This is a genomic window from Polynucleobacter sp. AP-Kaivos-20-H2, assembly GCF_018882215.1.
Classification (GTDB): domain Bacteria; phylum Pseudomonadota; class Gammaproteobacteria; order Burkholderiales; family Burkholderiaceae; genus Polynucleobacter.
Window position 1 is genome coordinate 459,639 of record NZ_JACVOX010000001.1, and the last position, 84,166, is coordinate 543,804.

The window sequence follows — 84,166 nt, forward strand, 5'->3', positions numbered from 1 at the left end:
ACCACCCAAAATACTGAGATGGGAATAAATATTTTCCAACCCAAACGCATGATTTGGTCATAGCGATAGCGCGGTAATGTAGCGCGTAACCAAATAACGCAGGATAAGAGGAAGAATGTTTTACCAAATAACCAGAAGAACCCTGGAATATCACGCAAGATTGGCAAGTCAACAATCGGCAACCAACCGCCTAAGAACATGATGGATGCAACAGCTGCAATCAAAATCATGTTGGCATATTCAGCCAAGAAGAACATGGCAAAAGACATGCCTGAATACTCAACCATGTGTCCAGCTACGATCTCAGATTCACCCTCAACCACGTCAAATGGATGGCGGTTTGTTTCAGCAACGCCAGAGATAAAGTAAATCAAGAACATTGGTAATAAAGGTAACCAATTCCACGAGAGGAAATTAAGGCCCATGCTGGCAAAGTAACCCTGCTCTTGTGAAGTAACAATGGCACTTAAATTTAATGAACCCGAGGTAAGCAAGACGGTAACCAATGCAAAACCCATTGCAATCTCATAGGAGATCATTTGGGCTGAAGCGCGCATTGCACCGAGGAATGGATATTTAGAGTTAGAAGACCAACCAGCCAAGATGACCCCATAAACACCAATAGAGGAAATAGCCATGATATAAAGCAAGCCTGCGTTTACATCAGCCAAAACCATCTTCGCCTGAAATGGAATCACCGCCCAAGCAGCAAATGCAGGCATGATCACCATGATTGGTGCAATAAAGTACAAAACCTTACTAGCTTGAGCAGGTGCAATGATCTCTTTCATCAAGAGCTTTAATGCGTCAGCAATTGGCTGCAATAAACCCAGTGGACCTACGCGATTTGGGCCAAGACGAATATGCATCCAGCCAATCAATTTTCTTTCCCAAAGGGTTAGATAGGCAACGCAACCAAACATCGGCAATACGATGATCACAATACGAATCAATGCCCAAACCAAGGGCCACAATGAGCCAAAAATAGCCTCACCTTGAGTGGTAATGAGGTTCAAGAAATTATCCATCTCGTCCCTTATGCCTTACTAATAGTTACTGGACCAAACATCGATCCCAATTTGGCACTAGCCATGGTGCCAGCAGAAATTCTGACAGCTCCAGGCGCTAAATTAACTTCTAATGTTGCCGGCATATCGACTGAATGAGAGTCTTGGGTAACGCGCACTGCATCACCCTCTTTGAGACCCAATTCAGCGAAAGTAATTTTATTTAGGCCTACCTGATTGCCGCGCTTAGCATCACGCGTTAAATGCAAGGCTGAAGAACGCCGTACGATTTGGTCGCCAGCATAAATGTTGACATCAGCCAAACGCTCGAGACCATTGAAAGGAGCTAGATTTCCATTGGCAATCGAAGAGCTAGTAGCTTTGTTATTTAAGCGATTGCAATAACCATCGTCCAATGCTTCTCCCAGGACTTCCTCAGGAGCATTAAACAAGAAACCGTCTAAACCTAAGAGCCCACCCAATACACGCAATACTTTCCATGCTGGACGTGAATCACCTAAAGGTTTTACTGAAGGCTGTACCGTTTGAACTCTTCCCTCTAAATTCACAAAGGTTGAGACTGTCTCTGAGAACACTGAAGTAGGCAGAATGACATCAGCTACCTCCATCAAGTCAGCACTCTTATAGGCGCTCAAAGCAATAACGGTATTAGCCTTTGCCAAAGCTGCACGAGCAGCTGCTGGGTTTGGCAAATCTGAATCTGGCTCGATATTCATCAAGATCACTGCGCGACGTTCGCCAGATAAGATTGACTCAACACCCACGCCGTTAGCATTCACTAAAGATGCGCCAACTGCATTGCCGCCAACTGGCAAGAAGCCTAAAGTAGAACCAGTCTGATCAGCAATAAATTGCGCCATAACGTGCAAGTCAGAAGCATGGTGATGCGCAATAGCAGCAGAACCAAGCAGTACAGCTTTTGACTCGCCGGAAAGCAAGCTATCGGCAATCTTCTGCGCCGCAGGAGAAATAGTTAAATTAAATGTGCCAACTGGCGCTGTTAATGATTTTGCTTTTGCAACAGCAAGTGCAACTTCACTCAATGCATTCAACCATGCGCTTGGAGCTACTGAAATACCGCTACTTGGAATCAACCAGTCATCACCACCTGCATCAATACGCAATACTTGCAAAGCGCGTTTGCTGGCAGTACGAATACGAGCAGCCAATACAGGCTGGTCTTTGAGCAAGAAACTACCAATAACTAATACACGATCCAATTCATTGATCTTGGCGATTGGCATTCCCAACCATGGCGCTGCTGCTGCATTTTTTACATCCGTTTGGCGCAATCGAGTTTCCATTTGATTGGAGCCAAGGCCACGCACTAACTTTTGCAAGAGGTGCAATTCCTCAGTGGAAGATATTGGGTGGGCTAAAGCACCAATGGACTCAGGACCACTTTCTGCTGAAATTGTTTTCAGAGAATGAGCAACATAATCTAAAGCTGACTGCCAATCTGTTTCTAACCACTGGCCGCCCTGCTTCACCATTGGCGTGGTTACACGGTCAGCACTATTTAAACCTTCATAAGAGAAGCGATCACGATCGCTAATCCAGCATTCATTAATGGCTTCGTTTTCTAGAGCAACTACACGCATGACTTTATTAGCTTTAGTCTGAACTGTAGTATTCGCACCTAAGCTATCGTGAGGACTAACTGAACGCTTGCGGCCTAATTCCCAAGTACGCGCTGCATAACGGAATGGCTTGCTGGTTAAAGCACCAACTGGACACAAATCAATCATGTTTCCAGACAACTCTGAATCTACCGTCTGACCAACGAAGGTGGTGATCTCGGAATGCTCACCACGGTTGACCATACCCAGCTCCATAACACCGGCAACTTCTTGGCCGAAGCGTACGCAACGAGTGCAATGGATGCAACGCGTCATCTCTTGCATGGAGATCAATGGGCCAACATTCTTATGGAAGACAACACGCTTCTCTTCATCGTAACGTGAGTTTGATTTTCCGTAACCAACTGCTAAGTCCTGTAACTGACACTCGCCACCCTGATCGCAAATTGGGCAATCTAATGGATGGTTAATGAGCAAGAATTCCATGACTGAACGCTGGGCTTCTACGGCTTTGGCAGAATGCGTAAACACCTTCATACCTTGAGTTACTGGTGTAGCACAAGCGGGAAGAGGTTTGGGAGCCTTCTCTACTTCAACCAAACACATGCGGCAGTTAGCGGCAATCGATAACTTCTTGTGATAGCAGAAGTGAGGAACGTAGGTGCCGAGCTTGTTCGCGGCGTGCATCACCATCGAACCTTGCGGAACTTCTACAGTCTTACCATCTAATTCGATTTCTACCATGCTCACTTTTAGATATCCCGTGCTCTAAATCTTTATAAAGGTTGTGCAGAATCTAAGCAGCGCTTATGTTCTACGTGATACGCAAATTCATCCATGTAATGTTTCAACATGCCACGTACCGGCATTGCTGCTGCATCACCTAAAGCGCAAATCGTACGACCTTGAATATTGGCAGCTACGTCATTGAGCAAATCCAAATCCTCTGGACGCCCCTCACCATGTTCAATGCGATGAACAATGCGCCATAACCAACCAGTACCTTCGCGACATGGTGTGCATTGACCACATGATTCTTCGTGATAGAAATAGGACAAACGCTCCAAGGCACGAACCATACAACGTGTTTCATTCATCACAATCACGGCACCAGATCCCAACATAGATCCAGCTTTTGCAATACTGTCGTAATCCATAGTCAGATCCATCATCTGCGCACCAGGAATTACTGGTGCAGAAGATCCGCCGGGAATCACAGCCTTCAAAGCCTTGCCATCACGCATACCGCCAGCAAGCTTTAAGAGCTCTGAAAATGGGGTTCCCAAAGGAATTTCATAGTTGCCTGGATGAACTACGTCACCCGATACCGAGAATATTTTGGTTCCACCATTATTGGGTTTTCCAAGCTCCAAATAGGCTGGACCGCCAATGGCCAAAATAAATGGCACAGCAGCAAATGTCTCAGTGTTATTGATTGTGGTTGGCTTGCCATATAGGCCAAAACTTGCCGGGAATGGTGGCTTAAAGCGTGGCTGCCCTTTCTTACCTTCTAAAGATTCAAGCAGGGCCGTTTCTTCACCACAAATATAAGCACCCCAACCTGGGGATGCGTGTAACTGGAAGGAAAAATCGCTTCCTAAAATTTTGTCACCCAGATATCCTGCTGCTCGCGCTTCTTCAAGCGCCTCTTCGATGCGAGAATACACATCCCAGATTTCACCGTGGATGTAGTTGTAACCAACAGTAATCCCCATTGTGTAGGCACCTATGATCATGCCTTCGATCAAAGCGTGTGGGTTATAGCGCATGATGTCACGGTCTTTAAAAGTACCGGGTTCACCTTCATCGCTATTACAAACTAAATATTTTTGCCCCGGAAATTGACGGGGCATAAAGCTCCACTTCAAACCTGTTGGAAAGCCTGCGCCTCCACGACCACGTAATGAAGAAGCTTTTAATTCAGCAATGATGGCATCAGGAGCTACTTTGTCATTAATTAAACGACGTAGTTGTTGATAGCCCCCACGACTTTCGTAATCCTTTAAACGCCAGTTATCTCCATTTAATCCAGCGAGGATTAAAGGCTTGATATGGCGATCGTGCAAGCTGGTCATGCTGCTTTCCCTTCTGCACGTAATTCAGTTAACAAAGCATCAATCTTCTCTTTGCTCATAAAGCTGCACATGCGCTTGTCATTCACCAACATGACAGGTGAATCACCACAGGCACCCATGCACTCACCCTCTTTCAAGGTAAAAGTACCGCATGGAGTAGTTTCGTTGTAGCCAATACCTAAAGTCTCTTTGAGGTATGTTGCTGCAGTTTCACCATGGGTTAATTGGCATGGCAAATTAGTGCAAATTACCAATTTGTATTTACCAATTTTCTTTGTGTTGTACATGTTGTAGAAAGTTGCGACTTCATCAACAGCAATGCTTGGCATTTCTAAAATCTGGGCAACCGTTTCAATCACTTCAGGAGAAACCCAGCCCACCTCAGTTTGAGCGGCAATCAAACAAGCCATCACAGCGGATTGCTTATACTCAGCAGGATACTTAGCGATATTGCGATGAATATCAGCTAGTGTTTTATCGGATAGTTGCAGAGTCGTAGTCATTAAATATTCCTTGGCACGCCTTATTAGCGGTCAATCTCCCCGAACACAATATCTTGGGTACCAATAATCGTTACCGCATCAGCTAACATGTGGCCACGTGACATCTCGTCCATTGCCGACAAGTGCACAAATCCTGGCGCACGAATCTTCATACGATAGGGTTTATTCGCACCATCAGAAATTAAGTAAATACCAAATTCACCTTTAGGATGCTCAACGGCTGAGTAAGCCTCGCCATCTGGAACGTGAATGCCTTCAGTAAATAATTTGAAATGGTGAATCAACTCTTCCATATTGGTTTTCATATCCACGCGCTTTGGTGGGGAAACCTTATGGTTGTCGCTCATCACAGGACCTGGATTAGCCTTTAACCAAGCTACGCACTGTTTGATGATGCGATTAGATTGACGCATTTCTTCCATGCGCACTAAATAACGATCATAAGAATCGCCATTCACACCCACAGGAATATCAAAATCTAAACGGTCATAGACTTCATATGGTTGCTTCTTACGTAAATCCCATTCGATACCTGAACCACGTAGCATCGGACCGGTGAATCCGAGCTGCAATGCACGCTCTGGAGTCACAATACCGATATTCACCAATCGTTGCTTCCAAATACGGTTATCAGTTAAGAGGTTGCAGTACTCATCCACATTAGCATCAAAGCCATTGGTAAATTGCTCAATGAAGTCCAATAATGTGCCGCTACGGTTTTCATTCAAACGCTTAATGGCAGATGTACTGCGAATCTTGTTCTTGGTGTACTGAGCCATTTGATCAGGCAGGTCACGATAAACGCCACCTGGACGATAGTAAGCGGCATGCATACGTGCACCAGATACCGCCTCATACATATCAAAGATATCTTCGCGATCACGGAAAGCGTACAAGAAGACAGCCATTGCACCAACGTCCAGACCATGACAACCAATCCAAAGCAAGTGATTGAGCAAACGAGTGAGCTCGTCATACATCACGCGGATATATTGAGCACGCAACGGAACATCAACTTGCAGTAATTTTTCAATGGCCATGACATAGGCATGCTCATTGGACATCATGGAAACGTAATCTAAACGATCCATGTAAGGAACGTTTTGAATCCAAGTACGTGTTTCAGCTAATTTTTCTGTCGCGCGATGCAATAAACCGATATGCGGGTCAGCGCGTTGAATCACTTCACCATCGAGTTCAAGCACTAGACGTAATACGCCATGCGCTGCAGGATGCTGAGGACCAAAATTGAGGGTGTAGTTCTTAATTTGTGCCATGACTTAAACCGGACCTCCGTACTGCTCTTCACGAACAATGCGTGGAGTAATTTCGCGAGCCTCAATCGTGACCGGTTGATAGACAACGCGCTTCAACTCTGGGTCATAGCGCATTTCCACATTACCGCTGATTGGGAAATCTTTTCTAAATGGATGACCAATAAAGCCATAGTCAGTCAGAATGCGACGCAAGTCTTCGTGACCGTCAAATAGAATGCCGTAGAGATCGAAAGCTTCACGCTCAAACCAATTGGCTGCAGCCCAAACTGGTGTAATTGAGGCTACTAATGGGTAACTATCATCGGGCGCAAAAACACGAACACGTAAACGCCAGTTGTGTTGCAAAGAAAGTAGATGACTTACAACGCCAAAGCGCAGACCGCTCCATGCTCCATCACGAAAATCTTGATAGTCAACACCACACAGATCAATCAATTGCTCAAAAGCAAGTGAAGGATCATCACGTAACAACATGGCAGATTCAAAATAAGTGTCCGCATTAACAACTACAGTCACCTCACCTAATGCAATCTCAATGGATTTAGCGCGCTTACCTAAAACTTTTTCTAAGTTGGCTGCTAATTGAATTAAACGATCTGACATAACTTAAGCCTTCCGCGCAATCGTGCTCGTGCGAGCAATCTTGGACTGTAGCTGAATAATTCCGTAGATCAGCGCCTCTGCAGTTGGAGGGCATCCTGGAACATAAATATCGACTGGCACAATGCGGTCGCAACCGCGTACTACTGAATAAGAGTTATGGTAATAACCACCGCCATTGGCGCAGGAACCCATAGAGATTACCCAACGCGGTTCTGGCATTTGGTCATAAACCTTGCGGAGTGCTGGAGCCATCTTGTTGCACAAAGTGCCGGCAACAATCATCAAATCGGATTGACGTGGAGATGGGCGGAATACAACTCCAAATCGATCCAAGTCATAACGGGAGGCACCCGCATGCATCATCTCTACAGCACAACAAGCCAGACCGAAGGTCATAGGCCATAGGGAGCCATTACGCGTCCAGTTAATTAACTGATCCGCAGTGGTGGTGACAAAACCTTCTTTAAGTACGCCTTCTAATGCCATATCTATCACTCCCAGTCGAGAGCGCCCTTTTTCCAGATATATACAAATCCCACAATGAATTCCAATAAGAAAATCACCATAGAGGCGTAGCCAAGCCATCCAATGTCACGTAGAGCTACACCCCATGGGAATAGGAATGCAGTTTCTAAGTCAAAAAGGATGAAGAGAATGGCGATTAAGTAGTAACGCACGTCAAACTTCATACGCGCATCTTCGAAAGCTTCAAAACCGCACTCATAGGGAGAGAGCTTTTCAGCGTCAGGCTTCGAAGGAGCCAAGATTTTTCCGAGGAACATGGGGACCAATCCCACCCCAATACCTACGAGGATAAAAAGCAGAACAGGAAAGTAATTAGCGAGATTCAAAATAGCCCTGATTCGTTTGTCTGGTAATACTTAAAAACAACAAATTATTACTTATTCCACTACATAAGATATTGATTTAGAGCAAAAAATGCTCATCAATACCCTTTTTTGGTGCCGACGGCGAGACTCGAACTCGCACAGCCTAAGCCACTACCCCCTCAAGATAGCGTGTCTACCAATTTCACCACGTCGGCATCTTGCAAAACTCATCAATTCTACTGCATTGCACAAGTGCACTAACCCAAATTCTGGGCTAGAAAATCTGTAAAAGCCTACTGTTTTACTTAGGAACTGCTGGTTTACTTGGGTCCTGTGTTGGGGCTACTGGAGCGGCTGGCGTTGCTGCCGGTGCTACAGTTCCCGAGAGGACCCCAGGACTTACTTCCTTCTTATTGCCAATCCAAGTAATTCCTAAAGTACAAAGGAAGAAAACTGCTGCAAAAACAGCCGTTGTGTGAGACAAGAAATTAGCGGATCCGCTAGCACCAAAGAGGCTGCCAGAAGAGCCTGAGCCAAAGGCTGCACCCATATCGGCACCCTTACCTTGCTGTAATAGCACCAATAGAATGACAGCCAAAGCTGAAATTACCTGCAATACGATCAATAAAGTCTTAAACCATTCCACAGCTTATCTCCAAATAAAAAATCTATGCCTGACAAATGGCTAGAAAGTCTTGGGGGTTCAAGGATGCTCCCCCAACCAATCCACCATCTATATCTGGCATGGCAAATAATTCAACAGCATTGTCAGGCTTGACACTGCCGCCGTACAAAATTCCAACGTGAGATGCAACATCTTCATTAAATTCAGCCAATTGCAGACGAATAGCACGATGCATATCTTGTGCAACTTGGGCGCTGGCAACTTTACCCGTACCGATCGCCCATACTGGCTCATAAGCAATTAGGCAGTCAGCAAGACGATCTTGTAAAACACCCGCCTGCTTTGCAACTTGAGCACAAACAATCTCTTCCGCCCTGCCCGAATTTCTTTCATCAGCAGTCTCACCCACACAAATTACTGGAGTCATGCCATTGTCCAACACCTCGAGGGCTTTAGCAGCAATAGCCTCATCAACCTCTTGGTGCATTTGACGGCGCTCAGAGTGCCCAACGATGACATAAGTACAACCAAGTTCTTTGAGCATTGAGGCCGCAACCTCACCGGTATAAGCGCCTGAACTATGGGCTGATGCGTCTTGTGCACCTAGATTCAAAAAAGCCAATGAATACTCTTTAATCAACTGTGCACATTGGGATAAATACGGAAATGGCGGGCAAACCGCATATTTACGTCCTGATGGCATTCCACTCTCCATGCCACGAGCAACGGTCTTGATCCAATCTTGATTACTTGCAAGACTGCCATTCATTTTCCAATTGCCGATAACGATGAGTGGTCGCATAGGGGTAATGAATATTTCTAAACAGTTAAAACAATTTTGCCAACGTGCTCGGATGACTCCATCAATGCATGAGCATCTGCCGCTTGATCTAGCATAAACGTTTTATAAATGACTGGCTTTAGTTTGCCAGCATTGAGCAAAGGCCAAACATTCTCAAAAAGCTGTTTGGTAATTTGCTTCTTAAATGAAACTGGGCGTGGACGTAAGGTTGAGCCAGTAATCGTTAAGCGACGGCGCAGAATCTGATTGGTACTCACTTCTGCTTTTGATCCACCTTGAATGGCAATAATCACAATGCGACCATCATCAGCGAGACAGTCAATTTCTTTTTGTACATAAGCGCCAGTCACCATATCAAGAATGACGTTAACGCCTTTGCCATCAGTTGCCTTCTTCACTTCTTCTACAAAATCTTGTGTCTTGTAATTGATGGCGAGATCAGCACCTAATGCTACACATGCGGCACATTTTTCATCCGTACCAGCAGTTACAAATACTTTATGGCCTAAGGCTTTGGCGATCAGGATTGCAGTCACGCCGATACCACTGGAGCCACCTTGAACCAATAAAGTTTCGCCTTCGGCCAATTGACCCCGCATGAAGACGTTGCTCCATACGGTATAAAACGTTTCAGGCAAGGCTGCAGCTTCTTGGTCAGAAAACCCCTTAGGGTAAGGTAAGCACTGGGCTACAGGCGCAGTACACAAATCAGCGTAACCACCACCTTGAACGAGTGCACAAACCTTATCACCCAGCTTTAAGCCAAATACATTGTCAGGATGAGATAAATCACCGCCGACGATTTCACCGGCAACTTCAAGACCGGGAATATCAGATGCGCCAGCTGGAACCGGGTAATGCCCCTTACGTTGCAAAACGTCAGGTCGATTAATTCCAGCAGCAAGAACTTTGATCAAAATTTCGCCGGTCCCAGCAGCAGGAGCTGCTGGATCGGGTCGAGTAGTTGGCACCAGCATTTCTGGGGTGCCAAATTCTTTAATTTCAATAACGCGCATAAATACTCCCGCTGATTATTACTTAAGCAGTTTCGTCGGATGCAGGAGCTGCCTCAACAGCAACTTCAGCAGCGCCAGCTAAAGGAGCGATCGTGCCACCTTCATCAGCCATCGCAGCTTTCAATGACAAACGTAAACGACCACGCTCATCAGCGGCAAGCAGTTTCACGCGAACCACTTGGCCTTCTGCCAAATAATCTTTAACTTCTTTTACACGCTCATTAGAAATCTCAGAGATGTGCAAGAGACCATCTTTACCAGGAAGAATATTGACCAAAGCGCCGAATTCGAGCAACTTCACAACTGGGCCTTCGTAGATCTTGCCTACTTCAGCTTCAGCGGTGATACCTTCGATACGCGCTTTAGCTTCAGCCATACCTTCAGCGGAAGTAGAAGCAATGGTTACAGTACCGTCATCTTTGATGTCGATGCTGCAGCCAGTTTCTTTAGTCAAGGCTTGAATTGTTGCGCCGCCTTTGCCGATTACTTCACGAATCTTGTCTGGATGAATCTTGAAAGAAACCATACGTGGAGCATGGGCTGACAATTCTGTACGAACTGAACCCATTGCTTCTTGCATTTTGCTCAAGATGTGCAAGCGACCTTCTTTAGCTTGCGCCAAAGCAACTTGCATAATTTCTTTAGTAATACCTTGAACCTTAATATCCATCTGGAGTGCGGTAATACCGTTAGCAGTGCCGGCTACTTTGAAGTCCATATCACCCAAGTGATCTTCGTCACCCAAGATATCGGTCAACACAGCAAAGCGGTTGCCATCGAGGATCAAGCCCATTGCTACACCAGCAACGTGTGCTTTAACTGGAACACCAGCATCCATCATTGCTAAACAGCCACCGCAAACAGAAGCCATTGAAGACGAACCATTGGACTCAGTGATTTCTGAAACAACCCGAATGCTGTATGCAAAATCTTCTGGGCTTGGTAATACTGGAATCAAAGCGCGCTTAGCCAAACGACCGTGACCAATTTCGCGGCGCTTAGGGCTACCTACGCGGCCAGTTTCACCTGTAGCAAACGGAGGCATGTTGTAGTGGAACATGAAACGATCGCGGTATTCACCTTCGAGCGCATCAATAATTTGCTCGTCACGTGCAGTACCTAAAGTAGCAACAACAAGAGCCTGTGTTTCACCACGGGTAAACAATGCAGAACCGTGTGTACGTGGCAATACGCCATTACGAATTTCAATCGGACGAACAGTGCGTGTATCACGACCATCAATACGTGGCTCACCGTTCAAAATCTGGCTACGAACAATCTTCGCTTCGATTTCAAACAAGATGTCGTTAACAGCTACCGCATCAACATCGCCTTCTTCTTGCAACTTCGCCACTACTTCTTTAGTAATTTCTTTGAGCTTGTCTGAACGAGCGCCTTTTTGACGAATCTGATAAGCCTCGCGCAATGGCGCCTCGGCTAAAGCAGTAACCTTGGCGATAAATGGCTCATCTTTAGGAGCAGCTGTCCAATCCCACTCTGGCTTGCCAGCCTCAGAAACCAATTCATTAATTGCATTGATTGCTGTTTGCATTTGGTCGTGACCATATACAACTGCACCCAACATGACTTCTTCAGAAAGCTGGTTAGCTTCAGACTCAACCATCAATACAGCGGCTTGTGTACCAGCAACGATCAAGTCGAGCTCGCTAGTAGCTTGCTCAGTACGAGTTGGGTTCAAGAGGTATTGACCATTAGCGTAACCAACACGTGCAGCGCCAACTGGACCAGCAAATGGGATGCCTGAAATAGCCAATGCTGCAGAAGCAGCGATCAAAGCAGGAATATCAGAAGGAACATCAGGGTTGATAGACAACACGTGAACCACTACTTGAACTTCGTTCAAGAAGCCTTCTGGGAAAAGTGGGCGCAATGGACGATCGATCAAGCGGGAGATCAATGTCTCACCCTCTGATGGACGACCTTCACGACGGAAGAAGCCGCCGGGAATCTTACCTGCTGCGTATGTTTTTTCTAGATAGTCAACAGTCAACGGGAAAAATGACTGGCCAGGCTTTGCAGACTTAGAGGCAACTACTGTGCCCATAACTACTGTGTCATCGACGTTAACAATAACGGCACCACCGGACTGACGAGCAATCTCGCCTGTTTCCATAGTTACTTGATGATTGCCCCATTGAAAACTTTTTACTGCTTTTTTAAACATTGTCATTCTGATCTTCTCCAAATTGTTCACGCAAAACTCACATGAGAGTTGCGCTTGTCGTGGGATAAAGCAGTGTCACGACAACACTGGAGCGATTTAAGATCACAAGGGATGCCATTCCAGGGAGGCTCTGAATCAACTATCAGAAGCTCATTGGAATGACACAATCCCATACACAAATAATCTTGAAGCGCCCAAAAAACATGCCATCTGCTTAAGACTGGATCCGCAAAGAAACAATCCTAAGATAGATGGCATTGCATACCGATAAGAATTACTTACGGAGACCTAATTTCTCAATCAATGCGCGATAGCGATCCAAATCTTTGCCTTTGAGGTAATCCAAGAGGCGACGGCGACGTGAAACCATCTTCAACAAACCACGACGGCTGTGATGATCTTTAGCGTTAGCCTTGAAATGGGGGGTTAATTCATTGATGCGGGCTGTGAGCAATGAAACTTGAACTTCAGGGCTACCCGTATCGTTTGCGCTGCGCGCGTTTTCTTTGACGATTTCCGCCGTTTTGATATCAGCAACTGCCATTTTTAATACTCCTTACTTGCGAACACTTGAGCTTTCACCCAATCCGTGTCGTGCGATTAACAAAATAAAACAAAAAAGCTTTATAAATCAAAGCCATCGAATTGTAGCAGACTGCGCCCCAAAAGAGCGAGTAAGACACTAGATATTGGTATGCTATTGATATAAATAACACAGCAATTTATTAAATTATCTATATTAATCAATAACTTACAAATAATGAATCCAATTTTCCGCTCATTAGCAACCCTCTTTACCCTCTGTTTCTGCCTAAACAGTGCTGTTTTGGCGCAATTTTCAAACCCATTTGGAACAGATAAAACAGTGGCCCAGCAACGCCAAGAAATCCTCAAAAAGAATGATGACATTTTGAGACACCTATATAAAGTACAACCCAAATCCAAAGAGCTCGTAGATAAATCCGTAGGTTATGCGACCTTTAGCAACTTTGGCATGAAAATTCTGATTGCGGGAGGTGGAACTGGTAGCGGCGTTGTGATTAACAAAGCAAACAAGAAGCCCGTCTACATGAATATGGCTGAAGTTCAGGCTGGCTTGGGTTTTGGCATCAAATCCTTTCAGAATATTTTTGTATTTGAAACCGAAGCGGCGATGAACGACTTTATTAACTCAGGCTGGACTTTTGGTGGCCAGGTAACCGCTGCTGCGAAATACGAAAAAGATGGTGGTGCATACCAGGATGCCACTGTGGTTGCTCCAGGAGTTTTAATGTACCAATTGACAGACTCTGGCCTTGCCGCTGAAATCACCGGCAAAGGCACCAAGTACTATAAGAACACTGACTTAAATCAGTAAATCTCTTTACAGATGACTCAACGATTAAGGAGTCATCTGTGCATTGAGCTTAGCCTGGCTCGGATCATGCAATTTATTCAAAGCAGATAAATAAGCCTTTGCAGAAGCGGCAATGATGTCTGGATCGGTACCTACACCATTCACAATGCGACCCCCTTTTGCCAAGCGCACAGTAACCTCACCCTGGGACTGCGTACCCGAAGTAATGGCATTGACTGAATAGAGCAACTGCTCTGCCCCACTCTTTGCAATTTCTTCAATTGCATTCAAACTCGCATCTACTGGACCATTACCTTCTGCTTCAGAGCTAATCTCTTTATCCCCCATGCGAAATGTCACACGAGATTTAGGTCGCTCACCAGTCTCAGAATGCTGACTTAAGGAAATAAATCTATAGTGCTCACCCTCTTCTGCAGCAGCAGAATCAGACATAATGGCAATGATATCTTCATCAAATATCTCAGACTTTTGGTCAGCCAATGCTTTAAATCTGGCGAAGGCTTCATTCAAATCAGCCTCAGCTTCAACAGCTATTCCCAATTCTTGCAAGCGCTGCTTAAAGGCATTTCGGCCAGATAACTTACCCAAAACAATCTTATTAGCAGACCAACCCACATCTTCTGCGCGCATGATTTCATAGGTGTCGCGGTTCTTCAAAATACCGTCTTGATGAATGCCTGAAGTATGTGCAAAGGCATTGGCACCAACAACCGCCTTGTTAGGCTGGACCACAAAGCCGGTGATTTGAGATACCAATTTAGATGCTGGAACAATTTGCGTTGCATCAATTCCGCACACCATATCAAAGTAGTCCTTACGAGTGCGCAAAGCCATCACAATTTCCTCTAAAGCAGTATTACCTGCACGCTCGCCTAAGCCGTTAATCGTGCACTCAATTTGACGTGCTCCACCAATCTTTACACCCGCCAAGGAATTGGCAACCGCCATTCCCAAGTCGTTATGACAATGCACTGACCAAACGGCCTTATCAGAGTTAGGTACGCGGGTTCGCAAGGTTTTAATGAATTCACCATACAACTCAGGGGTTGCATAACCGACAGTGTCTGGAATGTTGATAGTAGATGCACCTTCGTTAATAACCGCCTCAACCACTCTGCACAAGAAATCCATTTCTGAGCGGTAACCATCTTCAGCAGAAAACTCAATGTCTGACGCTAAGTTACGCGCAAAACGAATGGAGCGTTTAGCTTGCTCCAAAACTTCTTCTGGAGACATGCGTAATTTCACGGCCATATGCAATGGACTTGTTGCCAAAAACGCATGAATTCGTTTTGCGTTTGCTGCTTGTAATGCATCAGCAGCTCGTGTGATGTCTTTGTCGTTAGCCCTAGCCAACGAACAAACAATAGAGTCCTTTACGGCAACTGCAACCGCAGATATTGCCTGGAAGTCACCCTCCGAGCTAGCAGCGAAGCCTGCCTCGATCACATCTACTTTAAGACGCTCTAACTGACGCGCAATGCGTACTTTTTCGTCTTTAGTCATGGATGCACCCGGTGATTGCTCACCATCACGCAAGGTGGTATCAAATATGATTACTTTGTCGCTCATCACTACTCTCCGGTTTTAAATACCTCTGAACTTCTTCAGATAACTCAATCTCATAAAACAAAAACCCCAGCAATTAGCTGGGGCTGGTATGTGGTGGTTAATGAATCTGCTTTATCTCATTAACTCAGGCCTTACCCGCCCCAAGCTTTAGGCTTAGCGCTAGCAGAAGGAGGCCGGTTAAAGGTGAGAAATTCATCAACATGGAAATAATATACCCCAAAAATAGGGAATTAGCTAAAACGTTTACCGCTGAGACGCTCCCAAGCCCAAATTACATAGCCAGAGATGGAGTACACCACGAATAAACCAAACAGCGTTAAAGGCGGATTTGAGGAAATCAAAACAAAGGTCAAGATCATTAAAACCATCACGCCAAATGGCACGCGGTAACGAATATCCAAGGCCTTACCACTATAAAAACGGGCATTTGAAACCATGGTAAGTCCTGCATAAACAGCTATAAAGAAGGTAATCCAAGGAATTGCAGTATCTCGAACTGGAATCTTATTGTCATCAGCCAACCAAATAAAGCCAGCCATTAGTGCACCTGCAGCGGGACTTGGCAGGCCTTGAAAAAACTTCTTATCCACTACGCCAGTATTCACATTAAATCGCGCTAAACGCAAGGCAGCGCCAGCACAATATGTGAATGCCGCTAACCACCCCCACTTACCTAAATCTTTTAAAGCCCACTCATAAGCGACCAATGCAGGCGCAACCCCAAAGGAGACCATGTCAGCGAGAGAATCATACTGCTCACCAAAAGCGCTTTGAGTGTTGGTCATACGGGCCACACGGCCATCCATGCCATCCAATACCATTGAAGCAAAGATAGCGATTGCCGCAATCTCAAACTGGTGGTTCATTGCGTTCACAATGGCATAGAAGCCGCAAAACAAAGCTGCGGTTGTAAAGGCATTTGGAAGAAGGTAGATACCCTTGCTGCGTAAGCGGGGCTTTTGAGGATGTAACTCCTCTACTTCGTAATCAATACCATCACCTAAGTCTTCAGCCCATTGATCTTCTGAAGAAGTAACACGTCTTTGAGAGAGACGGCTTCGGTCAATACGACCACGACGGCGAAATGTAGTCAATGAATATCCCAGTGAATAATATTTCGAATCAATCCAAACCAGGCAAACGAGCCAAGGCTGTATTTGTAGCAAATACTTTATCACCAACGCTGACTAATGGTTCAGCAGTTAGGGGTAAATACACATCAACACGTGATCCAAAACGAATAAATCCATAGCGCTCACCTGCCTTGAGGCGATCGCCAACATGAATGTAGCAAAGAATACGGCGCGCAATTAAACCAGCAACCTGGACCAAAGTGACTACTTGGCCATTAGCATCGATAACAACGGCATTTCGCTCGTTCTCGGTAGATGCCTTATCCAAATCTGCATTCACAAATTTACCTGGGAAGTATTGAATCTCCTTAACCAAGCCATTTACCGCGCTACGATTAGAGTGCACGTTGAATACGTTCATGAATACGCTGATTTTGAGCGCTTCACGGCCAGCATACGGATCATTGGTTTTTTCAACGACAACAATCCGGCCATCCGCTGGAGATAAAACAAGGTCGCGACCTAAAGCAGGAATACGCTGCGGGTCCCGAAAGAACTGCAGAACAAAGAAAAAAATGATCCAAAGAGGCCATGACCAAGCTATGCCACCTAAATAGTGAACCAGCAAAGTCACTGCCCCCACTAACGCTAAGTACGGCCAACCTTCTTTCGCAATAATGGGGTGTGGATACATCATCTTTGTTCTGAGCCTTTTATTGAACTGCTATTAGTAGATGCTTAGCTTTTAGCTTAGTTCTTAGTCTGGTCAACTAACTTGTTCTTAGCAATCCAAGGCATCATAGCGCGCAATTTAGCACCAACAACTTCGATGTCATGTTCAGCATTCAAACGACGACGAGAAATCAAAGTAGGCGCACCCGCTTTGTTTTCCAAGATAAAGCTCTTAGCGTACTCACCAGTCTGAATATCTTTCAAGCACTGACGCATTGCATTCTTAGTGTCTTCAGTCACAACACGTGGGCCAGTAACATACTCACCGTACTCAGCGTTGTTAGAGATGGAATAGTTCATATTGGCAATACCACCTTCATAGATCAAGTCAACAATCAACTTGAGCTCATGCAAGCACTCGAAGTAAGCCATTTCAGGAGCATAACCAGCTTCAACCAAAGTCTCAAAACCAGCTTTGATCAATTCAACCGCACCGCCACAAAGAACAGCCTGCTCACCGAACAAGTCAGTTTCAGTTTCTTCACGGAAATTCGTTTCGATAATGCCGGCACGGCCGCCGCCGTTAGCTGTTGCATATGACAAAGCAACATCACGAGCTGAACCAGATTTATCTTGATAAACAGCGATTAAATGAGGGACGCCACCACCTTGAGCGTATGTGCCACGAACAGTGTGTCCAGGTGCCTTAGGAGCAATCATGATCACGTCTAAGTCAGCGCGTGGCTGAACTTGACCGTAGTGAACGTTAAAGCCATGAGCAAAAGCTAATGCAGCGCCCTGTTTGATGTTACCGTGAACTTCCTTGCTATAAACATCAGCAATTTGTTCATCAGGCAAGAGCATCATTACTACGTCTGCATCTTTAACCGCTTCACCAACTTCTTTTACTGTCAAACCAGCATTTGCTGCTTTGCTCCAGGAAGCGCCATCTTTACGCAAACCAACAGTAACGTTACAGCCTGAATCCTTCAGATTCAATGCGTGTGCGTGACCTTGTGAACCATAACCAATGATGGTGACTTTCTTGCCCTTGATGAGGGACAAATCAGCGTCTTTATCGTAAAAAACTTTCATGCTCTTTCCTTGTATTGAAAATGTAATTAATGCAGTAATCAGTTAAAAAAATTAAACCTTGAGGATGCGTTCGCCGCGACCAATTCCCGAACCACCTGAACGGACGGTTTCGAGAATCGAAGCACGATCAATCGAATCAATAAAGGCATCCAACTTGGCACCATCACCAGTTAACTCAATGGTGTAACTCTTGTCAGTCACATCAATGATGCGACCGCGGAAGATATCGGTAGTACGTTTGAGCTCTTCGCGCTCTTTACCAACAGCACGCACTTTAATCATCATGAGCTCACGCTCAATATGTGGACCTTCGCTTAAGTCAAATACCTTCACCACTTCAACCAAACGGTTTAAGTGCTTAGTAATTTGCTCAATGACGTCATCAGAACCAAATGTGACGATAGTCATGCGAGATAAAGATGGATCCTCAGTAGGTGCAACGCTTAAAGTGTCAATGTTGTAACCACGTGCAGAAAATAAACCTACTACACGCGATAAGGCGCCCGGCTCGTTCTCAATGAGTACAGAAATAATATGTCGCATTAAAGATCCTCACTACCCAAAAGCATTTCAGTAATACCCTTACCTGCTTGAACCATAGGCCAAACGTTTTCTTCTGGGTCTGTTTGGAAATCCATAAATACCGTACGATCTTTTAGGCGAATTGCTTCTTTGAGCGCACCCTCAACATCAGACTTCTTCTCAATACGCATACCAACGTGACCATAGGCTTCTGCCAACTTCACAAAGTCAGGCAAAGAATCCATGTATGAGCTGGAATAACGTTTGTTATAGGTAAGCTCTTGCCACTGGCGAACCATACCTAGATAACGGTTATTCAAAGACACAATCTTCACAGGAGTGTTGTATTGCTTGCAAGTGGATAGCTCTTGAATACACATCTGGATTGAGCCTTCGCCTGTAATGGCAAATACATCCTTATCAGGAAAAGCTTTCTTAATGCCCATGGCATAAGGCAAACCTACGCCCATGGTACCCAAGCCACCTGAGTTAATCCAACGACGCGGTTGATCAAACTTGTAGAACTGAGCAGCCCACATTTGATGTTGGCCTACGTCAGATGTGATGAATGCATCACCACCAGTGAGCTCCCACAACTTTTGAACCACATACTGTGGCTTGACAATTTGAGAGGCTTCGTCGTACTTCAAGCAATCTTTTTTACGCCACTCATTAATTTGATCCCACCAAGCGGCAACTTTGTCGCCATTCTTACGTGGACCAGCAGCTTTTAATTGGGCAGTCATCTCCACCAATACTTCTTTGAGATTGCCAACGATTGGAACATCCACCTTTACACGCTTCGAGATAACAGAAGGATCAATATCAATGTGAATGATCTTACGTGGATGACTTGCAAAGTGCTGCGTATTACCAATCACGCGGTCATCAAAGCGTGCGCCAATGGCAATCAACACATCACTGTGTTGCATCGCCATATTGGCTTCATAAGTACCGTGCATGCCGAGCATACCCAGGAACTGAGGACTCGTGCCAGGGAATCCGCCCAAGCCCATCAAGGTATTGGTAACTGGATAACCGAGTAAGTCAGCAAATTCTTTTAGCTCTGGAGCAGCATCAGAAAGGATTACGCCACCACCGGTATAGATGTATGGACGCTCCGCCTCTTGCAGTAAGGCTACAGCTTTACGAATCTGACCGCTATGCCCCTTAACAACAGGGTTGTAAGAGCGCATTTCCAAGGTCTCTGGATAAACAAATGGCCCTTTGGCTGCAGATACGTCCTTAGGAATATCAATTAATACAGGACCAGGGCGACCTGTCTGTGCAATATGGAAAGCCTTCTTCAAAACCAAAGGAAGATCTTTAACATCTTTCACGAGGAAGTTGTGCTTCACTACTGGGCGAGTAATACCAACGGTATCAGCCTCTTGGAAAGCGTCTTCACCAATAGCGTATGTTGGTACGTTACCGCTGATGATCACCATTGGGATGGAGTCGGTATAGGCAGTTGCGATACCGGTCACCGCATTGGTAACACCAGGGCCAGAGGTAACTAATGCTACACCAACCTTACCGGTTGCGCGCGCATAACCATCGGCAGCATGAACTGCTGCTTGTTCATGGCGCACCAAAATGTGTTCAAACTTATCTTGTTTAAAAATTTCATCGTAGATGAAGAGAACGGATCCGCCTGGGTAACCCCAGACAAATTCAACACCTTCTTTGTGCAATGCATGCACGAGCATTTCAGCACCAATCATTTCTGGAGGCGCTTCTACGAGATTTGTATTTGTTGTGTCTTTGTTAGCTTTAGTAGCTAAAAATTCGGCGCTGCTTGTATTCATTTTCTTTCGTCCTTTGCAATTTTCGGCAAAAAATTGTTTGGTCTGTTCTATCCCTTGCTTTTGGCCTGAGTTCGAACGGCGCTGCTACCGGAAAAAACCACTTCTTGAATGAGATTCTAGGTAGTAAGCCCTATATTCTATAGCAATCCCCTAAAATGACTCAATTCTTACAGATTCAGGTCTAATCCATTGCATGGCATCAGCCCAAGAACTATCCGACTTTCTCAGTAGTGTTGAGCAGCGCTCTTTTAAGCAAGCGGTTTATGCCGTGCGTGACGACGATGCTGCGATGGATATCGTGCAAGATGCCATGATCAAATTAGCCGAGAAATACGGCGATCGACCATCTGGAGAACTTCCCCTGGTATTCACCAGAATTCTGCAAAATCGCATTCATGATTGGTTTAGAAGGCAAAAGGTTAGAAATACCTGGGTCACCTTGTTTTCCAATATGGGCAAAAAGACCGATGAAAGCGATGATTTTGACCCTTTGGAGTCCCTTTCAGCCCCTGATGACAGTGAAATTCACCAAGATGGGGCTCAAAAGCTTGAAAGAAGTCAGCTTTTACAGGCCCTTGAGTCAGAAATATCTAAATTGCCTGTACGTCAACGAGAAGCCTTCCTGATGCGTTATTGGGATGAGCTAAGCATTACTGAGACGGCCAAAGCAATGAGTTGTAGTGAAGGAAGCGTCAAAACGCACTGTTCTAGAGCCACCCAGACATTAGCTAAAGCATTGAAATTAAAAGGAATTACGCTGTGAAACACTTTGATGACCAATTTACCCAGACCCAAGTCGACCAATTTGGCCAGGCAAGCGCTGCCCTGCTTCGTCAAGGTACTCAGAGCATTCCCAAGCATCTGAAAGATCGCCTATATGCAGCACGTATGAAGGCCCTTTCAGTTAGAAAACCTGAAAAAGTACGCATTCAGAAGCAAGTATTTGCTGGTTCATCGCGTAATTGGACCTCTGGATTTAATAGCCTCTGGGATAGTGTTGGTTGGATTGCTCCGCTAGTAGTCCTCGTCTTTGGCCTGATTGGCATTGCCCAATGGCAAGATGATTCTCGTATTAATGACATCGCCGAAGTGGATGCCGCTCTTTTGTCTGATGATGTGCCTCCTGATGCATATGCAGACATTGGATTTATGGCCTTCCTCAAAAACGGCCCTCTCTCCGAATCTGATAGCCAATCCGACTTAGTACGCAGCAAATAATCTTGACTCGTTTGATGTCTATGAGAACTAGAACAGGTCAAGTTTGTGGCACTGCCCTATTGGCATTTTTCTGCGCTGCCCAGGCAAGTCCAGCACTAGCACAAGGTGCGCCTAGCGCTCAACATGGAAAGGCTACGGCCATTCCCGAGAAGAAACCAGATGGTACTTGGGATGGTTTAAAGCCAGCACAACAGAAAATTCTTGCACCGCTAGAAAGCGACTGGGATTACATGCTGCCTGATAGTCGCAAAAAATGGATTCAGGTAGCTAACATCTACCCTAAGATGAGCGCACAAGATCAAGAGCGACTTCAGTCTCGCATGACAAGCTGGTCAAATCTTTCGCAGAAGGATCGTCGCATTGCCCGCGAAAACTACCTCACCAGCCTAAAATTTCCTGCAGAGAAAAAAGCGGAGGCATGGTATGCCTACCAAAAGCTGAGTGATGAGCAAAAGAAGAAGTTGGCTGAATCTGAACTCAAGAAAAAGCCCACTGCTGCTAATGCCCCAACACTACAGCAACATCCTATTTCACCTAAGGCCGCTCTCCCCGCCGCCGTCATTGCTCCGAGCGCACCCGCGCCAGCAGAAGGTGCTGGATCCAATGCAGAAGCCGGCTCTCCTTATTAAGCGGTCGCATGACACCTGCTGAATTAGATGCATTACCCTCACCTCAATTTTGGCGACGAGCGTCTTGCTGTCTCTATGAACAGCTCGTATTGCTTGGTGTCATTGCCTTTACTTTTCTAGTCCCTAATCTTAGCTTAGGGATGTTATTTGGTATCTCATTACCCAGCTGGCTGACATTTTTATATCTCTACGCTGTGCTGGGGATTTATTTTGTTTGGTACTGGACTAAATCTGGTCAAACCCTCGCCATGCAAACATGGCGGGTTCGCCTTGTTGGACGCGGCGGTTTCAATCTCACTAAACGACAAGCCTTTTGGCGTTATGTCTATGGTTCGCTCTGGCTTATTCCTTGCGTGATACTGCAATGGGTATTTCATTTGGAGAAATGGCAAATTATTGAAATGTTATTCACTGTAGCTTTGTTAATTTGGCCACTCAGCATCTATTTAGATCGCCAAAGTTTTCTTTATAGACAAAGCGTTCCAGACCGTTTGGCTGGCACACGATTGGTTGAGCTCCCAAAAAACCTCGTTACCTTGAATTAAGAACTGCGTCTTGATTTTCTAACTCAGGCTTCTCGTAGACATTCCACTGCAGTCGCCTTCTGAATTCTTCTCTGAAAGCGGTATCCGGAAGCAAGGCAAGCGCTAGTTCCAAATGCGACACCCATGAATAAGGCCTCTCCAAAGGCATTAAATGGAATCTCCATCACGAAATAGCCTAAAGCCCAAGCTGCGGCACCAGAGGCTAGGCCCGCCAGGAGCCCTGCTATCAAGCCAATCATGACTAATTCAATATTCGCAATCTTAGATAAGGTATTTCGAGAAGCCCCTAAAGCTTTTAATAAGGCCGCATTTTTATAACGCTCATCTTGAGTAGCAGCGATCGCTGACATTAAAACCAAGAACGCCGCTGCAATCGTAAATGCCAATAGCAAACCCAATACTGAGGAAAGCTTATTCAATACTTCCTGTATTTGCTGCAGCGAAGCTGAAACATCCACAATAGTTAAATTAGGATAGGCCTGGCTTAGATCAAAATCCAAAGATTCTTGTTTAGGTGATTGGTAATAAGAGGTAATCCAAGATTGTGGTAATGATTGCAACTGAGCAGGCGGCATGATCACGAAAAAGTTCACGCGCATCGATCCCCAGTCAAGCTTTCGCAAGGAAGTAATTGGGGCAGCAATTTTTTCTCCGGCAACCTCAAAGGTTATCTGATCGCCCAATTTCAGTTTCAAGGTTTTGGCGATGCCAGTTTCCATAGAGATTTGCGGCGCATCGCCCACAATCCACTTACCCGCTAGGATTTGATTACCTGATGGCAATTGATCTGTATACGATAAATTGAACTCTCGATCGATTAAACGCTTTGCATTTTCTTCTGCGTAGTCGTTAGGCGTGATGTCTTTGCCATTCACTTCAATCAAGCGGCCGCGCACCATTGGATAAAACTGCGGAGTTGAAACGCCTGCATTCTGAAGAGACTCTGCAAGCCCCCGCTTTTGATCGCCTTGAACATTAATCATGAAGCGGTTGGGCGCATCACTCGGTATATTGCCTTGCCAGGCGCTTAAGAAATCAGCTCGCAAGAGCAGCACCAATAAGAGCGCCATCAATGCGATACCGAGCGCTGTAATTTGCACCACTGCAAGACCTGTTCTTCGACCTTGAGCAAGAATGACAAACCCCAGAGAAAAACCTTGAGTGCGTATCCTGCAAAGCAGCTTCAATATGCCCCAAGATACAGAGGCAAAAATCAGGATAGCAAGCCCAAAACTAAGACTTGTCCATAACGCTAGTTTCCAATCGCGTGCCGCAAGCATGATCAATATCACTGCCGCAGATAATCCACATACAGCAGTCCAGATAGTGGAGATACCGAGGCCATCAAATTCTTTTCTAATCAATCTGATTGGAGATACCTTTACCAAACTAAACATTGCCGGGCCAGCGAAACCAGCTAATAAGAACCAGGCCACCAGCACACTCCAAAGGACTGGCCAAAAAGAGACGGGGGGCAATTCTGTTAAGACTAAATTACCCAAGAGAAGAGTTAATACATATTGACCAAGGTAACCCAAAATAGAGCCCATCAATGCGGCAATGAAGCCAAGCGCTAAAAGAGTCTGCCCTTGTCGCCTGAGGATCATGGACGAACTGGCTCCAAGACATTTCAGAACGGCGCAGGTATTTGCCTGTTTGCGCGTGTAACGATGAGCCGATAAAGCAATAGCAACCGCAGCTACCATTGCAGTTAATAAAGCAATCAAGGAGAGAAAGCGATCTGCGCGCTCAAGTGTTTTGCGCATCAAGGGTTGTGCGTTCTCTAATGTTTCAATGCGAATACCCTTAATACCCTCGGATTCAATATATTGACTTGCCCATTCGCCGTAAAAATGAATTTGCTCATCAGAACCAGCCAATAACAAACGGTAGGTTACTCTGCTACCAAGACCAATCAGTCCAGTATCAGCAAGATCAGACATGGGCATCATTACTCGGGGTGCAAAGTTCATAAACCCTGCCCCACGATCGAGTTCGCGCTCCAGAACTCCACCAATCACAAAGACTTTTTGACCAATCTGAATGGAGTCACCTTCGTTTGCATGTAAGCTCGCCAACATAGCGGGGTCAACCCACACTGATCCTTCCTGAGGTCCAGTAGTCAATGTCTTGTCTTGAGACCTGGAGTGGACGCGCAAAGCACCACGCAGGGGATATTGAGGGCTTACCGCCTTAAGTGAAGCGAGTTTGCTGTGTGAGCCCACAGTTGCCATGCTCGGAAACACGATCGTCTGAGCTAGCTGTAAGCCTTTGTTCTTTGCCTCATCTAAAAAGACATTGGGTAAAGGTTGATCAGAAACGATCAGCAAGTCTGAAGCTAAAAGTTGGCGAGCATCGAATGCAAAAGCCCTTTGCATTCGATCCGCTAAAAAACTGACGCTAGATAGTGCTGTTACTGAAAGTGTTAAAGCAACGAATAGCCATGCTAACTCGCTTGAGCGCAAATCACGTCTCAAACTACCCAAGAAACGAAGTAATGATTTAATCAAATTGCCTGAATTTGTCCGCCATCAATACGCATGACGGTACCAGTAATAAATGAGGCATTTTGGCTAGCTAAAAATGCAGCGGCATCGCCATACTCCTTGGGATCGCCATATCTACCCATTGGAATTTGTCTTAAGCTAGCTTTTACAACATCTTCATAGCTGGTGCCTTCCCGCTTTGCGCGCGCTTCATCTAACTGACGCAGACGAGCGGTTGCAATTCTTCCAGGCATGATGACGTTAACAGTAATACCTTCGGCAGCCACTTCTGCAGCCAATGTTTTAGACCATGCCAGCAATGCAGCACGCAAGGTATTGGAAATGGCTAAATTTTTAATGGGGGCAATTGCGCCTGAAGTGGTGCTGGTAATAATGCGGCCCCATTTACGCTGGCGCATGCCGGGCAATATCCGATCAGTAATAGCAATGAGCGACAACACCATATCGTTAAAACTCTTTTGCCAGAGGGCTGGATCTTGACCAGCAGCCGGGGTTGGAGGCGGTCCACCAGTGTTATTAATCAGAATATCAATGGGGCCAAGCTCTTTCTCAACTTTAGATACCAAGCTATCAATCACGGAAGAATCTGCTAGATCCCAATTGAGTGCCAAAGCCTGTCCACCTGCAGCCTCTATCAACCTTACAGACTCACTTAAGCCTTCAGCATTTCTACCGGTAACAGCAACCTTTACGCCCTCTTTAGCCAATGACACAGCCATTGCCTGACCCAAGCCACGGCTAGATGCCATCACCAATGCAACCTTACCTTTTAATCCTAAGTCCATCTCATCTCCAAAAACTAATTTTTATATTTAATCTAACTGCAATTTCTGCTTGGCGACCACCTCTTTGTAGACGGAGTATTCGGCTTTAATTTCTTTTGCAAATGCTTCAGAACCATTCACATTAATAATCGAGCCAGTATCTTCAATGCGCTTCTTGACAGCAGGATCGGTCACTACTTTTTGTAAAGCAGCCGTATATTTATCCACGATATCTTTTGGCATTCCTGCAGGCCCCAATAGACCGTAATAAGCCATCCGATTAACTGGCGCTAGACCCACTTCAGCAAAAGTCGGTACATTGGGTAATTGAGCCAAGCGCTTAGGTGCAGCCACCACAATCGGTACTAGCTTACCGTCTTTAATGAATGGCAAAGACGATGGCAAGTTATCAAAGATCATTGAAACCTGACCGCCCACTGTGTCAGCCAATGCGGGACCAGCTCCACGATAAGGAATATGCACAATAAATACCCCAGTCAAACTTTTGAAAAGTTCGGTTTGAAGGTGACCAATACCACCAGTACCAGAGCTTGAATAAGAATATTTTCCAGGATTAGCTTTCAAAACCTGCATAAAAGTTTTGAAATCCTTTGCCGGAAATGATGGATTTACTGCAATGATGTTCGGTGTCGCAGCAATATTGCTGATGGCCATGAAGTCCGTAACAGGATCGTAGCCAATCTTTGGATTAATCGCTGGATTAGCTGCTGTGGTGGAAACGGTAGCCATACCAATGGTGTAACCATCTTTCGGCGAGCGCATGACTTCCAACGCGCCAATAGAACCAGCACCGCCCGCTTTATTCTCGACAATTACAGGTTGACCCAGCTGACGACCCAAGGCATCACCAACGGCTCGCGCAATGATGTCCGTACTGCCGCCTGGTGCAAATGGAACAACCAAGCGAATCGGTTTATTCGGGAATGTATCTGCGTGGACCGCAGTTAGGGAACTTGCGACAACAAGTAATGTTGCTCCAACGAATTTGACGATGCTTACTGAGTCGTATTTCATAAAATTACTGACCTAAAGGTTTTGGTAAATTGCCAGCGTATTTATAAAGCTGCACTTCATACTCTTGCAAAATCTGAGCCAGCGCTTCTTGCAGACCCAATACCAGCGCTTCAGGAGTACTGTCTTTAAGAGCGACACGCTTGGTATAGCGATTTGCACCAATCAAGGGATTAACCTTACCAGCACCAGTAGCACTCAAGAAAAACTCCACGCTCACCACCGCCTCGGGTTGTTTACGATAATCACCATAAAACTCTTCTACTGTTGCCTGTAAATAATAGTAAGGAAAAAGGTTATTACTTTGACCTACTGTTGAGGAGAAAATATTTGCCTTATTCATCCACTGGCGTTCTGTATTACCAATCATCTCAGCAGGAATGGTTGCGTAAACGTTATAAAAATCCTTTTCATAACGTTGATCGCCAGTGCGGTACACCAAAGACCTGCCGTCAAAAGGGGGCGTAACCGATACAGAACCCATCTTTAGCCAAATATCTGTGCGGGCTTGACGCGGTGGCGCAGTTCTATCTGGAGACACCATCCAAGTAGTGGGTCCTACTGGCGGTCTAGTAGGCAGGGAGCAAGAGACTAATCCCAAGATGGCAAAGCCAAATAAAATTCGCTTCATCATTTCTGCGCTCCAGGCTGACCTGCGCCGCTACTAGGAGTAATTTTCTTAGGTGAGTCGCTCCAAATTAAGCTTGATGGCGCTTGGCTTGCAATACGGCTAAATTCATTTAGATTCTCGCTCGCCTGCTTAATATTTTCTATTGTCAACACGGTGTCGCCCTGCACACTCGTAATAGTCTGACGCAAGGAAGTAGTAGCAGCTACCAATTCACGCATCAGAACACCGAGCTCCTCTTTGTCGGTTGCTTTATTAATGCGAGCCATGATGACGTTTAACTGCTTAACGGATTCAATCATGCCTTCATTACCCCTGCCATCTCCTGCCATCATCACATTGAGATTGCCTAACAAGGCATCCAATTTTTTCTGTGTGCCATCAATATTCATATCATTGAGAGCGCCGATCAGCTTTTGAATGCCAGAAATAATTTCATCCGCTTGGTTTGGCATAGATGGGATTACTGGATACTCGGGCTTCCAAGAAAAAGGGAGTTCGGGAGTATCGGATGCAAGAGCAATAAAATCAAACTCAACGTAATTTACACCCGTAATGCCCATAGATTTGATGCGAGCTCGCAAATTATTTTTTACAAACTCGCTAATTTGATCTTCATTTACTTTGTCACCAAAAATTTGCATTCTGACAACAACATATTGACGGCGATCATGAAAAGGCAAATCTTTTTCATAGATATCACCAGATAGTCCAATCGATGTGACCTGACCAATCTTAACTCCACGAAACCGTACAGCCGCCCCTGCATCTAAGCCGGTTACAGACTGCTTGATATAGGTTTCGACCATAAATGATTTTTGGAAGAATTTGCCTCCGCCAAAAATGAGAATCACAGCAATCAGTACACTAATTGCAGCGAGCACAAAAGCGCCTAAGCGAAAATAATTGGGATTTGAGTTGTTACTCATGCTGCGTCCTTGCTCATAATACGATTGAAGAATTGATGTACCCGCGGATCTTTACTGGTATCGCGCAACACTTTTGGATCGCCCTCAGCAATTATTCCCTTAGCCCCTTTATCGAGCATGATCACTTTGTCAGCTATGGCATAGATGCTAGCAAGTTCATGGGATACGATGATAAAGGTGATGCCTAGGTTTTTTGATAAATCCTGGATCGTGCTATCGAGATCTGCAGAGGTGATTGGATCTAAGCCAGCAGATGGCTCATCTAAGAATAATATTTTGGGATCAAGTGCCATGGCACGAGCAATCGCCGCCCTCTTTTGCATGCCTCCACTAATTTCACTGGGCATATAGGACTCATAAGGTAATAGACCGACTAAATCTAGCTTGCAGCGCGCCAGTAAATCCATTTGCCCTTGGGTTAGCTGGGTATATTCCTGCATAAACAAAGTCACGTTATCGAGCAAGTTCATGGAACCAAATAAGGCGCCTTGTTGATACATCACGCCAAAGCTTGTCATGATCTTTTGGCGCTCCGCTCCAGCTGCGGTAGTAATGTTTTGCCCTTCAATCAGAACATCGCCAGACAGAGGCTGATAGAGGCCAAACAAGTTTTTCAACAAACTGGATTTGCCACAACCCGAGCCACCCAGAATCACAAAAATTTCACCGTAATTCACTGTGAAATTCAGATTTTGCATCAGGATGTTAGAGCCATAACCTACGGTGAGGTTTTGAACATCAATCGCGCATTGTGATTTATTTGGCGTATCCATCAGAAACCCGTCTTGTAGGAAATGAAGGCAAAAATACCATCAACCAGCACAATCAAAACAATACTACTGACAACTGCTCTTGTAGCTGAAATACCAACTGCAGCGGCACCATTCCCCGTTTGCATGCCACGCAGGCAACCAACCGCTGAAATAACCACGCCAAAAAGCGTCGCTTTAATTAGACCCGAACTAATATCTTCGATATCTACAGCCGAGAGCATGCCGTTGTAGAAGTTAATAAAAGGAATGCCGTAAATCAACATCGTCAACATTGAGGAAAAAATACTGACGATGTCAGCAAATAAAGTCAAAATAGGCGCAACCAAAATACCTGCTAATACGCGTGGCACAACTAAAAACCGAATTGGGCTTAAGCCACCAGAAACCAACGCATCTACTTCGCTATTAACAGTCATCGTGCCAATCTCGGCAGCAAATGCTGCTGAGGAACGTCCTGCTAGCAAAATGGCGGTAATTAATGGGCCCATTTCTCGCACAATACCCAAAGCCGCCAACGGGCCGACAAAGGATACGGCGCCAAATTGCTGCATACCGATAGCCGCCTGAAAAGACAGGATGACGCCAATCAAAAACGCGACTAGCCCAACGATGGGTAATGCTGCAATACCCGCTTGCACAGCAGCATTAACAAAATCGCCCCAGCGCACTTGATTAGGATAGCGAATAGACCAAGCTAAATCTGATGCAAGATGACCCGTAAACGTAATTAAGCCAATGGCATCATCAATTAAATTTTGGGCGGCCATTCCAGTGCTGACCACAAAACTTCTTTTGGGCTTTACAACGGGAACTGGAAATAAATTACCGATTGGATTGAATTCACTTAGCAACGGTTCATAGCGAGGATCTAAGCCCACAACATCAAACTTTGCACCCGCAGTTGTTTGAGCCTCTTCAATCCCAATCAGAAATGCAATACCAGCCCCATCTAAAAAAGTGACTTTACCTGCATCAAAAGTCAGGGACTTGCTTTTGCCATCACCCTGTTTGAGCCACACATCTTGAGAATCACGGATTTGAGTCCAAATGCCGCCCAAGGAATAGACATTCACATTGCCACTCATTAGTACTTTGGCATTATTGGCATCAACCTGTGACCAAACAGCCACTGGGGCGTCAGAAACGGCAGAGATGGTGGCAGAATTGCTCATAAGCAGACTATAAGGTATCTCTGTGAAAGATCTGAGAAAAGCCTAAAAAGAGAAAGGGCCCAGTCTTTCAACTAGGCCATTCAATAAGGTGGTGCGGCTGGCAGGAATTAAACCCACGACACCTTGGTTCATAGCCAATATCCCTGATTGACACTTTACCGATATAAATCAATAACTTACATGGAATAATTTGTATATTAATAGGACTGATGCTTCAGGGCTCCTAAGCCCTTGTTTCTATAGGCTTGCAATGTACACAATTGTACAAATTAAGAACCGAATTTATGGAAGCCTCACCATTAGGCTGCGTAATAAAGAAATAAGCTATTGGTAAAAGACTAAAGTTGACTTTACCTATAGTACAGATCATTCTCAATTTCCTCTCTTGAATCAGCTCTCTAGAATGATTGCAAAATCAGACCTTTAGTTGCGGCAAAAAATGATTGGGGGTAAAAAATAAAATACAGCCGTTCCTATAAGGAGCATTGCAGTTATTAAATATAACTGCTAGATCAGCATAGTCCTAGCATTAGAAGAAATCATGTTAGAAATGGATTTAAATCATCCTCATGAGTAATTCTTGATTAATTACAAATAATTACATGAGCACTGATTAAGATGCTTTGGTATTAAGCCAGCCCAAAAGCACCTGAACTGCATCACTACTGGTACCTTGCCACCGCTCTGGATATGCCCTAGGATCGCCAATAACACTGATCAATTTTGCACTCATCGCTGCTTTCAAATCGTCTGGCGGCTTTACTCCTTTCCAGGCTAATAGCAAAGCATCATTAAATAGCGCCTGAACCTGGAGATAGCGAAATTGATTTTGGTTGTCTATACCCCAATCAAAGACCAAGTGGATATAGTCTTCTTGCCGTCTTTTTTCTTTTGGAAATTTAAGCAATTCAATAAAAGCGGCGTGAGCAAAAGCAGTGCTTGCAAATCCAGGCCATAGATCAAATTGATTGATCCACCCCATCAACCCTCTTTTTGTTTTGAGGATAGACTCAGCAATGAAATAAGGCCCCTCAGATGCATTCAATAGATTTAAATCATGGGTCAAGGATTTCAGTGGAGAGCCTGATTTAATAGCGCTACTGGCAAAAAAACGCTGCGCTGTCTGAGCCAGCGTCTCAAATACAGGGTCATTAGGCTTAAAGTGATAGAGGTAAACATAGAATAAGGGCTCAGCCCACTTCATCGCTCTTTTAGCAATCTTGAGAGAGCGCGGAAGATGGATCTCAAAGTATTCACTTAAATAATCCGTTCGCGCAGATAAACTACGTTCTTGCTCAAGCCAAATAGCATAAGGAAAATAACGCCAATAGCGTTGATCCACTTGATGCCCTGACAGCTGCGCCAATGAGAAGCGAATAAAAGTACGCTCACCAACTGCAAAAATATCAGGCGGTAAACCCATTTTTTCAATCGATATCGATTCTGAGTCGATTTTTTGCGCAGCACTTCCTAGCAGAGGAAAATCTTCTGGTAGTGTCGCTAAGTTCATTTTGGCGCTGTAATAGGCTTGCTGTTAGGGCCTTGCATTGCATTCGCTCCAGGCAAAACAACAGCTGCAGGAATGTTTGGGGCCGCAGCAGCAGTTGGAGTACCAGCAGAATCTAAAGCATCTCTAGCTGCTTTGCCTTTTTTAGAATCGGGCTTAAATGCCAAAATGAAGCGTAACTCAACTCGCCGGCTTTTTTCTGCATCCTCTAAACCAAAACTTTTCACTACACGCTTATCAGCATAAGAGCTAATACCAAAGACGTCTAACTTACGTTCATTTTGATAGGATTGGGGCTTACCTTCAGTCAGAACCTCATAAACAGCACGAGCACGATCTAGACCAAGGTGCCAGTTGGTATAATTGCCTTGTTGAAGAGGCTTAGAGTCAGTATGCCCTTCAATGAAAATTGTTTCGATTTCTGCTTGCTCATCATTTGGCGGACAGTCTAGTGGTCTAGATGCTCTTTCAGAATGAACATAACAAGGCAGAATCTTAATCAAGGACTCTCTAGCCTTTTTTAATGTTTGAGTTGAATTCTCATTCAAAACCACACTATTAAATCCAAATAAGGCATCAGCGGGAAGGCCTATAACCCCTGATTGCGGATCAATCACCACATTTAAGCCAGCTTCCTTAAACTTTTGTCCAATGATCAGTACCGCGCTTGCGAGTGGATCGTTAACGCTTTCTCCTCTTTGAATCGAATCGACCCTTTGAGAAAGCATTACTACCATGATAATAAAAACGAACAATAAGCCTATCATCAAATCACTTGCGGAAGCGAGATAGCCCGCTTCCTCAACCTTTTCAGGTTGTTTATTGTGGTTAGATGGTAAAAAAATCATAGTGCTATTTTAGTTTCGGCGAAGATACACAATTAACTCTTAGGAAGAGATTCAACAAAGTCATCCATCGTTTGCTCTAAGGTTGTGATGGTTGTATGAATCGAAGAAATAGCCTGAGCCAGTTTTTCATCTAATTTAAAATGTAACTGCACCACCTTATTAGAATAATCTGACACACCACTAGTCAAATGATTGACGGTTTGATCAATCGAGGTCTTGGTAGATTCAAAATCGGCCCTTAAGGAGCTGAGCGCCGCACGAGAAGCATCCGTGCCTAGTTTAATTTCATGAACAGCGTCCTTGAGTGCACTAGACATCGCAGGAATGCCAACACCAAATTCTTTACTAATGACTTCTTGAGAAGCTACTGTTGTATCTAAACTGCGGGCTATTAGACCTAGCGACTCTGTACTCGATTGAATTTTTTGCACAAAGGAATCAACATTGACAATCACCTTATCGATGCCGTTGACTGAACCAATCAATCCACCCAAGACAAACTCTAATTTAGTAGCGCCTTCGCTAGTAAAGTCTTTTGCTCTCTGCAGGCCAGACTCTAAACCAAGCATGGTTTCATTGGTCTTGGTAACGGTCTTTTCTAAAGCGCTTATGGCGCTACCAAAAGAATCTCCAGCATGAGCAAGAGAGACCCCAGCTCCTACACCAGCAGTATTGAGTTTTTCAGTCACCTCTACCAAGGTTTTTCTGAACTGCTCCATTTCTTTTGCGGAGTCACCCTTAATCGCCTCTAAGAATTTCTCCATAATGTTTTTAAGGGCTTCTTCATTAATACGACTGATACGCTCGGTTAATGTATCGAAAGCATCAATGAGTTTTACGCTAAGGTCATTAAACAAAGGCTCGAGTGCGTTGCCGATCGCTTTAGATATGGATAGCGCAAAGTCTGTTTCAAATCGTTTTAATTGATTTACTTGCTCACGATTTTGCAACAGCATTTCCTGAAACATCCCAAGTTGTGCTTGGATGACTGCTTGTGGGGCATTATCGGGAACAATTACCCTGAGCTGAGTCTGCAATTCATCTATAGCAGATTCCAACTTTTCAAGCGTAAGCTTGGCAGCCCAGTTCCAAACTAAAGAAGTTAGCAAACCAGCAATCGAGGTAATGAACTTACCACCCGCTGTAGCAATCAAACCCTTAAGAGCGGCATCACGAGACTCTTGGTTACCACTCATTGACTGACCAGCATCATTTAATGCCAATGCCAGAAATATAAAGGTAAACATCAAACCAACACCGATCAAAATATTCGGCATCGTTTCATACAATGAGAGATTAATTTTCCCAGCTAATAAGTTTCTAGCAGTCCAAATATCAGAATACGGTTTGAGACAGTACTGTTTAGACCCGGATTCCCCTCGGATGTCGATGAGATTTCTTTTACTCTCTTGGAGTAAATCCATGATTCTAGTATTGGTAGTCGACCCGATAGCAGCCGCAAATATATCCCCACCTGCTGCTTCTTTGCCAGTGAGCTCAACGCAAAGGTCTTTAATTTGAGCGCTAGTTTGGTAAATGACTTTTGACCAAGACCAGTACAAAAAAGCGGCTACAAGAAGAATTCCAATTGCAATGCCAATGGGTAGGTATAGATTGACTGGAGTTTGCATGTTTTAGCAGAAATAAAATAAATAAGAAGATGGTAAGGGAATGATTTTCTGGGGGAATTGAAGTTGGTATTGCCTAATTCTATACATCAGGCGCCCTTACAGACACGTTTCATCACAACCAAGCCTAGAGTGCCTTCTACTACAGGAGCAAAGGGGTACGGGTGCTTATCTTGATAGACTATATTGCCTTCGCCCATTGGCTCAGAGAACCATTTAGTAGACAGCGCTCTTTGAAGCTCTTTCTTGCAGTTGTACTCTATGTAAGTTCTAAAGGATTGATAGGGATACTGATCTTTATCAACGACTAAGTCTTTGGCTTCATTGACTAAAACTTTAACCTTCACCAAACTTTTATTTCTTTGAATTGCCTGGGCATCTATGTAAACAGAAATATCTTGATTGGCTGTCACTTTAGTCCAATCAGCATACGCCTGACTAGCAAATAAGATTGTCCAAAGCAAAACAATTGGTTTAATCATTTTGCAATCTTTCTGCTAGGCGAGTGCGGATTGCGGTGATATTGGTGATCGAGGGCATTGTTATCAGCTCAGGAAAAATGAATGTATGGGCTGAGCAGCCAATACCCGATGCCAAGGACCGCAAGCAAAATCAGTAAAAAGACAATACGCTTGAAGACTAATTTAGGACCAGTGGCATAGGTCACCTCAATGCCCTGGATTGGCAATTGCATAGAGGTTTTCTTGCCAATAATCTTTTGAATCAAGCTGGGCTTTTCAAATTTGATCTCGTTGATCATTTTTTGCGCCAGCATGGCTTCGATCTCATTGAATTCTTTTTGCTCTCTTGAGACTTCAATATCTCCATCGAGCACTGTTTCGCTTGAAACAAAAGCTTGCTCTTCAGGTAGCCCCAGAATTTTGGCTACCTTTTTAGCGCTCGAATATTTGATGTCTGGGGAATAGAATGCGCCCTGCTCTTTGCCTTCGATTTGCCGAATTTGACTGTTAGAAAGAATCGCTTTATTTGCTAATTCCTCGATAGATAAGCCCTGCTTTTCCCTGGCATCCCTAAAGCGCTCACCCACTATTTTGGGTAATAGATTTTTTTGCTTGTCAGACACCAAATCTCCTTTAAGGGTAAGCAAAAAAATCAACTGCTTGCCCAGCACACAATTGCAACACCAATCAGTATTGAATCATTATTTAGATTCTATAAATCATGAGAAGGAGACCTTAAAAACATTGGCCAGCTAAACATTGCCTATAATAATCATGAACTTAGGATAGTGTATACACTAATTGTCATAATGCAAGTATTTCAATTCCATGACAATTTTTTTAACCAATCTAACCGAGATCTACAAGAGCTGGGCGGAACCCGTTAGCGCTCTTGACCCACATCGCCTGATTGGCCCTTAGGCCAATTCTTCATTCGGTGAATCTGCAGCCTCCCAAACATCCTCTTCTGGTGCAAACTGGGTTTGAGCCACAAAGTTTTTAATCGCCAATAACGAGTCTTGGGCAACATCGTCTAGGCTTACCGTCTTCAACTCATCAGAGCACAGATGACGGCACCTCTCTAAATCACCTATTTCTGCAGCCTCAGCCAGTGAAAGCAATTGCCCCAAAATGCCGGAGCGGTCGACGATCGCATCTACGACAACGCTGGGAAGGTTAAAGTGAGATAGTAATTCGCGAGCCGGCTCATCAAATAGGTTATCAATTAAGGATAATCCGCCAACCAAGAAAGCTAAATCACTAGAACCTAAACCACCACCTGCCCCCAATTTGGTTGAAAGAGATTCCATAAAGAAAGCCCGGACACAAACAAGCTGTAATAAAGGGGTGGCATCCAGGGCTACTTTTGCCTTGGTATCGGCATAGAGCAAGAGCTGGGTCCAACGGGTGATGCGCTTAATGCCTGAAATTACAGCAGCATCACGAATATTTTCCGGCTTTTCACGTTTTCTTCGTGAGTCAATCTCAGCGATCACCATGAGATGCTTAGATACCACCGGATTAGCCTCCACTGCAGTTACCAATTCCTTTAACTCGGGAGAAGACAGCAGCAAAGTCAATAACTCTAATAATTTACGATATTCATCACCGCGATGCAATGACAGCTCAGGATCAGGTTTAACAAAGTAAAAACCTTCAAACGCATCGCATCCAATATCGCGCGCATGATGGTACTCTTCTGGGGTATGTAATTTGGACGCAATAATTTGCAATGTCTTGCTACCATCTTTGGATTTTTCATGGCGTGGCAAAGGAATGCCTTTACAGTAATCAATCAGGCTGGATGGTTTAGTGACCTTTTGAAGATCTAACTTCACATAACGAAACTTTGTCAAAATATCATCCAGGCCATCAAAGACTTCAGTCAAACCCGTTAATACGAATTTGTAACCTACGCTTCGCAGTCTTTCAAGCTTTTCTATAATTTCAGGAACCTTAGGTTCTCCAGAGTCCTCAAAATCCTTTTTAGCACCAGCATTAGCCTCAGGATCTTGTTCGGCCTCTTTAGTAAGTTCAGCCTCAGCCTCAATCGCATCTAGAATTTCCGCAAGATCAATTTGCAAGGGAAATTTTATTGCCGGAAATCCGCGCAACTCATCACCCAATTGATCGGCACGAATATTAATAAAACCTAAATGTTGACCCAGGGATTGAGTAACCCCTTTTGTCTTTAGGGAGTAGAGGATTTCAGATAGAGTTACTTGAGTCACCTCCTTACCATCATCATCCCTGAGATTGGCATCGGTCACCTCCTCTGGGTAATTCACTTCGGCTTTGGGATCCTCGGCTAAGCGCTTAGCAATTTGCACCATAACATCATTACGGTCGTTCAGTCGTTTAGCTTTAAGCGTGGTACCTGGTCGAAAGAAAAGCTCATACCCAATGATCGCCTGCTCTCTATTTATGATGGGCTCACGTCCAAGATAAGGATTTTCTGGCGCAATTTTTTCAGGGCCTTTAGGTGCCTGAATTGGTGCAGCTACGGATTTTTTCTTAAAGAGTGCCATGGCAAAGGGGATAAAAAACAGGTCTTAATTTGCCTCGATTTTACTGTATTTGATCAAATACAGACTCGCACTCGCTTTTATGGGGCCCCAAGATAAACCCCGACCATCTTTTTAAAGCTCTAGAACACCCCAAATACAGCCTATCTTGATTCTAGCCAAAGAATTTGAAGTTCAGATGACATAGTCATTCAGAAATGTACATTAGCCATAAAATACAGAATAGAATATTTTGAGTATTAAACACTGACTGTAAATGAAAGAACTTCAATGAAAAAATTCACTGCAATCATCCTGTGTTGCATTAGCTCTGTAGCAATGGCCAATTGGCTTGAGCTTGGAAGCAATGATACTGCCGTTGTGAAGGTAGATACCAGCACCATTAAACGAAACCCATACTCAATCGAAGCATGGGTTTTATTTGACCTTAAAAAACCAATGCAAATTTTTGAGGGCGATAGAGACGTACATTCTGGGGTGGCCTACTATGAATATGATTGCACCGAAAACAAAGCGCGTTTTTTAGAGAAATATGCCTATACGGAAAAAAATGGGCAAGGCGATCGCATCTTTTCATCTAATAAGCCAGAAAATTGGCTCAGTATTCCGCCGAATGTACTCAATTTTAAAGTCTTCACTTATTTATGTAGGCCCAAATAAGCCGCAAGGCTTATTTCCACCGTTTTTACTTACGGCGCTCTTTCACTATTACTAAATCAAAACTGAATGTTGATCCCCGCCCTTCTGCACTATCAATATTTAAAGTACTGCCCATCAACTCCAAAATTCGATTGCTAATAGTTAGACCCAATCCAGTACCTCCAAAACGCCGTGATATAGAGCTATCAGCCTGAGAAAAGGGGTCTAATATTTGTTTTTGAGATTCTGGCGAGATACCTATTCCAGTATCTTTAACAACAAAACGTAGAGTAAAGATGGAGTTTTCTAGCTTGAGTTTCTGAATTGAAAGGTCTATTGAGCCTTGTTCTGTAAACTTAATTGCATTACCGATGAGATTGTTAATCACCAGACTGAGATAGAAAAAATCACCGATTAGTTGTGTATTGGGTTCTAAGTCGCAAAAAAGATTGAATTGCAAACCCTTCGCTTTGGCATTTTCTAAAAATAGACTACGCACCCTGACAAAGAGATCTTCAATTGAAAATGGCGCAGTATTGATGCGTACCTTATTCGCCTCTAATTTAGAGAAGTCGAGGATATCATTGACAATCTCAAGTAATAATTTGGCTGATGATTCGATTCCCATTAGATATTCACGCACCACTGGGCTTAAAGGCTCATACAAGGCCAAGGTAGACAGGCCAATAATGCCTGTCATTGGCGTGCGAATCTCATGAGACATGTTCATTAAAAACTGCGTTTTCACATTGAGCGCAGATTCAGCACCTACCTTAGCGCTGATGAGTTCAGTAATATCCCAATTAGTACCCACCATTCGGAGCGGCTTATTGTCCTCATCCCTCTCAACGGTCGCCAGACCTCTGATAACACGGACAGTTCCATCTGGCAATAGGATTCTGAATTGAGTATTAAATTCACTAGCACCTTCAAGCGCTTTGGTTATAGCCGATTCAGCTGCAGTTCGATCTTGAGGATGAAGAGCACTAGCCCAACCTTCATACGAACCATTAAATTGGTCTTGCGTGATGCCGTACAACTTACACATTTGGTCATCCCATACCAAGCGATTATTGAAGAAGTCAAAATCCCAAATGCCCACAGAGCCTGCTCGAGCTGCTAACTGCAGGCGATTATTGGTTTCAAATATCACTTTTTCAGCTAATTTACGCTCTGTAATATCCCGCTGAATAGAAACCCAATGTGTAAACCAACCCGCTTCATTGGCAATAGGAATAATGTTCAGTTCCTGCCAAAATTCTTCACCATTTTTTTTATAATTTAATATTTCTTCGCGCACATGCTTCCACTCGCCAAGTGCTTTGAAAATTCTACTTTTGGTTGCTGGGTCAGATCTTGGTCCCTGAAGCATTCGAGGATTTTTTCCCAACACGTCGTTAAGTGAATAACCAGTCTCTCGAATGAAGGCCTCGTTTACATAAACAATGCGTGGCTCTCGATGGTCATTTGGAACGTCGGTTATGACAACAATATCGTTGGTATTGGCAATGACTACTCCAGCTAGCTTGAAGAATTCATCCTGTCCAATCACGGAGAAAGATTCATCATTCCCCGACTGAGCAAGCTGCCCCTGAATGCCTAGGGAGTGATTGGTATTCGTCATAGGCTCAAATTATAGAATTAACTGAGTAATTAGCAACGTTTGATTCTTGGGCAAAAAATCATAACTAGGTCGAAATAATGGCTTATGCAACAGAATTTTCTAGGGTGGATGCAATAGTGCTTAGAAAATCTCTAAAGCCAATCGGTTTTTCTATGAGGGCATTAAAGCCGGCATCCATAATGGCCTGCTTGTCTTCTTGCATAACAGAAGCTGTAAAAGCAATGACGGGAATAGCAGCGTAACGATCATCGGCACGCATAAAGCTCAAACAATCAAAGCCGCTCATACCGGGCATTTGAATATCCATTAATACGAGGTCTGGGACTTGCCTTTCAAGTTGCCCCTGCAAATCCTCACCACACTCTATTTCACTAGTCTCATAACCAGAGGATTGCAAAATATCCTTTGCGAGAGCTGAGTTAAGAATGCTGTCATCGACAATCAATATATGGGTCATTCTGCACCCCCCTTATCAACCTTGGGGATAAAGAATGTGAAGCTTGTACCCTCACCTAATGCTGAATCTAGTTTAAGCCAGCCACCTTGTAGATCTATTAGACGTTTAACGATTGCTAAGCCCAGGCCAGTTCCCTCTAATTTTCTGGTGTAGTTATTTTCTACTTGCTTAAATTCTTCGAAAATTTTCTCTTGATCTTTTGGATCAATGCCGATTCCAGAATCCTTCACAAGGATCTTGACGCCTGCCTCAGTACTTTCAGCCTGAACTACGATTTCACCACCCTCAGGTGTAAATTTGACAGCATTCGTTAGTAGATTCAGAAGTATTTGCTTCATTTTTCGCTCATCAGCAAAGATGAGATTTTCACCCTCACTGATAAATACATTAAGCTTTAATTTATTTTTCTTGACTCGCTCTGACACGATAGCAACGCAAGATTGAATAGCCTTATTCAGAGAAAAAATTTCTCTGAATATCACAACTTCCCCGGATTCAATTTTGGAGAGGTCTAAGATATCGTTAATTAAATCGAGTAAATGCTTGCCCGAGTTAAAAATATTTTTGACATATTCAGCCTGCTTGACATTGATTTCACCAAAAATCTTTTCTTTGAGAAGTTCTGAGAATCCAATAATGGAATTGAGTGGTGTTCTGAGCTCATGTGACATATTGGCTAAAAATTCAGATTTATGTCGATTAGCACTTTCCAGCAAGAGATTGCTTTCTTGCAAACGGACTTGATTTGTCTCGAGCTCTAAAGTGCGCTCACGCACCTTGTTATCAAGCTCCATATTCTGCTTCTCAATAATTAACTGAGACTCCCTTAATGCACTTTCAGCATTACTAATTCGCACCAACTCCTCGTGAATTTGCTCATTACGATTCAAAATCATTTTGATAAAAATAAATAGCAAGACCAAATTCAAAATTGCAATAAGCCATATCGCATAAAGCGACCTTAGCCAACTATTGAGATAAATATTGTCCGCCACTACTGGTGTGACAATGAATGGGAAATTATTTACTCTTCTGGGGGCAACAATACGGGTTTCAGACAGGCCATCCTGAATAGCTCTTGGCGTACTAACCTCTGCAACAGCATGATTAATATTTTGATCTGACATTAATTTCTTGGTGCTACTAGACAAAATCTTCTGGCCAATTAAATCTTCCCTAAAGGGATAGGCAGTCATTAAAGAAAAATCATTTCGATATAAAGAAACGGAGGCACCCTCACCTAGACTACTAATCACTTTTTTATAAAATTCAGAAAAGTTTGCTGCTGAAACACCAACCTGTAATGTTCCCAAGAACTCACCAGCTGGGGTTTGCAGTCTTTTGGCAATATAAAATACCCACTGGCCAGTACCCTTATTTTTAACTGGCAGACTAAAAAAATTAGTGTTTAGCGCGTGATCTCTGAGCTCTTTAAAATAATCTCGCTCGGATAAGTTGATCGGTGGTGGCGGATAAGATCTAGAAAAATTAACTAAACGCCCATCATCTAGAGCGATAGATGCCACATCAATCAAGGGATTTGATGCAATCTTTTCAGCAAGCAGTTGATGAACTATCTTTTGAGCGGCATACTGCTTAAAAGCAGATTCATTGGAAAAGCTGCTTTGCGGTAAAGCGTTGTAGATACTATTAAGTGCAACTTCCGCAGAAATAAATGTTTGCGCAGCGTGCTCAGATAATGTGAAAGAAACATTATCTGTCTGCCTCTTCCATTCCGATTCAGCATTGAACTTCAAGAAAAAACTAGCGGCAATGGCTATCGCAACAACCAATAGGCCCAAAGCAACACCCGAAGCGATAATGACTAAACGATTATTTTTCAATGGAGTGTTCGCAATTTTAGAAGGATTTCCAGCCCTAAAGCCTTAGCTTTCAAAGTGGGCTTGTAGCTCTTGCTCTACTACCAGTGCAAGATCTCGGAGGTGACCCAACTCTTTTTCTGAGAAATTTCTTGGCGCAGTATCAATAATGCAAAGGGTACCAACCGCCAAACCACCTGGTAAATGCAATGGAATACCCGCATAAAAACGGATGAATGGTTTTCCGATGACCAGTGGGTTATCTTTAAAGCGACTATCTTCTAGCGCATTGGGGATCAGAAAAATATCCTTACCTAAGATAGCATGTCCACAAAAAGAAATATCTCGTGGAGTTTCTGAGGCATCCAAACCACAACTCGATTTAAACCACTGCCGATCTTTATCTACTAAAGAGACCAATGCAATTGGTACATTAAATACGGAGCGCGCTAGTTTAGTAACGCGATCAAAACGCTCTTCAGGTTCCGTATCTAGAATCTCAAGTTGGCGTAATCCCGCCAGTCTTTCTGATTCATTTATTGGATTTTCAGGTTTCTGCATCTATTAACTCCTAATCAAGCGGATTGAAGTGAATTTTTACTGTGCAATTTTGAATGCCTCAATGGACTTATCAATATCTTTAAACATAATTGAGCCACGAGGTTTGGCGCCAGAATCCGCATATAAGCGTGACTGAGTTCGTACATCCATCAAAATTTCTCCAGCCTTAGCTTCACGGCATAGCCTCGAAACAATTTCAGTAACTGCACCAATTGCGGTATAGTCTTCACGACCCTCAAAACCCATCATACCCAAAGTAGCAAATCCAGTGGCAACACCAACCCCTATTGACAAAGATGGGTTGTAGCCTTTTTGACTCCAGCGAACTTTGAGATTGGTAAAAGCAGTCTGAAACCGTTTTGCCAGATTAATAGCCTGCATTGGAGCGTTATCAACCGGTATCGGGTCATTAAAAAAGATCACGATTTCGTCGCAAGAAAAACGCTGGACAGTGCCATTAAATTGACTAATGAGTTTGCCAAGAATCTGATGAAATTCGCTCAGAATGATCATGACTTCTTCTGGCTCTCTATCCATCACCAAATTACCAAAGCCACGCAACTCAAAAAACGCAATGGTGATTTCTTTACGATGAGGTTGTAAGAGACCCTCCTGTTTATCAGAAACAATCTTGGTGGCAACATCCGCAGGCAAAGATCGTTTGAGCTTATTAAGGCTCTCGATTTCCTCAACTTGTTTTGCAACCTTTTTTTCTAGGTCTTGGTTGAGTTGCAGCAACTCTCTATTTTTGTCAGCAATTTCTTTTTGAAGACCAGCAATGCGCAGCAAAGAATCTACTCGCGCTAACAGTTCTGCCTGATTAATTGGCTTACTTAAAAAGTCATCTGCGCCAGCCTCTATTCCTTTGACTTTTTCACTGGAAGGATCCAGCGCTGTGAGCATAACTACTGGTAGTAATGCAGTTTGTGGTTTTTGACGAATGGGCTGAAACACCTCATATCCGGACATCTCAGGCATCATGACATCTAGCACCACGAGATCAGGCATGGACTCTTCGATAGATTTGAGGGCTTCGGCGCCACTAACAGCTGTTTTAACAGCATAGTCACGACTCTCTAATACAGCCTTTAATAGATCAATATTTTCAGCGGTATCGTCAACAATTAAGATGTTTGTGGGTTTCATGGCTTAGTTACTGATTTATATAGGTATTTTTGATAAATTAGGCTATTTCCGCCTTATTATATTATATTATCCTTACAGCAATCTTGAATGTTTAGAGGTCGCACCAATCCGGTTACTGGAGATCACATGGAAAAAGTATTTTTGATCCGCGCAGAGTGGGATAACGATGCGAGCATTTGGTCCGCCACCTCTGATGATGTATTGGGACTAGCAACTGAGGCCGACTCTATTGACATCCTCTTTAATAAACTCTCTTCCATGGTTCCAGAGTTAATGCTTTTAAATAAACTGACGGACCAGCCTGAAATTGTGTATGAAGTGCTAGCCCGTAAGTCGTCAATAGCTCACATACCAACTGAGGCTTAATCATGGCTAAAGTCATCGGGTCTTATCGCGGCAACTCTTTTTCTACAGATTTATTAGCCATACTCAAAGAGGCTGGTTGCAACTATCATGCGCCAGCGCACCGGGGTAATCACGACATTTGGTTCTCACCAATTACGGGGATTTACTTTCCGTTTGATAGCAAAATCCTTTCGCATCACACTGCAAATGCGATCCTAAAGATCGCGGGCCTACCAGAACAATTTGAGGCGCATCAAGAAGACGGCTCAGAGGATATTGCTGAGTAAGTGATTATCTAAAGATCGACAGCAGAGAAGATGCAGCTGAATTCAGCTGCGAAACTACCTGAAAATCAAGACTTTGCTGAACGCTTAATTTTTGCAGATCTGCTTGTAGAGCGGTCAGATCAATATTTTGAATACCATCCACCAATTTCTGTGAGCTAGCTGCTAATGCTGTGCTATTTTCTTGTGCGGTATTGAGATTTGTAGTAGCGGCCGTCATAGAGGCTTGAGTGGCAGATATTTTTGCCATTATTGAATCTATCAATGTCATCACGGTAGAGGCAGCAGTCCCCCCTGAAATAGTCTGAGTGACACTGGCCGGAGTCATCTCTCCATAAGAGGTCCCAATTAAGGTCAATACATTACCCGAGCTAGTGCCCGTGTAATCGCCGCTAAAAACATCGCCACCGAATGAACCCAAACTAGAGGATGGATTGGTATTCGAAGCCATTTTACTAGCGAAGATGGCGGCAACTTGAGTGCCTGTCAAACTCGCAGCAGCAGTAAACTTCAGATCACCTATTTGATAAGAATCACCGGGACTCATTGCATTGAGGCTTATTGTTTGCTGAGCATATACTGAATCGGTACCAGTTACGGTGGAGGTTGAAGTCGTATCAACAGTACTATCCGCAAAAGAGACGGTATTGAGATTTAGAGTTGCTTGCAAAGCTGCAAGATCGAAACCCCTCACCGCAGTTGTTTGATTATTAACGCCATCGGAACCACTTAATATAGAAAGGGTATTGCTACTCGATAGCAAGAAGCTCCCGTTAATGCCCGTACTAGCAGCTATTTTTGTTAATGCCGTATTTAATTTCGTAAAACTGTTAGTAAGGCTTGTCTTATCAGTGCTGTTATAGAGGCTATTAGCAACTTGAGTTGCTATATCTTTCATTTGAGTCAAAATCGACGTAGCAGAACTTAAACCTGTTTGAGTGACGCTAATAATATTATTAGCATTAGTGATGCTAGTTTGCACAGCTGATTGACTAGTAGCCTGCGCAGATAATCTAGCGACAACACTACTCTCTTGCGTGGTCAGGGGACGTTTGCCATCAGCAATCTGGGTATGCGTTGTTTGAAGGCGCGCCTGAACATCACTGACTGCACCTTGAAGGTTTGATGCCAAGGAAGCGATCGAATTATCCATAGAATCAAAAAATGAATGGTTGAGGTAATACAGCCATAGTAATTAATGAATCTTGTTTTAAAGGGTCGAAAAAAGGCATTTAATAGCCTTATTTCCAAAATCACCTAGAAATAGTGTTTAGGGGAGTATTTATATCAGGGTCCAGCTAGAAGTCTTTAAGCTGCAAGCAGAAATTTCTTATTCTTCTGGTACTTACCTGCCCTTGATGGGACATTACAAAGATTGCACTCGTAGTCCTCGTGTAAGTCATACACGTCAACAACAAATTTGCCTTTACAGCATGAACAGGTTTCAGTTTTGAGAAGTTTTTGCTCTACGAAACGAATCAAGGTCCATGCGCGAATTAGGCTAATAACTGGCTCGTCACTGATCGGATGATCATCAGCCTGCTCAATAATGTGATATTGCTCAAGATAAAGCTGATAAGACTTAATCAGGGCTTGAATCCCTGTCACGCCAGTATTTTCTTTTAAGAAGTTGTAGATATTCAGAAATAAAGAGGAATGTATGTTCGGTTGCCAGGTCAAAAACCAGTCGGTTGAAAATGGCAGCATGCCCTTAGGGGGTGAAATACCTTTTAATTCTTTATAGAGTTTTGTTAAACGCTCGCGTGATAAGGAGGTATGCGACTCTAGTAACTGTAGGCGGGCACCTAAGTTAATCAACTGGATTGCTAGCTGCAGCTGCTCGGTCTCACCAACAATGCTTTTAACCTTCATGATCTAAATTCCGCTCTCGTTATAGGTATTGCAGAACTCAGGCAATGGCTTCGGCTTTTTGGCCGGCCATCAAAATAGAGCTGTGAACGATGGATTGGGATAAACCCTTAGTATTCTTAGTCAACATACCCAACATAGCAGCATCGTCAAAGCGAAAGCGCATCAACATCATGTTGGAACTAGCCAACTTAATCAGCTGAGAATTGCTTAAATCCCCAATTAAATCAGCGATATCCTTGCTCACGCCAAGGCGGAAAACAGCCTGATCCTTATCTGCTTGAATCATCTGTTGAGCCAGCATTAAATAATTCAGATTCGCTTCACGAATTTCTGTCATAATGCTTTCTTGTGATTTATCAATCAGTTGCATGTTTTGTCTCACTTAATTTATGCGATTACTAGTTTCGCGATGAATGTAGTTTGCCCGACCCAATTTATTTCTAAATGAGATAAATACTACAAATTCAGTAAGACAAATACTTACAAATATGTATAAAATTTGTTTTTAGCAAAGACTGATTGGTTGTAACACTGCGCTTTTAATCATAGAAATTCGCAATACTTTCGCCGCTCAAATAACCAGCAATACTATATGCTATCTAGCATTAGCACGAATGGAGACTAGATTTTGTATACGCCGCAAAGTAACCAAAACTTAGCCATCTCTATTGACTTAGCTTTATCTTCTGAACGCCCTACTCGGAAATTTCTGGTAGGAGAAAGCAGGCCTTTTGTAATGAATTCACAGAAAAATTAGCGCAAGACTGTGACTTTAAACAACACAATATCTAATGAGAACCAAGCAAATAGCCAGCACCCTGTGTTGGCAACGGCTCAAGTGCTCATCGTTGAAGACAATCTTATTAATCAGGTTGTCATTAAACAATTTCTAGCTCGTGCTGGGGCGCGTATTGATGTCGCGAACAATGGCCAAGATGCTCTAGAGCTATTAAAGACAAATCAGTACGACGCAGTCTTGATGGATATTCAGATGCCAGTATTAGATGGCTTGCAAGCCTGCAAACAAATTAGGGCACAAGAGCATTTGAAGTCATTACCCATCATTGGGCTTAGCGCAGGCGTATTTTCCAATGAAATTCAACAGTGCTTTGATTGTGGAATGAATGACTTTATTAGCAAACCGATCGATCCAAACAGGCTATATCAAACATTGATCAACTGTATTTTACAGTTACGGCCCCCTCGCGAGCATTTGAAATCAACCAATATAGATAGAACCGATCCCCGAAAATTATCCAATAAGCTACTGCAAGACTTGCCCGGCTTTAACATCAATAAAATTGCATTCCTAATGAATGATGTTGCCTTGACTTTTAAATTACTAAATCTTTTTGTAGAAGATTGTCGGGATTGCAGCGTAGGCCTCCAAAATGAAGTAGCAATGAATGATTTACAGTCTGCACAAAAACGGATTCACGCATTCAAAGGATCTGCATGCACCATTGGGGCCGATGCAATATTTACTGCTAGTGAATTTCTGGAGGCAGACTTAAGACTTGGCCAGCTCCATACCGAAAATTACAATGATTTTCTAGAAGTGCTTACAGAGACTCGGATTCGCCTAAAGCAATACCTGGCCATTGCTGAATCGTGCTTAGATAAGAGAGCTATAAATCAAAATCTTCAACCTAAGCCTTTGCAAGATCGCATGATTCTTTTAACTGAAGATAACGTGATCGCTCAACAAGCTCTCAAAGAATTCCTAGAAATTTTTGGTGCTCGTATCGATGTTGCTAGTAACGGTCAAGATGCTCTAGAGCTATTAAAGACAAATCAGTACGACGCAGTCTTGATGGATATTCAGATGCCGGTATTAGATGGCTTGCAAGCCTGCAAACAAATTCGGGCACAAGAGCATTTAAAGTCTTTACCGATTATTGGGCTTAGCGCCAAAGTTTGCGCAGATACATCTCAGCAGTGCCTTGATCATGGCATGAATGGATGTATATCTAAAACAGTTGACCCCAAGGAGCTAGTCAGTGAGCTTGCTCAATGGATCAAACAATAAACTATTTTTCTAGTTTTAATTTACCGCCGCTACATAGGTAGTTCAACTCACGCACAAGGGCTGCGCTAATAATTTGATTGCTTGGATCAATGGCTTTGACATTGATGACCAGCTTATTAGGTAAATTCAGGTAAGTTCCAACAATCACCTGACTTGCACCAACCTTAGTATTGCCTGTCTGACCAATCTTGCGTGTCAAAGACACAATACCTGTATCGCTAATCCGAATGTCTTTACCAAACTCTACTTGCACCACTTTTTTGCCAGGAATGCGCGCTAAATAAGTACGCATCATCTCACTCATCACCAAAACATTGGGTTCTGTTTTGAGGGTATTGACGTTCACAAAATCAGCAACAAGTAAGACACCGTATTCATCCGGACCATTAGGATCAAATTTAGGTAATGAGGTATTAAGTTCGGTTGCCATACCCGATACCAGCAAAGTCAAATCAGTTGCTTGGAGTTTGTCTTCAAATGTGAGGCACTGAGACTCCGTGCGAGTCGTACTGCAAGCCGACAGGCCTAAGATTGCACAGATGGCAACAATACCCATAGGCAAATAAGAAAGGTTAAGGCGGTCACGAATAGACATATCGATTCAGAATAGCAATAAAAGTCATATTCTACTAGTGGGAGCCAGAACAATTAATTAGTAAGATTTAAAACGGGCATAGTTGGTGGTCTTGGGGGGCCATCCAATAAATGTGAGATCAACCGATCAGCAGGTAATTTCACTTGTGCCGTAGAAACTACTGCACCACTATTTACCTGAATCATTCTGACATTCAATATTAAGCCCTCAGCAGTGTTTACGTATGTGCCAGTGATTATGCTGCCGACTTGTGCTGCAGGCTTGAGTTGCTTTGGATCTCTACTCAGAGAAAACTCACCACTTGCTTCAATCAGAATATTTTTTCTAAAGGTAACATCAGTGACGGTCCAATTTCTTAATTGCATCTCATGCATGAGGTTTTGCGCTAGTAATCGCCCCAATTGAGATGTCTCATTCAAAGTATTTAGTGCGACAAAATCGGTTACCATTAATGCGCGACTTCTCATTTCTGGAGAAAGATTGCGCTCTAACTGCTCAGCTATAAACATCGAAGCCGAATTAAGAGTACCTGTAGAGGAGGTACTGGGAACAAGCGAAATCGACTCGTAGCGAAATGGATAAGGTGAGAGCGTTTTTTCTTGCCCTGATTGTGCCTGTGCTTGAGCGGATACTAGAAGGCTTATCGCGCTCAAAGCATACAAAATAGATGCAGCCCCAATACCCCACTTTGTAGAGTTTTTGCTGAATTTTAATTTCATTGCGGCACCACTCTGGAGTTGACGGCATCAGTTGGCATGATCTTACTCAGCTTGGTATCACTTTCCGGAAGTCGAACTCGATAACTCACTGGAAAATCACTGGATATCGCTGGCTGAATAATCATTACTGAATAATAGGGCTGTGAGCTGCAATTTTCACAGTTGACTGCGTACGGCGAGCTCGCAGAGGTGCATCCTGAACAAATCAGAAGACTCATAATCAATAATGCAAGATAATTTAAGCGCAACATAACCCTAGTCCAAAATTCCTACACGGCTTCACTTGAATAATTTAATGTCCACAAATGTTTTGATGCGGCTCATATTAATAAAGCCCGTTTGTATTCATCCCTATGTATCCTTTACGGCTCAAAATTGCGATTGATGAGTGTTTAGTCAAATGATTTTTATTAAGCTAAAAACTTGATGGCAAAACTTTTTTCATTTAATAAGGCTCCTCCTGCTCTAATTGCCCTGTTCATACAAGTTTGTGCTTTCGTGCTAGCCGCTCTCCTGTGCTGGCTTGCGATACAGCTTGGGCTTTATTTAGAAGTATTTTTGCCTGGCTCTTTTGTGGAGCTGGCAGTTCTCCTGACAGCACAAGGAGTATTTGCCTATTTTTTAAGCATTCGGCTGAGAATGGCGTACTGGTGGCGCTATATTCACCTACTTTTTCCCTTTGCTATTTTGATGGCACTTGTATTGCAAATTCCTACTGGCTACTTTCTACTCGGTTTTATCGTCACTGGAGCCCTTTTTTGGTCAGTTTTTATCACTCAGGTACCCTTTTACCCCTCTAAACCCGAGGTTTGGGATGCAGTTTCTGAGCTTTTGCCAGGCAAGCAACTCAGAATTTTAGAAATCGGCAGCGGTCTGGGTAATTTTGCAATCCGCATAGCCCAATTGCGACCAGAATCTCAGGTTGAGGGCATTGAGATAGCGCCTTTGCCCTGGCTTATAAGTACTGTACAAGCCAAGCTCTTTACTTCTAGGGTGCGTTTTCGTCTAGGCAACTATGAAAAAGTGAATTTTTCCGACTATGACCTGATTTTTGCCTACCTTTCTCCTGCAGCAATGCCCGAACTCTGGGACAAGGCCCTTTTGGAGATGAATAGCGAAAGCCTCTTAATTAGCCATGAATTTCCCGTCCCTGGCATTGATGAATCACAGAAAATGGGCTTTAGCTCAGACCAGCGCGAATGCTTTGTCTACGTCATTGGCCAATATCGCCCTACTTAACGGGAAGACAGGCGCCATAATCATGCTTTATTCAGGCAATTAAATGTCGTAATTACAGGTATTCTTCTGATATTCAGGCAAAAAGGGGCTCATTGTGTTTGTCATCATTGGTTATGTAGTCGTTATTTTCTCAGTCTTCGGTGGATTTGCGATGGCCGGCGGACATCTCGCAGCCCTCCTCCAGCCAATCGAATTATTGATGATTGGGGGCGCTGCATTTGGTGCTTTTTTAGTTGGTAATGACATGAAGACCATTAAAGCAACGGTTGCAGCCCTACCGACTGTGCTGGCTCCATCTAGTTATAGCAAAGCCCTCTATTTAGATTTGCTAGCCATGATGTTTGAGTTTTTGACCAAGATTCGTAAAGATGGCATGATGGCCATCGAAAAAGATGTTGAAAATCCTGAGAACAGTGCGATCTTCACCAAATACCCAAAGATTATGAAAGACCATCATTTGATGGACTTTTTATGCGATTACTTACGCATGATGCTCTCAGGCAATATGGAGCCGTTTCAAATTGAAAACCTCATGGATGTGGATATTGAGACACATCACAATGAAGGACATGCGGTGTGTCATGCAGTTGCAAAAATGGCTGACGGTATGCCAGCCTTTGGTATTGTGGCCGCCGTGATGGGTGTGGTCCACACAATGTCCTCAGTTGGCCAAGTTTCGAACAATGAGTTGGGCGTCATGATTGCACATGCGCTAGTGGGAACCTTCTTGGGTATTTTGCTTTGCTATGGATTCGTTGGCCCATTAGCTACCATCCTAGAACAAAAACTGAATGAATCCTCTAAGATGCTACAGACTGCTAAGATCATTTTGCTTGCCAGCTTAAATGGTTATGCGCCAACGATTGCAGTTGAGTTTGGACGTAAGGTATTAAATTCTACTGAGCGCCCTGAGTTTCTGGAACTCGAAGAATATATTAAAGGCGCCAAGACGCGTTAATCCATGGCTACTAAAGAAGAAAAGCCTCTCATTGTTGTAAAACGCATTAAAAAAGTGGCTGGTGGGGCACACGGAGGTGCATGGAAGATTGCTTATGCAGACTTCGTAACCGCCATGATGGCCTTCTTCCTTTTGATGTGGCTTCTAGCGTCCGTCTCCAAGGAGGACTTAAAGGGTATTTCTGAATACTTCAAGATGCCGATTGAAAAAATCGTATCTACCGGACCTAGCACTACTGGTTCAAGCGGTATTTTCGTTGGCGGCGGCAAAGATCTGACGCGTAAAGACGGTGAAGTTTCTAAAGCAGATGACAACAGCGATAAATCTCCGCAAAAGATGCTGGATGAGGAAGGCCTCAAGCAGCTGAAAACCAAAGTGGAATCTGTTATTCAAGATAACCCACAACTGCAAAGCTTGAAAAAACAAATTCTCATTGATATTACTGATGACGGTTTACGCATTCAGATTGTGGATAACCTGAAAAGACCCATGTTTGCCTTATCCGATGATGAACTCCAGCCTTATGCGCGGGAGATTATGAAAACGATTGGTAAGTCACTCAATGGTGTTGAGAATAAACTCACTTTGTCTGGTCACACAGATGCATTGCCCTTCCCCAATAAAGAAAAGTCTTACAGCAACTGGGAACTATCTGCTGACAGAGCGAATGCTGCTAGGCGAGAATTAGTGAACGGCGGTATGGATGAAACCAAATTACTCCAAGTGATAGGTTTATCCTCTGCAGTTTTATATGACAAAGCAGATCCACTAAACCCGATCAATCGCCGCATCTCCATTATTGTGATGAATAAAAAAGCGCAAGAGCGTATAGAGAGAAATATGTCTATTGAGGCTGGTAATGCCGAAGGTGTACAAAAAGGCATACAAGCCTCAGGTTCAAAAAGTGCCCCAACTTCAGCTCCTGAGGCAAAGCCAGCCGCTAAGGTAGACACCAAGCCTGATGTGAAGCCAGCCGCTAAGCCAGAAGTTAAACCTTGAGGCTTTGCCTCTTCAATTGAGTTATTTACCCTTCCGCTTATTTGTAATAATGTAAATCATGATGAAACTCAATACTGGACTTTCAAAACTTCCTTACTTGCCAGTCAAGGTTAGCCTGCTCGGCATGTTATTAACCGCCCTTGTTATGGCGGGCTTGCTCTTAATTAATACTCAAAGCTGGACCCCAGAATTCAAAATGGCTTTGAAGCCATCAAGCACTGCAACATCAAAAAATACTGCATCCGAATCACCAAAAGCTGAAACGCCTGCACCTGTTGACTTAAATAAACTCAAAGAGTTAATTACACAAAATCGCCTCTTTTTAAATACCGCTTACGCAGAAAAAAAATCCCCTGATCCCGTCTCAGAAGAAGTGCGTAATCTAGCGGAGCGTGTTACTCAAGATCTTGCCGAGATGAATGCTTTATGGCAGTCCTATCTAGCGCAGCCTCTGAGCCCTGAAGAAAAAACTATAGCAACCCAATTTACAAACGATTTTGATAAGTTGGTAAACCAGTCCATCAAACCTGCTGTTGATCTTTTGCAAGTAAATTATTTGTCGCAAGCCAGCGCGCTACTTGCTCGTACTCAAGGTTTGCAAACGCAAGTAATGTCAGATCTAGACGCCCTCATCAAGGCGCAAGCGAGTGCAAGACTGATCGCCTTACAAAAGAAAAGTGTTACAGAGGCCAATCCAGCAGCCCCATCAATCCCAGTGCCCCCTCTTACTGAGCCAACCAATCGGCCAAATGAAGCATCTTTAGTTACGCCTCCAGCAAAATCAACCGCCCCTTCCTTTGAGCATAATTTGCCATATGACAAGCTGATTATTATTGCTATCGGTATGTTGATCATGCTGAGCCTGGCAGCTCAAATCTCTCGAACCCTTAAACATAGTTTAGGCGCTAGCCCTGAAGAGCTAACAAAGGCTGCAGGCTATATTGCCAGCGGTCAATTGGATCACCGCATTGCATTAAGTGCAGGTGATCATAGTAGTGCAATGGCTGCTATTAAAGCAATTCAGGGGGAGTGGAAGCAATTCATACTGGATACCAGCATTTTGAACGCCGCCCTGCAAGACGGCAAACTCTTAGGCCGCCGAGATGCAGATCAGCATCGCGGTGCTTTTTATGAATTCGCTCAAGAACTCAACACTACTATTGACTTAGCCATGCAAAAGGGTCAAGTCTCTGAATCTGCGCAACGTAGTGTGCAACAAGCACTCCAAAAAGCCTTAACGCAAGCTCAAGCTATTCCTGCGGCACTACAAAATCATGATCTGAGTAAACGGCTTTCAGTCGATAGCGATCTTGAAGAGGTCAATTTACTCAATAAAACGATGAATCAACTCTTAGACAAAATGGAAGAGCTAAGTAGCTTTGCAAAAGGTCAAGGGGTAGAAATTCAGAAGCTAGCTAAAGAGTTAACCCTTTACCATGCGAGCTTGATCAAAGGCGCTGAAGAGCAGGCTCAAGTCTTGCAAAACTCCAACTTAAAGATGCAAGGCTTGGGCGAAAGTACCAAACAAAATGCTGAAAATGCGAAACAGGTTCGCCTGATGGCAGTTTCAAGCTCTGAAATGGCTAATACTCTGACCACTGAGGTTGGTCAGGCTGGAATTCCTGCTGAAAAAATCGATGCTATTCATAAGGTGGTTGAGCGTATTGCTAGCTCAACACAATATGTCGCTGATATGAGCGCCAACATTACCACTGCCGCCTTAGATCAGAGCTTAAACCTCTATGAAGTTAATGGCGCTGTATCTCAGATGGAAAAAATTGCCCAGAAAAATGTAGAGACTATGAAAGATACTGCCCTTAGCGGGGAGATGCTTTTACAGCATGCTAACGCCCTTGCGCAGACTTTTGGTCAACTAACGGTATCGGCACCCAAAACTACTGCTATGCAGCCTGGCACGACTTCCCCAGACAGCCCTGAGAGTTCAGAGCCCGATATTCCTGCGGCGGACCCTAGCGAAAAAGATCCTGACTGGAAGCTGTTTTAAGTCCAATTGAGGTAAGGTTCTCGATTCAAAATTCTCTCTAAATCTGGTGTTTTTGCCCTATCTTTATAAAAAAACTAGGTTTTAGAAGCTTGAATTAAGGGGGGTTCACCCCCCTTTTCCAGCAATTCATTTGAGCCCCGCTCGCTGAAAATTACACATCAGCAAGTTAATCCTTTTGAAGGTATAGCGGTGGCAGAAGAAAGCGATGTAGAAAAGTCAGAACAGGCCTCGGGGCAGCGCTTAGAGAAAGCGCGCGCAGAAGGCGATATTCCTCGTTCGAGGGAACTGGCAACTTGCGTCTTACTTTTCACTGCTGGTTTGTCTATTTGGGGCTTAGGCAGTCACCTTGGTGCCGCCCTTAAAGAGATGTTGAGTACTGGCCTGACTTTCGATAGCAAATTAGCTTTCAATACTGATACTTCCCTAGTTCGCATGTCAGATCAAAGTATTGATCTAATGATGGCGTTTGCTCCCCTTGGCTTTGCATTGTTGATTGCTGCGCTTGCTGCCCCTATTTTGGTGGGCGGGTGGAACTTTAATACCAATGCCTTGATACCCAATCTTGAGCGAATGGATCCAATTAAAGGTCTTGGCAACCTCTTTTCCAAAAACTCCTTAGTAGAACTCGTTAAATCGATCGCCAAAACGATCTTAATTGGGGCAGTAGCTTATTTTGTCATTTCAGCTGACTTTGCTGAGCTCATTACCCTTTCATTAGTGCCTGTAGAGGTAGCACTTGCAAAGACGGGCTTATTTTTAATCAAATCATTTATTTTTATCGCAGGCGCTTTAATTGCGATTGCTTTAGTAGACGTTCCCTATCAACTCTATCGTTATGCCGAAAATCACAAGATGAGTCGCCAAGAACTCAAGCAAGAATCAAAAGAAGGTAACGGTAGCCCTGAAATTAAAGCAAAACTGCGCCAGCAACAGCGTGAAATGTCACGTCGTCGCATGATGTCCAATGTTCAAAAAGCAGACGTAGTAATCACCAACCCAACCCACTACTCAGTTGCTATCCAATACAAAGAAGGCGATATGCGCGCACCAGTACTACTCGCTAAAGGAACAGATACCTTAGCTCTACGTATTCGTGAGCTGGCCAAAGAAAAAGAGATTTTAGTACTCGAGTCACCAAAACTGGCTCGTGCTATTTACGCCAATACCGAGCTTGATTCAGAAATTCCAGAATCTCTCTACCTTGCAGTTGCTGAAATCCTGGCATTTGTATTCCAGGTGAAGAACTTTAATGGTCGAAGCGGCACTTATCCAGCACAACCACATAATATTTTTGTGCCAGATGAATTAGATCCTTTATCTAACACTAAGCAACTTGAGCTCGCATCATGAACCTCACGCAATTTTTAGACTCTATTAAAAATCTCAATAGCAAGACAGTTGCTGGACCAGCCATAATTGTTCTGTTGTTAGCAATGATGATCTTGCCAATTCCAGCAATTGGCTTAGATCTTTTATTTACTTTTAATATCGCCTTGTCCATCTTGGTGCTCATGATTGGACTCCAGACTTCCAAGCCATTAGATTTTCTAGCCTTTCCAACGGTGCTCTTAGTGACCACTATGCTGCGTCTGAGCTTGAACGTAGCCTCTACGCGCCTAGTGCTCACTGAAGGTCATACAGGCCCTGCTGCAGCCGGCAAGGTCATTGAAGCTTTTGGACACTTCCTCATTGGCGGCAATTACGCGGTCGGTATTGTGGTCTTCATTATTTTGACCATTATTAACTTTACGGTTGTTACCAAAGGTGCTGGACGTATTGCTGAAGTCGGTGCACGCTTTACATTGGATGCGATGCCTGGCAAACAAATGGCGATTGACGCTGATTTAAATGCTGGCTTGATTGGCCAAGATGAGGCTCGTAGCCGCCGTTCTGAGATTAGTCAAGAAGCTGAATTCTATGGTGCAATGGATGGTGCCTCTAAATACGTTCGTGGTGATGCGATTGCAGGTATTTTGGTCATTGTAATTAATATCCTGGGTGGCCTGATTGTCGGTATGCTCCAGCATGATCTGAGTTTTAGTGATGCAGTAAAAAATTACACCCTCCTCGCTATTGGTGATGGCTTGGTAGCACAAATTCCATCGCTCATTATTTCTGTTGCAGCGGGTATCGTAGTATCACGCGTTGCCAATAACCAAGATATTGGAACCCAGTTAACCAAGCAACTCTTTACTAATCCAAAAGTACTCAATATCACAGCCATGATTATTGGCGGTATGGGCTTGATTCCGGGCATGCCAAACTTAGCATTCCTTTTGCTCGCCATGACCCTTGCTGGAATAGCGTATTCGTTAAAAAGTCAAAGTAAAAAATTACTTGAGTCAGAATCACAAGCAAAGAAAGAAGAGGCACAAGAGTCTGTCGATGCGACCTGGGATGATGTCAGACCAGTGGATGCCCTTAGTCTAGAAATTGGATTTCGACTGGTACCTTTGGTAGACCTGCGTCATGGTGGCGATCTGATTAAGCGGATAAAGGCACTGCGTAAGAAATTTGCCCAAGATATCGGCTTCTTGACGCCATCAATTCATATTTCTGATAATTTAGAGCTCAAACCTTCTGAATACAGTATTAAATTAAAAGGGGTTGAAATTGCCAAGGGAGAATCCCATTACGGTCAATACTTAGCCATTAACCCGGGCAACGCCATCGGTCAATTACCTGGACCAGATACCACCGATCCAGCCTTTGGTTTAGAAGCCACCTGGATTGAGAATGATTGGCGCGAGCAAGCTCAAAGCATGGGGTACACCGTAGTAGATGCGAGTACCGTGATTGCAACGCATCTTAATCATATTATTGGCATGCATGCCTCAGAGCTATTAGGTCATCAAGAGGTTCAACAATTAGTCACCTTGCTTGGCAAAGAATCACCAAAATTAGTTGAAGACCTAATTCCAAAATTACTCACGGTCTCTGTCGTGCAAAAAGTTCTCCAAAATCTCTTGGCGGAAGGTGTCACTATTCGCGACATGCGAACCATTATGGAAACGCTCATTGAATATGCGCCCCACACTCAAGATCCTGCCGAGCTGACTGCTAAAGTGAGAATTAAGTTAGGTCGCGCGATTACACATCAACTCTTCCCTGATAGCGACGAGATGTCAGTGATTTCTTTGGAAAATAATCTCGAGCGCTTGCTGATGCAAGCAGTCAGCGGCTCTGGCGACAATAGCTCGATTGAGCCTGGAATTGCTAAAACGCTTGCCAATGAAGCCAATGAAGCTGCTAAAGAGCAAGAAAGAAATGGTCACTCGCCGGTATTACTTGTGGCATCACCCTTGCGCGCCACCTTAGCCAAATTTTTGAAAAGAGTGACGCCCAACCTACGCGTTCTTTCTCATGAAGAATTGCCCGATTCCAAAACTATCCGTGTTGCCAACTTAATTGGAGGTTCAGTATGACCATGAAAAAATTTCTAGCTAAAACGACTCGTCAGGCTTTGTTGCAAGTCAAAGAAGAGCTTGGTGAGGACGCCACCATTATTTCCAATCGCTCGATAAACGGCTGGACAGAAATTTTGGCACGCAGTGAGTCCATCACTCTTCCAGGCTCCAAGCTTCTCGATGGCGCAATGACAGCTAAGCAACAGGCAGAAAAAGCCTTACAAGCCAAAAAAGTTCAAGAGACAGTCGATTTACTCAATGGTAAATCTACTTCTAAGGCGATTGCTCCTGAAGCAACTGCTCCTTCTGTTGAAGCAATGAAGATTCAAGAGCAACCTGCAGAGATCATTAACCACCCTCAAATTCAGGGAATGCTTAAAGAAATGCGCGAGATGCGTAACCAGTTTCAAGCACAATTGGAAACCCTCTCCAATAGCACTCTCGAGTTCAGCCCCAATAAACGGGATTTGATGAGCCAATTTTTATCTGCTGGCTTTAATTTAGACCTAGCCAAACGGGTGATTAGCAAGTTGCCTTCGGATTTTTCTGCAAAAGAGGCAAAGCCTTGGGCAATGAACTTACTCGCTAAAAATATGCAAGTTCTAGAAAATGAAGCAGAGATCATGAATCAACACGGTATCTATGCCCTGCTGGGGCCTACTGGTGTTGGCAAAACCACAACCATCGCCAAAATTGCTTCTCGCTTTGTTCTTAAGCATGGTAATCAAGATATTGCCTTAGTCACTACCGATACCTATCGTATTGGCGGTCACGAACAATTACGCATTTATGGCAAGATTTTAGGTGTAGAAGTTTTTGCCGCAAAAGATGCTCAAGAATTACAGCAAACTTTAGAGAATCTTAAAGAGAAGAAACTCATCCTCATTGATATGGCTGGTTTAAGCCAAAAAGATAAGATGGTGAGCAATCAGCTTGACATGCTGTGCGAAGCTTCGCGTGACATTAAAAAAATTATTTGCTTAAATGCCAGTGGTACGCTCGACACCCTCAACAATGTCAGCAAAACCTTCGCCGGCAGAGGATTAGATGGCTGCATTATTACAAAAGCAGATGAGGCAATTGGCCTAGGTGGTGTTATCAATGCCGTTTTGCAAAACAAACTGAAGGTGCTTTACCTCACTAATGGTCAGCGTGTTCCAGAGGACATTGCCCTGGTTGATAAAATCGCTTTGATTGAAGAAGCATTCAAACCGGAAAATTCGGACGAACACCTCTCGATTGTTAGGCCAGAAGACCTGCCTGCTTTTTTCAGCAAATCTGTAGCTATGGGACAAGGGCATTTACAACATGCTTAATCCACGCGATCAGGCAGAGGGCCTTAGGCGAATTTTAATGCCCGCCAAGGTTTCTCCCATCAAAACCTTGAGTACTGGACTTGCTCAAGGAAAGGGTCATCTATTGCAGGATTTGGTTAAAGACATTCATCGACACAATATCCACTTTATTGATACAAGCCTGGATCAGTCCCAGGATCTGCCCTTAGCCCTCTTAAACCAGCATGAAATCGTGCTGAAGTTAGCCCAAAGCTCAGAGTCCATCAAGAGAGCCTTTGGAATCATCAAATTATTGGCTAAAAGTCCAGAAAACCGGGTTTTTGGCATCATTGTGAGCGCTCAGAACGCAGAGACTGCCAATACGGTCTTTCGCAATCTTAAGAACGCCAGCCGCCATTTTTCACAGATTCAACTTGAGCTCATTGGCTTTAGTACACTTAGCAATAATTGGGTAAGTCCAGTAACGATGAATAACCCAATTTCTTCACCAATCACTACAAGAAACCCTATTTTTACGCCCCAATTTGGTATAACGCCCACTCTATAAAGATCATGTACAAGGCCGACGGAAAAATAGACCAAAAAGAGAATCTCGTTGAGCAATACGCTGACTTGGTGAAGAAGATGGCCTATCAAATTAAGGCTAAATTACCAGCCAACGTTGAGGCAGATGACTTGATTCAAGCTGGCATGATGGGCTTATTAGATGCTGCCGGTAAGTACCAAGACAATCAAGGTGCCCAGTTTAAAACTTATGCCACCTCGCGCATTCATGGTGCGATCATGGATGAACTACGAAATGCAGACTGGTTGCCACGCAATATTCGTAAACAAATGCGTGATGTGGAAAAGGCTATTGCTAGCTTGCAACAAAGCCTGGGCAGAGCTCCCAGTGAAAGTGAAGTGGCCAAGAAGCTAAAGGTCAATATTGATGATTACTTTAAAATACTAACCGAGTGTGGCGGACATCAGCTCATCTATTTTGAAGATGTACATAAAAATGAAGAAGAAGATCACTTCTTAGATCGCTTTATTCAGAACAATAATAGTGACGTCATCAATGGCCTACTTTCGAAAGACTTTAAAGAAGCCCTGAAAAAGTCAATTGAAGATTTACCTGAGAGAGAAAAAATACTCATGGGCTTGTATTACGAGCAAGAGCTCAACTTAAAAGAAATTGGCGCTGTGATGAGCGTTACTGAATCCCGCGTTTCCCAAATGCATAGCCAAGCAGTTGCTCGGATACGCGCAACCTTAAAAGAGAAATTATGGACTGGGCCAGCCTAGGCGGTATTGCACTTGCACTAATCGGCATTTTGATTGGTCAATCGATTGATGGCGGCAAAATTGGGTCTCTCCTTCAGCCCTCCGCCTTCTTTATTGTGACCTTTGGTACTTTTGGGGCAGTCTTATTGCAAAGTCGCCCGGTCAATTTTCGTAGCGGTATTGCCAAACTCAAATATGTTTTTGTTGAACCAGTAGATCAGCGCACTGCCTTAGCCATGGAAATCTCTCACTGGAGTATGGTGGTCAGAAAAGAAGGTGTCTTAAAGTTAGAGAACTTTATGGTTGAGACGCCCGATCCTTTTGTGAAAAAGATCCTGCGCTTAGCTATCGATGGCGCACCTCCGCAAACCATTAAAGAAATCGGCGCTAACGATATCTACCAATATGAACTCAATGAGCGTAATGCCATCAAGATTTGGGACTCTGCGGGAGGTTATGCTCCAACGATTGGAATTTTGGCTGCAGTCATGGGTCTCATCCATGTAATGGAAAACCTATCTGACCCCACCTTATTGGGTAGCGGTATTGCAATTGCTTTTGTTTCAACGATTTATGGTGTTGGCTTAGCCAATCTCGTTTTTATTCCGATTGCTAATAAACTCAAAACCCTATTGCAACTCGAGGTTTCTAAATACGAGATGTTGGTGGAGTCTTTAGCATCAATTGCTTACGGGGAGCACACCAAGGTAATAGAGGATCGTTTGTCTGGATACCTCCTTTAAAAATCCTCCGCTGCGGCGACGTAAACGCCAGGAAGATCATGAACATCATGATCGTTGGCTGGTGTCCTATGCCGATTTCATCACCCTGCTCTTTGCCTTTTTTGTGGTGATGTATGCCAGCTCAAGCATTAATGAAAAGAAATATGACGCCTTATCCAACTCCCTAGTATCTGCTTTTGCTCCAATCCAAACAACCGAAGGTGAGAGCAAACTGGAAAATAAAATCAAGATGAGTGGTGAAATTGCAGGCACTCAAACTGAACAGAGTCCTATCCTAATTGACCCACTAGGTCTTATCAGGCTTAAGCGTGAAATGGCTTTTCAGAAGCGCGAGAAAATGAATCGGGTTGAAAAGGATTTGACCAATGCTCTAAAACCGCTCATTGATGAGGGCAAAATTGGAGTAATGCAAACCTCTAAAGGGGTGCGCGTTGACATCATCGATAGCTACTTATTTAGCCCAGGCTCTGCCAATATCACCAGCCCTGCCGCGCTCGCTACCCTATCGCAGATTGCCCCCATTCTGGCAAAAGTGGATCAAGCGATTGATATTGAAGGTCATACGGATAACCAGCCGATCAACACCAAAGCCTTTGGCTCTAATTGGGAACTCTCGGCCATTAGGGCAACCACTGTTCTTAATATCTTGAGCCAAAAAGGAATTAGCGAAGCGCGTTTGAGCGCAACAGGTTTTGGCTCCTCAAGACCAATAGAATCAAACGACACCGTTGCAGGGAAAGCAAAAAATAGAAGGGTCTCTATCTTGCTGCTCAATGATTCCGGACAGCAGCCCGGATCCGATATAGCCCCCACTAAGGCTGTCCAACGGGCAGCCCCGTCACAAATGCCGCCTAATGAAACAAAGAGCCAATAAATTCACCAAGAACTAATCTTAAAAATAATAAGCTGTAATACCATTCAAACACTGACCTTATAATAGTATTTATGTCCATCCTCGACCTAATTGGCCCCCTGCTTTTCGTTATCTTAATCATCATGGTGATCGGGATTGCCGCTTTTGTGGTTAAGCTAAGCGATGCCATTGATAAGCAAGAAAAAACGATTAAGACTTTATTTAGAATAATCGAAGAAAATCAAGCTGAAGCTCGCAATGCAATTGATGCCTTTGAGTCCACCCGTGAAAAAGTGGTTAGTGTTAGCACTCGGGTAGATAGCACCGAGTTTGAATTAAAGGGGATAAGAGATAAAATGAAAGAGCTGGCTATCAAAAAATAGCTTGGCCCACAGCTGTTTATTTGGCTAGCTTTTTAGCAGAAGCCGAATAACTTGCATCACCAAAACTTGATGGGCAATAAGTAGCCGTCAATCTCTCTGTTGAGGGCTTGTTTTGATGAATCAGTAGTGATTTTTTCTTTAACCAAATGAATCAACATATCAATTACCAGTACTCGCACTTCATCTGGGTGCCAAACATTCATTCGATCTGAGAATGAGGACAAAAAATTCTTACCATTCAGGCCTCGTAATCCAGGATGCAAGTTTTCTGAGACTTCAATAGTCGTTGCCAGAGATAGCATGGCATTGCGATTACCAGAAAACTGAGTATTAAAGGTTCTGCATAATCTTTCGATTAGCTCAGATTCGGTCATTTGAGACATACTGTATTCAGATTTCTAGGCTAGGATTAAAGACGCTTAATAGCGGGTATTATGACATCTTTTAAATATGAAGGCCACCATATCCCTCCTTGCCAAATACAGCCACAACCGTATGAAAAGTAACGCTTCCAAAATTAGAGCGGCTGATAAAAGGGCTGCCAGACTCTTGTGTCAGGCCTTTAATGATGCGATGCGCGGTGGCACGGACTATAAAGTTGCCCTCGTGAAGATGATTGATTCTCAAAAATCTCAGATTTCAGAGCTCAAAGCTCTGGACTCGAAAAGTGTCTTGGCAGCCTCAAACCTCCAGGTAAATGTCATGTTCCCTCATGAGTTACGTAAAAATGCCATTCAGATGGTTTCATATTTACTGCATAAACATATCAATCCGAATCTAGATGGTGCGGATCGCTTCACATTGGAGGTGTTTGTTGATGAGCAGTTGCTAGCGCTTAAGGAGTGGACTAAGTGAGCATTCTTTTAAATGATCCAACTTGTATATTCAATACTTGATAAATCCTTAAATAAACTCAAAATATCCTACAAAAACAATGTTGGATTTATTCAGCAAAAATTATTTTCTTCTAGTCCTAGGCCAAATTTTTACCATCGAAATATACTAGATCAGATGACAAAATGAGGAGCCATTTTACAAATTTTTTGGACACCAATCTTTAGGCCAACTTCATTATTTAGCGAACTAATTCAGAATTAGGGCATTTTTTGGGCTCTTATTAGGGGATTTGTTAATGAAGGTAAATTTTAGAATTAACAAAGACACTTAATCTAAGATTTTATATATGCCCCAAAAAAATGCTACTGCATGGAGTCGAACTAGCTTTGCTAAATCTATCCTTAGCAAGGAGATTGCCGGCCTGCAAAAATTAAAAGACTCTCTAGATTCAAACACAATAAATGCAGTAGATTTAATTAAAAAATGTAAAGGTAAGTTAGTAATAACTGGTATCGGCAAATCTGGTCACATAGCCCTTAAAATTGCATCAACTTTTGCAAGCACTGGAACGCAAGCACTGTTTATGCATCCATCTGAGGCCAACCATGGAGATTTAGGCCTTATTCATAAAAATGATTTAGTTATTGCACTTTCAAATTCAGGGGAATCTTCAGAGTTATTTGAGACACTAAATTATTGCAAGCGTTTTAATATCAATGTAATTGGAATAACAAGCAATAGTAAAAGTACACTTGCGAAATTTTCAAAGCAAACGTTATTATTGCCAAAAATAAGAGAGGCTTGTCCATTGGGAATGGCTCCAACCACCTCAACAATGATGATGCTTGCTTTAGGAGATGTGCTTGCAATGTCAACCTTAAAGATTAAGGAGTTTAGTCTTAAGGAATTTCACTATTACCATCCTGGAGGAAAGTTGGGGCAAAAATTGTTAAGTGTCTCAGAGGTTATGGGAGTCAATCTCCCATTGGTATATTCTGGGAGCTCTCTTGCTGAATCAGTGATCAAAATGTCTGAAAATAGACTGGGATGCGTTGGGATTATTGATCGCAAAGACAACTTAATTGGCATATTCACCGACGGAGATCTACGACGAAGCTTTACAAAAGCAAATCATGAAAAATCAATAGATGAATTAATGCACTGCGATCCCATAATGATAGAACCAGAATTGCTGTTAGCCGACTTATTGAAGATTTTTAAAAAGAATCGCATACCATCCATCTTTGTATGCCGCAAAAGAAAACCCGTTGGCTTTGTTCACTTGCATGATCTTTTGAAGAATGAATTGATATGAAAGAATTTGATTCGTATGTTGTAGTTCAAGCGGGTGGAAGAGGAAGTAGATTAAGGCACCATACTTGGAATAAGCCAAAATGTTTGGTATCTGTTAGAGGAAAGCCTCTTATTTATCATTTGTTTGATCGCTTCCCCAAGAGTAAATTTATTGTGATCGGGGATTATGCATTTGATCAGTTAGAGGCTTATTTGCAGCTTAACCCGCCCCCAAATCAGTACCAATTATTAAAGGCAGATTCAAAGGGTACAGCCTCCGGAATTGCTCAAGCATTAGCATTATTGCCAACAAACTCGAGCGTACTATTGACTTGGAGCGATCTAATTATTCATGAATTTCCTGAAATAAGTTCTGAATCATCTCCTATTGTCTTCACGACGAACTCATTCACATGTAGATGGTCAGTCTCTGAAAATAATAAACTTCAGGAGGTTACTTCAAGCGATAAAGGTATTCCGGGAATCTTTTACTTTCCCAAAGTCCAGGATATTCTAAATGTCCCAAAACATGGTGAGTTTGTAAAATGGTTCTCTCAAACGGCTGCTAAATTTATAACAATAGATTGCTCTCACCTAGAGGAACTAGGTGATTTTGAAACAATTGAAAATGATAATGAAAGATCGGGGTTTTCTAGGTTTTTTAATAAAGTTGAGGTACTCGAGGATAGGGTTATAAAAAGTGTCGTAGATCACAACTATGATGATGTACATAAAAAAGAGGTTGACTGGTACAAAGAAGCTAAATCATTGGGTTTTCTGCGCATACCAAAAATTTTTTCCTATTCCCCTCTAGAGATGGAGAGAATAAAAGGTCTTCATGCATATCAAATGAAAGACCTTAATGAGCGTGAGAAGAGGGCCATTATTGTTGATGGGCTTGATGCGTTGATAGGCCTACATGGAACTGCAAGCCAGGCCGCAAATCCGAATCAAATTAATGCCGTTTACATACAAAAAACCATGGATCGTGTTCGGTCTGTATCTAAACTGATTCCCCACTTTACTCGAGAGTCAATGACAATTAATGGAAAAAAATGCATTAATCCATTTACCGAAAAATACAAGTATTTATTTAATGAAATTAGCGCATCTTTAGATACACCGCTTTTTAATCCTATACATGGTGACCCAACATTTTCTAACTCAATAGTTGACGATAAGCTTAGGGTCTGGTTCATAGACCCTAGAGGCTATTTTCTCGATCCAGGAATCATGGGTGATCCTTGGTATGACTTTGCGAAACTTTATTATTCTGCTAAGGGTAACTATGATGCCTTTAATAGAAAGAAATTTAAATTACACATTGATGAAGATACCATCGAAATACTGATGGACGAGTCTCAATTTTCAAAGTGTGTAGATGATATTTTTGAAGAGTATTTTGGTGCTGAGATTAAAAGAATAAAGCTAATTCATGGGCTATTGTGGCTAGCCTTATCAGGCTATGCCAAAGATGATATTGATTCGGTCATTGGTTCTTTTTATCTGGGGCTATATTGGCTCCGAGAGGGTATTGAGAGTGCCTAAAGCAAATAATTTAATAACCATAAGCAAGCTTGATCACACCTGGTTGATTGATCTTGATGGAACAATTCTGAAACATAATGGACACTTGAATGGCCAAGACGAATTATTACCAGGTGTAAAAGATTTTTTTGAAAACATCCCCACCGAAGATTATATTATTCTCCTGACTGCACGATCCGAAGAATATAAGAATATAACCATACAGTTTTTAAATAAAATGGGGATCAGATATGACAAGGCAATATTTAACTTACCTAAAGGGGAAAGAATCTTGATTAATGATCGAAAACCTGCTGGTCTTAAAACTGCAATTGCAGTTAACTTAGAAAGAAATCTTGGAATATTAACGCTTAAGATCGATGTTGATAAAAATTTATAAATAATAATGTAAATATTAGATTTTAATAAAATTTAATATTAAAAAGAAAATAAAAAATGATTAATAATCCACATTCTCCAAAAGCCCAACTTAAGAAAATTCTTCAATATTATTTTGAGGAAAATGGTCTAGTTTATTCTGACTTCTGTATATTCGTCCCAATTTATGGACTCGGTGATAAATTAGCATATCTAAGCGCTCTTCATCATATCAAAGAAAAGGGTATTAAGATATGCATTTTGTCCAAATCAAATGATGTAATGTTATTTCTCTATAAGGAACTAGCTGATTTTATTATTTTAAATGATGAGATTTTATTAAACCCTTGGTTGCATGGTGATAATTATATTTCTCCAGGAAATATTTTCTTCATGTGGCACTCCCTATATTTTGATGGAATACTCCATGAAGTTAAGGGTGAGCGTAAGGGAGTTTTTGATAATTACATTGGGGGACATAAACTTGCAGTTAAGTTTTCAATGGGATTGCCTGTAGATGCAACACTTAATACCTTAAATGCAATTAAATTGATTAAAAAAAATGATATTTCAGAGGATTATGTATTTATATCACCCATTTCAAACTCATATGCATCCTCCATGGATGGGGATAAATTAATTAAATTGATTGAATGGTTTAAAAATAGAAGCATAACGGTAATATTAAATACTACAAATAATGATTTGGTGAATACGAATTTTGACAATCTTCAATCGGTAAATTTCTTTAACGGATCCTTAATTGAATGCTTAGAATTGGCGAAAGGCGCCAAACTTTCACTTAATAGTCGAAGCGGTTTATCAGAACTTTACTCAATGCTAGATATTCCATTTATTGATATAAATGGCGAAAAAATGGGAAATTTTTGGAGTCTTAAGGATAACTTCTTTCGACCGCCAATTTATGAGTTAGAGGGTATTGATCAACTTAGTGAAGAATTTTTAACAATTTTCAGTACGCACTAAGTGATCGCATTATTAACTGGACACGTAACAATTAAACCAAATAAATTATAAAATCAGGAAAATCATTCCTTAAGAGGTATGACATCTTGAAGATTTTTAGATAGAATTTAATTCAATTTATTATGGCGATTAAAAAACTTAGCCTACACTTTTCCTAACAAATATTTTTTAAATATAAATTATGTTACCAAATAACACCAACCTTATAACATCTATTCCACCACCCCTTCTCAAAAAAGGTGGGCATTCAATTGATGATGAAAAGCATCGGTGGCAGTCCCTTTGCTTGCAGTCTTGGATAAATTCTGGGCATGATGTTTTTTCTATAAACTCAACGGACGAGATAGTTCTTCTTAAGGAGATTTTTCCAAATGTAAATTTTATTCCTGCTTTTAGGAGTACGCATGATGTCAATAGCCGACATTTGATTTATATTTCAGATGCTTTGAATTCTATCAAACTTTTACCCGCTAAAAGAATTGCAATATGCAATGCTGATGTTTTAATTTCAGAAAGTATCAATGGCGCTATTCTAATAAATGATCCAGATTTCTGTTATTCAAATCGTATTGATATTGAGTCCACTGAGTCTAGAGCGGGTGATATATTTTATGGAATCGATTATTTTAATATGAGTGAAAAGTTTGTGAATTCTTTACCAGAGACATTATTTGCTTTTGGTCTACCATGGTGGGACTACTGGTTACCAGTTCATGCGTTATCTACGGGCTTAACCATTCATAAACTTCTAAATGAACAATTATCGCCTATCTTGTTACATAAAAAACATAATAACGCCTGGAATCCGTCAGAACTGTCAATATTAGGTCAATATTTTTTTAGCCTTGCTTGGAATACTACAGAAACTCAAAACAATATCTCCCTTGTTGAAATGTTTCATAATTTTAATGCTGCATCAAATAATCAAAATCAGCTTCAACTTCATATTTTTTTAGCTCAATCTATATCCTCTTATATTAATTTTCATTCAGCTCCATTAATTGTTTAATTAATTTCAGTAAAGTTAAAATCTTAAATATACATCGTTACCTTAACTGACCTTTACAATTATTAGATATTAATGTCGAAAGTATCGAATAGATTGATTAATCATCTTATACTTTAGTGGGATTTAGGATTATTAATATTTTGAATAAAATATTAATAATCAATTTGATGGCTTATATCATTCTCATGATAATTATGAGCCACTAAACCTATCTCAGAATTAAGATTATTTAATCAACAATTACTAATCACTGTTTGGGTTTATTACAGATCTAGCCAATAAAGGTGAGTGTCGCTGTGATGATGTAGCTATTATTTAATCAAAACATTTTGAATTAAAAAATTGCAAGGAATTAGTCAAGTATTTGAATTAAGTCTGAATTATTCAATTGCGGAATATCGATATGCCAAACTATTATTATCAATACACTGATACATATTTAAGATATAAATAGTTAATAGAAATAAAGACTATTTTCGGTCATCGTTAAATTTGAACTACTTACTATTATCCCCTATATTCAGCAGCCTTAAGAAATTATGTGGCTCCTTTAGATTGAATACATTAAGTTTTGATGACCCTTAAATCCCACCAAAAAAGAAACTTTTGTTGTCAAAAATTCGTCTAACGACCCTGAAATTTAAAACTTCTTTTTTATAAGAGATAAGCCCTGCAAATTTGCTGTTATGTAGAGGAGCCAATCTTTTTAATCACGCTAGCTAGCTTTTTAGCATATTCTGGGTCTGTTGCATATCCTGCTTTTGCCATGGCATCTGCATAGCTATTGATGTTGCTTAGATTACTGAGAACATTTTGGTAGCGGGGATTATTTGAAATCATGTTGGCAAAGTCCTTGAAGGAATCTGCATAGGAGTCATATGCTCTGAATTTTTCAACTCTCGTTTGCTTTTCACCGTTGATATATTCAGTGGTGACCGCAGAAACTGTTTTGCCTGTCCAACTACCAGTTGCTTTTATGCCAAATAGATTATTACTTTGGGTACCGTCTGCACCTCTAATTTCCTTTTTGCCCCATCCAGTCTCTAATGCGGCTTGACCCAGCATAAAATTTGCCGGTAGTCCAGTAGCATTACTAGCTTGCTGTGCATAACTTGCCATTTTGCTGGTAAACGAACTAACAGTTTCTTTAACGGCACTACCTACAGAAGAAGCCATTGCGTCTCCTGCATCCTCTAGCGAACTAAAGAGTTTTGAGACCTTATCCATAAATGAAGGGTTGGCCTTAGCACTGCCATACATTGATGCTGCTGAGGTATAGGCAGCTACTTTTGAGCCGGCATTGGGGTCAAAACGATTAAGGCCAAGTGCTTTAGAGCTAATCGGCTCATCGCTTTGTTTGAGTGGATCGTTTTGAATGCCTGCAGCTTTAGTCAGCTGCTTAACCAACACATCCGCTAAACCAATACCCTTGCCTGATGCAAGCTTTTGACTTAACTGCTGATCAAACATGGATGTATAAAGTTTATTTTGTTCGGTATTAAAGACTCCATCCTGTGGACTAGCTTCTCGCATACTTTTGAGCATCATATTGATAAAAATAGCCTCAAATTGCTTTGCAACACCCTTAATAGCCTCTGGTGAATTCTCTACAGCGGATTTCTTGAGACTGGATAGACTATTGGTATCCAATGCCAGTTGATTACTGACATCAGAAGCCGAAATAGAGTTGCTAGGAAGTGCCATTGCGTTCTTATCGTTGTTACTTAAATAATCTCAAGTTCAGCACGTAATGAACCAGCTGCTTTGATGGCCTGCAAAATAGCAACTAAGTCTTGTGGCGTCGCACCAACTGCATTGAGTCCACGAACAACGTCTGATAAAGATGCGCCACCAGCCAACTGAATCACGTTTCCTGGGTCCTGGTTCATACTTACTTGCGATACCGCAGACTCAACCGTTCTACCCGTATTCGAGAAAGCACTAGGCTGGCTAATCACTGGTGTTGTGCTGATCACGACTGTCAAGTTGCCATGGGCTACTGCACAGTTCTCTAGCTCAACTGTTTGATTAAGTACGATGGATCCAGTTCTAGCATTGAGAATGACCTTCGCTTCGCCCTTAGCTGGAATCACATCAATACTCTCTAGGGCGGCTAAAAATTGCACGCGGTTACCGTTTTCTACGGTATTCGGGTCAATCTGAATAACTCTGGAATCTTGGGCAAAAGCAATGGGTTTACCAAAACGCTTATTGATTGCTGATGTAACGATACTGGCGGTAGAAAAGTCAGAATATCTTAGCTCAAGACTGACCATCTCCATACCCAATAAATTATTTGGAATCGTTCTTTCAACGGTAGCTCCCGCAGAAATACGGCCAGCGTTGAGTTGATTAATAGTTGCAGAGCTGCCGTTTGCAGATGCACTTGCACCTCCAATCACGACGTTACCCTGAGACATCGCATAGACCTGTCCGTCAGCACCTTTTAAAGGAGTCAATAAGAGCGTACCGCCACGCAGTGTTTTGGCGTTACCCATGGCTGAAACAGTCACATCTAAGTTTTGACCAATTTGTGCAAAAGGCGGCAGATTAGCAGTCACAATTACTGCAGCAACGTTCTTTAACTGAATTTGTGAATAAGTTCCAGGCGGCAAAGTCACGCCCAAGGACTGCAACATATTCAAAGTACTTTGAAGGGTGAATGGAGTTTGGGTAGTTTGGTCGCCCGTACCGTCCAAACCCACTACCAAGCCGTAACCAATCAATTGGTTACTACGAACGCCCTGAATATTTGCTAAATCTTTAATTCGCTCTGCCTGTGCAGCAGGAACAATCACCATGCTTGCCAAAACGCCAGCGCAGACTACTAGCAAACCCGCGAGGCTTTTTTGCCATTGAGGAGTTTTATCTGCTCTAAATAAGGAGAAACGATGGGTTTTGTTCAGTAATGGCATAAACATTTAGAAAGGGATCATAGTTTTGAAGAAACGGGTTACTGAACTCGCCATATATGAACTATCTATAGTGTTGTTAGTACGATATTCAATACGCGCATCTGCTACCGTACTTGAGTCAACCGTATTGTTGACAGTGATCATTTTCGGGTTCACTACACCAGAGAAACGAATGAACTGTGCACCTTCGTCAAAGCCGATTTGCTTCTCGCCTGCAACTGTTAAATAACCGCTCGGGGATACTTCGAGAACGGTTGCTGCAATACTTCCTGTAAACGTATTGTCTTGCTGACCACTGCCCTTATTCTCATTAGAAAGTCCGTTAGCCCAGGTCCAGGTTGGACTGACCGTATTGCCAAACTGGTCTTTTGCGGTTGCCGTAGATGATGCAGTCTTAGAGGATAGATTATCTAAAGTCGTTTTACTTTGAGTACTTTCGGCTACTAGAACCGTGACAATGTCGCCTACCGCACGGGCACGATTGCCTTCAAAAATAGGTCGATAGTTTCCAGTGCTATAAATGGTTCCAGGTGCAGACTGTCCAGAGTAAGGGCGGGTAGTTCCTGGACCCGGATTTTGCGTAATTGTCGAGGGCGTTACTGCACAAGCTCCCAAGATCGATAGTGCAGAGACAGCGCTAACAAGCTTGATAGCGGAGTTGCGAGAATTAAACATTAAACGCATTTGTATTAGCCACCTAATTGTGCCAAGCGCTGCAACATCTGATCGGATGTTGTAATCGCCTTACTATTGATTTCATAAGCGCGTTGAGTTTGGATCATATTGACCATCTCCTCAACCACATTCACGTTAGAGGTTTCAATAAAGCCTTGCACCAAGACGCCAGTACCATTCGCACCAGGGTTCGAAGGGTTTGGTGTACCAGAAGCTGCAGTTTCAGTATAGAGGTTCTCACCTTTTGCGCTCAAACCTGCTGGATTAATAAAAGTTGCTAACTGAATTTGACCAACCTGGGTCTGTGCTACGGTATTTGGCAAGGTAACGGAAACCACACCGTCAGCTGCAACCGTCACGGTTTGGGCAGTTGCTGGGATCGTAATCGGTGGCTGGACTGTGTAACCACTAGAAGTCACTAACTGACCAGTACTATTAATCTGAAAACTACCATCACGGGTATATTGAGTTGTGCCATCTGGCATCAAGACTTGATAAAAACCACTACCGTTAATGGCGATATCAGTGTTGTTGCTAGTTTGCTGCAAGTTACCTTGGGTAAAGATGCGCTCAGTTGCCACGGGTTTTACACCGGTACCGATTTGCATGCCAGAGGGCAACTGGGTCTGCTGCGATGATTGGGCACCAGGCTGACGTAGGGTTTGATAGAGCAAATCCTCAAACACCGCACGTGATTTTTTAAAGCCAGATGTACTCACGTTCGCCAAGTTATTGGAGATCACGTCCATTTGGGTTTGTTGTGCTTCTAGGCCAGTTTTTGAAATCCAGAGCGAGCGTATCATCTTGTTTCCTTTAATTTAGGTGCATCTTGACACATAAAGTATTAACTTAAATTGTAGATTTGAGCGGCTTGTTGGTCGCTATTCTCAGCATTCTTCATCAGTTGCATTTGAATATCAAAACTGCGTGCCAAAGAAATCATATTGACCATGCTATGAATGACGCTCACATTACTGTCTTCTAAAGCACCATTAACTACCTTGACTGTAGGATCGGCTACAAAACCAGCCCCGCTAGCAGACTTAAATAAGCCATCGTCACCACGTACCAAACTTTTTTCATCGGGATTTGAAAGCTTAATGACATCAATTGGGGTAGAAGGACCGCCACTGATTGCAGGATCAACACTTGAGATCGTGCCATCAGCACCAATCGAAATATTGACGTTCGGAGGAATCGTGATCGGTCCGCCACCGCCTAATACGTTGCGGCCGCCGGCAGTTTGCAAAATACCATTTTCACTAATCTTGAATGAGCCATTACGAGTCAAGCCCTCTGATCCATCAGGGCGTTGCACGCTAAACCAACCCTTACCTTCGATGGCTACGTCTAAGGTGCGGCCAGTTTGTTTAATAGCTCCAGGGGAAAAGTCAGTGCCGCCAGATGCATTTACTACAAAGGAGCGTGTATCTAGACTGCCACCTTGAATCGGTACAGATAAAAATGCATCGATCTGCGCCTTAAAACCAGTAGTAGATACGTTAGCCAAATTATTGGAGTTCGTTGCTTGCTGGTCCAAAATATGTTGGGCTCCAGTCATTGCGGTATAAATTACGCGATCCATATTTTCTCCTTAGCTTTCGTCTCTCTTAGTCTTACCTATTAGCCATTCATACCGATGAGTGTCTGATAAATTTGATCTTCAATTTTGACAACTTGAGCACTCGCTTGATAAGCCTGTTGAGCAGCTAATAAAGCCACCATATCGGTAGTTTGATTGACGTTAGAGTCCTCTAATGCGGAGCCTGTGATGGATCCCCTGCCTAAAGTATTGGCCGCCGCAATGACTGGTACGCCAGATTTATCAGTTTGCATCCAAGTATCATTGCCAACCTGTCTCAAGCCTGTATTACTTGGAATCCTTGCAACGCCAATTTGAGCTAAAGTTGCAGTAGTGCCATCACTATAAGATCCAATAATCTTGCCATCGGTATCTATTGACATTGAATTTAAATAACCAGTATCAGTACCAACTGTTGTGGTTTCTACAATAGGATCTGAGCCAGTTAAAAAGCCCGATGCGCTGACAGAAACACAGGATTGCGCTCCATAACTGCCATGAGTTACCGAAATTGGCTGCGCAGCTGCTGTGGTTGCGGCTGATAGCGTCATACCCAAATAAGTATCGGGTACTGTTCCAGTACTAGTAGTGTAATCACCCAAGACGCCACTAAAAGTTCCACTGCTTATTGCTGCATTTTTCGTAGCGCCTGCGGATAAACCCGTAAATATGGCAGCAACTTCTGTTGCGGTTAGTGTTGTGCCATCCGTATTGGTATAAGTCAAGCCACCGAATGTAACAGTGCCGTAGGGCGATAATGAAGAAGTGAAAGCTACTGTATCAACTTGATAAGTTTGTGTTGAAGTGGGGCTTGTATCATGTGGAGAGATCGGTAAGCTAATAGCAGTTCCTGTGATATCAAGAACTTTAAAGCCCGAACCATTCACTAAGTAACCATCACTATTTTGTGTAAATTGACCATTACGAGTGTAAACAGTATTACCAAGTACTGGGTCTGTTAAAACAAACATACCCTGTCCACTAATGGCTGCGTTCAATGGTGTTGTATTATTACTAATTGCACCCTGTGAAAATGATTGCGTCACATTGGATGCAAGTACCCCACCCCCTGTTTGAGTCGATAAACCTGAGTTGGCTGAGTTCAATTGCGATGAAAGCACGTTTGTAAAATCAACGCTCGAAGACTTATATCCAACCGTAGCGCTATTGGCAATATTTTTACCTAATACACTCAATTGCTCTGAGGCTGCATTTAATCCACTTAATCCTTCTATGAGTGACATACGAATCCTTTAATGATGAATAGTTTTAATGATGTATGGTGCGTATTTAACGAATCTGTGCCACATTAGAAATAGCGGTAGTCGTGTTGTTATCCAACATGATCTGTGTACTGGTATTTGCTGTTGGATTCAGAATTCCGGTAACGTTGGCTACTGTTAATCCTGGAGGATTGACATTCTTGCCAGCAACACTCGCAGCTAATTGAAACTTATATTGGCCATCTGGTAATTGATTGCCACTGGAATCTTTACCATCCCAAGCTAATGGCACGGTACCTGCAGGTTGTGGGCCCAATGTGATCACATCAACTGACTGACCAGCACTATTCAACACATTAACTTTCAATGACGATGCAGGAGTATCTAACTGCACACCAAAAGCAGCCTGTCCCTTGACAAGGTTGAGCGTGCTTCCTGGAACTAAAACACTCTTACCTACTAGACCAGATGCCTGATATGCCTGACTTGATTGCATTTGTGCTAATAGCGAATTCATAGAGTCATTGAGTTTATTCACGCCATCGACTGTTGAAATCTGCGCCATCTGACTTGTCATCTCAGCACTATTCATCGGATTAGTTGGATCTTGATATTTCATTTGCGCAACTAATAAGGTCATAAACTGATCCTGTATTTGTGAGGCAGAGCTAGCAGAGGCGCTAATCGCTGCACTTGCACTACCAGCGGCACTTGAATTATTAGTCGCACTTGGCAATGTAGTCACGCTGGGATTATTTTGGATAGTAGTCATCGTGTGGTCCTATTTAGTTTTGGCCAATGGTTAAAGTTCTTTGCAACATCGTTTTTGCAGCGTTCATCGTTTCAACGTTGTTTTGATACGAGCGTGATGTAGAGATCATGTTCACCATCTCTTGGGTAGCATTCACGTTAGGCATTGCTACCATGCCATCTTTATCTGCCAACGGATTAGCTGGGTCATGCACCATGCGAGCGGGTGTTTGATCTTCAATCACCTTATTGACCTTAACGCCCTGATGACCTGATGTGCCAACCGGTGTTGCTTCGAAGATAACTTGCTTGGCCTTGTAGGGTTGACCACTGGAACTCGTCGCACTATCCACGTTGGCCAAGTTACTAGCAACAGTATTTAAGCGTTGAGACTGCGCGCTCATCGCTGAACTAGAAATATTAAAAACGTTTTGTAAGGAGGACATAGTTATTCCGTTCTATCTAAATTAATTACCAGAATTCAGTGCTGTGGTCATATCTTTAATCTGAGCATTGAGCATCGTGATATTGGCTTCGTAATGAATGGCGTTATCCACGAACGCCGTTCTCTCGACCTCACCATCAACAGAGTTGCCGTCTACACTTCCCTGAATGAGGGGGCGATACAGCAAGTCAGCTTCACTGAGGCCATTGCCGCCCGGAATATGTTGGCCATGAGTAGTAGCAAGCGACATATTGCCGTTGGAACTCACCGCAGCATTATTGGCTGCACTAGCCACATTGGCTTCCAGGGCTTTTTTAAGCGAGCTGGCAAAGTCGATATCCCGTGCTTTGAAGTTCGGGGTATCGGCATTGGCGATATTGGCCGCTAAAATTTCTTGGCGTTGAGCCCTTACCCGCAAGGCAGTTGCATTAAAATCAAAGAGCGCGTCTAATTTATCCATTTATTTCTCCAATTTCTCTAAAGAAATCCTTAAGTCAGCCGTAATAGGTTTTGTAGTACTGCAAATACCTATTGACGGCATTTTCACTAATGTAATTTGCCAGCCTCTTTCTCGATCTACCAATAAAAGGGGTAATAGTTCGGCTAATTGAGGCATTGACTTGCCCCCAAAATCCTAAAATCATGTTTTCGCCATCCTTTTGGACTGGAATTAAGCATGCATTCCTTACATAAAACGCCCTCAAAATTCAAAAACAGTACTGAAAAGCCTCTTTTAGGGTCTTTTTTGCAGGGTTTTGAAACCCTCGTGATTGGCATGATTGCCAGCGTACTGATTTCGTTTTTGGTGCTTTACCCTAAAATTAGCTGGGCCCAGGCACAAACTCCCGCTTTCCAGAGCCTAAAAGTCATCAATCAGAAGGTAAAAGACTTTCTAACCACTCAAAGTGCAGGCTCACCTGGCAAACCAGAAATTACGGTGACCCCCATGGAGGAAGGCACTCAATTGACTTATTGCCCTTCTCCCGAAGCCTTTTTTCCACCCAACAGCGCAGCCTGGGGCAGAACTACCGTAGGTGTTCGCTGTGGCCAACCCAAGCCTTGGACGGTTTACGTCCAAGCCAATGTCAGTATCATTGCCAATTATGTAGTCGCTGGAAACCCCATTGGCCAAGGTCAAACGATCAACGCCAATGACTTGCAGCTTCAAAAGGGCGACTTAACCATCCTACCAAACGGAATTTTTACCGAATTTAATGGGGTAATCGGCCAAAGCGCCAGAATGTCCTTAGTGGCTGGCACTATTCTTAAAAAAGAGATGCTCAAAATGCCTATCCTTATTCAAAAGGGGCAGTCCGTAAGAGCATCTAGCAGCGGCAAGGGTTTTGCTATAAGTACCGAGGGCCAGGCTCTAAATGATGCGGCCGAAGGTGAAGTGGTTAAGGTAAAAGTGAATAACGGCAGTGTTATCACTGGAATTGTCAAAAAAGATGGTCAAGTTGAAGTGGGTGGTAGCAAAAATTAGATTTAAAGGGAATTAAATTGGGGAAATATTAAAGTTAAGGTATACGGAACCGTAAAAGAAGGTGTCGAGCTGGAGTTTGTTAGGTAACATCAAGATAGAATGGGATCAGACAAGTAACAGCACGGTGCACACGAGAAGTATTTTTTACCCAATTAAAGCTAGAGTGAAACTATGAAAATTAACGACAACCTGAAGACCGGACTAAACACTGCAGTAGAAAAACCTGCTGCGAGTGAAGCTGAACCTACTTCCGCCGTTACTTCAAACTCTGGCGTAGCGCCCTCACCTGCTCAAATAACGACCCTATCAAATCAGCTGCAAGCATTGCAAGCCTTACAAGGAGATCTTGGAGCAAGCTCTATGTTTGACGCTAAAAAAGTAGATGCAATTCGTGCTGAAATTGAAAGCGGTCAATTTTCCGTTGACGCTGGCAAAGTAGCCGATGGCATGATTAAAGATGCAGTTGCTTTTTTCAAACCCAAATAAGTGTATGGGTAAGTAAATGTTGAGTTAGATCCCTCTTCATTTACCTCATCACACCTTTATCGACATCAGCGATCTATCATGACTATAGCTAAAACAAACTTAGTCAACACCTTTACAGGATATGTAAAGGATCTAAACTCCAAAATCAAAACTGTCAAATCAGAGATTGCGAGTGGTCAAAATACACTCACTTCTGATCAACAAGCCACCGTTACTAGTTTGTCTGCAACCATTAAAAGTTACAGCACTCCACAAGCCAGTATTACCGCCGCGCAAAATACCATTAGCGTTGCACAAAAAGCCATTGCATCTATATTGCCAATCATGAATCAGATGCAACAACTTGCAGCACAGGCATCAAATACATCTATCGGCTCATCCGATAGTATGAATATGAATTTTCGTTTTCAACAACTGTTTACTCAAATTGGAAAATTGGCTACTAGTGCAGGACTTAATGGTACAAATCTACTGAGCGGCACTGCTGGTATGAATGTTATCACTGGCACCGATAAAACTGCGACTTCACGATCTTACGTGAATAGCGTCAACGTTTACGGCATGATGACGATGGGCCTCCTGAGCAATATTAAAGTAGATTCGCCAGATAATGCGCGGGCAGCTATGAGCGCTCTTCAAAGCGCTATAGCCCAAATTAATAATGGACAGTCCACACTCAAAATAACAAGTGCTAAGTTAGCTACGCAAGCCACAACGCTAAATGGCCTAGCGAGTGACTCTCAAAAAACGATTGATACGCTGCAAAAGGCGGATATAGTAAAGTTGAGCGCAAAATTGACTCAACTACAAAACGAGCAAAATGTTGATTATCAACTCATCAGTCAGCTTGATCCTACTGCCTACAAGACCTTAAAGATCCTAAGTCTTACCACTTCCTAATCTTAATATTCTGACTTTGTAATATTTTTAATATTCAAAGTTAAATCATTTAGATTTAAGTTTTACAAAATCCCACCGTTAAAGAAATCATAGAACGAATACTTCTGCGGAAGTATTCAAATGAGCTAACGTCATAGTTAGCGCAGAGCTCTGTTGATGTGGTCTAAGTACTACGCACTGATGCTTTTTCGTAAGTTGGTTTGGTTTATGCATGGTGCATAAAAAACCGTTTATCGCAATCTTTTTGATTGCGTAAATTTAACTCAAGGAAAAGAATCATGTTTACATTTAGCCCATTACAAATCACTTTAGCGTCTGCTGTTTCAAATGATCAACAGCAAATTATTGACGTTCAAAATCAATTGTCTGCAGGCAAAAGAACTTTAAATGCTGGCGAAAACGGCATCGTTACTCGCTTAGCTAGTCAAGCCTCTGCTTATGACACTTCAGTGAAGAACATTACTTCAGCTCAAAGCGTACTTTCTGTTGGCTCCACTACGTTGACATCAATGAGTTCTATTGCAACTCAATTAAAGAATATTGCAACACAAGGTGCATCAGCAGGACTTGCAACGTCTGATCGTGATAGCTTGGCCACAACATTTGCTAGTCTTTACTCACAGTTGACCACTCTATCGACTGCAGCGAGCATTAACGGTAATAACATAGTTAACAGTGCAACCGCCTTAACTGTTAAGTATGACCCTACTCAATCAGCATTTTCCATGACGGGTGTTGATATGCCGACTGCAATTGCCGCCGCTACAACCTCTGCTGCAGTAGCCGACAATACAACATTCACACAAACTCTTGCAGGGACTATCGTCACAGAAATGACAACTTTTTTGGATGCCATCTCTACAGCACAAGGCTCCATAACATCTTACTCCGTAGCTTTGGACGCGATGACTACTGGTGCAAAGGGTGTGTCGGCAAGTCTGAATTCAACTATTGACTCAATCCAAAATGTTGATTCAACAGCAATGCAGGCAAAATTGCAGTCACTCAACAACCAACAAAGTATTGATTACTACCTTGTTAGCCAAATGAATACTGAAAGTGCTGCAATTTTGGCAATTTTTAGATAAGTTTCTCTCTAAACCAAGAAAAGCCAGGTTATTCCTGGCTTTTTTTATGCTTTGAAAAATAGCTACGCTCTCTATTATTCAGGTATCTAAATTAATTCTGAGAGGAATTAGCAATGAATAACGTCATCACAGGCTTGGCAGCGACCCTATCAACTTCGGTAAACGATACCCAAAGTGAGATCGTTAAGACCCAGACGGATCTAGCGGCCGGGAAAAAAACCCTCAATCCCGCTGAAACTGGCGTAGTGACTCGCTTAAGCGCGCAATCCTCTGCTTATGCTACCGTCGTGCAAAACGTGACGGCAGCACAAAATGTGATTAATGTCGCTCAAAGTGGCATGACATCCATCGTGGACATCATGGTTCAAATGAAGAATATGGCAGTACAGGCTTCTAGCGTTGGTCTAAGTGATACTGATAGAGCTAGCCTTCAGGTGACCTTCTACAATTTGGCTCTCCAGGTAGCTAGTCTAGGAACTAGCGCGGCTGTCAACGGTAACAACCTTCTTAACGGCACCACCCTGAGCGTCACAACTGATATCACTGGTAACAATAGTCCAACCACTACCATTGGTCCAGTCGATGTTGCCACTACAGCGACCACAATTGCAGCCTTAGATATCAGCACTACGACTGGTGCCTCAGCAGCTTTACTTTCGTTGACAACTGAAATTAATACTATGTCTAGCGGGCAAGCTAGCTTGATGGCTTCATCGGTAGCTTTAGGGGCTCAAGGTACAAATGCCCAAAAACTAAGTGATGGCCTCTCAAAAGTCATCGACTCAATCCAAAATATCGATCCCACCAAGTTACAGGCTTATTTACAGAATTTAAATACTCAACAAAGCGTCGACTATTACCTTGTTAGCCAAATGAATACTGAAGCTGCAGCAGTGCTGACTATTTTTAGATAAGTTATGATGCATGCTTAAGGACTTGAGTTTAAAGGTATTTTTTTATGTTTAATTCGCGCAATGCCATCAATACTTATGTGGCGATTGACAACAACCAACAGGGCGCTAGTTTTGAAAAAAGATGGTTTGAGTCTGTCTTAATGGTGCTCAATCGTGTGCTGAATAATGAGTTTAACGCTGTCGAAACTCATAAAAAGCTACTTGAAGTTTGTGAAGGCCTTCAATGGGTTCAAGAAAACTTGAATGAAAAGCTAAATTCACAACATCGGACACTACTCAAAAATATCTACGGAACCAATATACAGATCCTAAATGGAGCAATGAAAACAGGTAATTTAGAGTATCTACCGTTGGTTGCAAAGTCCATCCAGATTATCTTGGAGCCATATAACAAGAGTACAAAGACTGCTTAGATTGAACTGACCTGATTTTTAGTACCACTCCAATAGAGAGGATTTTTGATAATCTTCTACCTTAAAGGAGTGCTAAATATGGCTAAAGGTCAGCGTCTCAAACCCGAGCAAATCGTCACCTTATTGCGTCAAATCGATGTTTTAACCACCAATGGCAAAACCCTAGCCCAGGCCTGCAAAGAAGTGGGAACGGTGGAGCAAAGTTACTATCGCTGGCGCAAGATCTACGGCGGCATGAAAGTCGATCAGGCTCGTAAGTACAAAGATCTAGAACTGGAAAATACCCGGCTTAAGAAACTCGTAGCGGACTTATCGCTACGAGAAGTGATGCTCAAGGAAGTCATTAAGGGAAACTTCTAAGCCCTACTAGGCGTAAAAATGCAGCGCAGCTGCTCATGGATAAGTATCTCGTCTCTGAGCGGTCTGCCTGTAGTTTGGTAGGGCTCTCCAGAGCAGCTTATCGGTATATGCCACTCCCTCGAGATGACGAGGGGCCGCTGCGAGCTGAGGTCATCCGTATGGCGAGCACCTATGGCAGGTACGGCTACCGATTTATTGCAGGCATGATGCGTAATAGCGGTTGGGGCCAAGCGACTACTGCCAAGGTGGCTCGCATCTGGCGAGAGGAAGGCTTAAAGATCCCACAAAAACAACCCCCTAGAGGTAGACTCTGGCTCTCCGATGGTAGTTGTATGCGCCTGCGAGCTACTGCCCCCAATCATGTTTGGAGTTACGACTTTGTCTTTATTAGAGATGCCTATGGCGGCAAGATCAGGATGCTCACGATGATTGATGAGTTCAGTAGAAGGTGCCTAACCATCCACTGCGCTAGAAGGATTGGCTCGGTCCAAGTGATTGAGCAACTGGCGAATGCCATGATTGACAACGGTATACCGGAATACATCCGAAGTGATAATGGCCCAGAATTTATTGCCAAAGACCTGCGCAGTTGGTTATCTGGCATTGGAGTGAAAACCGCTTACATTGAACCGGGCAGCCCCTGGGAAAATGGCTTTTGTGAAAGCTTTAACGGCACCTTTAGAGATAACCTTTTGGATGGGGAGATCTTCTATAGCTTGAAGGAAGCACAGATCATCGTGGGGGAATGGGTGAAACACTATAACCATGTCAGGCCGCATAGTGCATTAGGTTATAGACCACCAGCACCCCAAACCCAAGTACCCAAACTATTGCAGAATCAACCCATGTTGCTGCAATGATTTACTATAGAAAAACTCTCTTTGGTAGTGGCCCTAAATTGACAGCAGTTCAAGATGACTAGAGATTATTAAAAATATCGATATGAACTATATCAGGCGGAGTTTTATTCAAGACGAATTTGGTTTAAATACGGCACAACTGAACTTATTACAGTCAAATACCTACATAAACTGCTTAAGATACTTAATTAAATTAAAGTTTGGATAAGTTGGGTCGTAAAAGGCTGTACATGGGAATATTCTCACAACTATTTTAGGGTAACTCTATGCCTAGCATAATCACAAATCTTTCAAGTCTAAGTAATTACTCGGGCGCTCGTATTTCGAGCAGTGATATAACTGCCTTAGCTAACAGTACCACCCCCTTACAGAGTCTTTCTCCCGCACAAATCAGTAATATTTCGACATCCGCTTTGGCTGCAGCGACCTCAACGTTTATTAATAACTTAACAACGGCACAACTAGCAGCGCTTTCTTCAACACAAATTGCTAGTCTGTCAAGCGCCTCTCTTTCACAACTATCAAGCACTTCTGTAGCATCATTAAGTGCATCAGAATTGAATACGATAGCGCTTAGAACTTCAATACTGCAAGCACTAAGCACTAGCGGTCTTCAAAATTTGTCCACAAGTGTCATTGGATCGCTCACTTCAACAGTCCTTAATAACCTAACTACTAGCCAAATTGCAGCCTTATCTACTACACTTACTGCCTGTTTGAGCTCATCAGCAGTTGCTGGTTTGAACTCTGCCACTTTGACCGCGCTTGGTACTACAGGCATTGCATCATTGGCCTACAGAGGATTTGGCAGCATCTCTAGCGCAGCACTTGCTGGTCTGACTTCTACCCTAGCCGGTGCTTTGAGTAGCAGCGCTATTGCCAATCTCAACTCTAGTCAATTGGCTAGCTTAAATACCAATGCCTTCGCAACTTTAGGCACTTCGCTAAGTGCGAACTTGACTTCATCAGCAGTTGCTGGTTTGAACTCTACCGCTTTGACCGCGCTTGGTACT

87 protein-coding genes, 1 tRNA gene and 1 pseudogene (1 of these 89 running past the window's edge) are annotated in these 84,166 nt (G+C 43.1%); 35 read left to right on the forward strand and 54 right to left on the reverse strand.

Annotated elements, in window-relative coordinates; genetic code table 11:
- The 14 genes from nuoH to rpsO form a co-directional block, all read right to left on the reverse strand.
- Positions 1-1,028, reverse strand: the 5' portion of a protein-coding gene (gene nuoH / locus ICE89_RS02310) for an NADH-quinone oxidoreductase subunit NuoH (RefSeq protein ID WP_072582485.1). It extends 46 nt beyond the left edge of the window; the window shows 1,028 of its 1,074 coding nt (coding positions 1-1,028); the start codon lies at positions 1,026-1,028; the stop codon falls past the left edge of the window.
- Between the two features lie 8 nt (positions 1,029-1,036).
- On the reverse strand, positions 1,037-3,352 hold the full coding sequence (nuoG, locus tag ICE89_RS02315; RefSeq protein ID WP_216265009.1) for an NADH-quinone oxidoreductase subunit NuoG: 2,316 nt from the start codon (positions 3,350-3,352) through the stop codon (positions 1,037-1,039).
- Between the two features lie 32 nt (positions 3,353-3,384).
- Complete coding sequence (nuoF, locus tag ICE89_RS02320; RefSeq protein WP_216264684.1) at positions 3,385-4,683, reverse strand: NADH-quinone oxidoreductase subunit NuoF; 1,299 nt, start codon at positions 4,681-4,683, stop codon at positions 3,385-3,387.
- A complete protein-coding gene (gene nuoE / locus ICE89_RS02325; protein WP_216264686.1) occupies positions 4,680-5,186 on the reverse strand; it encodes an NADH-quinone oxidoreductase subunit NuoE in 507 nt (168 codons plus the stop codon). Before nuoE ends, nuoF begins: the two co-directional genes overlap by 4 nt.
- A 23-nt stretch (positions 5,187-5,209) precedes the next feature.
- Entirely contained in the window at positions 5,210-6,463 is a 1,254-nt protein-coding gene (locus ICE89_RS02330; RefSeq protein ID WP_216153393.1) for an NADH-quinone oxidoreductase subunit D, read from the reverse strand.
- A gap of 3 nt (positions 6,464-6,466) precedes the next feature.
- A complete protein-coding gene (locus ICE89_RS02335) occupies positions 6,467-7,066 on the reverse strand; it encodes an NADH-quinone oxidoreductase subunit C (protein ID WP_215356890.1) in 600 nt (199 codons plus the stop codon).
- A gap of 3 nt (positions 7,067-7,069) precedes the next feature.
- A complete protein-coding gene (locus ICE89_RS02340; RefSeq protein WP_011902891.1) occupies positions 7,070-7,552 on the reverse strand; it encodes an NADH-quinone oxidoreductase subunit B family protein in 483 nt (160 codons plus the stop codon).
- Positions 7,553-7,557: 5 nt separating this feature from the next.
- A complete protein-coding gene (locus tag ICE89_RS02345; RefSeq protein WP_012357790.1) occupies positions 7,558-7,917 on the reverse strand; it encodes an NADH-quinone oxidoreductase subunit A in 360 nt (119 codons plus the stop codon).
- A 109-nt stretch (positions 7,918-8,026) separates the two neighbouring features.
- Positions 8,027-8,111: transfer RNA gene (locus ICE89_RS02350), tRNA-Leu, on the reverse strand.
- An 86-nt stretch (positions 8,112-8,197) separates the two neighbouring features.
- Positions 8,198-8,542 (reverse strand): preprotein translocase subunit SecG, encoded by a 345-nt coding sequence (gene secG / locus ICE89_RS02355; protein ID WP_215319874.1) that lies wholly within the window; start codon positions 8,540-8,542, stop codon positions 8,198-8,200.
- A 22-nt stretch (positions 8,543-8,564) separates the two neighbouring features.
- Complete coding sequence (gene tpiA / locus ICE89_RS02360; protein ID WP_216264688.1) at positions 8,565-9,323, reverse strand: triose-phosphate isomerase; 759 nt, start codon at positions 9,321-9,323, stop codon at positions 8,565-8,567.
- Between the two features lie 17 nt (positions 9,324-9,340).
- Positions 9,341-10,339, reverse strand: coding sequence for an NAD(P)H-quinone oxidoreductase (locus tag ICE89_RS02365; protein ID WP_216263842.1), 999 nt, complete (start codon positions 10,337-10,339; stop codon positions 9,341-9,343).
- Positions 10,340-10,361: 22 nt separating this feature from the next.
- On the reverse strand, positions 10,362-12,530 hold the full coding sequence (gene pnp, locus ICE89_RS02370; RefSeq protein WP_216264690.1) for a polyribonucleotide nucleotidyltransferase: 2,169 nt from the start codon (positions 12,528-12,530) through the stop codon (positions 10,362-10,364).
- A gap of 268 nt (positions 12,531-12,798) precedes the next feature.
- Positions 12,799-13,068: a 30S ribosomal protein S15 gene (rpsO, locus tag ICE89_RS02375; protein WP_068323724.1), complete on the reverse strand. Its 270-nt coding sequence runs from the start codon at positions 13,066-13,068 to the stop codon at positions 12,799-12,801.
- A gap of 216 nt (positions 13,069-13,284) precedes the next feature.
- Between rpsO and ICE89_RS02380 the strand changes: the two genes are divergently transcribed.
- The gene (locus ICE89_RS02380; RefSeq protein WP_216264692.1) at positions 13,285-13,881 is read left to right on the forward strand and encodes a YSC84-related protein; all 597 of its coding nucleotides are present in this window, start codon (positions 13,285-13,287) and stop codon (positions 13,879-13,881) included.
- Between the two features lie 24 nt (positions 13,882-13,905).
- Here ICE89_RS02380 and ICE89_RS02385 read toward each other — a convergent pair whose 3' ends face one another.
- From ICE89_RS02385 to ICE89_RS02410, 6 genes are all read right to left on the reverse strand, one after another.
- Positions 13,906-15,453: a 2-isopropylmalate synthase gene (locus ICE89_RS02385; RefSeq protein ID WP_216264693.1), complete on the reverse strand. Its 1,548-nt coding sequence runs from the start codon at positions 15,451-15,453 to the stop codon at positions 13,906-13,908.
- A gap of 230 nt (positions 15,454-15,683) precedes the next feature.
- Positions 15,684-16,547, reverse strand: a complete 864-nt coding sequence (pssA, locus tag ICE89_RS02390; protein WP_216263837.1) for a CDP-diacylglycerol--serine O-phosphatidyltransferase — start codon at positions 16,545-16,547, stop codon at positions 15,684-15,686.
- Between the two features lie 28 nt (positions 16,548-16,575).
- Positions 16,576-17,223, reverse strand: a complete 648-nt coding sequence (locus ICE89_RS02395) for a phosphatidylserine decarboxylase (RefSeq protein ID WP_216264694.1) — start codon at positions 17,221-17,223, stop codon at positions 16,576-16,578.
- Between the two features lie 53 nt (positions 17,224-17,276).
- A complete protein-coding gene (gene ilvC / locus ICE89_RS02400) occupies positions 17,277-18,293 on the reverse strand; it encodes a ketol-acid reductoisomerase (protein WP_046329933.1) in 1,017 nt (338 codons plus the stop codon).
- Positions 18,294-18,344: 51 nt separating this feature from the next.
- Positions 18,345-18,836, reverse strand: coding sequence for an acetolactate synthase small subunit (gene ilvN / locus ICE89_RS02405; protein WP_011902903.1), 492 nt, complete (start codon positions 18,834-18,836; stop codon positions 18,345-18,347).
- On the reverse strand, positions 18,836-20,623 hold the full coding sequence (locus tag ICE89_RS02410; protein ID WP_072582500.1) for an acetolactate synthase 3 catalytic subunit: 1,788 nt from the start codon (positions 20,621-20,623) through the stop codon (positions 18,836-18,838). Before ICE89_RS02410 ends, ilvN begins: the two co-directional genes overlap by 1 nt.
- A gap of 193 nt (positions 20,624-20,816) precedes the next feature.
- On the opposite strand from ICE89_RS02410, the gene ICE89_RS02415 reads away from it, so the two are divergent.
- Genes ICE89_RS02415 through ICE89_RS02430 form a run of 4 tightly spaced genes read left to right on the forward strand, consistent with a single transcriptional unit; the run spans position 20,817 to position 23,015 of the window.
- A complete protein-coding gene (locus ICE89_RS02415; protein WP_216264695.1) occupies positions 20,817-21,386 on the forward strand; it encodes an RNA polymerase sigma factor in 570 nt (189 codons plus the stop codon).
- Positions 21,383-21,841: a DUF3619 family protein gene (locus ICE89_RS02420; protein WP_216264696.1), complete on the forward strand. Its 459-nt coding sequence runs from the start codon at positions 21,383-21,385 to the stop codon at positions 21,839-21,841. Before ICE89_RS02415 ends, ICE89_RS02420 begins: the two co-directional genes overlap by 4 nt.
- A 14-nt stretch (positions 21,842-21,855) precedes the next feature.
- Entirely contained in the window at positions 21,856-22,470 is a 615-nt protein-coding gene (locus ICE89_RS02425; RefSeq protein ID WP_216264697.1) for a DUF3106 domain-containing protein, read from the forward strand.
- An 8-nt stretch (positions 22,471-22,478) separates the two neighbouring features.
- Complete coding sequence (locus tag ICE89_RS02430) at positions 22,479-23,015, forward strand: RDD family protein (protein WP_216264698.1); 537 nt, start codon at positions 22,479-22,481, stop codon at positions 23,013-23,015.
- 23 nt (positions 23,016-23,038) lie between these two features.
- Here the strand turns inward: ICE89_RS02430 and ICE89_RS02435 are convergent, their stop codons facing one another.
- The 13 genes from ICE89_RS02435 to ICE89_RS02495 all read right to left on the reverse strand — a co-directional run bounded on the left by ICE89_RS02435 (position 23,039) and on the right by ICE89_RS02495 (position 37,792).
- Positions 23,039-25,525, reverse strand: a complete 2,487-nt coding sequence (locus tag ICE89_RS02435; RefSeq protein WP_216264699.1) for an ABC transporter permease — start codon at positions 25,523-25,525, stop codon at positions 23,039-23,041.
- Entirely contained in the window at positions 25,522-26,307 is a 786-nt protein-coding gene (locus ICE89_RS02440) for an SDR family oxidoreductase (protein WP_216264700.1), read from the reverse strand. The genes ICE89_RS02435 and ICE89_RS02440 overlap by 4 nt, the downstream gene beginning before the upstream one ends.
- Before the next feature lie 27 nt (positions 26,308-26,334).
- The gene (locus ICE89_RS02445) at positions 26,335-27,321 is read right to left on the reverse strand and encodes a tripartite tricarboxylate transporter substrate binding protein BugE (RefSeq protein WP_216264701.1); all 987 of its coding nucleotides are present in this window, start codon (positions 27,319-27,321) and stop codon (positions 26,335-26,337) included.
- Between the two features lie 4 nt (positions 27,322-27,325).
- The gene (locus tag ICE89_RS02450) at positions 27,326-27,952 is read right to left on the reverse strand and encodes a membrane integrity-associated transporter subunit PqiC (RefSeq protein WP_216264702.1); all 627 of its coding nucleotides are present in this window, start codon (positions 27,950-27,952) and stop codon (positions 27,326-27,328) included.
- Positions 27,949-28,875, reverse strand: coding sequence for an MlaD family protein (locus tag ICE89_RS02455; protein ID WP_216264703.1), 927 nt, complete (start codon positions 28,873-28,875; stop codon positions 27,949-27,951). The genes ICE89_RS02450 and ICE89_RS02455 overlap by 4 nt, the downstream gene beginning before the upstream one ends.
- A complete protein-coding gene (locus ICE89_RS02460; protein ID WP_216264704.1) occupies positions 28,872-29,648 on the reverse strand; it encodes an ABC transporter ATP-binding protein in 777 nt (258 codons plus the stop codon). The genes ICE89_RS02455 and ICE89_RS02460 overlap by 4 nt, the downstream gene beginning before the upstream one ends.
- Entirely contained in the window at positions 29,648-30,820 is a 1,173-nt protein-coding gene (locus ICE89_RS02465; protein WP_216263827.1) for an ABC transporter permease, read from the reverse strand. The genes ICE89_RS02460 and ICE89_RS02465 overlap by 1 nt, the downstream gene beginning before the upstream one ends.
- A 613-nt stretch (positions 30,821-31,433) precedes the next feature.
- Positions 31,434-32,330 carry an EH signature domain-containing protein gene (locus ICE89_RS02470; RefSeq protein ID WP_216264705.1) on the reverse strand — a complete coding sequence of 299 codons (897 nt, stop codon included), beginning with the start codon at positions 32,328-32,330 and terminating at the stop codon, positions 31,434-31,436.
- Positions 32,327-33,055 (reverse strand): OmpA family protein, encoded by a 729-nt coding sequence (locus ICE89_RS02475; protein WP_216264706.1) that lies wholly within the window; start codon positions 33,053-33,055, stop codon positions 32,327-32,329. The genes ICE89_RS02470 and ICE89_RS02475 overlap by 4 nt, the downstream gene beginning before the upstream one ends.
- A gap of 152 nt (positions 33,056-33,207) precedes the next feature.
- On the reverse strand, positions 33,208-34,806 hold the full coding sequence (locus ICE89_RS02480; protein WP_216264707.1) for a hypothetical protein: 1,599 nt from the start codon (positions 34,804-34,806) through the stop codon (positions 33,208-33,210).
- 86 nt (positions 34,807-34,892) lie between these two features.
- Entirely contained in the window at positions 34,893-35,285 is a 393-nt protein-coding gene (locus ICE89_RS02485) for a surface-adhesin E family protein (protein ID WP_216264708.1), read from the reverse strand.
- Between the two features lie 68 nt (positions 35,286-35,353).
- Positions 35,354-35,887, reverse strand: a complete 534-nt coding sequence (locus ICE89_RS02490; RefSeq protein WP_216264709.1) for a helix-turn-helix domain-containing protein — start codon at positions 35,885-35,887, stop codon at positions 35,354-35,356.
- A 294-nt stretch (positions 35,888-36,181) separates the two neighbouring features.
- Positions 36,182-37,792 (reverse strand): EAL and HDOD domain-containing protein, encoded by a 1,611-nt coding sequence (locus tag ICE89_RS02495; protein WP_216264710.1) that lies wholly within the window; start codon positions 37,790-37,792, stop codon positions 36,182-36,184.
- Between the two features lie 267 nt (positions 37,793-38,059).
- On the opposite strand from ICE89_RS02495, the gene ICE89_RS02500 reads away from it, so the two are divergent.
- Positions 38,060-38,449 (forward strand): surface-adhesin E family protein, encoded by a 390-nt coding sequence (locus ICE89_RS02500; protein WP_216264711.1) that lies wholly within the window; start codon positions 38,060-38,062, stop codon positions 38,447-38,449.
- Between the two features lie 25 nt (positions 38,450-38,474).
- Here the strand turns inward: ICE89_RS02500 and ICE89_RS02505 are convergent, their stop codons facing one another.
- From ICE89_RS02505 to ICE89_RS02525, 5 genes and pseudogenes are all read right to left on the reverse strand, one after another.
- The gene (locus ICE89_RS02505; RefSeq protein ID WP_216264712.1) at positions 38,475-40,052 is read right to left on the reverse strand and encodes a PAS domain-containing protein; all 1,578 of its coding nucleotides are present in this window, start codon (positions 40,050-40,052) and stop codon (positions 38,475-38,477) included.
- An 82-nt stretch (positions 40,053-40,134) separates the two neighbouring features.
- Positions 40,135-40,509 carry a response regulator gene (locus ICE89_RS02510; protein ID WP_112294546.1) on the reverse strand — a complete coding sequence of 125 codons (375 nt, stop codon included), beginning with the start codon at positions 40,507-40,509 and terminating at the stop codon, positions 40,135-40,137.
- On the reverse strand, positions 40,506-42,353 hold the full coding sequence (locus tag ICE89_RS02515; protein ID WP_216264713.1) for an ATP-binding protein: 1,848 nt from the start codon (positions 42,351-42,353) through the stop codon (positions 40,506-40,508). Before ICE89_RS02515 ends, ICE89_RS02510 begins: the two co-directional genes overlap by 4 nt.
- Before the next feature lie 57 nt (positions 42,354-42,410).
- Positions 42,411-42,890 (reverse strand): annotated as a pseudogene (locus ICE89_RS02520) (GAF domain-containing protein); the annotation flags it as partial.
- 36 nt (positions 42,891-42,926) lie between these two features.
- On the reverse strand, positions 42,927-44,036 hold the full coding sequence (locus ICE89_RS02525) for a response regulator (protein ID WP_216264715.1): 1,110 nt from the start codon (positions 44,034-44,036) through the stop codon (positions 42,927-42,929).
- Between the two features lie 87 nt (positions 44,037-44,123).
- Here ICE89_RS02525 and ICE89_RS02530 point away from each other — a divergent pair, with 87 nt between their 5' ends.
- Together ICE89_RS02530 and ICE89_RS02535 are read left to right on the forward strand one after the other, a co-directional pair.
- Positions 44,124-44,402: a DUF1902 domain-containing protein gene (locus ICE89_RS02530; protein ID WP_216264716.1), complete on the forward strand. Its 279-nt coding sequence runs from the start codon at positions 44,124-44,126 to the stop codon at positions 44,400-44,402.
- Positions 44,403-44,404: 2 nt separating this feature from the next.
- The gene (locus ICE89_RS02535) at positions 44,405-44,668 is read left to right on the forward strand and encodes a type II toxin-antitoxin system HicA family toxin (protein WP_216264717.1); all 264 of its coding nucleotides are present in this window, start codon (positions 44,405-44,407) and stop codon (positions 44,666-44,668) included.
- Positions 44,669-44,672: 4 nt separating this feature from the next.
- Here ICE89_RS02535 and ICE89_RS02540 read toward each other — a convergent pair whose 3' ends face one another.
- From ICE89_RS02540 to flhD, 3 genes are all read right to left on the reverse strand, one after another.
- Positions 44,673-45,818: a flagellin gene (locus ICE89_RS02540; protein ID WP_216264718.1), complete on the reverse strand. Its 1,146-nt coding sequence runs from the start codon at positions 45,816-45,818 to the stop codon at positions 44,673-44,675.
- A 155-nt stretch (positions 45,819-45,973) separates the two neighbouring features.
- Entirely contained in the window at positions 45,974-46,537 is a 564-nt protein-coding gene (flhC, locus tag ICE89_RS02545; protein ID WP_216264719.1) for a flagellar transcriptional regulator FlhC, read from the reverse strand.
- 37 nt (positions 46,538-46,574) lie between these two features.
- Positions 46,575-46,907: a flagellar transcriptional regulator FlhD gene (flhD, locus tag ICE89_RS02550; RefSeq protein ID WP_216264720.1), complete on the reverse strand. Its 333-nt coding sequence runs from the start codon at positions 46,905-46,907 to the stop codon at positions 46,575-46,577.
- Positions 46,908-47,303: 396 nt separating this feature from the next.
- Between flhD and ICE89_RS02555 the strand changes: the two genes are divergently transcribed.
- Complete coding sequence (locus ICE89_RS02555) at positions 47,304-48,566, forward strand: response regulator (protein WP_216264721.1); 1,263 nt, start codon at positions 47,304-47,306, stop codon at positions 48,564-48,566.
- A 1-nt stretch (position 48,567) separates the two neighbouring features.
- On the opposite strand, the gene ICE89_RS02560 is transcribed toward ICE89_RS02555, so the two are convergent.
- The 3 genes from ICE89_RS02560 to ICE89_RS11700 are packed head-to-tail and all read right to left on the reverse strand — an operon-like array spanning position 48,568 to position 50,005.
- On the reverse strand, positions 48,568-49,161 hold the full coding sequence (locus tag ICE89_RS02560) for a FlgO family outer membrane protein (RefSeq protein ID WP_216264722.1): 594 nt from the start codon (positions 49,159-49,161) through the stop codon (positions 48,568-48,570).
- Positions 49,162-49,214: 53 nt separating this feature from the next.
- On the reverse strand, positions 49,215-49,880 hold the full coding sequence (locus ICE89_RS02565; RefSeq protein WP_216264723.1) for a FlgO family outer membrane protein: 666 nt from the start codon (positions 49,878-49,880) through the stop codon (positions 49,215-49,217).
- Positions 49,877-50,005, reverse strand: coding sequence for a hypothetical protein (locus tag ICE89_RS11700; protein WP_255558632.1), 129 nt, complete (start codon positions 50,003-50,005; stop codon positions 49,877-49,879). The genes ICE89_RS02565 and ICE89_RS11700 overlap by 4 nt, the downstream gene beginning before the upstream one ends.
- A 301-nt stretch (positions 50,006-50,306) precedes the next feature.
- Here ICE89_RS11700 and ICE89_RS02570 point away from each other — a divergent pair, with 301 nt between their 5' ends.
- The 12 genes from ICE89_RS02570 (at position 50,307) to ICE89_RS02625 (ending at position 63,028) form a co-directional block, all read left to right on the forward strand.
- Positions 50,307-51,119 (forward strand): bifunctional 2-polyprenyl-6-hydroxyphenol methylase/3-demethylubiquinol 3-O-methyltransferase UbiG, encoded by an 813-nt coding sequence (locus ICE89_RS02570; protein ID WP_216264724.1) that lies wholly within the window; start codon positions 50,307-50,309, stop codon positions 51,117-51,119.
- A 94-nt stretch (positions 51,120-51,213) separates the two neighbouring features.
- The gene (gene motA / locus ICE89_RS02575; protein ID WP_216264725.1) at positions 51,214-52,077 is read left to right on the forward strand and encodes a flagellar motor stator protein MotA; all 864 of its coding nucleotides are present in this window, start codon (positions 51,214-51,216) and stop codon (positions 52,075-52,077) included.
- A gap of 3 nt (positions 52,078-52,080) precedes the next feature.
- Entirely contained in the window at positions 52,081-53,076 is a 996-nt protein-coding gene (motB, locus tag ICE89_RS02580) for a flagellar motor protein MotB (RefSeq protein WP_216264726.1), read from the forward strand.
- Positions 53,077-53,134: 58 nt separating this feature from the next.
- The gene (locus tag ICE89_RS02585; RefSeq protein ID WP_216264727.1) at positions 53,135-55,081 is read left to right on the forward strand and encodes a Tar ligand binding domain-containing protein; all 1,947 of its coding nucleotides are present in this window, start codon (positions 53,135-53,137) and stop codon (positions 55,079-55,081) included.
- A 189-nt stretch (positions 55,082-55,270) separates the two neighbouring features.
- Positions 55,271-56,431 carry a flagellar biosynthesis protein FlhB gene (flhB, locus tag ICE89_RS02590; protein WP_216264728.1) on the forward strand — a complete coding sequence of 387 codons (1,161 nt, stop codon included), beginning with the start codon at positions 55,271-55,273 and terminating at the stop codon, positions 56,429-56,431.
- Positions 56,428-58,506, forward strand: coding sequence for a flagellar biosynthesis protein FlhA (gene flhA / locus ICE89_RS02595; RefSeq protein ID WP_216264729.1), 2,079 nt, complete (start codon positions 56,428-56,430; stop codon positions 58,504-58,506). Before flhB ends, flhA begins: the two co-directional genes overlap by 4 nt.
- Positions 58,503-59,804, forward strand: coding sequence for a flagellar biosynthesis protein FlhF (flhF, locus tag ICE89_RS02600; RefSeq protein WP_216264730.1), 1,302 nt, complete (start codon positions 58,503-58,505; stop codon positions 59,802-59,804). Before flhA ends, flhF begins: the two co-directional genes overlap by 4 nt.
- A 37-nt stretch (positions 59,805-59,841) precedes the next feature.
- Complete coding sequence (locus tag ICE89_RS02605; RefSeq protein ID WP_216264731.1) at positions 59,842-60,330, forward strand: hypothetical protein; 489 nt, start codon at positions 59,842-59,844, stop codon at positions 60,328-60,330.
- A gap of 5 nt (positions 60,331-60,335) precedes the next feature.
- On the forward strand, positions 60,336-61,070 hold the full coding sequence (locus ICE89_RS02610) for an RNA polymerase sigma factor FliA (RefSeq protein ID WP_216264732.1): 735 nt from the start codon (positions 60,336-60,338) through the stop codon (positions 61,068-61,070).
- On the forward strand, positions 61,052-61,792 hold the full coding sequence (locus tag ICE89_RS02615; RefSeq protein ID WP_216264733.1) for a flagellar motor protein: 741 nt from the start codon (positions 61,052-61,054) through the stop codon (positions 61,790-61,792). The genes ICE89_RS02610 and ICE89_RS02615 overlap by 19 nt, the downstream gene beginning before the upstream one ends.
- A gap of 10 nt (positions 61,793-61,802) precedes the next feature.
- Complete coding sequence (gene motD / locus ICE89_RS02620) at positions 61,803-62,666, forward strand: flagellar motor protein MotD (RefSeq protein WP_216265010.1); 864 nt, start codon at positions 61,803-61,805, stop codon at positions 62,664-62,666.
- 122 nt (positions 62,667-62,788) lie between these two features.
- Positions 62,789-63,028, forward strand: coding sequence for a hypothetical protein (locus ICE89_RS02625; protein WP_216264734.1), 240 nt, complete (start codon positions 62,789-62,791; stop codon positions 63,026-63,028).
- A 56-nt stretch (positions 63,029-63,084) separates the two neighbouring features.
- Here the strand turns inward: ICE89_RS02625 and ICE89_RS02630 are convergent, their stop codons facing one another.
- A complete protein-coding gene (locus tag ICE89_RS02630) occupies positions 63,085-63,411 on the reverse strand; it encodes a hypothetical protein (RefSeq protein ID WP_216264735.1) in 327 nt (108 codons plus the stop codon).
- Between the two features lie 67 nt (positions 63,412-63,478).
- On the opposite strand from ICE89_RS02630, the gene ICE89_RS02635 reads away from it, so the two are divergent.
- The 6 genes from ICE89_RS02635 to ICE89_RS02660 all read left to right on the forward strand — a co-directional run bounded on the left by ICE89_RS02635 (position 63,479) and on the right by ICE89_RS02660 (position 69,059).
- The gene (locus tag ICE89_RS02635; RefSeq protein ID WP_216264736.1) at positions 63,479-63,883 is read left to right on the forward strand and encodes a hypothetical protein; all 405 of its coding nucleotides are present in this window, start codon (positions 63,479-63,481) and stop codon (positions 63,881-63,883) included.
- Between the two features lie 328 nt (positions 63,884-64,211).
- Positions 64,212-65,180: an SIS domain-containing protein gene (locus ICE89_RS02640; protein ID WP_216264737.1), complete on the forward strand. Its 969-nt coding sequence runs from the start codon at positions 64,212-64,214 to the stop codon at positions 65,178-65,180.
- Complete coding sequence (locus ICE89_RS02645; protein WP_216264738.1) at positions 65,177-66,706, forward strand: NTP transferase domain-containing protein; 1,530 nt, start codon at positions 65,177-65,179, stop codon at positions 66,704-66,706. The genes ICE89_RS02640 and ICE89_RS02645 overlap by 4 nt, the downstream gene beginning before the upstream one ends.
- Entirely contained in the window at positions 66,699-67,085 is a 387-nt protein-coding gene (locus ICE89_RS02650; protein ID WP_216264739.1) for a hypothetical protein, read from the forward strand. The genes ICE89_RS02645 and ICE89_RS02650 overlap by 8 nt, the downstream gene beginning before the upstream one ends.
- A 56-nt stretch (positions 67,086-67,141) precedes the next feature.
- Entirely contained in the window at positions 67,142-68,050 is a 909-nt protein-coding gene (locus tag ICE89_RS02655) for a hypothetical protein (RefSeq protein ID WP_216264740.1), read from the forward strand.
- Positions 68,051-68,231: 181 nt separating this feature from the next.
- A complete protein-coding gene (locus tag ICE89_RS02660; protein ID WP_216264741.1) occupies positions 68,232-69,059 on the forward strand; it encodes a hypothetical protein in 828 nt (275 codons plus the stop codon).
- A 684-nt stretch (positions 69,060-69,743) separates the two neighbouring features.
- Here the strand turns inward: ICE89_RS02660 and flgJ are convergent.
- The 9 genes from flgJ to flgB all read right to left on the reverse strand — a co-directional run bounded on the left by flgJ (position 69,744) and on the right by flgB (position 77,109).
- Positions 69,744-70,763 carry a flagellar assembly peptidoglycan hydrolase FlgJ gene (gene flgJ / locus ICE89_RS02665; RefSeq protein WP_216264742.1) on the reverse strand — a complete coding sequence of 340 codons (1,020 nt, stop codon included), beginning with the start codon at positions 70,761-70,763 and terminating at the stop codon, positions 69,744-69,746.
- A 20-nt stretch (positions 70,764-70,783) separates the two neighbouring features.
- Positions 70,784-71,860 (reverse strand): flagellar basal body P-ring protein FlgI, encoded by a 1,077-nt coding sequence (locus tag ICE89_RS02670; RefSeq protein ID WP_255558685.1) that lies wholly within the window; start codon positions 71,858-71,860, stop codon positions 70,784-70,786.
- Positions 71,861-71,980: 120 nt separating this feature from the next.
- A complete protein-coding gene (locus ICE89_RS02675) occupies positions 71,981-72,658 on the reverse strand; it encodes a flagellar basal body L-ring protein FlgH (RefSeq protein WP_216264744.1) in 678 nt (225 codons plus the stop codon).
- A 5-nt stretch (positions 72,659-72,663) separates the two neighbouring features.
- Entirely contained in the window at positions 72,664-73,452 is a 789-nt protein-coding gene (gene flgG, locus ICE89_RS02680; protein WP_216264745.1) for a flagellar basal-body rod protein FlgG, read from the reverse strand.
- A gap of 41 nt (positions 73,453-73,493) precedes the next feature.
- Positions 73,494-74,234, reverse strand: coding sequence for a flagellar basal-body rod protein FlgF (gene flgF / locus ICE89_RS02685; RefSeq protein WP_216264746.1), 741 nt, complete (start codon positions 74,232-74,234; stop codon positions 73,494-73,496).
- 38 nt (positions 74,235-74,272) lie between these two features.
- Positions 74,273-75,475 carry a flagellar hook-basal body complex protein gene (locus tag ICE89_RS02690; RefSeq protein ID WP_216264747.1) on the reverse strand — a complete coding sequence of 401 codons (1,203 nt, stop codon included), beginning with the start codon at positions 75,473-75,475 and terminating at the stop codon, positions 74,273-74,275.
- 46 nt (positions 75,476-75,521) lie between these two features.
- Positions 75,522-76,226: a flagellar hook assembly protein FlgD gene (locus ICE89_RS02695; RefSeq protein WP_216264748.1), complete on the reverse strand. Its 705-nt coding sequence runs from the start codon at positions 76,224-76,226 to the stop codon at positions 75,522-75,524.
- Between the two features lie 13 nt (positions 76,227-76,239).
- Complete coding sequence (gene flgC, locus ICE89_RS02700; protein ID WP_112294518.1) at positions 76,240-76,650, reverse strand: flagellar basal body rod protein FlgC; 411 nt, start codon at positions 76,648-76,650, stop codon at positions 76,240-76,242.
- Positions 76,651-76,671: 21 nt separating this feature from the next.
- A complete protein-coding gene (gene flgB / locus ICE89_RS02705) occupies positions 76,672-77,109 on the reverse strand; it encodes a flagellar basal body rod protein FlgB (RefSeq protein ID WP_216264749.1) in 438 nt (145 codons plus the stop codon).
- 216 nt (positions 77,110-77,325) lie between these two features.
- Here flgB and flgA point away from each other — a divergent pair, with 216 nt between their 5' ends.
- The 8 genes from flgA to ICE89_RS02745 all read left to right on the forward strand — a co-directional run.
- Positions 77,326-78,132, forward strand: a complete 807-nt coding sequence (gene flgA / locus ICE89_RS02710) for a flagellar basal body P-ring formation chaperone FlgA (RefSeq protein WP_216264750.1) — start codon at positions 77,326-77,328, stop codon at positions 78,130-78,132.
- Positions 78,133-78,303: 171 nt separating this feature from the next.
- Positions 78,304-78,618, forward strand: a complete 315-nt coding sequence (gene flgM, locus ICE89_RS02715) for a flagellar biosynthesis anti-sigma factor FlgM (protein ID WP_216264751.1) — start codon at positions 78,304-78,306, stop codon at positions 78,616-78,618.
- Between the two features lie 78 nt (positions 78,619-78,696).
- Positions 78,697-79,518, forward strand: coding sequence for a flagellin (locus ICE89_RS02720; protein WP_216264752.1), 822 nt, complete (start codon positions 78,697-78,699; stop codon positions 79,516-79,518).
- A gap of 278 nt (positions 79,519-79,796) precedes the next feature.
- Positions 79,797-80,606 carry a flagellin gene (locus ICE89_RS02725; protein ID WP_216264753.1) on the forward strand — a complete coding sequence of 270 codons (810 nt, stop codon included), beginning with the start codon at positions 79,797-79,799 and terminating at the stop codon, positions 80,604-80,606.
- Between the two features lie 113 nt (positions 80,607-80,719).
- Positions 80,720-81,520: a flagellin gene (locus tag ICE89_RS02730; RefSeq protein WP_216264754.1), complete on the forward strand. Its 801-nt coding sequence runs from the start codon at positions 80,720-80,722 to the stop codon at positions 81,518-81,520.
- A 44-nt stretch (positions 81,521-81,564) separates the two neighbouring features.
- Positions 81,565-81,933 carry a hypothetical protein gene (locus ICE89_RS02735; RefSeq protein WP_216264755.1) on the forward strand — a complete coding sequence of 123 codons (369 nt, stop codon included), beginning with the start codon at positions 81,565-81,567 and terminating at the stop codon, positions 81,931-81,933.
- A gap of 78 nt (positions 81,934-82,011) precedes the next feature.
- Positions 82,012-83,153, forward strand: a protein-coding gene (locus ICE89_RS02740) for an IS3 family transposase (RefSeq protein WP_216264756.1) whose coding sequence is annotated in 2 segments (ribosomal slippage) — positions 82,012-82,279 and positions 82,279-83,153 — 1,143 coding nt in all. Because the reading frame shifts where the segments join, the coding sequence is not laid out codon by codon here.
- A gap of 716 nt (positions 83,154-83,869) precedes the next feature.
- On the forward strand, positions 83,870-84,166 hold a 297-nt coding region (locus ICE89_RS02745), incomplete at its 3' end, for a hypothetical protein (protein ID WP_216264757.1).

What these genes read in the sequence shown, in the direction of transcription:
- nuoG (WP_216265009.1), bottom strand. Translation starts at nt 3,352, where the DNA reads ATGGTAGAAATCGAATTAGATGGTAAGACTGTAGAAGTTCCGCAAGGT.
- nuoF (WP_216264684.1), bottom strand. Translation starts at nt 4,683, where the DNA reads ATGACCAGCTTGCACGATCGCCATATCAAGCCTTTAATCCTCGCTGGA.
- nuoE (WP_216264686.1), bottom strand. Translation starts at nt 5,186, where the DNA reads ATGACTACGACTCTGCAACTATCCGATAAAACACTAGCTGATATTCAT.
- ICE89_RS02330 (WP_216153393.1), bottom strand. Translation starts at nt 6,463, where the DNA reads ATGGCACAAATTAAGAACTACACCCTCAATTTTGGTCCTCAGCATCCT.
- ICE89_RS02335 (WP_215356890.1), bottom strand. Translation starts at nt 7,066, where the DNA reads ATGTCAGATCGTTTAATTCAATTAGCAGCCAACTTAGAAAAAGTTTTA.
- ICE89_RS02340 (WP_011902891.1), bottom strand. Translation starts at nt 7,552, where the DNA reads ATGGCATTAGAAGGCGTACTTAAAGAAGGTTTTGTCACCACCACTGCG.
- tpiA (WP_216264688.1), bottom strand. Translation starts at nt 9,323, where the DNA reads ATGCGACCACTCATCGTTATCGGCAATTGGAAAATGAATGGCAGTCTT.
- ICE89_RS02365 (WP_216263842.1), bottom strand. Translation starts at nt 10,339, where the DNA reads ATGCGCGTTATTGAAATTAAAGAATTTGGCACCCCAGAAATGCTGGTG.
- pnp (WP_216264690.1), bottom strand. Translation starts at nt 12,530, where the DNA reads ATGACAATGTTTAAAAAAGCAGTAAAAAGTTTTCAATGGGGCAATCAT.
- rpsO (WP_068323724.1), bottom strand. Translation starts at nt 13,068, where the DNA reads ATGGCAGTTGCTGATATCAAAACGGCGGAAATCGTCAAAGAAAACGCG.
- ICE89_RS02380 (WP_216264692.1), top strand. Translation starts at nt 13,285, where the DNA reads ATGAATCCAATTTTCCGCTCATTAGCAACCCTCTTTACCCTCTGTTTC.
- ICE89_RS02385 (WP_216264693.1), bottom strand. Translation starts at nt 15,453, where the DNA reads ATGAGCGACAAAGTAATCATATTTGATACCACCTTGCGTGATGGTGAG.
- ICE89_RS02395 (WP_216264694.1), bottom strand. Translation starts at nt 17,223, where the DNA reads ATGATGTATCCACACCCCATTATTGCGAAAGAAGGTTGGCCGTACTTA.
- ilvC (WP_046329933.1), bottom strand. Translation starts at nt 18,293, where the DNA reads ATGAAAGTTTTTTACGATAAAGACGCTGATTTGTCCCTCATCAAGGGC.
- ilvN (WP_011902903.1), bottom strand. Translation starts at nt 18,836, where the DNA reads ATGCGACATATTATTTCTGTACTCATTGAGAACGAGCCGGGCGCCTTA.
- ICE89_RS02410 (WP_072582500.1), bottom strand. Translation starts at nt 20,623, where the DNA reads ATGAATACAAGCAGCGCCGAATTTTTAGCTACTAAAGCTAACAAAGAC.
- ICE89_RS02415 (WP_216264695.1), top strand. Translation starts at nt 20,817, where the DNA reads ATGGCATCAGCCCAAGAACTATCCGACTTTCTCAGTAGTGTTGAGCAG.
- ICE89_RS02425 (WP_216264697.1), top strand. Translation starts at nt 21,856, where the DNA reads ATGTCTATGAGAACTAGAACAGGTCAAGTTTGTGGCACTGCCCTATTG.
- ICE89_RS02430 (WP_216264698.1), top strand. Translation starts at nt 22,479, where the DNA reads ATGACACCTGCTGAATTAGATGCATTACCCTCACCTCAATTTTGGCGA.
- ICE89_RS02440 (WP_216264700.1), bottom strand. Translation starts at nt 26,307, where the DNA reads ATGGACTTAGGATTAAAAGGTAAGGTTGCATTGGTGATGGCATCTAGC.
- ICE89_RS02445 (WP_216264701.1), bottom strand. Translation starts at nt 27,321, where the DNA reads ATGAAATACGACTCAGTAAGCATCGTCAAATTCGTTGGAGCAACATTA.
- ICE89_RS02450 (WP_216264702.1), bottom strand. Translation starts at nt 27,952, where the DNA reads ATGATGAAGCGAATTTTATTTGGCTTTGCCATCTTGGGATTAGTCTCT.
- ICE89_RS02455 (WP_216264703.1), bottom strand. Translation starts at nt 28,875, where the DNA reads ATGAGTAACAACTCAAATCCCAATTATTTTCGCTTAGGCGCTTTTGTG.
- ICE89_RS02460 (WP_216264704.1), bottom strand. Translation starts at nt 29,648, where the DNA reads ATGGATACGCCAAATAAATCACAATGCGCGATTGATGTTCAAAACCTC.
- ICE89_RS02465 (WP_216263827.1), bottom strand. Translation starts at nt 30,820, where the DNA reads ATGAGCAATTCTGCCACCATCTCTGCCGTTTCTGACGCCCCAGTGGCT.
- ICE89_RS02470 (WP_216264705.1), bottom strand. Translation starts at nt 32,330, where the DNA reads ATGAACTTAGCGACACTACCAGAAGATTTTCCTCTGCTAGGAAGTGCT.
- ICE89_RS02475 (WP_216264706.1), bottom strand. Translation starts at nt 33,055, where the DNA reads ATGCTTTCTCAAAGGGTCGATTCGATTCAAAGAGGAGAAAGCGTTAAC.
- ICE89_RS02480 (WP_216264707.1), bottom strand. Translation starts at nt 34,806, where the DNA reads ATGCAAACTCCAGTCAATCTATACCTACCCATTGGCATTGCAATTGGA.
- ICE89_RS02485 (WP_216264708.1), bottom strand. Translation starts at nt 35,285, where the DNA reads ATGATTAAACCAATTGTTTTGCTTTGGACAATCTTATTTGCTAGTCAG.
- ICE89_RS02495 (WP_216264710.1), bottom strand. Translation starts at nt 37,792, where the DNA reads ATGGCACTCTTTAAGAAAAAATCCGTAGCTGCACCAATTCAGGCACCT.
- ICE89_RS02500 (WP_216264711.1), top strand. Translation starts at nt 38,060, where the DNA reads ATGAAAAAATTCACTGCAATCATCCTGTGTTGCATTAGCTCTGTAGCA.
- ICE89_RS02505 (WP_216264712.1), bottom strand. Translation starts at nt 40,052, where the DNA reads ATGACGAATACCAATCACTCCCTAGGCATTCAGGGGCAGCTTGCTCAG.
- ICE89_RS02510 (WP_112294546.1), bottom strand. Translation starts at nt 40,509, where the DNA reads ATGACCCATATATTGATTGTCGATGACAGCATTCTTAACTCAGCTCTC.
- ICE89_RS02525 (WP_216264715.1), bottom strand. Translation starts at nt 44,036, where the DNA reads ATGAAACCCACAAACATCTTAATTGTTGACGATACCGCTGAAAATATT.
- ICE89_RS02530 (WP_216264716.1), top strand. Translation starts at nt 44,124, where the DNA reads ATGTTTAGAGGTCGCACCAATCCGGTTACTGGAGATCACATGGAAAAA.
- ICE89_RS02535 (WP_216264717.1), top strand. Translation starts at nt 44,405, where the DNA reads ATGGCTAAAGTCATCGGGTCTTATCGCGGCAACTCTTTTTCTACAGAT.
- ICE89_RS02540 (WP_216264718.1), bottom strand. Translation starts at nt 45,818, where the DNA reads ATGGATAATTCGATCGCTTCCTTGGCATCAAACCTTCAAGGTGCAGTC.
- flhC (WP_216264719.1), bottom strand. Translation starts at nt 46,537, where the DNA reads ATGAAGGTTAAAAGCATTGTTGGTGAGACCGAGCAGCTGCAGCTAGCA.
- flhD (WP_216264720.1), bottom strand. Translation starts at nt 46,907, where the DNA reads ATGCAACTGATTGATAAATCACAAGAAAGCATTATGACAGAAATTCGT.
- ICE89_RS02560 (WP_216264722.1), bottom strand. Translation starts at nt 49,161, where the DNA reads ATGTCTATTCGTGACCGCCTTAACCTTTCTTATTTGCCTATGGGTATT.
- ICE89_RS02565 (WP_216264723.1), bottom strand. Translation starts at nt 49,880, where the DNA reads ATGAAATTAAAATTCAGCAAAAACTCTACAAAGTGGGGTATTGGGGCT.
- ICE89_RS11700 (WP_255558632.1), bottom strand. Translation starts at nt 50,005, where the DNA reads ATGATTATTCAGCCAGCGATATCCAGTGATTTTCCAGTGAGTTATCGA.
- ICE89_RS02570 (WP_216264724.1), top strand. Translation starts at nt 50,307, where the DNA reads ATGGCAAAACTTTTTTCATTTAATAAGGCTCCTCCTGCTCTAATTGCC.
- motB (WP_216264726.1), top strand. Translation starts at nt 52,081, where the DNA reads ATGGCTACTAAAGAAGAAAAGCCTCTCATTGTTGTAAAACGCATTAAA.
- ICE89_RS02585 (WP_216264727.1), top strand. Translation starts at nt 53,135, where the DNA reads ATGATGAAACTCAATACTGGACTTTCAAAACTTCCTTACTTGCCAGTC.
- flhA (WP_216264729.1), top strand. Translation starts at nt 56,428, where the DNA reads ATGAACCTCACGCAATTTTTAGACTCTATTAAAAATCTCAATAGCAAG.
- flhF (WP_216264730.1), top strand. Translation starts at nt 58,503, where the DNA reads ATGACCATGAAAAAATTTCTAGCTAAAACGACTCGTCAGGCTTTGTTG.
- ICE89_RS02605 (WP_216264731.1), top strand. Translation starts at nt 59,842, where the DNA reads ATGCCCGCCAAGGTTTCTCCCATCAAAACCTTGAGTACTGGACTTGCT.
- ICE89_RS02610 (WP_216264732.1), top strand. Translation starts at nt 60,336, where the DNA reads ATGTACAAGGCCGACGGAAAAATAGACCAAAAAGAGAATCTCGTTGAG.
- ICE89_RS02615 (WP_216264733.1), top strand. Translation starts at nt 61,052, where the DNA reads ATGGACTGGGCCAGCCTAGGCGGTATTGCACTTGCACTAATCGGCATT.
- ICE89_RS02625 (WP_216264734.1), top strand. Translation starts at nt 62,789, where the DNA reads ATGGTGATCGGGATTGCCGCTTTTGTGGTTAAGCTAAGCGATGCCATT.
- ICE89_RS02630 (WP_216264735.1), bottom strand. Translation starts at nt 63,411, where the DNA reads ATGTCTCAAATGACCGAATCTGAGCTAATCGAAAGATTATGCAGAACC.
- ICE89_RS02635 (WP_216264736.1), top strand. Translation starts at nt 63,479, where the DNA reads ATGAAGGCCACCATATCCCTCCTTGCCAAATACAGCCACAACCGTATG.
- ICE89_RS02640 (WP_216264737.1), top strand. Translation starts at nt 64,212, where the DNA reads ATGCCCCAAAAAAATGCTACTGCATGGAGTCGAACTAGCTTTGCTAAA.
- ICE89_RS02645 (WP_216264738.1), top strand. Translation starts at nt 65,177, where the DNA reads ATGAAAGAATTTGATTCGTATGTTGTAGTTCAAGCGGGTGGAAGAGGA.
- ICE89_RS02655 (WP_216264740.1), top strand. Translation starts at nt 67,142, where the DNA reads ATGATTAATAATCCACATTCTCCAAAAGCCCAACTTAAGAAAATTCTT.
- ICE89_RS02660 (WP_216264741.1), top strand. Translation starts at nt 68,232, where the DNA reads ATGTTACCAAATAACACCAACCTTATAACATCTATTCCACCACCCCTT.
- flgJ (WP_216264742.1), bottom strand. Translation starts at nt 70,763, where the DNA reads ATGGCACTTCCTAGCAACTCTATTTCGGCTTCTGATGTCAGTAATCAA.
- ICE89_RS02670 (WP_255558685.1), bottom strand. Translation starts at nt 71,860, where the DNA reads ATGGTGATTGTTCCTGCTGCACAGGCAGAGCGAATTAAAGATTTAGCA.
- ICE89_RS02675 (WP_216264744.1), bottom strand. Translation starts at nt 72,658, where the DNA reads ATGCGTTTAATGTTTAATTCTCGCAACTCCGCTATCAAGCTTGTTAGC.
- flgG (WP_216264745.1), bottom strand. Translation starts at nt 73,452, where the DNA reads ATGATACGCTCGCTCTGGATTTCAAAAACTGGCCTAGAAGCACAACAA.
- flgF (WP_216264746.1), bottom strand. Translation starts at nt 74,234, where the DNA reads ATGGATCGCGTAATTTATACCGCAATGACTGGAGCCCAACATATTTTG.
- ICE89_RS02690 (WP_216264747.1), bottom strand. Translation starts at nt 75,475, where the DNA reads ATGTCACTCATAGAAGGATTAAGTGGATTAAATGCAGCCTCAGAGCAA.
- ICE89_RS02695 (WP_216264748.1), bottom strand. Translation starts at nt 76,226, where the DNA reads ATGACTACTATCCAAAATAATCCCAGCGTGACTACATTGCCAAGTGCG.
- flgC (WP_112294518.1), bottom strand. Translation starts at nt 76,650, where the DNA reads ATGTCCTCCTTACAAAACGTTTTTAATATTTCTAGTTCAGCGATGAGC.
- flgB (WP_216264749.1), bottom strand. Translation starts at nt 77,109, where the DNA reads ATGGATAAATTAGACGCGCTCTTTGATTTTAATGCAACTGCCTTGCGG.
- flgA (WP_216264750.1), top strand. Translation starts at nt 77,326, where the DNA reads ATGCATTCCTTACATAAAACGCCCTCAAAATTCAAAAACAGTACTGAA.
- flgM (WP_216264751.1), top strand. Translation starts at nt 78,304, where the DNA reads ATGAAAATTAACGACAACCTGAAGACCGGACTAAACACTGCAGTAGAA.
- ICE89_RS02720 (WP_216264752.1), top strand. Translation starts at nt 78,697, where the DNA reads ATGACTATAGCTAAAACAAACTTAGTCAACACCTTTACAGGATATGTA.
- ICE89_RS02725 (WP_216264753.1), top strand. Translation starts at nt 79,797, where the DNA reads ATGTTTACATTTAGCCCATTACAAATCACTTTAGCGTCTGCTGTTTCA.
- ICE89_RS02730 (WP_216264754.1), top strand. Translation starts at nt 80,720, where the DNA reads ATGAATAACGTCATCACAGGCTTGGCAGCGACCCTATCAACTTCGGTA.
- ICE89_RS02735 (WP_216264755.1), top strand. Translation starts at nt 81,565, where the DNA reads ATGTTTAATTCGCGCAATGCCATCAATACTTATGTGGCGATTGACAAC.